This window comes from Oceanobacillus sp. CF4.6 (assembly GCF_051262635.1).
In the GTDB taxonomy this organism is placed as follows: Bacteria; Bacillota; Bacilli; order Bacillales; family Amphibacillaceae; genus Oceanobacillus.
On sequence record NZ_JBIMEX010000002.1, the window covers coordinates 576713 to 671788 of the forward strand.

Consider the following 95076-nt stretch of genomic DNA (forward strand, 5'->3'; position numbering starts at 1 on the left):
AAACGAGTGATAACTTTTCCTCTTTTGAACTCGCTACCGAATCTCCACACCCTGAAATAAGTAGAGCAATAATAGTTAACATAAAAATTAAATAATACTTCATGATTGAACCCCCTTTTACGCGAATATTGTCGAAAAACGACAACAGCAAATTAAAAAAATCATACCATAGCAAGATAATTTAGTAAACAACAATTTTTCAAACTATCAGAATTCAGCAGCATGGGGACGGTTCTTTTGCTTCCTATATAACAAAAAGGAAGCAGGAGAACCGTCCCCATGCTTCCTACTAGTTAAACTGCAGCCGTCTCCCTCCGAACACCCTGTGCTTCAACCGGACGAACAAATCTTATTGCTGCAATGAAATAAGACAAAATAGCTGCAAACATAAATAGACCGAATAATCCATTTTGATAGAACGTATTAAAATAGAGGACATTTGTAATTGTAAATAAGAGACCTGCAGTCAACGCTAAATAGCCAAATCGATCTGCTTTTCTAAAAATCCACTCTGATTTGTTATCGGTAAGTGTCACCAATGTGATCGTTAGGATGTTAATGGAACTTCCGACCCAAACCGGATGTACGTTCATATAAAATTCTTGGGGATTCCACCCACCCAAGTAATACCACAGCAAACCGCTTGTAAAGCCTGTAAACAACGATGCAACAACTGCACGTTTTGTCACGACTGGCCAGAATAAAGCTGCTACAACCGGTGCGAACGTGGCACTGTTTCGAATCGTCCAGGCAAATACATTCCACCATGCGGATTGCTCTGTTCGCATTAAACCAAATAGAATCATAAGTCCAGTTAAAAGTAGTAAGGAAATTTTTGTATATTTGATAAGTTGTTCTCCAGATGCTGTCGGCTTGATTGCACTGCCAACATCACGTCCTAAACTTGTTGCACCGGAGAACTGGCATGGGCCACCCCATCCGAGCGCACAACCCCAAACACCGAGAAAGAATATTCCTACGAGTGGAGCAGGCAGAACCTCCATCAGGTACAACGGAATCGCTATGAGACCTGTCGATGCATTCGGTACGACTACCGCTGCCGATATTCCGAATAAAACACCACCAACGATAAAAGGAATCGCCATAAAACCAGCCATAATCAAGCCTTTCTGTCCCTCTTCCGGTGTTCGGGATGAAAGTGCCATCTGAAAAGCGGCCTGGGCCAGAATGACATTTACGAGAAATGTACCGAACCAGACGACAATTACCTGCAAACCAACGCTGCCAAAATCAAACATTTCGGGACGCTCCACATTTAATGCTGCCAAACCGGAAATTCCCGGATTAATGAAAAAGGCAATGATACCGATTGTAATCATCAATCCAAACAAAACCATATTCATCGTCTGTGTAAAGGCGATGGACCACATACCGCCAGCCTGCAAATAAATGAAAAGTAAAATGGCAGTAAATGCTACAGACAAACTCAAGGAAATACCAGTGAACACATGGAAAGCGGAAGCAAATGCGATTGCAGTCGCAACCGACCACATCGGAAAGGCAAATGCAGTAATGGCACCAGATAACCCTTTTGCCGTTCTCCCAAATTTATCACCAATTAGTCCGGAAACAGTGACAAGCATTCTTTTCCGGAAAGATCGGATAATCAGTAAAGCGATAATAAAGATTTGAACCATTTCTGCCAGACCATACCAAATCGCGGAAATACCACTTAAGTAAGAAAGCTCCAGAATTGATATAAATGTCGAACCGGAAAATAATCCAGTAATGCAAAACGCAACAATCCATTTGTTAAAATTTCGGTTCCCCACAAAATAGCTGTCCTTTTTAGTCAAACGCCGCTTTGCAATTTGCCCGGCTGCTATAAGCGCAAACGTATATCCAACTGCTAAAACAATAATCCACACACCGTATTCTGTCATAATAACAACTCCTCAAATAATTATTAAACACATCGCAATACTCAACTTTAAGCTATACAGACTCATGTTTGTTGAACCAAAATAAAAACCCCCTTCTATAATAATAAGAAGAGGGTGGATATATCCGATGTCCTCTTCTTATCTTCCAGACAACTGTCTGACGGAATTGGCACAGTACTCATTACGAGCCCGCTGCCGAGGTATCAAAGGGCCAATTTCCCTCCACCTCTCTTGATAAGAAGTACGTTTATGTAATTGTATATAAGTTACCTTGTTCTGCTCAAAAAGTCAATCATTATTTAGTCGAGAAGCACGGGGACGGTTCTTTTGCTTCCTATATAATAAAAAGGAAGCAGGAGAACCGTCCCCGTGCTTCCATCGAGGGCTAGTTAGCCAATTTCATCCTTTCTCTCCACTTTACTTTTTTCATTTTTTTCAGTAGGGAAGTTTAGTATAGAAGAGTAAAATAAATAGAAAGAAGGTTACCACCTATTGAACGAAATGGTAACCTTCTTTCATAATCAGGAGGAAAATATACTACTTTACTATACTCCACTCCTTTACTTCAGATAATATTCTATCAAACTATTTAGCACCTAGCCCACCATCAATTCGATATTGTGAACCAGTGATGAATGCACTCTCATCTGAAGCAAGAAACAGAACCAGATTTGCCATATCTTCCGACTCTCCGTAGCGTCCAAGTGGGATAATTTGAGTAAATGCTTCTTTTGCTTCTGCACCCTTCCCAGGAATTGTTCCTTCTTCAATGGAACGCATCATTCTTGTATTCACTGGTGACGGATGAATAGAATTCACTCGAACATTTGCATCTGCAACTTCTAATGCCGCAGTTTTAGTCATCCCCGTCACCGCGTGCTTGGAAGCACCGTATGCAATTTGGTTAGGAGTACCCATCAATCCGGCTCCAGATGAAGTGTTAATTACACTACCATATCCCTGCTCTCTCATGACTGGCAATACATGCTTCAACCCTAAAAATACTCCTCGGACATTTACATTGATTACTTTATCAAAATCTTCCACATCTAAATCAGTTAATAGAGCTATTTTTCCTTCAATACCTGCATTATTAAAGAAAACGTCAACTTTTCCGAATTGATCAACCGTCTCTTTAACGTATTTCTTTACATCATCCTCTTTGGAGACATCTGCCTCAATCGTTAATACTTCACCGAATGATTTAAGTTCATTCTTCGCTTCCTCTAATGGCTCTTTGAATAAGTCTACTAAAACGACCTTAGCCCCTTCTTTCAAAAACTTTTCTGCTGTTACCTTCCCTATACCACCAGCACCGCCAGTAATTACTGCAACTTTATTATCTAATCTACCCATTTAAATTCCTCCTCTTATGATTACGTTTACAATTCTATTATACTAGTCATAAATTACTAGGACAAATTAAAAGCTCATGGAAAAAATGAGACAGGATTATTACCCAAAGTTATATTCGGAATAAGTACCACAGTCATCATTAGCAATTTTTTTGGATAACATTTATATCTCCAAAAGCATTTTCTCCTATATCCATCCCGCTTCATATTTTCCTTCAACAAGTCGTATGCATCCTAGTATTCTATACATATAATTACTCTGTAAATAGTAAGATTGCAGCTATATTTATCTTTTTATCGATAATGCATTCGTGTATTTAATAAACCATATTCCATGTATAAAAAAGACGCAATTCATCAAAGAGAATTGCGTATTTTCATTAAAAATATATTCCTATTGAATCGTAATTTGCTGTTCACCGCTTACGTTATTTGATGTTACTTTTAATGTGATTTCTCCTGCTTTCAGTGGTTTAAGCTTTCCATCTGCCGGATTGAAAACAGCTGCATAGCTCCCAGACTTTTCAGCTCGTTCAGCTGCTTTTCCTGAGCCAATATAGACATTATTGCTTCCTTCCCAAGTTACAGATGCTGGATAGCGTAAAGGGAAATCCAGATTTCCAGCCTGATGGCCAGTTGCTTCAATAGAAATAGTTTCACCGATTGCAACAGATTTAGGTGCGTGCAGTGTAATTGATTCTAGCAGTGGGCGAACCTCTGCCTGAATCCATTCTGCGCCCTTCACATTGCTTTGCTCTGACGCTCTGTCTGGACCGATTGCCTTATCAGGTACAGCAGTAGGATCAATTCCAAATAATGTCCATGCATAGAAACCGCCATTATCTGCTGCACCATAAGGAGCCTTCCCAGCAGGTCCTGTAACCATATATGGAACACCTTCCACACGTTCGAGATTTACGGTGTGTGCATGACCACTAATATACATAGCTCCCTTTCCATTTGATTCTTCACGGAATTCAGTGAGCCATTTCTCCAACAGCTCAGCCTCTTTACGATCAGACAGCTGACTATTTTCTGTTGGCAATGGATCACGTGTTGGGTGGTGTCCGATAACCGTAACATTTTTAATAGCAGGATCTGATGCAGCGTCTTCCAGAGATTCTTTCAATTCAATCATTTGATTAAAATCACTCGTTCTTAAGCTTCCTGTTGCTGTATCCAGTAAAATAAATCTTGTTCCATTATGATCAAAGCTATAACGGTTTTCCTCAAATACCTCTAAAAAGTTTTCCAAATTCCCTGAACCCGCAATTTCGTGGTTACCAGGAATATAGTAGATTGGAATCTCATCTCCTACTTCTTCCTCTAAAATCTGTTTTGCAAACTCAAAATCCTCTTTCCATGCTGTATCAACAAGATCCCCGTTGATGACCAGAAATTCAGGATCTTCAGCAACAATCTGGCGAAGGGATTCCCGTGCCATTTCTGCTTGATTACTGTTTGGAGAAGCTGCTGTAAATTGACTATCCGCAAGTACTGCAAATTTCCAACGATCATTACCTATCGATTCATTTTGGATAATTAATGAATCCGTTGTTGGATCCTCTTCTTTTGGTATTTCAACTGAAGGTGGAACTTCAACAGTCAAATCATCAAAGATCAGCTGTCCGGAATATTGCTTATTTCTATCTGTTTCCACCGGATAAATACGCCATAATTTCGCTGGATAGTTTATCCCCTCTGGAAGAGATGTTTCAATATATTTCCAGCCTGTCCAGTTTACCTGATTCGCTAATGTCAACGTATAGTTTGTGCCGGATGCATCCGTAATAACGGTACGAAGCCAAGCACCATTGCCATCACCATGTACCCATAAACCGATTTTCTGAACATCACCAGGGAGTTCAAGACGTGGAGATGTCTGTAAATAGGCTGCGCGAGTCGCAGTAGTTGTCGAAAAGTCATAGTTCACCTGGATGCCATTTCCCTCTCTGCCTTCTACTACTTCCATGGATGCACCGACATTGGATGGATACTTTGTTACACCCCATCCTGTTGGATCTTCAAAATCAGCTATATTAATGGAAGTAAGTCCGACCGTAACGGGAATAGTTATTTCCTTATCCAGTACAGTTGCGGAAATGGTAGTGGATGCCCCATCTTCCAAAGGTACAACAGTAAAGCTCCCATCCTGGTTTTCCTCGATTGTAATAAATGAACCATCATACTCCAACTCGACGTCGCGAGCTTCAATTGGAGCTGAATATCCATTAGAATCATAACCAGTAACAGAAAAACTGCTGCTTCTGCCCATTTCAAGTCCTAGATAGGAGCTTGAAGGCGCTATCCGGTCCAAATCTCCGAGTACGGTAATCTCCTTTGTTCCTTTTGCAGATTTAATTTGTGCTTCCGCTACAGCAGATCCAGTTTTCTTCGCATAAAAAACTCCATCTTCTTCAAAAGATCCGACATCTGCCGGCAGAGCCTGCCAGGATATCTCTCCAACTTCTACAGGAGAATAATTTTCATCGTGACCAAGTCCAGTAAAAGTTCTGCTCAATCCAGGGAAAATACGATCACTGTTTTCCATATCTGAAACTGTTTCAACAGAAAAAGCTGAGAGTTCACCACTGCCAGCCTCGGCAAAGATGCCAATCCCATTTGGCACGCTGCGTTCAACGCCGTCAGATGGTTCATTTACCACTTCAGCATTTTCATAACCCGGTTTCCGTGCGACCATTGTCGAAGAACCACCACCATCGATATTCAAGGCAGTATGTGCACCATATTCTTTCATCAATTCCCCAAGTTCTTTATAGGTCATTCCGCGACTATCTGTTTGACGACCGTCAACGAGTCCAAGAATCATCGTGTTCCCATCTTCGGAGAAACCAACAGCTGTACGTGGTGCTGTTGTACTATCATCAATTTTTGTAGGAACTTGTCCATTTTCGACCAGTTTAATATTTCCACCTACTGCAAAATTCATTATTGTATCTTCATCCATTTTTGGCGCGTATTCCACGTTTACTTTATCACCAATGGATAGCTCTTTTAATAGAGTAGCACCTTGTTCACGTCCAACCAATACAAAGGTGTTCTCAGCAATATCTCCACTGCCAGGTTCCTCAGATACAGCAACTACTTCTCCTTCTTGGACAGTTACTTCATATAAAGAAGTCCCACTTGCTGGTCTTTGTGCTTGATCCCACACAGATGTATACAGTCCAATTCCGTTTGCTGGAATGGAAGATTGATTTAAAGCTGAAAGTATAGAATCTCCATTGGGAAGCTTAATGGTACCCTCAAGGAAGATATTCGCAATTTGTCCTTTTCCTTGCTCATCGACTCCTGCTGTTAACGTATGGGAGCCTTGTGGGCCCTTCAATAAATTACTATCTTTAATCATGGTTCCTGAAGGTGCTTTCGTATTATTAATGTCAAAGAAATCGCCATTTACACCGCCAACTGCTCCAGAAGCAAGCGCCATTTCGGAAACTTTTTTTGCCTTTGTGACTACCCCTGGAAACAGCAATTCCGTTGAAACATTTCCATTAGACAAATCGACTGTCATAATTTCACCGTTCAGCCATCCACGGACATCAAATCTTTCAAAGCTTGTTAATTCAATACCCGGACCGATTGTAATCGTATCTTCTTCTGATACGAGCGTTTTCCCATCGGCTCCAACCGTTATTTCCGGTTCTGTCCGATCCGAGGACGCGGAACGAGCATCTGCTACCTTATTCGGTTCATTTTCTGCATGTACCGGAAGAATAGTTCCTACGGTAGCAAAGAAAACCAGTACCATACACATCCACCATTTACGATTCATTCCTAGTTTCCTCCCTATTTCACATTTAATAGTTTGCAAGAATATGTACACTCCCTCTCCCTTCATCCGTTCTTTAGTAACAATAGTAGCAAAGCGATATTAAATGAGTTCAAGAATTTTGTGAATTTTCATAGTAAAATAGAATGATGAATTTTAATATAAGGAAGCACGGGGACGGTTCTTTTGCTTCCTATATAACAAAGAGGAAGCAGGAGAACCGTCCCCGTGCTTCTCAGCGAAGTCCTTTACCTCCATGCAAAAAACTGCCCCCTTGTCCATTGGAACCGTCCAAACGATTCTTTCATAAGATATTATGTTTAAAATCTTTTTTAATTTTTGGAGGGATTTTCATTGGCAAAAGGACTTAAGAATCAATCTAATATATTAGAACATGATCGAAATCGACCAAATTTCCTTTTCATTATTGTAGATGAAGAACGCTTTCCTACAGCTTATGAATCTGATGAACTAAAAGAATGGCGCAGAGTCCATTTAAAAACACAGGAACTATTACGTGAAAATAGTATGTCTTTTTTAAACCATTATGTTGGTAGTACCGCTTGTTCACCTAGTAGAGCCACTCTTTTTACAGGACATTATCCATCACTTCACGGTGTAACACAAACAACTGGTGCCGCAAAGGGTGCTTTTGATTCGGATGTGTTTTGGCTTGACCATAATACTGTTCCGACTCTGGGAGACTATTTTCGTGCTGCTGGTTATCGTACGTATTGGAAAGGAAAATGGCATATATCTGATGAGGATATACTAATGCCAGGTACACATAATGCATTAGCAAGCTATGACAAGCATACCGGCGTACCAAATATTAAAAATGAGAAGATTTATTCACGTGCAAATCGACTTGATGCCTATGGTTTTTCAGGGTGGATTGGTCCGGAACCTCATGGAACTGATCCAAGGAATTCAGGTTCATCTGCAAAGATTGGTGTAGATGGACGTGATGCTATCTATGCGGAAGAAGTGGTTACTTTATTAAAGAATCTTGAGGAGGGGCATTCCAAAGAGAGTGATCCTTGGTTGATCGTATCCTCTTTCATTAACCCTCACGATATTACATTGTTTGGTCTACTCACTCAATTGTTACCCACTTTTGATTTTAAAATAGATCCCAGCGTTCCTGATATCCCACAAGCTCCTACTGCGACTGAATCTTTACAAACGAAACCAACAGCACAGGAAAGCTATCGCAAAACGTATCAAAAAGCCTTGCAGCCCACTCTGGATACTCCATTTTTTAGGAAACTTTATTATTCACTTCAAAAAGAAGTTGATAATGAAGTGTTTAAAGTGTTTCAGGCGCTTCAAAAATCAATTTTCTATAAAAATACAATTGTTGTTTATACATCTGATCATGGTGATTTATTAGGATCGCACGGAGGATTGTTTCAAAAATGGCATAATGCATATGAGGAGTCTATCCATGTTCCATTCCTTATTCATAGCCCAACGCTCTTCACTGGCCAACAACAAACAACTACGTTAACAAGCCATGTAGACATTGTTCCAACTCTATTATCACTTGCAAACATTCCTACCGAAAAGGCTCAAGCCAAACTTCGAAAGAATCATTTGGAAGTGCACCCATTCGTTGGTAGAGATCTTACACCACTCTTACACGGTAATCAGGAATTCCCCCGTGCAAATGAAGCCATTTACTTTATGACAGACGATGATTTTTCAAGAGGTTTACATCAAGTGACACAAAAGGGTGAATGGTACGAGTCCGTTACACAGCCAAATCATATGGAGACCGTGATTACCACATTAAAAACTGGAGAAAATCATAGTCAAGAAAAATGGAAGCTATCTCGTTATTTCGATAATCCTCAATTTTGGAGCAACCCTGATGTTGAGGACCAAGTTACTCAAAAAGAAGTCTCACTATCTCTTTCAGATGCTACGGAGACTACGATTAAAGTATCGACTACAAAAACAAATCCTGTGCCAGATCAATATGAATTATACAATGTTACTCAAGACCCGTTTGAGGAGAAAAACTTAGCCCACCCCCATTTTGCAACTCCAAAAACAAAAATTATCCAGCAAAAATTAATCAAAACCCTTGAAAAACAAGCGCAGAAAAAAAGACTGTCCCCTGGATCTTGATGGAGGAGGAAGCACGGGGACGGTTCTTTTGCTTCCTATATAACAAAAAAGGAAGCAGGAGAACCGTCCCCATGCTTCCCCATGCTTCCTTTTCCGTTATTCTACCGTGTAATCAACAAGTATTAATTGACCCATTTCATTTTTGTAGTATTCAATGCTCATTGGTGTTCCTGGTTCTAACGATGCCCAATCATCTTCCATGAATTCAATTATCTGTAGTGCGATGGTTTCGTCTGCTGTTTCGACTTCTATTGTATGTGGATCTCCTTGTCCGCTATAAGTTGCTTCTTCTTTGATGGTATCTGTTGCTGCGTCATCATTCTCTGATTCGTCATCTTCCTTTTCTGCCTCTTCTTCTGCAGGTTCGGAAGCTTCATCTTGATCATCATCCGGTGCAGAATCCTCAGTACCCGCTTCTTCATTGTTTTCAATATCCTCTTGTTCTGCTGACTCCTCTGTTACATCCGCTTCGCTTTCTTCTGTTTCCGTTTCTGTTCCCTCATCATTCTCATTGGTCCCCCCGCACGCAGTTAAGACCACTAAAAATAAGGCACTAACCAATAGGAAATACAATTTTTTTGTTTTCATTTTTTTCACCTCTTCTTAGAAAATTAGTCGCATTAGTTACTTAAATAGTTACATCATACTGTTTCTAATCCTATCGTACCTAATATAACAGAAAAGTACTTTACAGAAAAAGAAATAAGAAAAGCCGCTTGCTTCATCCCACTATTTTGGTAATCTTACTGCCAAGCCTACCTTCGCCTTAAAAAACCGGTTATTTCCATTAACCAAGCCCCCACACAAAAACCTACTAAATATGCTATGATAGTATTTATGGTTTTTCCTTCCGACAACTGAGAAATACACCATGTTATTTAACAATAATGGAGGATTAAATATGAAACGTCATCATGCTATCGTCATTTTCCTTTTAGGAGCTTTTTTCTTCGGGTTGAACCCGTTATTTATTAAATTAGGTTATGCTGCAGGCTGGACCCTCGGTGAAATTAACGTGGTACAGGCCATCATTGCTTTGATCGTGCTTTGGACCATCGGAATTTTCGCCCTTAGACGACATCCACAAGCAATTAAAAAACTTAACGTCAAAACCGTGCTTTCCCTCGTTATTGCGGGAAGCTTTACCGGACTTACAAGTGTTCTTTATTACGGTTCGATGCAGTATTTACCAGCATCCCTTGCTGTTGTATTACTATTCCAATTCGTATGGATTGGCGTATTATTTGAATGGATTTTTAGCCGAAAAAAACCAAACAAACAAACGATACTTTCCGTCATACTAACATTGGTAGGTGTATTATTTGCAGCAGATGCGTTTAATGGGGGGCTAACCGAGATAAAACTTCTCGGCTTTGTACTCGGAATTGGAGCAGCATTTTCCTATTCCGCATTTGTTATTTTCAGCGGGCGTGTAGCTGTTGAGGTCCCGGCAACGATTCGGACACCGATTATGATCACAGGTGCTGCTCTATTAATCTTTATTATATTTCCACCACATGTGACACTAAGCGCCAATGCCTTAAGTAGTGGAAGTTTATGGTTCTATGCTGGTTGCCTTGCCCTATGTGGACTCATCTTAACACCACTTATGTTTGCAATATCAACCCCTCATATATCTGCAGGCCTAGCAACCATTCTCGGTGCCATTGAGCTTCCAGTGTCTGTAGTCGTTGCCTATATCGGTTTGGCCGAATATATCGCACCTTCCAGATGGCTTGGTGTAGTGCTTATCCTCCTTGCAATCACAATCGGTGAAATGAAAGGCATTTGGCAAATGATTATCAAACGGAAAAAAACCGTTAGTTAGACAGACAATAGGAAACACGTGAATCTGCCCGGTGCCATTCCCCACCGCTTTATACGCTTCTCTTATCAAAGCAGTGGGATCTACCATTGGCCAAAAAATCATCCAAGTACTTTCAACCCCACAGCACCGGCTATAATACAAAGTAAAAAGAAGATTCGTTTCCAACCAGCAGCTTCTTTGAAGAACAAGATACCCATTAATACCGCCCCGGCTGCACCCAACCCTGTCCAAATCGCATAGGCAGTACCAAGCGGAATGTCTCTCATCGCAAGGGAAAGAAAAACAAATCCGCCACCAAACGTTAAGAAAATCATGAGTAACCTGCCGATCGACTTTTTACGAAGATAAAGATTGATGCTCATCACTCCAAATATTTCACCCAAACTCGCTATAACAAGGAAAATCCAAGCCATTTTAATCTCCTCCCTGTTCTGCAGGTTTATCATTTGGTGTGGTCATTTTAATTCCAATCACACCCACGATAATTAAACCGATAAAGAAAACCTTAGCCATCGAAAATTCCGCTCCAAACAAAAGAAAATCGAGCAACACAATTGCTGCGGCCCCAGAGCCTGTAAAAACGGCATAAACGGTTCCGGCTGGTAGTTTTTCACATGCTTTAATTACAAAATAAAAACTGAGAATAATGACTATAATTGTACAAATCCACTCTATTAGTGAATCCGAATATTTCAAACCGATGACCCAAAACACTTCGACAATTGCAGCAAAAATCACATAAAGCCAGGCCATTTGAACTCCTCCTTTTGATAGAATACATCTATAAATGACAGTCCCCCTACTTTAGCACATATCTATTACAAGGGACCTATCTCCCATCATCTACATTTATCTGCGGATATGGTGTTTATTCCGCGAATCGCTGTTCTAGGAGAGTATGAAGTGGACGTGCTCTCATGCTTCCACTTCATCATCAATTAATTTGTTCAACAATTATTTCATCTTAGATCCTTATTCAGCATCTGACCTACTCTATCGCTCTCAACACGTCCAAAAGAACTTCCTTAAATCCTTCCCGGTCAACTACTTCACATACGCGAACATTTGGGATTTTACCGGTACGGTTATTAATATCGACCATATTATATCCTCTAGTTAATTCACCTCTTGTTTCGATATCAACGTAATAGTGATTTAAAGCATTCATCAGGCTTTCATTTGCAGCAATTGCCACTAATAGTGTGTCTGGGTGCGTCGTGCCATTCAGACGATGAACTTCTTTATTAAATTTCAGGACGACCTTATTAATTTTTATAAAGAAGTCAGAACCTGCTGTAGCCAATTTTTCAATATCCTGATGGTCCTCCTCATCCATAATGGAATATTTCGTACACATATCCCAGCCAACCATCGTGATTGGGATTCCCGAATGCAACACGATTCTCGCTGCTTCTGGATCAACATAAAAGTTATACTCCGCTGCTGGCGTTATATTTCCTAATGAATTATTTGTGCCACCCATAATATAAATATGTGGGATATCCGCTATAATTGTAGGATCCTTTTTAATGGCCATTGCAATATTTGTAAGTGGCGCGATTGCGAGTAAAGCGATTTCACCCGGATTTGCTTTTACTTTTTCTATAATAAAGTCAATCGCATGCCCTGCCTCAGGTCTTTGTGTTGCCTTTTCAAAAAAAGCATCACCCATACCATCACTCCCATGAACATCCTCAACGGTCTGATGATGTTCATTACCAGTAATTGTCATCGGCACTTCATATCCTTTATAAACTGGCACGTATTCTTTTGGACTTGCAACCTGAATGGTATAAAGGGCATTTTCCACCTCTTGATTAAAATCTACATTTCCCCCAGTAATCGTAACGCCTTCCACTTTAAAATGATGAAGCGCAGTTAATAGCGCTATCGTATCGTCTCCTGCAGTATCTGTATCAATAATTACCTTTCGCATTATGTACACCTCATTTATTTTATCTTGCAAATTCTATTTTGCCACAGAACCATATTAAAATATAATAAAAAATAAGCATGGGGACGTTTCTCTTGCTTCCTCTCCATACGAAAAAGGAAGCAAGAGAACCGTCCCCATGCTTCTTCTCTGCCATATATCATTTTACTTTTATAATAGAATGAAGTAAGCTTTATTTAGAATAATAAAAAAATCCACTAGGGGTGCCGTTTGGCTGAGACATGATTCATTTCTTGATCCCTTTGAACCTGAACTGGTTAATACCAGCGTAGGGAAGTGGAGTTGGCGACGTATACATATGCTGAAATTGTATATACAACCACTCCATTTGGGGTGGTTTTTTTAATTTTTCAACCTATCAGAGAGGAGCTATCCGGATGAATTTTATTGCAAAAATCAGAGAAGACAAGCCATTTATTTTTAATATTACGAATGAAGTTGCGAGTAATTTTGCCGCAAATGGTCTAATCGCAATCGGCGCGTCCCCTGCTATGTCACATACTCCCAGAGAAGCACAGGACTACGGAGCGATGGCCGACGCAGTCGTGTTGAACCTTGGAACATTAACGGAGGACCGTGGGGAAGCTATGTTAAAAGCTGGAAAGGCTGCAAATGAGAATGGAGTTCCAGTTATCCTTGACCCCATTGCTGTTGGTGGGACAGATTTTCGGACAGAAATAATTAACGACATACTTGCAACAGTAAAGCTTGCGGCAATTCGCGCTAATGCCGGGGAAATTGCCGTTTTGGGAGGCGCTTTGGACAAAGCAAAGGGACCTGATTCCATGATTGAAAAAAATGACCCGAGAATAGCAAAAGCTGTGGCGAAAAAATATGATACAGTTGTGATTTCCACCGGAGAAACAGACGTGATTACCGATGGCGTGCGAACTTCTCTATGTAAAAATGGCCATGAAATGTTACAAAACATTACTGCCAGCGGATGCCTGCTTTCCTCACTTATTGGACCTTTTGTCAGTGTAGCCCATGACAAATTCCAGGCGGGTGTCTATGCAGTGGCAAGTTATGGCATTGCAGCGGAGTTAGCGATGAAAAAAGCAGTGGGGCCTGGAACATTTATTCCTGCACTGCTTGATGAGCTTTACTTCTTAACAGATGAAAAAGTAGAAAAATATAAACAGATTCAGGAACAATAGGTTATCCGTATTTAGAAGGAGCCTTTCTGAAACTATTTTAATAGAGAGAAGTGAAAAGAAAATGGAAAATCTCATATTTATTGAAACAGGAACAGGCTTGGATGTCCACGGACAGGATGTAAATATTGCGTCTGAACGCGCAGTGCTGAATGCAATCCATTCCAATTCCATGCCAGGCATGAAAAAAATTCTGCCGGATGGTGACTTAAATAACATGAAAGTTAATGTCAAACTAGGCTTGCCGCGGGATTTGGAAAAATTAGATCAGAAAAGAATAAAAAAGTTGATTCCCTATGGTACGGTTACCGTTGAAGTGATGAACGGTGGCATGGCAACGACAAGCGGAATTTTCCTTGAAGAACAGCAAGATAAAAACGATTTGATGTATATCGTTAACGCTGTAGTAGAAGTAGGCTATTAAATTTATCGTAAGTGGATGTTAAAAAATAAATATCCATTTCCTAATTCACCAGTAAGAAACTAAAATAGAGGAGGAATTTTTTATGCGTTTTTCAGAGTCGTTGAGAGAAGCAACAAAGCAAAGCTGGGAGTTAAGCCTGAATCATCCGTTTGTACAAGGAATTGTCAAGGGTGATTTACCGCTGGAAACGTTCAAAAACTATATTATGCAGGACATCTACTATTTGAAACATTACGGCAAGGTGCATGCCTTCGCTGCTGCCCATGCAGATGACTTTCATGTTTCTGCAAGACTTGCTGAAAAGGCAAAAAAAACAACTGAAGCAGAGCTAACCGTACACAAGGAGCATGCTGAAATTTTAAAGATTACGAATGAGGAAATAGAAAATTTTAAACCAGCGCCAACTGCATATGCCTATACATCCCATTTGTACCGAGCGTCATTATCCGGCAGTCTGGCCCAAATTGTAGCTGCTATACTGCCATGTTACTGGTTGTATGCCGATATCGGATTGCAATATAAGGATGCAAAACCGGAAGAAAAAATCTATCAAAATTGGCTGAACATGTATGCTAGTAGCTGGTTTCAGGAATCGACACAGGAAATGATTAACCTCATGGATGAATTAGCTGACCAGGCAAGCGAAGCAGAAAAGGAAAAGATTAAAAATCAATTCATCATTGCCAAAGAATATGAACTTGCATTCTGGGAAATGTCGTATACATTTGAAACATGGCTATCGGAAAAGGATAAGCTAGGGACGTCTGTGTAGAGCAAGAAGTCTAGATCATTTGTGGAATGAGATACCGGGCCACTGGAATTCCGCGAATTTTAGGCGTATATCCGCGATTGTCTAACTTTATCCGCGAATGTGGCAATTATTCAGCTAATCGATGTGCTAGCTCAAAAAAGAAGTGTAAAGCAGTCCATTTATGATGGCTACTTTACACTTCTTTAATTTTAGCGTTAAAAATCAATCGATATCATTCAACAAAATAAGGAAAGTCTGCACACCAAGAAGGGAAGCAGGTGAATCGTCCGTCCTCTTGCTTCCTAGTTGAAAATTGCAAGAACCTCTTTATTACAACCGATTGTTCACATAATCTCAATCTCCTCTACGGATTTATTGCACGAACTTGCAATAGATTAACATTCATATTGAACATAGAACCATGAGAACCGTCCCATGCTTCTTAATATGAAAGTATTTCAGCTAAACGGTAATTCTCTTGTCCATCCTTCATGTTCGTATTTACTTGGTTAAGCTCAACATTTATTATTTTATTTTCTCTTATTCCAACGGCCTTGCCTGACTGCCCATTCTTTAATAGTTCTACTGCTGCAATTCCCATTTTACTTGCGAGTATCCTATCAAACGCAGATGGATTTCCACCTCTTTGTAAAATACCTAATACAGATGCTCTAACACCTATATTTAATTTTTCTTCAATAGCTTTTTGTAACTTCCCTATATCATATAGTTTTTCGGTTATTATAATGAGATTATCTCTTTTACCACTGTTTATTCTTGTAGATAACTTAGAACATATCGTATTTACATCCAATTTTCTTTCGGGTGTAGAAATGATTTCCCCTCCACCCGCTAGAGCTGAAAATAAAGCTAAACTCCCGCAATTTCTACCCATCACTTCCACAATGGTTGTTTTTTCATGCGATAGACTTGTATCTTTAATTTTAGAAATACTATCCAATATCGTATTTATAGTCGTATCAAAACCAATGGAATAATCTGTAAACGTTAGATCATTCTCAATTGTTGCAGGTATACCAATCACTTTCACCCCTTTTTGCTGCAAGTTTTCAGCGGTTTTAAGGGCCTCATTGCCGCCTATGATTACTAAAGCATTTATCCCAAATTTATCTAATGAAGCAATCGCCTTGTTTTTCCCTGTCTCATCTATAAATTCTGGACTGCTTGATGTTTTTAGCATTGTTCCACCTTTATGCGTAATGTTTTCCAATTCAACAGAAGTCAGTGGATAGATATTACCATCTACCAGTCCTTGGATTCCATATTGTATTCCCATTACATCCATGTGATGATAACTCGCTGCTTTTACAACTGCACTAATCGCAGCATTCATTCCAGGCGCATCTCCGCCACTTGTCATAATTCCTAGTTTAATCATTAATAAACTCCCCAAAATAAATTTTACTTATCCTAAACATAAATATGTACTGCCGCATTTAATATGATTACTTTGATTATACACTGTTTCAGTGGAAATTTAGAATTAAATCTATACCAAATTTTATCCTTCTGCTATGGTTGGAAGCAAGGGGAACGGTTCGTGCACCTCAAAAGAACAAAAAACTTCACCCACAAATACCAGCACGGCAAAAATATCATTTTCACTTTTACATTTTAGGAGGAATATACAAATGAACAACCATTTAATCGCAGGTAAAACAATAAAGCAATGGAAAAAAGACTATCCGTTGCTCGAGAAAATCAGCTCTACCGAAGAAGTATTTTGGGAGAATCCTAACTACTTATCTTTTGGAAAAGCTATACCTAACATTACATTGACTGAAGAGGACATTCAAAAAGCAGATGAAAGATTACATCGATTTGCTCCGTATATCGCTGAGGTCTTTCCTGTAACTAGAGATTTAAATGGAATAATCGAGTCCCCTACGGTAGAGATTCCTGAAATGCACCGTTGTCTTGAAGAAATGTTCCAGCAAAAAGTGGATGGGAAGCTATTATTGAAATGTGACAGTCATCTTGCCGTTTCTGGTTCGATTAAAGCAAGAGGCGGAATTTATGAGGTCTTAAAACATGCCGAGGATCTGGCAATAGAACATGAAATGATTTCCGTTGAGGACGATTATTCTATCATTAATAGTCAGAAATTTAGAGACTTCTTTTCCATTTATTCGATTGTTGTAGGATCGACAGGTAATTTAGGGCTGAGTATCGGAATTATCGGTGCGAAGCTTGGATTTAATGTTACCGTTCATATGTCAATCGATGCAAAGCAATGGAAAAAGGATTTGCTTCGTGAAAAGGGTGTGACCGTCGTTGAACACACATCAGATTATGGGAAAGCGGTAGAAGAAGGAAGAAAGCAATCCGATTTAGATTCAAATAGCTATTTTGTCGATGATGAAAATTCAATAAATCTATTTTTAGGATATGCTGTGGCAGCATCTAGATTAAAGAAACAACTGGATGAAATGAATGTGTTAGTGGATCAAAATCATCCATTATTTGTTTATCTCCCATGTGGAGTTGGTGGTGGCCCGGGAGGCGTAGCATTTGGGTTGAAAATGATATTTAAAGATCACGTACATTGCTTTTTCGCTGAACCTACTCATTCACCGTCTATGCTTATTGGCCTAATGACAGGTAAACATGACAAAATTTCAGTTCAGGATTTCGGCATCGATAATATTACAGATGCAGATGGGCTTGCGGTTGGAAGACCTTCTGGCTTTGTTGGTAAGACGCTCGAAAATTTAATCAGCGGAAGTTACACAGTAGATGATCAAACATTATATGCTTTATTAACCAGCCTAATAGAGGCAGAGAATATTCGTCTGGAGCCATCCGCACTTGCTGGAGTACACGGGCCTGTCCAATTGTTTAAAGAAGCGGCTGGGCAAAAATATTTGAAAGATAAAAATTTAACACAAAAAACGACGAATGCAACACATATAGCTTGGGGAACTGGTGGAAGTATGGTACCTGAGGAGGTAATGGAGTCTTATTATCAATTGGGGTCAGGGATTAAAAATAACGATTGATTTTTAATGTAAGTATTTGTTTTTGGAAATTATCCCTTAATTGAAAGAGACAGTCCCTAAACTCATAACCTTTGGTACAGTCTCTTCTAATTTAGATAGACGAATGGGTTGCTCGATATGCCGACGCTTTCACTGGATTGAGGTGAATCGGACACTGTTTATATATGATTTGACAATTAAGAAGCTGGTAAGAGAAATCTCATCAAGTTTCGAAACGAAAAAAGTTAACCACCCTTATAGGAAATGGTTAACTTTATTGGATATAGTCAGGGACAGCTACTGCGTAAACCGCACCCGATAGAGTGGACTCCATAGATGGGACGCCACTGAAGTGACCCCCCACGTTCAACCTGAATTCACTATTTTTTATTTTCTCATTTCTAACGCAACATGAACCATCATGTTAACACCGTCGATTAAACTATCTTCATCGATGGCAAATTTAGGATGGTGATGTGGATAATCATAGGATTTTTCCTCATTTCTTGCTCCAATAAAAATGAATGTTCCTGGTATTATCTTGGAGAATGCACCGAAATCCTCACCACCCATTGTTAATGGATAATTGAATACACAATCACCAAGTAATTTTACTATCGGGTGCCAGTCCCCCACCGCTTTACAGCATTAAAGTGGTGGGGACAGGCACTCATTTCCTGGTATGGTTACGGTCGAAGTGATGGCTGGCGGCATGGCAACAACAAGCGGCGTTTTTCTTGAAGAACAGCAAGATAAAAACGATTTAATGTATATAGTTAACGCTGTAGTAGAAGTAGGCTATTAAACAACAGTAATAATTTTGGTATGATTATCACAGAAATGTTATATTCTTATGGCTGTAATCAGTAACCAAGAAAGACGCCCCACCATTCATCTTCACCGGCAAAAAAGGAAAGGTGACTGTGGTCCCATTCCCCGATTTTTGTCGAATTAAAAAAGAAGTCAGCCCGCGTCTTAGCTGGAGCTAACTTCTTCACTTCTTAAAGGGAATACTTAGGTTCTCTACATGAGAAGGAGTGCAAACATACCTTAAACTTTCAATACATTTTTATTTAAGATTTATTTCTGTTTACTATCGACCAACACTAACATTCAAGTTTTCATAAACGTTAACAGCTGCTTGTGCTACTAGAACACCATGTTCTACACTGCTTACACTAACACTTACACCCCCAACAACTTTTCCATCCTGGGTTAGTGGGATACCACCGCCAAACACAACAATTCCTCCATTATTTGTTGTATTCAGTCCATAAAGCTCAGCATTAGGAACCGTTGCTTCGGCTAAGTTGGAAGTTGGCATTTTCAGTGTAACAGAAGTCCATGCTTTATTTTGAGCGATTTCTACGCTTGCGAGCCAAGCATCATCCATTTGATGGACGGAGATCAGGTTTCCACCTTTATCCAAAAAAGAAATGACCATATTCACACCAATTTTTTTGCTTCTTGTTCAGCGCCTCCAATTAGTTTTTTCGCTACCTCTAATGCTGCATAATGAGGATTTCGGACTTTCATCAGTTATTAAAATTTTCCACAACTATAGCTTTGGCAATAATAATGTAGGCAGCAATCCGATTCCAGAGGATTGCTGCCCATATTGTCGAAGCAAAAACATGAGGTGATCCAATAACTATCTATCTATACGATATTTAATCTAAATAATGATTATCAATAGCAAAATAATTATTTTCAAGAGAAGCATGCCACCCAGAAATGAAATGTCCTGATACATCTCTTCAGATATATCAATCCCCACGATTTGATTTTAATTAAAAGTTGGTGGTATCAAGTATTCTATTGAACTAACACCATATGTAAAATCCGAATTTAATACACTCGCTAAAAATAATTCCACTATAGTTTATGTTACCATTTTGATAACACATAAAAAATACCCCAAAAGTTAGATTTCACTCTAACCTTTAGGGTGCACTAAATAAAGACCACGTCCTACAAAAGAAACCCAGCTACTCTTCTCATGTGAAGGTTGCTGGATTTTAAGGCTGGATGTGTATAATAATACTTAAAATATTAGCATACGATAAATACAAATGATTAATTTTAAGATTGCACGGGTACCAAGACAGTATCTTCCCAAAGTTATACTGTCACAGCACAAATAGAAAAGTCAACTTCATATATTAACAGAGGTTGATTCAGCTACCTGCTTGAATATTGAAGACACTGACCATACGTGAGGAGCAGATCTGAGCATACTCCTTTCTAATACACATGAAAAGCTTCATAAAATCAAAAAGGCTCTACATTTTCAAAAAACTAGGATTTTGTTAGATTTATAATCATAAAACAAGTTAAGCTATTAATAAGCTCAACTTGTTTTCACCACTATTTAAAAGACTTAAATATCATTCTTTTTGTGTTAAATAATTCCTAGCAATCGTCTTCGTGTCCTTTTGCAGCAGCTCCACCACCATTTACATTAAGTGGAATTTGTTGAACTTGCAACACTTTTAAAGTAAGATCTGTAACGATTTTTTCACGTAGTTTGTTAAAGCTGCCGTTATTAGAGCCTTTGCTTTCGTGCGAGTCAAAAGAATGCGGAGAAAAGTCAAGCTCAAAGAATTCCGCGCTAATAAGTTCACAGAATGGCTGTTCATTGTAAATGACGCTATTTTGGAAGAAGTATTTATCTAAACGAGGAGATTCTCCATGTTTAGGATCGAGAAATTGTGCTCTTCTTTGATCTCCAAAACCGAAAATCGGTAAATTCATAAGGTTACCACTTAAATCTGCAAAACCAGAAAATGGAACCTTCGCTGTTAAAGTACGTAGTGCGCTATTACAGCCTTTTGGTGCGTACTCGATATTTTTACGAATATATCCTTCTACGAATAACTTAGCTCCTTCAGAAGTGTAGAATCCTCCTGATTCATTTATTTCTTCAAATGGACCAACAGGAACGAGTTTACACTGTGTTAAGAAAACATCTTTTAATACTCTTTTAATTTCACATGCTGGCGGATCAAGTGGAATGTCAGCTTCTACTACGACTTGTAGAGTTGTCTCAGCTAAAACTAACGGGACTTTAATAAACGCACCAGATAGATTTGGGTTAACGACGGGAGTAGCGGGAGTATCTGGAAGTTGAACCTCTGTACGCGATTTAACCTCACAATTTACTTTACTTGGACTCGGATCTTTCTTTACCATATTTTTATTTAAATAGCTTTGACTGTAACCATAACCTACCATAATAAAAATTCCTCCTATTTTTTTGTTAAAGGTCTATTACCCTTACATTAATAAGATATTCAGTTAGTAAGATTATGCATGGACGAATCATAGGAGGCAATCGTGGATTTTTAATAGTAGGTTAAAATTTCTTTATTTAGATTCTACGGGAATTTTCAATTTGAACTAATTGCAGTAATTGGATCTTTAAATGTGCCATTATTTTTTGGTCTACTCGATAATAGACTTTTTTTAACCATTCTCGTGGTGATATCTTTTCCCAATTAATAGCAGGGAGGTATTCCATTGATTCTTGAATATATCCTTCAACAAATAATATACCATTTGAAGCTATCCGTTTCTCTTGATCTGAAGAATGTTTGAAATTGGAGGGTAAGAATTTACAATTTGTCAATACAACCTCTGTTGAAACATCCAAAATCCTGATGATCCCTTTGTCCATTGGCGTGTTTTCCTCTAATACGATTTCAATATCATATTCCCCAAGTACGACTGGAATAAGAAACTTTGCAAAAGGAAATGTATTACTAAAAATGTCGGGCCCTTTTAGTGAGTTTGAGTTTTGTTTAAAAGGTTTCGTTATTTCTTGCTGGAAGTTGTTATTTTTCTTAGATACTTTAGAAGACTCTTTGTTTAAATTCATCATTGAATGTACGTTAGAAAAAACCAATCTACCATATGGTTGCTCATGATAATAAGTAGAAGTATTAAGTTGAGATGTCTCAAAGTCAGGGCTCATACCAGTTTGATCTTTGAAGTTAAGTGAACGCTCGACTGTATGAACGAAAATTGGCTGTTGAAGGAAATTGTCAATTTTTATATAAGTTGAAAATGGAACTTTAATGTGTTTAACTTGGTTACGAATAGATGTATTATATCCTGTTACAATAGTGTGTTTGTTGGCATTCTTATGATTAGATAGCTCTACTGCCTTCGTATTCTTTGGAGCAGAGAGGGACCTGATCTTATTATTATTAAATTTCATTTCAATTTCACTCCTTCGAACGATACTGCTTACATAATATTTATTTATGCAGTTAATCATCTTTTGTACCTGTTTCCACGAATTTCACTTCGTCCAAATTGGGTTATAAGAGAGAAGAACGTGTAGAATCTGCGTGATATGCAAGATAATGTTTTTCAGCTATAGAACCGATTGATACGGAATATCGACTTTTACCTGTTAGAAATCACCTCACATTCTGAGTAGTAACAGAATATGAGGTGGAAATACATCTTATATAATAAGGAAAGATGAATCTTGCTGGAATAATAAAATGATTAAAAATGGAGAATAATAAAGTTTAATAAATACAAAGACTTATACAGAGATGCTAATATTGGAATACGAAATAGCTATTAGTTTTAATGCTTTGTGCGGAAGCGTGTGGTTTGTAAGCGAAATAAATCCCACCTGCTAATGCAGGTGGGATTACTTGTATACTTTATTTAGATTTATTTGGAACACGACATTCTTCTGGAATTGTCGATGACCATGGTAGAGTTGGTCTAACTTAGTTTTATCTGATGTATCCATATTGGGAAGCTTTTCAAATAAGTATTTAAGATAGTTAAATGGATTTAATCCGTTTTCCTTGGCTGTCCCTACAATACTAACTGTGGATCATATTCGAATATACCTAACTGATACACTACATCATATCTTAAATACGTCAAAGAAAACTATGATAGATAGAATTAGAAGGTATTTAAGACTTCTTGAAATTACTAATGACACCACTTGTTTGGAATTAGACAGCTAATTCAAAATATCTAAATGATTCAAAAACAGATGCTCTTTTTTCATCATATAATCAATCAAACCCAATTGGAATTCAAAACTACGCAATTGTTCGATGTTTAATAGATTTAGGTCGCCGCTGTTCGGAAGTTGCTAGACTTTCATTGGATGACTTTGACTGGTTAAAGGGAACTGTAACCATCAGACGATTAATGTCACATTCTGAAAAAAACTCTTCCACTTCATGCTGTTACAGACAAACCCATTGAAAAATGCTTATTACATTCACGTCCAGCTACCCAAGTTCGAAATACAGTTAGAAGTGCTGCTATTAGGGCCCGAATACAGAATTTTACATGAACCCATATGCTAAGACTTACGGCTGCAAAAGAAATGATTAATTATGGTGTTGACCTTAAGATAATCGCAGATATTCTTGACCTTGAATCTATTGAAACTACCAGTATTTATACGAAGATAAACTTTACACAGTTACAAAACTAAGATCATATGTAAATGTTAGAGATAAACTAGAAAAGACTTTTCAGACCATCATTTCCTAATTTTACAGGGAGCCGCAAACTGGTATTACATAATTTTGAATGTGCATTACAAATAATCAGATGTCAAATCTTGATAGATTAAAAGAATGGGATAGACGTCACGAGACTGTATGATATCTGTCATATGTTTTCATGCAACACACTACTGCGCTGGCTTAAAAATGGTATAAACATAGATAGGAAGATAATATACCTTTCCACCTATCTTGGCCATGTGAAAGTAGAAGATACCTATTGGAAACTTACAGGGACACCTGAGTTATTACAGTTTACTTCTGGAAGTTTTGAAAAATATTTCTATGAGGGTGATGTCAGCTACTAAGAGTAATGATTTCCAGGACCTGCTTCAAAACTTTTTCCTAAAATGGATGATGAGTCAGAAAAAAGTTTCTCCTTTTACTATCCAACCATATAAGGATACCTTTCGTATTCTTTTTAAATATATGTATGAAGAACATGGCGTTAAAGCAAGTTCCATAAACATGGAAGAATTAAAGAAATTGTATTATAGAGACGGCCAATTGTATTAAAATTCATTTTTGATGTTTTTTAAGTAAAAAGACCATAGTGCCACTAACACTTAGTCTAATCCACTGCACATATTTTGGGGGTCACATCACATGCCTGTCCCTTTGTCCCCCTTAAACTTACAGGTATCAAACCTTAGCTGTTTGATGCCTGTATATTCAAGTGGAAAGTTTCTGTACTTATAATATTTTCCTTGGGGCATTTTACTAGTTTTGCTTGCTTTTTCCGCTCACATATTGGTTTACCCATTGGTAGAAACAGAGGGGAATTTTCCTTGTCCAAGTAAAGATAATTATGGGATTGGTGGTGGGACAAGGTTCCCCGCGTCCCTATATTATATCCCAAGTGACAGGAGTTCCTTTTTCCACATCTTGAACTACCGTTTTACCCAGTAATATATCATAATACTTCGGGGGGAGTCCAAATCCAGGGCGAATCGCTCTTAAGTTTTCTTGGGTAAATATGTCACCTGCTTTCATATCTTCAGTTACATATAGGGAGCGTCGATATTTTTCCGAAGATTTTTCTGCTTTTGTTGGACCATAATGTACGTTACCAATCGATTGCCAAGCTCTTTTTGTTTCAGTAACCAATGCTTTCATTTCATTAGGTTCCAAGGAGAAGCTTGCATCTACCCCGCCATCACTTCGGGAGAGGGTAAAGTGCTTTTCAATAATAGTTGCTCCTAATGCAACACTTGCAACGGCAACCCCATGACCCATTGTATGATCAGATAAACCTATCTGACATTGGAATAAATCCTTCATATGAGGGATCGTAATAATATTGGTGTTTTCTGGAGATGCTGGATACGTGCTCGTGCATTTAAGTAATATCAAATCCTCACAACCTGCTTCCCTTGCAGCATTCACCGTTTCTTCTATTTCGGCAGCTGAGCACATCCCTGTTGAGATGATCATTGGCTTTTTTGTTTTAGCTACCTTTCGTATTAAAGGCAAATCGGTACATTCAAACGAAGCAATTTTATAGCAAGGGACGTTCAGCGATTCCAAAAAATCCACCGCTGTTTCATCAAACGGTGAGCTAAAACCTATCATACCCAATTGTTTGCAACGTTCAAAAATTGGTTGATGCCATTCCCAAGGTGTATTTGCTTCCTGATATAGTTTGTATAATGATTTGTTTTTCCAAATACTTTTCGAATCATTAATCATGAAGTCGCCCTTGGCCTCATTCAATGTCATTGTATCTGCTGTATAGGTTTGGATTTTTAATGCATGTACTCCAGCCTTAGCTGCCATTTCTACGATTTCCAAAGCGCGTTCTAACGATTGGTTATGGTTCCCAGACATTTCTGCAATAATAAATGGAGGGGTGTCCGTGCCTATTTCCTTCTTCCCCCCAAAGGTTATCTTTTTCATCATGTACCCCCCTTCAGATCAGCTAAAAGTTGTATTCTCACCTTTGCCCAATTTTCTTTAAATAGTGCCATAGGGATAACATCCAGGTATTGATTATCTTTCCACACATGTTCGACAAATCTGCCTTCAACTATAAACCCTAATTTCTTATGATAACCAAGGCTCCCACTATTCGTATGAATAACTTCCGCGCATATTTTGTTTATCCCTACTTCATTAATAATTTTATCCAGAGCTAATATTCCCATAATGGTTCCAGATCCTTTAGGTGCAGTCTCTTCGCCTATATAAAAACCCCAATAACATCGAGCATTTTCTTTATTAATATTCGTAAAATTAACTAACCCTAAAGGAAGGTTTTTATGATGTAACAAAAAAGTTTTCCTAAGTGGATCTGTTTTTAGACTTTCAAACCATTGACAATGTTCATCCCATGTAATTTGATGATCCGTATACATAAATGATTTAATCCGTTTAGAATTGCGCCATTGAAGTACAGTTTTCAAATCTTCAGAACGGATTGGCATCAATTGAAAATCTCCCTTATTAATCATCATTTTTCTCCCCCAAGTAACCGTTCGACAACAAGACAATCGTTAAAATCACGCATAATAAACGCTGCAGCATTCACCATATCTCTCAGCATATTCGGGTAATTGATTAATTTTATTAGATTGCTTGCGATATCCTCTTCATTTACCTTCTCGCTAACCCCTAAATGGCATACGACACCTATTTCTGATAAATACGACAGAATTTCAGATTGATTCTCAGCAGTTTCAATCGTAATAGCAGGTAATCCTACATAACATCTTTCCCATGTTGTACTTCCTCCTGCTCCAATCGCCAAATCAGCTTCCGTCATAAGTTTTGCTAGATAGTCAATTTGATAGTGAATCTTTATATTAGAATATTTTTTACAGGATTTCTTGATAGCTGAATAATTCCTATTTGAAAATCCGATCACAACATCTACAGAAATATCTCGTTGGTTAATTATTTTAATAGCCTTGATTGCTTTCATTGTTTCATTTGTAGGGTCACTCCCACCAAAAGATATCAGGATCCGTTTTACTGAACCTTTCTCAATTTGCACATATTTTAAATCCCTAAATTCTTGCCTTAATAAAAGGTATTTTGGTCCTAATAAAGTAGTTGTAGATTCAGAAATCAATTCCTCATATCGTTTTTCTAAGTTTCTATAAAGATTTTGATCTAACAGTACGTCACAGTCATGCGAACGATTGGCCAAATCATCGATTACCATTATTTTTTTTACGTGTGGTCTTACTATACGCTCCCATTTTTTATCAATTTCGTAATGATCGATGATTAACCAGTCAATAGTAGGTTGTTTGCTTATCGCATCAATTGTTTGAAGTGCGTCTGTTTTCCAATTTAGTTTCAGCCAATTTTCATTGCTAATCCCATCTTCGTTAGCCGGTTTACTATTCCCGGGTGATGGTAAGGAAATGACAGGAAATCCTTTGTTTTCTATATGTTCGATTAAATCACCGGGTAATTCCCGGCAAATAAAAGTTACTTTTACGTTTTTATTACGTAGATCTTCTGCCAAGACCAAACACCTCATGACGTGGCCGGTACCGATATCTGTCGATGCATCAGTCCTTATAAAAATATTCATAGACTCACACTTTCAATCTTCTTCTTGTTGGATATGCGTATTGATCAACTGCCATTCTGGAAATGTATCAAGTAATTCGATGGTATCTTCCATTGTAAACTCTGGTTTATGCGGATATAGTGTTTCAATAATTTTATTTATGAGAGTAAAGTCCTCGAGTGTATCAACTGTCCAACGATGATGACTATAGTTTTTGCTGTTGGAAACATTTGTTAAGTTGAAATCTTGGGGATTATTTATCATATATCTTGTCACATGTTCTCGATCGGCTTTTGATTCTGCTTTTTCACTAGCTTCTTTCAAAGCTTGAAATGAAAATACTTCTGTATCCATACCTCTTGGCAATGTACGCTTTAATGTATTGGAGACATATTGTAGTGGATGTTGATGAAGAAAATAGCTTTGTATGACTTTGTCTATTTGTACCGGATCGATCAGCGGGCAATCAGAAGTTAAACGGACTACTATATCTGCTTTTATATGACTAGCTGCTTTATAATATCTCTTTAACACATCTGCCTCTGGTCCCCTGTAATGCGTTATTTTCATCATCTGGCACAAGGAAACAATTGCGTTGTCCTGATGCTGGTCAGTTGTAGCAACTAGGATTTCATCAATATAATTTGACCTGCTAACACGCTCCAATTGAAACTCCAGTAAAGGTTTTCCCAAAACTTGTTTTAGAATTTTCCCTGGTAATCGAGTGGACCCCATTCGCGCCTGTATAATTGCTACTACCTTCATTTTCTCACCTCAGTCAGCAGAATAATAGGAATTACCTTTTTCACTCCAGCTATTTGGTTATCAAATCCTAGCATGGTTATAGGGTTTCCTTATTACATTTTTTCAGCATGCAGATACATTGTTGTTTTAGCTTGAACTTATAATAATTTATTAATGTTTTAATTTTCAATTGCATATTTTTTGAAGCACCTATAAAATAGGCGCTAAAGTTATTCAGCAATGGTATTTAAAAATGGTTTCATTTTTTCTTTCCATAAATGATCAATAATTTTTAATGAATTCTTTGTTCGGTCAAATCCAGAATTAATTTCGTTATCTAACATCTTATAAACATCGTCAGCAGGAGGAATTTCACTTAAATATTTCCTCCATCCATTAACTTGTTCAGGTAGAAATTCTGCCAAATTAATAACAAAATTAGGAACAGCTGAATAGCCTAGCCCATTAACTGTGGCAAGATGTCCAGTCCCTCTACCGTCTTCAGCAATAAGTAAGCTAGGTTTACGAGTTCTTAAAAACCAAATATGTGCATGAAGTCTAAATCCAACATGTAAATCAATTTTATCATAATAATTTAGTTTTTCTGCTCCTCCAGCTAGATCAATAATTTGAATCTGGCCATCTAACCAGTCTTTTGGAAATAAAGAACCTAACTTACCGAAATACCCGTGAAATACTAATTTAACATTGCAAGAGTATCTTTTTTTTAGTTTCATAGCTATTTCGTATGCCTTTGAACGGTGATGTATATTATGCGGCATCGAAACGGCAATATTTTTAATTTTTTTAGGATGTTTAAACGGTAATCCTAAAAAATTAGTATCAAACAACCCCAGGTCTCCAGTAGTACCATAACATGAAATACCGTTACCTTTTAAAACGTTTTCCGTATAAATATCTCTACACGATACTTTATTTGCACCACTCTTTTGGTTAAAAAGTTTTTTAAAGGTTCCTATTTCAATTGGATCTAATTTAAGACTTTTTGACTGAGAAACAGTGCCAGGATATTGACTCCATCCAGAACCTATGGCATAAAACGGTATATTATGACGAACGGCCATTTTTACATAATCATTGCGGAACTTCGGTGCAACAGAATTGCCTATTACAGTTGGCCTTAAAGCTGGGGCTAATATGGCACTGTAATCGAGTATTAAATTATCATTATAATTTGTATCTGCAATATATGCGGTATCTACTTGGACATCCTTACCCTTAATATCTTTTAAAAGCTTTATTAAACTTTTACCGAGTAAGTCATCTCCGGAGTTTCTCGATCCTGTTGAAGGATACGTAGACAAAATTAGATATTTCACTTCTTTGACCCCCAAAATTTTTCCAACAATTGATATCCGGAAAAAACCTTTTAAGCGTTACTAAAAAAAGTGGATATATAACACTATTTTTGATATTATATCGCAATTAACTGTTTCTTTAATATGTTCCAACTGATACACTAAAAGTTGCCTATCAAGTACTTTTTTAAGAGTTTTCCCTTGTAATCGAGTTGAAGCCTCTCGGTTTTATAATTGCTACTACCTTCATTTCCTCAACTCAGGTCAGTAGAATAATAGGAAATCACCTTTTTTACTCCAGCTATCACATCATTAAGGTCTTGTTCAGACATTCTCGGAAACAGTGGGAGGGTAATGATTTCTTGATATAATTTTTCCGCATTTGGACATGATCCTTTTTCATACCCTAATTGTTGATAAAAAGGATGTAAATGTACTGGAATGTAATGCACATTCACCCCAATGTTTTCCTTTTGCAACGCTTTAAATATTTCGGTACGATCTGCATTTAATTTCTCAAGCTTTAATCGTATGATATATAAATGCCAGCTAGAATTAGAGTCAGATTGCTGATATGGCGTTAGGATGGCATCCACATCTGCAAAGGATTCAGTATATTTTTTTGCAAATTCTCTTCTTTTATTAAGAAATGTGTTTAACTTTTTCACTTGACTTAACCCAAGTGCTGCCTGGATATCTGTCATCCGGTAATTAAATCCAAGTTCTTGCATTTCATAATACCAGGGCCCCTGATGGTCTTTAAGTTTCAGAGAATCACGAGTTATTCCATGACTTCTAAACAGCAATAACTTTTCATAATAATCTTCATTATTTGTCGTGATCATTCCACCTTCACCAGTAGTGATGTGTTTGACAGGATGAAAGCTGAACATGGTCATATCACCAATAGAACCTACGTATTTTTCTTTGTAGGCAGCACCTAATGCATGCGCAGCATCATCAATGACAATGATTCCATGATCTTTGGCTAGTGACAGAATTTCATCATATTCAGCCGGTTGGCCCGTAAAGTCAACAGTTATAATTGCTTTTGTTTTTTCATTGATATTGGATTTGATAGATTGTGGGGATATGTTGTATGTGTTAGGATCTATATCTGCGAATACAGGGGAGCCGCCGACATACAAAATGCAGTTAGAGCTTGCTGCGAAGGTCATGGAAGTGGTTATCACTTCATCATTTTCCTTTATTCCAGCTGCAAAACATGCAGCGTGTAATGCAGCAGTTCCACTAGAAAATGCTACAGCATATTTCGCTCCTACAAATTCGGCAATTTCTTTTTCAAAATTGAAAATGGTTGGTCCGGTTGTAATAAAATCACTTTTTAAAACATCGATGACAGCTTTTACATCTTCATCATCAATCCACTGCTTACCATATGGTAAGTAGGAATCTCTTATCGGATTGCCGCCATGAAGAGCTAGTTCTTCTTTTTTCATCTTTTACTCCTTCCCTTATATTAGATTCGTTGATTTAATCCATTCTTCAGTCTCTTTAATTCCATCCTTTAAACTATATTTAGGTTCCCAGTCCAATAGTGTTTTAGCTTTACTGTAATCACATAGCAACTTTGGTATTTCACTCTGTGGATGAATGTGAGTAATATGTTTAATACGAGTTTCATCATCGACCATTAACTTTGCTAACTCATTTATACTGATATCTTGACCAAGTCCCGCATTAACAATCTCTCCATTTACCTTGTCAGAATAGCCGGATTCCACGACAAAGCGGGCACAATCTTCTACATAAACTAAGTCACGTGTTTGCGTGCCATCACCATATATCTGGAGGGAATTACCTGCCAATTTGTTTTTTAAAAATATAGCAACGACTCCTCCTTCTCCCCCCGTTTTTTGATAGGGACCGTACGTATTAAATGGACGAATGACTGTTGCCGGAAGACCATAGGCATAATAGTAAGATAACACCATATTCTCAGCAGCTAATTTTGATCCAGCATATGGAGAAGCTGGTTTAATCGCATCCGTTTCATTAATCCCTTCCTCACCCGATGCACGGTCATACACCATACAGGTACTCATAAATACAACCTTCACATTTTTCCTTTTGCATTGCTCCAAAATATTGAACGTGCCAATGACATCATTATTGAAAGTCGTCCGAGGACGATCGATGCTGTCCTGTACATTGATGCTTGCAGCTAAATGATAACAAATATCAAATTTCTTAATAAATAAGTGATTTAGTACTCGAATATCCTTTATATCTCCTTGAATAAAATCCATAAAATTTTTCTGGTTTCTCAAATCATCCAGGTTTTCTATTCTTCCATTTGAAAGATCATCCAGCACCCAAACTTGGTGACCATCATTCAAAAGTCGATCGACTACCCACCTTCCAATGAATCCTGCTCCGCCGGTTACAAGAACTTTCAATACATTCACCCTTTCATAAAACCTCTCAAGAACATCATATTTACACACAACAAAATATGTTCATGTACAACTTAATATGCATAGATCGGGAAAAATGTCCTTGATACTGGTACCATTCAGCACAATTTACATACAGATAATGGTTGGCATTACTTATGTGCAACGATAAAGGAATTTATCAGTAACCCGACCATTAAATATAAAAATCTCTACTGAGTAACTATTACTGCTTACTTTACCTAATCAGCCTATTAATTAATTTTTTTAATCGTTCCCCAGACATGCTGAAATCGGGATAGGCTACACGAAGGAAATTTTCTCTTTTCTCTTTGACTTTATTTTTATAGTTTAGATCAGTGAAATATTTTATTACCAATTCTCCTAACTTTTTAGGATCTTTTTGAGCCAAATCATCCAAACCATTATAATAACCTGTATAACTTGGTAACTTCTTATTCAATACAAATAACGGTTTGTTTACAAGCATAGCTTCTAAGCATACTGTAGATGGATAAGAAACGATAACGTCAACGTTTGGAAGGATGTCATATAAATCGTAGTCTTGAGATGAACGAACAAATGGAAACTCTTTTGACAGATCGTGAGTAGTTTTAATAGGATAGTCTTTAATCACTATATTTAAATTTAGACTTTTAGAAATTGTATCTATTAAGATTCTCCATTTAGCAATATCGCGATTCCCCCTAACGACAATCAATATTGCTTTTTTGTTTTTATCAAGCCCTAGTTTTTTATAAAACGTAGACCTTTTTACTGTGGAAGGCTGAAATGCTTGATCAAATCTTGGATGGCCAGTTATGGCAATAGATTTTTTAGAGACACCCAATCGCTTATACCAATCCAGCTCATAATTGCCATATACAGCATCAATCGTAGCAATTTTCGGTATAAAACCGAACTCATTTGCAAGGATTCCATGCTGTATACAAATAGTAGGTATGCCCCTTTCCGCAGCAACTAACAATAAAATACGACTTATATAACTATGCGTACTAGCTACAAGTAAACAAGAGACAAGAACTTCATCATAAAAATGAATGGACTGTTCAATACAATTTACTATTTCAGCTATTTTTTTCAAGAACAAAGTTTGGAAATTTTTATCCTTATATAAATGGTGATCTTTATAGGATTTGAACATGGATCTTGCCTGAGTTCGCAGCTGAAGTATTGCTTTTTTCGTATCTATTTTATAGTCACTTAAATAGTTGACTGGAAGATTAAATAGCATTTTTTTTGTATTCACATTAGGGGATGGTCTTTTATTGTTTTTATTGCCTGCCATGACGATCATTGTTTTTGAACGGTCAAAATGATCGTCAAATGTCTTTTTTGGAAATCGTAGTAATGTATCATAATTTACCACGACTTTTCCTAGTTTATTTTTAGCTACTGGCTTTTTCTTATGTGACTGAATATACTTATTAAAGACTTCTTGAATTTCCTTTTGATTTTCCACCTCGTTTTTTAATCGTTCTGTGAATTTTTCATCATACAAATCCTTCCAAATTTCTGTATTTTTTCTAATTAAGCTAGGAAAATGACATATAAATGATAAGGAAAATCCTTTATAGTTCAACTTTTGAAAGTCACGGAGAAAATCAAGGTATAATGACCAATAATTTTTTACGTACGTATTCATAGTATCCTCCTATATCAATAGATTTTTCGATGACAATTTCAATTCAGATCCAACAGCTATTACGTTGTTCAATAAGTACCCCCCTTATAGGGGGATTAAGAAAAGTTACTTTCTTACTTTTTTAAATACACGAAGCTTATAGAGTTCTAAACCAGCTTCTTTGCAATTACTTTCCGTTACCTGTTTAAAACCAAAGTTTTCAAAGATTGTCTTGTAGTTTCTTGCAAAAATGTGCCAACGTGAAGTTTCTTCTGCTTCAACTGTTATTAGATAATCCCCTGTAATTCTTGCTATTTCTTTAAAAACCCACTCACTATCTGGATGGATATGTTCAAAAACTGCCATCGAAAAGACTAAGTTAAAAGAATTAGGAAGGAACTTTTTAATTACGTCCTCAACTGGAGAATTAATAATTACCGCATCGTCCGCAAGTTTTGGATACGTTTTCTGAAGGCATATAGCCGCTTCTTGACTAATTTCAATGCCAGTCATTCCTTTATAACCATGCTCATAGAGGTGATTCAGATTTCGACCAACGTTACAGCCAACCTCAAGAACCTTTCCTTTTTTCTCTACATACTTTTCTACATATTTCAATAAAAACTCGCTTCTCTCCAATTTATTCGCATATCTCATTGGAGTACTGTTTTTAACCCAATGGTCATGAATTTCGTTAAGTTTTGTTTCTGACACGTTAATACCTCCACTTTTCATACAGGATACAATATAATATGTAAAAAAGATGAAAGCGTATTGGCATATGACAGAGGGTAAAAACCTAAAAACGATCTTCTTTTCCTGATTTTATTTATATACAGTCTTTAATGATCTTGTTGGTCATGTATAAAAGCTTGCATGATAAATAATTAGAGAAAGTTTTTCTTCCCTAAATACCTAAACTGATGGATTAATTGCTTTCCCATTTCTTAATGGCGTTGTCCATAATGAGCACTTAATAGGGAATAACTAAAGAAATAGGGCCCCGTTAGTGATTATAAAAGTCACTGTACGAGGACCAATCATTCTGTTCAAAGCTGTTCAAACTGATTATTCTTCTCTTTTCACACCATAGTGGAACTTAAGATAGCGAGGTTTAATCCGGTATGGTAGATAGGCCGATGAAGCGCCTATACCTTAATTAGCCAACCTACTGATTAACCCAACTAACCTTTCTCCAGAAGATTTCGCTTCAGGATATGCTTGGGATAAAAATGCTTTTCGTTTTTCTTCAACTAGCTTTTTAAATTTATCATTCTTAAAATACTCCTCAATCATTTTAGAGACTTTTATAGGGTCTGATTGTACTAATTTACCTAAAGAATCAAAATAACCAGTATACGTAGGGAAAGAAGTAGGTAAAATAAAAACTGGCTTTTTAGCAATCATAGCTTCCAATCCTACAGTAGAAATATAAGAAACGACTAAATCGCTATGATGAATTAAATCGTATAATTGAAAGTGTTTAGATGGATACACATCCGGGGAGATTGTTGTCAGTTGATGGGGATTCAAGTACCGAAAATCTTTAACGATAATATTGTAATTATCTATATTTTCAATATTTTTAATGAGTGTTTCCCATTTCTCAATTTGTATTCGACCCCTGACAATCATTAGTATTATTTTCTTATTTGGTTTTAATCCTAATTGTTTTTCGAGCTTATTTTTAGAGATAGAAGGATCCTTTTGAATATTATCAAACCTCGGATGGCCGATTACTTCTACAGCTTGATCTGATATACCTAATTGCTTAAACCAGTTGACTTCAAAATTTGAATAAACAGCATCTATATCCGCTATCTTAGGCATGTAACCAATTTCATCTCCAATAATACCATGCTGCATACATATCGTAGGAATTCCCATCTCAGCCGCGACCATGGCAATTGTTCTACTCTGGTAATAATGCGTAGAAGAAAAAACAATGCAAGAGACTGGATTCATTCTAAAATACCTATTAGCTTCCTCAATACGATTGACTATTCCCTTTATTTGCTTATAAAAATATTCTTTGAATGTTGTATCATTAAACATCGGGTGATTGGTATAATTGGATATAATTTCATCCGCTTTACTTTTTAAAATTTGGATATTTGAACTTACATTAACGCTATATTCATTTAAATAATGAGAGGGAATCCCTACTACAGGAATACCTTTAATTACTTTTGGCTTTTCCTTAGGCTTGTAGTCTTGAAGGAAAATAGTGTCTGTAGGAGGAAAATGTTTAGTCATTATTTCTTTCGGAAGGCGCATCAAATTATAGGCATCATATAAAACTACTTTTCCATTTGCATGGCTTGCCTTCTTGAATAATTTGCTTTTTTTTCGGTTTATGTGCGATTGTTTATACGTACTGAAAATTTGTTGCACTGTTTTTTTGTCTTTGATTTCATGCGATAAAGATTTTATAAATTCTTCTGATGATAAACGGGCCCAAACATAGTTATTTTTATGATTTAGGCTACGAAAATGACATAAGTAGGGAATAGAGAACCCTTTATATTTTAAAACTTTAAAGGCTTCTAAAAACTCTACATACAATGACCAATAATTACGTGAAGTTGTATTCATTCGATTACTCCTTTGTATTTTATAGACTATTGGAATTCACCAGGTTAGACAGCTTCATGATCTCCAGGACTGTTGTTCTTTTCTTCCAAATGTATTACGAGGGAAATAAACTTAATTCAATAAGTTGATACTAATTTTTAGATTATTTCAAAAATAAATAAAGAACTTTTGGAGAGTAATTATACTGGTTTCTCTCTAGAAATTTCGAGAGTTAACACCATTATTTTAACTTATCAGCCTATTAATCAAATTTTTCAATCTCTCCCTAGACTTGGTGGAACTCGGGTACGCGTAGCTAAGAAACTTTTTTCTTTTAGTCTCTGCATAGCTTCTTAACTGAGCATCTGTAAAATACTTTATTATTTGTTCACCTAATTTTCGTGGTTCAGCCTGAACTAGATCTCCCAGACCTGTATAATATCCTGTATAACCGACGAAGTCCTCCTTTAAGATAAATACGGATTTCTTTGCTAGCATTGCTTCTAGACCTACCGTAGATGAATAAGCAACTACAGCATCAACATTAGGAAATATTTCATAAATACTATAACCTTGCGTTGAATGAACAAATGGGAATTCTTTTGTTAAAGCATGGGGTGTTTTACTAGGATAGTTCTTAATTAGTATATTAAGCTTAACTTTTTTGGAAATTATTTCGATTAATTTTCGCCAATTTTTATTATCTTTGTCTCCTCTGACGACAATCATTAATGTTTGTCTGTTTGGGTCTAATCCTAATTTACGATTGAACTTATCCCGAGTAATTTTGGGACGTGCATATACCTGATCGAATCTAGGGTGACCAATAATTTCAAGGGAGTTATCAAGAGCTCCTACTTTTTTAAACCAGTCTCTTTCAAAATAACCATACACAGCATCAATCGTGGCAATCTTAGGTATATAACCCAGTTCACTCGAAATAATTCCATGCTGCATACAAATAGTAGGTATTCCTTTTTTTGCTGCAACTAGAGCTAATATGCGGCTTTTGTAACTATGCGTTGTTGATACAACTATACAAGAGACAGAAACATCATTTAGAAAGTTTATCGACATTTCAATCTGATTGATAACTACTGCTAAGTTATTTTGCAACCATTCTTGAAATTTTTTATCCTTATAGAGGTGGTGATCTTTATAAGTTTTGAACATGGTTCTTGCCTGATTTTGCACCTGAGATATCGCCTTTTCTGTATCCGTTGCGTAATTATTAAAGTGATAAATGGGTAACTTATTAACCGTTTTGTTGGTTTTTAAAACATTCTTCCTCTTTATATTTTCTTTTTTTATAATAATGGTATTTAAAGATACAGCTTTATTTTTCTTCTTTTTTCTAGGTGTTAAGTTAGTTTCATTCCCCTTGCTTTTACTAATTGACGGCTTAGCTTTATTCCCCTTGCTTTTTCCACTTGTCATTAACTGGATGGTCTTCGAAGGGTCAAAATAATTGCTTATGGTAGCTGGTGGAAAACGGAGTAATTTGTCAACATGTATTACTACTTTTCCATCCTTATCTTTCACTAACACTTTTTTCTTGTGTGATTGAACAAACTTATTAAACGACTCTTGAAATTCTCTTTGATCTTTAACCTGATTTTTTAACTTCCTAGCAAACTTATTATCCTGTAATTCTCCCCAAATTGGTTCATTATTTATAATAAAGCTAGGTAAATGACATAAATACGGTAATGAAAATCCTTTATAATTCAGTTTTTCAAAATCATTGAGAAAATCAAGGTATAAAGACCAGTAATTCTTCAAAAAAGTATTCATGAGATTTCTTAACCTCCTTTACTTATATTTAGATTAGCTCCTCTTCCTTTAGTAATGTACGTAGCTCATTAACGTTTAATGGCGCCTGATTCATAGAACTGTATGTTCCATAATTGCACTTTTTTGCATTGTTGTATCTTACATCCTCAGTTCCCGGAATAATATACATATCCTGTAATTCCCAAGCCTCTCTGGATTCATCATACGTCATCAATTCTTCATACATCTTTTCACCTGGTCGTAACCCCATTACTTCAACATTTATTTCGTCGCTTTTCATTTTGTGTTTTTTACATGTTTCTTCTATTAAAATATCCGCTAAATCCCCTAGTTTAATAACAGGCATTTTTAATACAAAAACCTCTCCCCCCTTTGCTTCCTTCAGAACCTTTATTGTCAACTGTGTGGCCTGATTCAATGACATCATAAAACGTGTCATGCTTTTATCTGTAACTGTGATTTTTTTGTCTTTAAGAATTCGCTCTTTAAACAAAGGTATTACAGAACCTCTTGATCCCATGACATTACCAAAACGAACACTTGCGAAAACCGTTTGTCTCCCGGTTTTGCTATATTTAGTGGAAGAAATTAATCGTTCTGCAATAAGTTTTGTCGCTCCATACGTATTAGTAGGATAAATAGCTTTATCCGAACTAGTAAATACTACTTTTTTTACGTTTTGTGAAATTGCAGCTTTAATTACATTATTAGTGCCCTGAACATTCGTTTTTATAGCTTCATAAGGATTGTATTCACACAAATCAACATGCTTCATCGCAGCTAAATGCAATACATAATCAATATCTTGCATAGCAGCAAACAAACTATCATAATCACGAATATCACCAATTATAAAACGTAATTTATCGCTGCTTCCTAATTCAGTTTGCAACTGATGCTGTTTATACTCATCTCGGCTGAATATCCTGATAACTTCAGGATTTTCTTTCATGATCGTTTGCACGATATTCTTTCCTATGGTTCCGGTACCTCCGATAACTAATAGCTTCTTTTTACTAAAATACACATCAGTTCCTACCTTCTTTATTTAAATATTCGCTTACTGAAAGCAAATTGTATTCCCTTGCACAGTGTCCTATTATATATATTCAGAACAGGAACATTAGACAAAGACTCTAACCCAATAATTGTATTTTTCTTACATTTGGGTGATTAAAAGTCGTCAATTTAGAGGTAAGAAGATTCGAGAAGACGAAGAATTGAGAGTGGACTTGTACAGGATATAGACAAAAATGAGCCAATTCTAAAATACTAAGTTGGACAACTTAGTTTAATTGAATAACGCTGTAATTCTTTTTAGGATTAGCTGCATCGTTTTAATGGAAAGTTGATTTTCGGAATTATTGTCCTATAAATGTACACGACAAATAACCCTACCTGATCAGGTAAGGATTATCTGACGCTTACATATCAACCTTCTCAATCAAATCATTTTGCTTGAATACTAAACAGATTTTTCCCTAAATTCTTTATAACAACCCGATTGCTTGTTATCTCTAACTTATCTAATTTCCTAAAGAAATCTTGTATTTCTCCTTTTGATAGTGAAGAGAAGTAATGTTTTACGCTTTTATTTTCTTTTAAATAGAATTTTTTTACGGACGGAGAAAATGTTCTAGGTACCGGAGATAATGAAATGGTGTTTAATAAACGCATGATGTTTTCATAGGAAAAATTACTACCCGAGGATCCATAATAGCGGGATAAAGATTTTTTGCTTTGTTCGATTTGCTCATTATAATCACTCTTTTCAAGAGGATTACTTAACATATTTTCTAATGTGGTATTAACTTCTTCTATAGTTGTTGCCTTAATTCCCAATTTATTCGTGAGCTCCATATCATACACCTTCGAGGTAATCGGTATATAGGATATGATTGGTTTTTCAAGCAGAAAGGCTTCAATACTTGATGTGCACCCATTGTGTATGACTACTTCAGCAGCCATAAGCCACTTTATAATATTTCCTTCGTGAATCACATGTACATTATTATAGAAGGAAAATGCTTTTCGGTAAGAGGCAATGTTTTCGCTTGGATGTGGCCTAATGACAAAATTGATAGCAGGGAATTTTCCACTCGCAGCTTTGGTCATTTCCAAAAAATGATCATATAATTTCTTCATATACATGGAAACCATACTTTCTGTCTTTTTTCCGTTTAAGAAGTTATATTCTGAAAATCTCGTATTGATTAAAATAAACATACCATAATTGCTTTTTATCCGTTCAACATCCTCTTTATATAGCAAATTGAACTTTGGTTTTAGTAGATCAAACCGTGGATTACCTACAATATGGCACTTTTGATTATAATCTGGATAAGCTTCAGCAATGGCTTCTTTTTGAAAAATGCCCCAACAATATTCCTGCGTTACTAAATCAAGCATATCCGCTTTCATTCTTTCACGTACATATTGGGTTTTATCAGTTAAGATTAATCCCTCCTCATCCAATTCAACTACCATATGGCCATTAACTTTTGCATTCGTTATAATCCTTCGTCTGAAACGATGAGGATATCCTTTTGAAAAGAAAATACCTTTAGGATACACTTCTGATGCTAATTCGACCATCTTATGTTCACCTATAACTATATGGTAGCCTTCCCTCACTGCATAATATGCCAAGAGTAATTTGGCATCCAATTCCCTTACCTTTACTTCCACCGGTAAGTACAACCACCTTTTGTCAGTCGCCACTTTTATCAAAACCTCCTATAAATTTGAATATCTATTTTCCAATAGGAGAAATGCTTAGTTTTCCTTTAAAATAGTAATGACTTCTTCAAAAGCCAGCTTATTATCCTCAATCATAGCGTCAAGATAAGGTGAAATTTCTTCAAGAACAGATGATTCGGCACCAACCTTCCTAACATCTGGAGACGGATGATTATTTAAATGCGTGAGCATAAAAGTGATCATCATATGGAGTGTTTTATTTTCTAAAAAAACGAAACTATTATCCTTTTTCAGATCTTCATTCTTTACTCCTTCTATGTTTTCCTCTAGATAATCACGAACCAATTGTTTAATTAGTAGTTGCTGCTCTTGGTTGTTTTCGTTATTACTCATCCTCATCCTCATCCTCCTCGACTAATGTACCACTAACATTGATTTGGTTGAGAGCGCTAATTCCTTCACTAACCTCATCCCCATAAGTAAACCCCATAATGCTACCTGCATAGGAAGATTCCGAAATCCATTTCACTTGAAAATTTGAAAAAGAGATTGTTTCATCAGGGTTAAGCACCTGTTTTCCCGTCGGCTTTAGCCAATATTCCTGTTTATCCAAAGGATCATTCATTCGCTCCCATGCATTTGTTAATCTCATTTTTTGCTTGGAGTCCTTATAAAAATATTTTCCAGAAAAATCGAAAGGGGATTCTGGGGATACTTTTATACAAATGTAGGGATTTTTAAATGGTTTTGTGCCTAAATTCTGAACGTGAAAAGAACCAAGGCTCAAATTTTCGTGCCCCCGTTCATGTAAGATATTTAGGGAATATGTAAAATAGCAGATAACTTGAAAATTCCTCCATGCTTTCATTTCCGTTACCAATGATTTTATTTCCTTCAGATATGAGGTGTTCATTTCTTGCCATTCAGCAATTTTATCACGTACATCATCCGCTCTATTCATTAAATAAGTCACCTCCAAATAAAATAAAAGAGAGGAGTATCCCTCTCTTTAATACATATGATGAAAACTTAAGCGGTAGTACCGTTATTATCATTTGGGAAAATTACTGGGCATTGAGGTGGAATCGTTGGTGCAGGGCATGGAGGGATTGGAAGTACATCCCTTGGTTGACAGAAATCAGCGACAATCTCAAGTGTTACATCAAAAGTTGATTGAATACTTTGGCATAGACGAACAGAAACTGTCACATCAAGTTCATCAGGAGTCCCTGTTGTTGTAGTATCACAAGTAGCTGTACAAACAAAGCAATCTAAATCTGTGTATGCTACAGTAACATCTGTATCTTCTGGTGCACAAAGAATCACTTGTTCACAACGCGTGAATTCTGCAGTACCGACTTCTACAGTCGCCCCTCCAAGTGCTGGTATTAAGTCTACAAAAATGGTTACTTCAAAGATTTTGCGAATGTTCACCAGTTGTAGTGTTACCTGTGTGCCATCGATAACAAATGTCTGATCCACTCGATCTAAAATTTCAAAATCAACAGGAGCAACTGTACAAGTAACCGTATCAATATCAATATCGTCACACTCTAATGGCGCGCCAGTAATGGGGCTATCTGGCAATTCCAAGTCAGCCAAACTCAAATCAAATGTTGCCTCGTTAAGCACCCAATCATATACTTTCTCTGTGTTAATACATAGGAGTTCCTGACCCCCGGTTAAATTTTCTGCTTGCATGATTGCAAACACCTCCGAATAAGATTTTTACTTTCATTTGTAGCTTATGAACAGATGTACCAGTCCGTGTAATGAATTAGCGGAATTTCATGATATTTACCACGTTGTGCGAATATCATAATTACAACGGTAACTTCCAAAATTGGAACATCAAATATGACTTTCTTTTAGCTTAAAGAGAGTAAAAGCTGCATACAATTAGAACAATAGAAGTTCATCTGGTTCAGCGTTTAAAATCTGCACATTTGTCACGTATTGTTGTTACATCAATAGTATATTAATGTGCTGTAAAAGGGTGAATGGGGATGCATCGATATAAACTTTATAACTCGGATGACGTCGAAAAACTGCAACGGGAGCTTGATATCTACAAATATACGTTAGAAACAGTAAAATCACGCGATGGGGTGAATGGCTACCTGAAGACGAAAAGTGATTTTAATGATTTACAATTAAAATATTCTAAACTTAAAGGGGAAATGAAGATTATGGAAGAGAACCATCAACGAAGCGTAACAGAGTATGAATTGGAGAAACAATTCCTTTCAACTCGAATGAATACGGTTAGTGAATCAATAAGTCAAATGGAACAAGATATGAATTGGATTATGGATAGAATGGAACAGATGCGTTTTACTGAGCTGCTCGAAAAAATGAACCAGGTGATGAGCAAACAGGATGATCACTTAATAGAAACCAAAATTAAAATCGAAAGACTAAATGAAGAAATTTTACAATTTAAAAAATATATGGGATCGAATGTTCCAACACCTGAACCTGCCAAAGAACCATTAGCTCCAAAGAAATCCGAATATAGACAATTACAAAACATGCTTCAATCTCCCAATTATGTAGAGCAAGCAGGAACTAAAAAAAAAAATAACATGACAAATACTCAAATTTCTAGGCGTCCAATGTTAAACAACCAAACACCATATCCAACAAACACTTCTGGTAGCGTGCAAAACACTACCTCAATGAATCAAGGGAAAAAGACTTTTCGAAATTCTCAATATGAGTTAAATAAAAATACAGTCACACGCATAACCACAAAAAAAAGTAATCAAGGAAAAAAAAAAGCTAAAAGTAATGTTGATGAAAATCCTCTCATGACTGCCAATGATAATACTCCACCCCTTACCAATGATAATACCTCCATGGAGAAAAACGTGGAGGAAACAAAAGTACCTGACGTGAATATAGAAAAGCATTCAGAAACCAATATAGAGCTACCAAACAAACAAGAAGAAGAATTCAAAACTTTCACGAGATACTTATCAAAGGAAGCGACAGACAATCAAATAGTTGCTGCTGAAAAAGAAGAACAAAGTGATGGGCAGGATATTGATAATGATCAGGAAAGCCAACTCGGTAAGAAAATGGAATTCTCTTCACTCTTTTCCATCTTCAGGAAGAGTTAGTATGATAATAAGAAGATAATTATTCCCAGATCTGTATATAGCCAAATGTTGGAACATGGGAAGTCCATGTTGCCCTATGAGACATGTGGTTTATAAACAGGAAATAATGACAATGTACGTCAATTTGTCAATCTAACAAACGTTTTTTTGTAAGTAAAAAGATAGTCGAGGAAACCATTCGAAAAATAAAAAATCGAGATGAACAGGTGATTGCTGTCTATCACCCTCACCCTACTACAGCACCTGTTCCTTCTTTTTATGATGTTTCCAATCACCCAGATGACCACCTTGATATGGTGATTATTTCTTATAAAACGAGACCACCAATAACAAAATGGTATCACATAAAAGGAGCAAATTTTGAAGCATGCCCTTTTTGGATAGAACCTTCGCCACAGCCCGAACTTTTTTGTGAATAAAACTATAATATGTACTATAACATCTAAGGAGTTGAGAATTTTGAAATCAAAAAAAATAAATAATACAGTAAGTAAGCATAAACAAGTAAATGCCTCCAATAAACCGATTGTTATAAACTCATCATCCATTAAAGTTAGACCAGTAACAGCAAAAAGAAGCGGCGGTTGTTGTGGAAAGGTAAACTGGAAAGCTTAATTATCCCCTCCGAATAGGGTCCAAGCACGGTTTTAATAATGATAGGTATTTATATAGGTTGTTGAAAAGCCAAATGATAAGTGGCGAATATCTCGTAGAGTTTTTGGTGGTCTTGTGATATTATAAATTTAGTGTCTTCTGGTAGATGCCATTATGGTGATGACTTTCCATGTTCGTTTTGAATACGTACTGATACGGGTGCAGCATATTTAAAAAACGTAAATAAATTATCCTTTATATAGCTTCTCATTTCAATGTCATTTGAAGTGAGGGGAGAGGTTGCAAAGACCATTCGTCACAATTGGATATTTCCTCAGAAAGAAGTAATTACCCAACTCTTTGGTCAGAGCGGTGGGTGATTACTTTTTTTCTAGCGGTGACAAGCTGAAACATGGAGACTGTAAACCACCGGCCCACTGCGAATTTTACACGTTTATCCGCGAATATGGCGTTTATTCCGCGAATCGATATTATCGTACATATTGCAGCATATGTACTGTTTATCATTTATTCTCTACCTGTACTGGACGGCCGTAAAGTTGGTGCAGGACCACAGGGACAGGAGAGGCCACTGAAAAAGTCCCTAACTTAGAAAGTCAAAAAATCCAATTCCCAAAATCACACGTTATAACTCGGACTTAGTGGGAGTTGAGTGTTCAAATTAACGTTCAATATCATTAAAAGTGGGGCTTAATTTGTACTAATTTTTAAATGTCCTACTTTTTCAGTGGCCTCGGACAGGAACCTTGTCCCGTCAAAGGTTACCAGTTGGCAAAAATCATCAGGAGAATTCAGCATGTTCTCCACATATACGCACCAATTTCATTGGTGCTTTGACCTGCTTTTTGAAAGACATTCGGTTCATGCCAATCATCCGATATCTTCTCCATAAACTCATACCGGTCCTCACCGGCTTCATGCGTATATTGCCTCGCATAGTGGCCATCAAGCAGACTTGCTATATCCCCTGTCATTCGCCTTCCTAACACGGTTCCAGGTCTGACCCCTGATCCCTACATTTTCATACCTCCCGATTAATTTACAAAGTTTTTACGTTGTATCAATGTTTGTTTAATATTTGATTGTTAGTATAAAAGCATAATCAAACATAAACAAAAGAAAAATCAAATCTATGTTTGATTGTTAGGAATAGAATTAATTTTTTATATAAAGGAGGATTTAGGGGCGGTTACTTTATTTTGTTGAAGTGGATTTGGTTTCAGGAGTACATTTTTATCGAGACTATTTAGAATTAAAACAAACATTTAAGGAGCATCTAATGATGAAAACAAACCATAGCAAAAAAATAACATTTCTAATCACAGGATTTATTTCCTTGGTACTTCTGTTAGCCGCATGTGGCTCACCTGCTAACGAAGATTCTACAGCAAGCGAAGATGATTCACTGGAAACAATCAAAGAAAAAGCAAAAGAAGAAGGCGAGATTACAAGTGTTGGGATGCCGGATACTTGGGCGAACTGGATTGAAACTTGGGACGAGATTGAAACAGAATACGGAATTACACAAACGGACACAGACATGTCAAGCGCTGAGGAATTAGCGAAGTTCGAATCGGAAGGTGAAAATGGAACAGCAGATATTGGTGATGTGGGAATTAACTTTGGACCCTTGGCTGTAAATAAGGGCTTAACTGCACCGTATAAAACTTCCTATTGGGATGAAATACCGGGTTGGGCGAAGGATGACGAAGGTCACTGGTTACTTAGCTACACAGGAACGATTGCTTTCATCACAGACAAGCAAAATGTGGATGAAACCCCAACTTCTTGGGAAGATGTTGCAAATGGAAACTACAATATATCTGTAGGTGATGTGACGAAAGCAACGCAGGCACAATTCGCAGTACTTGCTGCAGCTATGGCTAACGGTGGAAGTGAAACAGATATCCAGCCAGGCATCGACTACTTTAAGCAACTTGCAGAAGAGGGACGTTTAACTTCAGCAGATGCTAACTTGGCGAATTTAGAAAAAGGCGAAATTGATGTTGCGATTGTTTGGGACTTCAATGGATTAAATTATCGTGATCAAATTGATACGGACCGTTTTGACGTAACGATTCCAACAGATGGTTCTGTGATGAGTGGATATACAACTGTCATCAACAAAAATGCTCCACATCCAAACGCGGCAAAATTAGCTAGAGAGTATATTTTATCGGATGAAGGCCAAATCAACTTAGCAAAAGGCTATGCACGTCCAATCCGCGATGTCGAGCTACCTGAAGATGTACAAACAAAATTACTTCCGAACGAAGCCTATGAAAATGTGAAACAAGTAGAAGACCATGAAGCATGGGATCAAACAGCAATTGAATTACCACAGTTATGGCAACAAGAGGTGTTAGTAAATGCCCAATAAAAAATTAATTATGATTACGTTGGATGGCTGCCGATATGACAAAGCCATCCAACATCTTGGCTTCTTAAATCATTTTGTTGAAAAGAAATTGGCTAGTCTTTATAAAGTCCTTTCTGAAACACCAAGTAATTCACGACCTTTATATGAAGTACTGCTAACAGGTGTACCTACGCATGAAAATGGGATTTACACAAATTATAATGTACAACTGTCAAAAGAACATAGTATTTTTTCACTGATGAAAGATGCCGGGAGGACGACTGCAGCTGCTGCTTATCACTGGGTAAGTGAATTATATAATCGCGCCCCTTTTTCCATGTTTGAAGATCGTATTCAGCATGATGAAGCAAAAGCAATTCAACATGGGATTTTCTATGCGGATGATACGTACCCAGATTCGCATCTTTTTGCGGATGCACATGCGTTAATCACATCATCGCATCCTGATTTCATGTATGTCCATTCCATGAATATTGATGATGTCGGACATAAGCACACTGGAAATTCAATCGAATATCGCAGTGTTGTTAACCGAGTGGATACGATTTTAGGAATTTACGTACCGCGATGGTTAGAGATGGGATATCAAGTGATGGTGACTTCAGATCACGGCATGGATGACTATGGAAATCACGGTGGTACATTGCCTGAGCATCGAGAGGTTCCATTATTTATTATTTCTGATCAACTTGAGCCCCGAATCGGTACCAAAGCGCTAGAGCAATTGCAGCTCGCTCCTCTCGTGTGTCATTTGCTCGGCATTGAAAAAGGTCAAAAAATGCAAGAAATAGATTGGCAGACTTTAAAAGAAGGGATGAATATCCTTGAAAACGAAACGATTGAATAAGATTTGGATATGGCTGACCCCATTTTTTTTACTCGCTGCATTGTTCTTAGTCATCCCAATGGCCTTAATGATCACATCGAGTTTCACAAGTGAAACAACTGGGTCATTTACGTTTGATAATTATCAAGAAGTATTCACGAACCCATTTTATTACCAGGCCTTTTTGAATAGTGGGATGATATCGCTTTTCTCAAGTATTGCCGGGCTGGCGCTAGCAATCATCGTCTCTTACGCCTTAACGAATTTACCTGAGACAATTCAGGATAAAATTACCGTTTATATTAATGTCGCAGCAAATTTCGCAGGTGTTCCATTAGCCTTTGCATTTATTATTTTAATCGGAAATTCAGGGGTATTACGCCTCTTCTTTGATGGATTAAATTTTTCACTATTTGAAGGCTTTAACCTCTATTCCTGGCAAGGTCTCGCATTAACGTACTTGTATTTCCAAATTCCGCTCGGGATACTTTTCATCTATCCATCGTTAAAAAAGATAAAAAAGGAGTGGAAAGAAGCGGCGTTCCTTTTAGGGGCTTCGAATTGGACCTATTGGAGGAAGATTGGTTTACCGAATATCTTCCCCGCGATTGCAGGAACGTTCGTAATTATGTTCGCGAATGGAATGGGTACGTATGAAACTGCCTACGCGCTAACAGGAAGTAATGTTAATTTAATAACCATCCGTATCGCAGCCCTTGTTTCTGGAGACATTTATGCGCGTCCGATTCTTGGCAGCACGTTAGCCGTTATATTTGCCTTAATTATGATTGCGATTTTATATCTGTCACAAACGATGTTACGTAAAGTTAGGAGAGATTTAGCATGAAAAGTAAAAAACGTAAATTTAGCACCTATCTCATTCTGACTATATTTGGTCTATATATGATTTCCCCATTTATTTCAACTGCATTATATGCAACATCAACAAATTGGTCTAATACCCTATTGCCAAAGGATTTTACATTTAAGTGGTTTGTCGAACTATTCCAGGATCCTAACTTCGTATCTGCAGTTATGCGATCCATTACCTTAACTTTAATCGCGTTAGCAGTCGTTCTTGTCGTCATGGTTCCAACTGTTTTCTTAGTGTATATGTATTTTCCTCGAGTCGATAACTTTATGAAGGGACTCGTATTAATGCCCTATGCCATTCCAGCGGTGATTCTTGCGACTGGCTTACTCCGAATGTACGCAGGTTCAGCAATTCCGATGTTTGCCGTTTTAGTCGGTGGTCTCTTCGTCGGTTCTTTACCGTTTATGTATCAAGGCGTTCGAAATAGCCTGGAAAGTATCCATTCAAAAAACTTAATGCATGCTGCAGAAATGCTCGGGGCCAATAAGCTACAGGCTTTTCTAAAAATTATCGTGCCAAACATTAAATTAGGCTTGTTAATTACAACCTTATTAATCTTTTCGGGATTTTTCGGTGAGTTTGTGTTAACAAATCTTTTAATCGGTGGACGTTTTGAAACGATTCGGATTTATATGATGCGAAGAATGAATGAAAATGGTCACTTAGCTAGTGCTGTAATGGTGGCGTACTTCCTTCTGCTAATTGTAATCAGTTTAATTATCACGCGCTTAACAGCTTCCAAAAAAGGCAAAAAAACTACGTTAAAAAGCAGTAAGCAACATAAGGAAAAACGGACAATTCCACCATTAACCTTTGCTCAAGCGGACCCTGTAACAAGTACACAAATAAAAGTCAACAATGAAAAGAGGCAGAAGTGATGAGTTTTATTACGGTTAAAGATCTATCCCTTCGTTTTGGTAATCATGAAGTTTTAAAAGATATTTCATTGCAGATGGAAGAAGGGGAATTAATCACGCTACTCGGACCAAGTGGTTGTGGGAAGTCAACGCTTTTACGTGTAATTGCAGGCTTAGAAGTATTCCAAGAGGGGGATCTTTTTCTAGATAATGATGATATCAGCAATATTCTACCTCGGGATCGTAACGTTGGAATGGTCTTTCAAAACTATGCACTATTTCCAAATATGACGATTTTTGAAAACATCGCATTTGGCCTCGCATTAAAAAAAATGCCTAAGGATGAAATACATCGTGAAGTAATGAAAATTGTACGCTTGGTCAACTTAGAGGATCAAATAGACTATTACCCACATCAGCTTTCAGGTGGACAACAGCAGCGGACTTCCCTAGCACGTTCACTCGTGACAAAACCGAAAGTCCTATTATTAGACGAACCGTTAAGCGCACTAGATGCCAAGATTAGAAAGCAATTGCAAGTGGATATAAGGGAATTGCAAAAGACATTAGGGATTACGATGATTTTCGTAACACATGATCAGGAAGAGGCGATGATTTTATCGGATCGAATCTTTGTAATGAGTGAAGGGAAAATTGTGCAAAGCGCCACCCCCGCAGAGCTCTATGCATATCCAAAAAATCAGTTCGTAGCGAGTTTTATCGGAAATTATAATATTCTACCTACGAATGATCTCAAAAAAATTGATCCTTCATTTTTAGTTGAAAACGCAGAAAGCACGTATGCGATACGCGCAGAATCCATTCAATTAGCACCATCTTCTGGGGAAGCAGGCATCTATTTCAGCGGGAAACTCGAGAATTATACCGTGTTAGGTAGCACAATCCGTTGCATGTATGACGTGAATGATGTAAAGCTTTCCGTCGATCTCATTAATAACAAAGGAAATCTAGAAAGCATTCAGTCGCAAGGACAGCTTTTTATTGACCGAACGAATATTATCACAATTGAAAAATAGTCTAGTAGATAACGAATCGAGGGGAAACAGCAATGAAGGATGAACGGCATACGTTTATTTTAGAACAATTAGACAAGCATGGAAAAGTGTTGGTTACAACTTTAGCCAAACAACAGCAAGTTACTCCAGAAACAATACGGAGAGATTTAGCCGAGCTTGAAATGAACGAGTTTCTAACACGCGTTCATGGGGGCGCTATGCCTTATATTCCGTCCCAAAAGGAAATGGTCTACGAAAAGAAAATGTCATTACATTTGGACGAAAAGAAGAAATTGGCAAAGAAAGCCGCAGCAATGATTCAGAACGGCGATACAATAGCCGTAGACGTTGGTACAACCACCGTTCATATAGCGGATATGATTGAAAATCTACAATCCGTTACAGTTGTTACAAATTCACTGAGTGCAGCAAGTCGATTTAATTTAGCAATCGAAGAACAGCGAATGACAGGACTAGTGATTATGCTACCAGGAACGACCAATCCTTATCAGGCATCGGTTAGAGGAATCTATACGATTGAGTTTTTACAACGATTTAATTTCAATCGCTCCTTCTTATCCTGTGGTGGCGTAACAAAGGATGCAGTGTATGACTTCGATATGGACGAATCCCTTGTTTCAGAGGCCATGATGAAGTGTAGCCAAGAAGCAACTTTACTAACAGATTCATCAAAATTAAATAAAAAATCATTGTTTGAAATATGTCCGACTTCCAACCTATCAACAATCATTTGCGATAAAGCAAAGCCGCATGATTGGGAGAACAAAGGATATGATTGGATCAATGTTCACGCAACGTGATGAGGTAAATTTTGTTGGAGGAAGGCTGAAAGCTATGCTTGGGCGGAACACGAGCGGTTTTTTCATAGAGGTAGCAAGGAGATCTTGTTGCTAGTCAGTTCGATAAGGACAGAACGTTTAACCATTTTATATAAAGAAAGGTCGTACAACATTATGAAAGTAGATTATCATATCCATCTGGAGGAAGGCCCATATTCCCTCTCTTTTGTTGAGAAAAGCTTAAAGGCAATGGAGCTCGAAAAGGCGAGAAGTGCCCCACGAAATACGAAAGAATGGCTCATACAAGCGGTGGATCAAATGAGCAAACGTTTAGCAGAAAGTGAGTACTCCAAGTGGTGGCTTGATTTTTATTTAGAAGAAGCATTGGCCAAAGGAATCAAAGAGGTAGGAATTGTTGACCATCTTTATCGATTCAAAGAAACACGCGCTTATTTCGAAAAATATATGGACGTTACTTCGGACGAAATCGGCGTTCAGCAGGCGCAATGGCTCGACAAAGTAATGGTTAGAAGCTTGGATGAATTTGTTTCCTTTATTCAATCTCAAAAAGAAGTATGGGAAGAGCGAGGCGTACAGTTGAGACTTGGTATTGAGGCCGATTACTTCACTGGCGGAGAAGCAGAGCTCGTATCACTACTAAGCGGCTATGACTTTGATTATATCATTGGATCCGTGCATTTTTATGATGGATGGGGCTTTGATAATCCTGAGCTTCAACATAAATTTAAAGATTACGATTTAAAGGAACTGTACAGAAACCATTTCAAAACGGTGAAAAACGCTGCAAAAAGTAAGCTATTTAACTTCATCGCACATTTAGATAATATGAAAGTGTTTAATTATCGATCAGACGAAACAACCCTGATTGAAATGTATCGTGACGTAGCCAAGACCTTGGCAGCGAACAATGTTACAACCGAAATAAATCCTGGACTCTACTATCGATATCCCGTAGAAGAAATGTGCCCAAGCATCACATTCATTGATATATTAATCGCGGAAGGAGTTACATTCACCATGTCATCCGACTCCCACTTCCCAAATGACCTAGGCATCTACTCCAGTGAAATCAGAAATAAGTTACTAGAAAAAGGCATCAAAGAAATCGCAACCTTCCAGCACAAACAGCGAATAATGAAAGCATTGTAGGTGGGACGCGGGGACAGCAAACCACTGGCCCCACTGGAATTCCGCGAATTTCAGACGTATATCCGTAATGTGGTGTTTATTCCGCGATTTCCTTAACTTAATCCGCGAATATGGCAATTATTCCTCGAATCGATATTATCGTAAATATTGCAGCATATGTAATGTTCATTATAAAAAAATAGAGACAGGCCTAAATAAATAAAGCCTGTCTCTATTTTTATCTAAATATACGCATAAGAAAACCATGACGTTAAAAGAAAAATTGATAGCGGTAGGGAACTGACCCCTGAATTCACTATTTTATTTCCCCATTTCTAACGCAACATGAACCATCATGCTGACACCGTCGATTAAACTATCTTCATCGATGGCAAATTTAGGATGGTGATGGGCATAATCATAGGACTTTTCCTCATTTCTTGCTCCAATAAAAATGAATGTTCCTGGAATTACCTTGGAGAATGCACCGAAATCCTCACCACCCATTGTCAATGGATAATTGAATACACGATCACCAAATAATTTGGTTGCAATATCGATCACAGAATCTGTTTTCTCTTCATTATTGATAACCGCATCATAGCCATACTGGAAGTTAAATTCGTAATCAGCACCATAGAAATCGCAAATAGATGCAGCTGCCTTTTCCATTTTTTCTTTTACCAATTCACGCGTTTCTTGTTGGACCGTTCGTATACTCCCCTGTAATGTAGCAGTATCAGGGATAATATTCGTTGCACTACCAGCATGAAACTGTGTGGTTGAGATTACGACAGAATCGAGTGGAGAAGTCATTCTCGATACAATCGTTTGAAATTGATTGATAATCTGCGTACCTATAATAATCGGGTCAACCGAATCTTCAGGCTGAGATGCATGTCCACCACTCCCTTTAATGAGGAGATCAAACGTATCCGAATTTGATGTGATAGGCCCCTTTGTAATTCCAATTTTACCAGTAGGAATCGGTGTGAATAAATGCTGACCATAGACGAAATTAAGGTCGTTGAACAGCCCAGTCGCAACCATTTCCTGTGCACCGCCCGGAGGTACTTCCTCCGCATGTTGGAAAATCAAATAAATTTCTCCACTTATTGCGTCTACGTTTTGCGATAATACACGTGCCGCCCCAAGCAGCATCGCGGCATGTCCATCATGCCCACAAGCATGCATGACACCGTCTTTTGTTGAGGTAAAATCAAGGTCGTCCCGTTCTTCTTGAATGGGTAATGCATCAATATCCGCTCGCAGCCCGATTCTCTTTCCAGGTTTTTTTCCTTTAATAATTCCAAGTACACTTGTTTTCGTTGGACGAGATAATTCGATATTGTCCATTTGTCGAAGCTCGTCTTCAATATATTGACTTGTCCAGTGCTCCTCAAAAGAAACCTCTGGATGTTGGTGCATGGTTCTTCTCCACTGAATAACATCTGGTAATACTTCTTCGATTTGTTTATTCATATCCATTCGTACCTCCTCATTTAATATTTATTCATTATTATTGGCTAGTGAGCCGTTATTCGGATTGCGTTACTGTCCTAAAAAGATAGGACCTCCTGGACCGACTGGTAAGCCTATTAAATACCAAAGGACCAAAAATAAGGACCATACAATGAAATAAGCAATGGAGTACGGTAGTAAATTAGAAAGCAACGTACCCAAGCCAACATTCTTGTCATACTTTTTCGCAAATGCCAATAATAGTGGCAAATATGGAAGCATTGGTGTAATTGGGTTCGTAATTGAATCCCCTATCCGGAAAATCATTTGTGTAAAAGCCGGATCATAGCCTAAAAGCATAAATAGCGGAACGAACACAGGTGCAAGAATTGCCCATTTTGCAGAGGCACTTCCAATTAGTAAGTTGATAAAACCAGCAATAATGACAAAGCTTAGAATTAACGGTATTCCAGTGAAATCCATATCCTGAAGAAATTCTGCTCCTTTTATCGCTAAAATCGGCCCCAAATTACTCCATGAAAAGTATGCAAGCATCTGAGCTGCAAAGAACACGAGAACAATGTAGCTTCCCATTGTTGCCATCGATTCACTTAACACATTCCCAAAGTCCCTCGAGCTCTTAATTGTTTTCGCCCTCAACCCATATACCAAACCTGGGACAAAGAACAAAATCGTAATAAGGAAAACAACCGAATTCATGAACGGTGAATCATTCATAATCGAGCCTGTTTCCTGATTTCGTAGTATCCCATTTTCAGGAATTACAAGTGCCATAAAAATTCCAGCAGTTATTAATAACGAAACATTGGCCCAACGTAACGCACTTTTCTCAGCCACACTTACGCCTTCTTCAGAAAATTTCTCACCATGATACGTACCTAATCGTGGAATCGTCAGTTTTGTCGTAATAAAATAGGTTACGATCAGTAACAACACTGCCGAAGCAGCAATAAAATAATAGTTCATCGCAATATTTCCCGTATAACTCTCATCAATAAGTTGTGCAGCTGGTTCCGTAAAAGCCAGTGCTAAAGCATCTGTCATCCCGATGATGAAGTTAGCTGAAAAAGCCCCAAGTGATGCAGCATATGCCATCACAAGTCCAGCAAAAGGATGGTAGCCAAGCCGCATCATAACCATAGCTGCAAGTGGCGGGAGGATTACGGGTGCTGCGTCACCAGCAACATTTCCAATAATAGCAACTAAAATCATCGTTGGAATAATCAGTTTGCGTGGTGCTACTTCAATAACTCGTTTCATTACAGTCTCAAAATAACCTGTTTTCTCTGCAATTCCAATACCTAGCATCACGACAAGTACCATTCCTAACGGTGGGAATGCACTAAAATTATTAATGCTTTCCGTTAAAATAAGAATTAAGCCCTCTCCGGAAAGTAGGTTTACAGCCTCGACCACTTCACCTGTCCCAGGATTGGTCGCTTTCAAATTAAATAAGGATGCAATAAAGGAGGCTACAAGAATAATACCCATTAAATTGATAAAAATCACGATCGGATCCGGTAATTTATTCCCTATAACTTCAACTTTATTTAAAAATCGATCTAAAAAACTCGTCTTCTTTTTCTTTTCCAAAATCAATCCTCCACCCATCTAGTTGTTCTATTTCAAAAATTTCATATATCCACTCAGTTTTAATTGTTTGCTTTAATTGGTTAAATCACTAAATTATTATCCAATTTTAAGAGTATATCCTTTTAAAGTCAATCCTGTTTTTTCATTATTATGCTATACTTCAAGATTAAAATACAGACACCGATTGCATGTTTGCGATTACATTATTTTTTAAAAAAGTTGTATTTTAAGCTCGTCTCCTGTCTACCATCACTTTTAGTGGGACGCGGGGACTGTCTGAGACCACTGAAAAAGTCCATCTTAAAATTCAGAATTATATAATATTTTATGGAAATAAAAGAAATACCCCCGAATTTTGGTATAATAGAGTTAGCGAAAAACTATTACCAAATTGGGGGTATTTCTATGCTTAAAGACAAAGATATGCAATTAAGCATCTATTCCGTATTATACAGTAAAATTCCAGAAAATCATACGCTTAAAGTACTTCGAGATGAAGTAGATTTTAGTTTCATCAATGAGAAGCTTGAAAAAACCTATTGTAAGAGATACGGAAGACCGGCCAAAGAACCGGAACTCATGTTGAAACTTTTAGTATTACAATATCTTTATAATCTATCCGATGTACGAGTGGATAGAAGAAGCTTCTTTGAATCTTGCCTATATGTACTTTTTAGGTATCAATCCAGAAGATGAACTACCAGATCCTAGTTTATTAACGAAATTCCGTAAAGATAAATTAGAAGGAAACTTAACGATCGATGAGGTTATGGCGGAAACGATTCATCAATGTGTGGAGAAAGATATCCTAGAAGGGTCTGGAATAAGTATAGATACAACTCATACAGAAGCAAACACATTTAAATGCATCGCAGAAAGAGTCATGAAACGCCTAGCAAGTAAGATATTTAAGACGGTGGAGAAAGAAAACGGCGAAGTACCAGAGGAAATCAATCAAGAAATTCCTAATTATAAAGAAATAGAAGACCATAAAGAAGCGAAAGCGACGATGAAGTCTTACCTTGAAGATACGATCACCAAAGTGGAAAAGAATATAGATATAGAAAACAGCCCTAAAACAAAGGAAGTACTGGATAATGCAAAGGAAATTCTGGAGGACCCTAAATTTTTGGAACAAAAAGGGGTACGTTCCATTGTCGACCAGGACGCTAGAGTAGGGCATAAAAGTAAAACCTCCCATTTCTTCGGATACAAAACGGAATTTATGATAACAACGGAAGATCGAATCATTACCGCAGTTAATGTAAGTAATGGAGCATATGTCGATGGCAAGAAGTTTGATGAATTACTAGAATTAACAAAGAAAAGTGGCGTAACCATCGGAGAAGTATATGGGGATAAGGCATATTTTAGGAAACCAATCTTAGATAAAATAACGGAAGTTGGAGCTACACCATACATACCAGTTAGTGAGATGGCCTACAAGATTGATGAGGATTTATATAGTTACAATAAAGATTCGGATGAGTGGTTCTGCGCTCAGGGGAATAAAACAGAAAGGAAAGTCTATCGAAAAAGAAAAGATGGAAGGGAACAATATAAATATTATTTTGAAAGAGAAAACTGCAGAAACTGCCCTTTAAGGGAAAGATGTATTCCGTCCGGCCATACAGTTGGCAGAATTCTGGAGATAGGAATAAATACTCCGGAATTTTACGGTTATAGCCAGCAACAAAAGACGGATGAGTTTAAGGAAAAATATAAGAAAAGGTCTTGCCAAGAATGGAAAAATGGCGAGATGAAGCAATTTCATGGGCTAGACCGTGCCACGGGGTATGGTCTAAAAAGCATGGCCTTACAAGCAAAATTAACGGCATACGCAGTTAATTTAAAGAGGATAGCAGCGATACTATCCTCTAAAAAAGGGTCTGATTCTAATTTTATTATAGTTTTTTTGAATTTTGAAGGTGAAAATAGTAAATTTCAGAAAATTTGCGCCTAAATCCGGAAACAAGTGCAGAAAAAAAGTGCTTTTTTCAGTGGTCTCGGACTGTCTCCACGTCCCACTTAGTTCAATCTTTAGATCATTTGTTGAATGAGATACTAACAACTGGAAATCCGCGAATCGGTTTGCTAGCTCAAAAAAGAAGTGTAAAAGCAGTCCATTAATGACTTATTTTAGCGTTAAAAATTAATCGATATCATTCAACAAAAAAGGTAAGTGAATTATTGCTGACCTTGAAAAATTACACGGAAATATAAACGTTCATATAAATGAGCATACAGATAACACTGGAGAAGAATTCAATACGAATTTAACGATTGCCCGAGCAGATGCAGCATTTGAATATCTAAAAGAAATGGTGATATGGTGATATCGACCACTTGAACATCAAAACATAAGGATATGGGGAAACTGCCCCAATCGCATCCAATGAAAAGGAAGATGGACGCAATGAAAATCGCCGAGTGGAAATTGTGATTAACCCTAAGTAGAGTGAATAAAAGCATGGGTTTGACGCGTAGGACAAGGTTCCTGTCCCATTGTTCTATCGGAATTTGGTTGGTGTTGTGTGCGCGTTCGTAGTATGATAGTGCGCATAATGCTAGGCTAATGCGCGTTCATAGCGTGAAAGTAGGTGCTCTATTATAAGAAGTTGCTCTTTCCCATCGAGTGGATGGATCCTATACAGACACAGCCTATCAGCTTTTAAACTATAGAAAATCAAAATGAATATAAAAGGCCTATAGAAGAGACTATTAATATACTAGTTGAAACATGGGTCAAGGAACCCCACGTGCCACTGAAAAAGTTTCTATTAAAATGCAATAATAATCTCAGGGTATAATAGTAGGCATTTTCAGACTCTTACTTTTAACAATATTCAATACCTACACATAAAAAAGCACACTTATGAAGTGTGCTTTTTCGTTATCTCCTAATTGTTAATTCAGTTACTAATGGTAAATGATCAGATGCCTCTGTATAGATTACCTCTTGGTTTGTGAATTCGATAAGTGGTGATGTGAGAATGTAATCAATTCTTTTGGTTGGGTCAACTACCGGGAATGTATTAGAATTTTCCACCTCGGCAAATGTATCAACAAAATTACCCTTATTTAATAATAATTGAAATTCTTCACTGTCTGGCTCTGCATTTAAATCACCAACCAATATACTTGGATCCTCAATTGAAGATGTCACTTCGATTATTTCTTCAACCTGGGTGTCTCTTTCAGGGACATTCAAGCCTAAATGTGTATTAAAGAAATTAACATGAACCCCTTTGAGGTTTATTTTCGTACGCAAGAGTCCTCGTTGTTCATTTCCAAAACTGCTTAAGAAAATATTCTCTGAATCGATAATCGGATATTTACTGAGTATACCTGTTCCATACTGTCTATTTTCTTCTTGCCCTTCAGCTGGGTCAAGATTCAGGTTAGCACCGTAAACATAGTGATAATCCAATAATTTTGCAAGTTCCTTTGTTTGATCCTGAAAATCACTTCTATCCCCATAAAAGCGATCAACCTCTTGAAGTCCAATAATGTCCGCATCTGCATTCTGAATTAACTCAGCAATTCTTTCTAAATCTAGTTCTCCATCCAGGCCAACACCATGGTAAATATTATAAGACATTACTTTTACATCTACCTCTTTCCCATAATCACTTGCAAAAACATTACTAGTTAATGAAAATACTACGAGGATACTCAAGGCTAGTCCTACAACAATTTTCTTCACAGTCATTACCTCCCCATATTTTTGGTAATTATAAAGTACTCATGTTGTCGTATATTTAATTCCCATTTAAAGGATAAGAAAGCACCATTTCCGCTTTCACTCGATTGAGGCGATTATCTGCATGTTCGATTACTAGACTACTAGCCTTTTCTCAACTCTTAGTTTTTCACCGGATGCTTATAAACATACTCAGGGAAGTCAGTAATAATCCCATCAACACCAAGTTGGAATAAGTTATCTGCTTGTTCCTGCGCTCGTACCGTATAAGGGTAGATCATCATCCCAGTAGTATGTACACGGTCAACAAGCTCATCCGTAACGATATTCATATTCGGATTGAAGAAATCAGCATATGCTGCAAATTGTGCCAGCTGTTCATCTGTAACATCTGCCCAAGTTAACCCAGCGAGGACTCCATGGGAGATATTCGGCAGAAGTTCCTTTGATCGTTGTACAGATTCATGATTGAACGACTGGATAATAATTTTATCATTATTAGGTTTATGCATATTACGCTGCATTAAGACTTCAGCAACTTTTTCTTCAATACCCGGATACAATGCTGGTGATTTTAATTCTATTAATATCCCTATCTTCCCTTGATATCTATCGATTATTTCTTCAAAAGTAGGAATCTGTTCACCCGCAAATTCCTCACCGAACCAGCTTCCAGCATCCAGTTGCTGAATTTCATCAAGTGTGTAATCTCCAACCGATCCTGTCCCATTTGTTGTACGATCAACGGTTGTATCATGGATAGCTACCAATTTCCCGTCCTGTGTCATTTGTACATCAATCTCAATATAATCAGCTTTCATTTCAACCGCTTTATCAAAGGCGACTATTGTGTTTTCCGGAGCATGACCTGAAGCACCCCGATGTGCAACATTAACCATTTGCTGCTGTTGTTGAATTGTCGGCGTATCACCACTGGCTGCGAATACAGGGGCTGTAAACATGGACATGAAGATCATTGCTGTCAGTGAGAAGATAGTAACTTTGCGTATCATAATCTTAATCTCTCCCTTTACTAGTATTTGTCTTTAATTATAGAGGAAGTCTATTAAATGACTGTAAAGGGAATATAAAGAAATGTAAGTAAAAACACGAGATTAGTAGTGATTCAAAAGACCCCGCAAAAAGAAGCAGCGGGACGGTTCTTTTGCTTCCTCCTCATCAAAAATGGAAGCAGGAGAACCGTCAGTGATTTACCAATTAATTAGAAAACTTGGCAAATGCCTAAGACTTTGGGTGAATACCTTAGTTGAACGTATGTAAGTAAGAAAGTTTTATACTTTCTTACTTGTAAAAAAAGCACCACTAAAAGGTTAATGTAATGGTACTTCTCATCAATTTAATATCTTGATTACTGCAGCTTCCCTCTACCTAAGATTGGAATTTCTTCCACAACCTCATCCCCGGAAACAAGGTACGCATAATCATATAGGTTGCAGACTGGACATATGTGGTTTGGGATAACTTCCAGCTTCTCACCAATTGCAACTTGATTCCTGAATCCTTCATTATATATAATTGCGTGTTCATCAAAGAGTTGGTCAATATGAACCTGATCGGAATTTTTGATATAGCCTGTCCCTTTCGTTGCACAAATTCCTTCAATTCTCGTCTGCATGGTTAGGCCTTTGGCACCGACATCGGTGATGACACGTTCATTTGTTGGTTTGCTAATGACGGTCGTCAGGACACTGGCAGCACAGCTGGAATAGGATCCGATTGCATTTCCTTGAGCTACATCCATGAGGATATAGGTTCCGACGCGAAGTTCGGTAATACCCTCCATAACTCCAAAATCGTGCAATAGCGGTGGTGTGGACCCGATGCTAACTGTTTCAAGTTTGCAACCCTGCTCCTTCGCAAGCTGCGCAAAATGAAGCGTACGTTTTTGTGCTTCATTGTAAAGGCGGCGGCAATCCTCAAGATCCTTTGCTTTGTATGTATGTCCATCGTGTGAGAAAATCCCTTTTAGATTCACATGTGAGGAACTTTTTATATAATCTACCAAACGAATATAATCACTTTCTTCTATAACACCAGAGCGGTTTTCGCCCACCTCAATTTCGATAAGAACTTGAGCCGGCTTTTGACTGTCACTAAATACGTTTTCGATCATTTTGCATTGCTCGATACTGTCAACACCAAAGGAAATATCAATTGTTTCCGCAAGCTTCTTTATACGATTTAGTTTGACTTCGCCTACTATTTGGTTTGCAACAAAAATATCGCTTAATCCGTTTTCAGCCATTACCTCTGCTTCACCAACTTTTGCTACAGTAATTCCGTTTGCACCTGCATCTACCTGTAGTTTGGCTAGTGCAGGCATCTTATGCGTTTTCGTATGTGGACGAAGATGAACATTATATTTATCAGCATACGATTGCATCCTGCGAATATTATCCATCATTATTTCTCGATCAATGACTAAGCTCGGTGTATCTAATTCTTTCATTTTCATTATGAACACTCCCCCATAATTAAAATTATAAAGCATTTGTATCCTATATTAATTACTCTTTATACCAGCTCCACATAAAGGAAATACTACTTGTTGTTCTTTTAATTCTGGGTATTTCTCTACGTAACGTAAATATCCTGCGTAATTAGCAGCCGATGTGATTTCAACATAAATCCCTTTTAATGCAAGCTCATTTCTCGCAATGATAATGCTTTCCTCCGATACGCCGATGATATCACCGTCTGTTGCCCGAATTGCTTGTAAGATTTCTGTCCCTCTTGCTGGTGCTGCAATGGCAATGCCTTCTGCCACGGTTCCAGAACTTTCAATAGGCTCCACCGTATTCTTTCCCTCCATAAAAGCTTGAAGAATAGGTGCACAAGCTTCTGCCTGCACAGCAAGAATTTTGGGCATTTTCGCGATCTGCCCACTTGCCATTAACTCCCCGAAGGCAATATAGGCTCCCATTAACAATGTTCCATTTCCGACTGGAATAATGAATGCATCAGGCAACTCGCCATTCATTTGTTCAAAAACCTCATAAACATATGTTTTCGTACCTTCCCAAAAGATCGGATTATAAATATGGCTTGCATAGAATGCATTCGCGTCTTCTACCATGGCGATTGCCGCTTTTGCTGTATCTTCTCTCGTACCGGGAACCTTATGAATGACCGCGCCATGTGCTTCTATCTGTTTAACCTTTTTACTTGAGGTAGAATCAGGAACGAAAATATCACATTGGATTCCTGCCCTTGCCCCGTATGCCGCAATTGCTGTACCAGCATTTCCGCTACTGTCTGCTACAACTCGAGTCACCTTGAGTTTTTTTGCCATAGCAACAAGGAGTACAGCACCTCGATCTTTAAATGATAAAGTCGGCATGTAATAATCGGCTTTTGCATAGACATTCTCAGATATTTTGATGAGTGGGGTATCACCTTCCCCTAATGTAATATCCTGCCAGACATCTTCCCTTTCAAATGGCAATACATCGATATATTTCCAGAGAGAATGATTTCGTGACAAGGAGGTTTTTGAAAAGTCAACTTCCTCTTTTTCATATTTAAGGCCGAGCAACCCTCCACAATCACATTTCCATTTCTTACTTTCTAGTAGGTATCTTGATTTACAGTCAGAACAGATATAGTTCATCATTAATCTTCCTTTTCTTTGTCAATATAAGCAATTGCCTCAAGTTCAACCGAAAAACCATAGTGCAGCTGATTCGTTGGAACAACAGCCCGTGCTGGTTTATGATCACCAAAATACTCTTTGTATAAAGTGTTCACGGTATCCCATAATGAAATATCTGAAATATAAATCGTGACCTTCATGATATCCTCTCTGTTTGCTCCTGCTGCTTCTAAAACGTTGTCTAGATTCGAAAGTACTTGTTTTGTTTCGGCGTTAATCCCGCCACGACTTCTCTCACCTGTAAAGGGATTAACAGGGAGCTGTCCCGAAATGAAAAGGAAGTTACCTTGTTGTGTTGCAGCAGAATAATGACCAGGATTTGATTTTGCACCTTTAATTGAAATGAATTTCATTATAATGTCTCCTTCATAGAATATATTTTATGAATTATATAAAATTTTATATAAGTATTTTAAAAAATGGAGTAAATTCTCATTGCGATCACCTTTTATTTTTTTCTTTAGTTTCTTCAATGTAACTGTATACAGTCACATTGGAAATTCTCAATTTTTGAGCTACTTTATCAATAGTGCCACGTATTAGGAAAATCCCCTTTTCTTCCATAAATCGAATCATCTCAACCTTTTCATCCCGCCTTAATTTCTCTACAGCTTTATCACCAATTATTTTTTCAATTAAATCATTGGCAACCTCCTGTATATGCTCCGTTTCATTTAGATTTTCATTTTTATAAATAGGCTCTGGATGATGATTTGGGTTATCTGGAATCATACTGTTTAACCAGTTGATATTTTCAGTAATTCTGGTTGTATCAATATTGATACAAAGTGCCCCCATTACCTTTTTCTCCTGGTCTCTAATTAATAATGTAGAAGATTTTATTAATCTACCATCATCTGAATGAAAATAATAATTTGCTGCAAAATCATTTGTAAAGTTTTGGGAAAGTAATACATCTGTAATTAAATGATTAAAGCTTTGTCCTACTTTCCTGCCTGTTACATGGTTGTTAACCGTGTAAACAACTGAGTTTTGCGGAACAGTTAAATCATGTACGACCACTTCACAATCGTGGCCAAAGGTTTTGGCAATCACCTCTGCTACTGGAATGTACTGTTCAAGTATTGTATTCATTTAAAAAAATCCTTTCCAAACTTCTTCTAACAACTATATTATATAACTTATTATATAAAATCAATAAAATTTTATATATTTTTAGTTTTTTCGTAATATTTACTAAATAACTATTGACATTTTCCTTTAACTTTTCTATAAAAGGGATTATTACCTTTTAAATTTTAAGGAGTATTGTAAACGCTTCCTTAACTAGCGAGGAGGGATATTTGTAAAATCGTAGTAGGGATCTAAAAGTAGATTAGCTCTTTTTTCGCTTATCATTAACTGATTACTGTTTTCACCTTTTTCCATTTTCATCAAATTATTCCGAACAAAAGGAGGTTCCTATGAAAAAAATTAGCTTACTTACACAAATTTTGATTGCATTCATACTTGCTATCGTTGTTGGTGCTATCGTTGGACCAAGTATCGAGGTCGTTAAACCACTTGGTGATTTATTTTTGCGCATGATTCAGTTTATTATAGTTCCCTTAGTCCTTGCTTCCCTCGTAGTTGGTGTAGCAGGTACAGGGGACATTAAGAAAATTGGACGTATGGGTGGAGTGACGTTTTTTTACTATCTTATAACCACGGCCTTTGCAGTAACAATCGGATTATCCCTTGCAAATATCTTCAAACCTGGTGTTGGTCTCAATATAACTCAATCCACAAATAAGGTAGAGACAACAGAGGCTCCTGGAATAGTTGATACATTATTAAATATCGTACCTACTAATCCTATTGTTTCAATGGTAGAGGCGAATATGCTGCAAATCATCTTTTTTGCCATCTTCCTTGGTCTAGCGATTACGATGTTAGGTGACAAGGCGAAAACAGTTTATAACTTCTTCGATGAACTTGCTGAAATTATGTATAAAATTACAGCCATTGTAATAAAATTGGCTCCTATCGGAGTTTTCGGTCTAATCGCACCAATTGTTGGAGAGTATGGTGCTTCTATACTTCTTCCACTTTTGAAAGTTATATTAATCGTTTATGCAGGATGCATCCTTCACGCTGTATTGACCTATTCACTTTTTGTTAAATATTTTGCAAACATGAATCCTTGGAAATTTTTAAAAGGAATTGCTCCTGCAAGCCTTGTCGCATTCAGTACGACAAGTAGCTCTGGAACTTTGCCAATTACCATTAAAAGTACTGAAGAAAACCTAGGTGTATCCCGGAAAGTAAGCAGCTTCGTTCTTCCGTTGGGAGCCACCATCAATATGGATGGGACCGCATTATATCAAGGTATATGTGTAATATTTATAGCACAATTTTTCGGATATGATCTTACTATTGCGCAACAGTTAATGATTGTATTAACTGCAACTCTGGCTTCCATCGGTACTGCGGGAGTTCCTGGAGCTGGCTTAATTATGCTTACAATGGTAGTAACCTCTGTAGGGCTTCCAGTAGAGGGGATTGCCCTTATTGCAGGTATTGACAGAATCCTGGATATGGTCCGGACATCTGTCAATGTTACAGGTGATGCTTCTGCTGCGGTTGTCGTAAATGCCTTGGAAAAAAAACGAGAAGGGAAGCTATCGAATAAAGCAAGCGCATAAAGTTCAACTAACTAGCAGTGGGGTATCTTCGTTCCCCACTGCTAGTTAGTTGAACCAATAAAAATAACCAAGCCCAACCAGGCTTGGTCATCATTATTAAATACCTTAATATTTATAAGACTGTCCACCATCAATAGGAACAACAGCTGCATTGATAAAGTTAGCTTGATCCGATAATAGGAATGCTACTAAGTAACCTACTTCTTCCGGTTCTCCAAAACGTTTCATTGGGTTTGGTTGAACAAATTCTTTACCTACTTCTTCCCAGCCTTCTTCTCCACCGATTTGTTTAAGGGAATTTTCTACCATTGGAGTCAAGATTGCACCTGGTGCGATTGCATTAATGCTTACGCCATATTGACCGTATTCGATTGCAGAGTTCCGGGTCAACCCAACAACTCCATGTTTACTTGCGGCATATCCAGATTGATTACCAACCCCACGGATACCACCAACAGATGCAGTATTGACGACAGAACCATTGCCTTGTTCTTTCATTATTTTAAGTACATATTGCATACCATAGAATACACCATTTAAATTAACGGCAATTACTTTATTGAATTCGTCGGCACCAAAGTCTTCTGTAAGATTTTGTTTTCCTTCGATTCCTGCATTATTGAAAAAACTATCGATTTTACCAAACGTTTCAACTGTTTGATTCACATAATTTTTCACTTGTTCTTCGTCAGCTACATTTGCTGTAACTAAAAGAACTTCAGATTCTGGAGCTATTTCTAATACTTGTTTTTTTGTATCTTCTAAAGATGCTTCATTTAAATCCACTAACGAAAGTTTTGCCCCTTCTTTTGCTACTTGCAATGCAGATGCACGTCCTAAACCTGAACCAGCACCTGTGATTAATACCACTTTATCTGTAAATCTACCCATTAAATCATCCCTCTCCATATGTTTTGGTAATTAAAATATATTATCTTAATTACAAGACAATTGTAATCGCTCTACAAATCAAGTGCAAATGTTTGCTCAACGAATAATTTTGGAGCCTTGTTAACAGGGGCGAGCTCTTATTTTCTTTTTGGAGCGTTCAGAGGTTCAGGGCGATATTTAAATTTTATTTTGCAGAAAAGGTGTTAATCATTCCAATCACCACTTTTTGTTCTAAAATACTCCTATTTGCCCCACTGGATAACGCAATATATCTGGAATACTATTGTGCTGAGAATACGCTGCCCCTGTCCCGATTTTGACATATAGATTCGATGGAAAGCGGATCCAAACTAGTTACATGCCAAATAACCCTTCTTGTCGTATAATGGTCCTATCAGGCAGGAGAATGGAGAATGAAAATTGTATAAATTAATTGCGATAGATATGGATGGGACGCTTCTAAATGACCGTCATGAAGTACCAGAAGATGTACAACATGCATTAGATGAAGCTAAAAGGCAGGGCATTAAAATTGTCCTATGTTCCGGACGCCCAATTGGTGGCATGCGGAAATACATTAAAGCACTAAACTTAGATCAAGAGGGCGACTTTGTGATTGCATATAATGGTGCATTTGTACAAGATACGCACACAAACGAGGTTATCGCTGAATTAGCACTTGGACATGATGATTTAGTGAAGCTGTACGAGCTTAGTATCGAATTGAAAACGCCAATGCATTTCTTTGATGTGGAAGGCCTTTATACGCCGAACACTGATATTAGCGAATTTACGGTGTTAGAATCGTATTTAAATAAAATTCCATTAAGTTATCGTCAGGTGAGCGACATACCTACAACTCTATCGATACCGAAAATCATGTTTATTGATGATCAGGAAAGCTTAAATCGTACCATTCAAGCACTTCCGGAAAACCTAAATGAACAGTATACAATTGTTCGAAGTTCACCCTATTTCCTCGAATTTGTGCATCCACTTGCAAGCAAAGGAAACGCAGTGAAAAAATTGGCAGAGCAACTTGGTATTAAACAAGAGGAAGTAATGAGTATCGGTGATAATGGAAATGATTTATCGATGATCACATACGCTGGGTGTGGCGTCGCAATGGATAACGCCATTCCAGAAATTAAAGCAGCCGCCGATTTCCAAACCCGGAGTAATAATGAAAGCGGAGTGGCGTATGCAATTGAAAAACTTGCTTTAGAGCCATTACGAGTAAGCCTCAAATAGGACACATGTTTTTCGGCGTAGTTCAGCAATAAGATAATCTTCCTAGGAAATCATTTTGGGAAGAGCCTATGTTCAATCATCAGATGTAATAGTTAATCCAAATACACCTGTTACGAACTTGAAGTCAAACTTCTAATTACAACAGCGAGGGCCTCATCCCAAAATTCTAATGTATCAAATACACGCCAGGCAAAATCAATTTTCTAAAAATAGAAGCTGCAAGAATCAATGGGATTAACTCTCACTAATTCTTGCAGCTTTTTATAGTAGTGGGACTGTCCCCAAATCCCGCTAAAAAGGATGAATCAAAAAAACATCTATTGATGAGCTTTTGGAGTTATCTTCTCAGGGAAATACAACTCGATTCTCTCTCGACTTCTAGGTTTAACCCAACTGTTTTTACGGTTAAATTTTTAGATTGATGTAGTTGGGGAAAATTCTCGCCCGTCCCATAGGATTTTGTTTAGAAGGCCACTTCTGACAATACCGGATAATGATCACTCGGATATTGCCCATTTTTTCGGTAATTAACAATCTCACTAGTATGAGTGGTTACATTTCCTTTTGATAAAATCCAATCAATTCGGTTGTCAGCACCGCCACCAGTGGGATTATCAAACCCATTAAATGTACCAAGTTCTTTATTTATGGTTTGCTCTGCTGTTGTAAAAGTATCAACAAATCCACCTTCATTAAGTAATGTATCATGAGGTATACTGTCAGGACCGGCATTAAAATCCCCGGTCATTAGAATCGGTAAGTTTTGATCAAATTCTTTTACCCTTTCTGAAATTAGCTCAGCACTTTTCTCTCTCGCGTTTTCAGACATGTGATCAAAATGCGTATTCACAAAATAGAATTCCTTATTCGATTCGGTATCCAGAAATTTAGCCCATGTCACCATTCTAGGAATCGTATTTCCCCACGATGCGGAACCAACAACATCCGGTGTATCTGACAACCAAAAATGGTCATATTCTAATGGAGTAAAACGATTCTCATTATAGAAAATGGACATGAATTCACCTTCATTGCCACCCTCACGTCCTTGTCCAATCCATTCATAGTTTGGTAAGTCAGTGGCAACATCTTTTACCTGCTGGTAGACTGCTTCTTGCGTTCCAATGATATCAGCCTGTTCCTTTCGAATAACCTGACGAACTGTAGAACGTCTTTCTTCCCAGGTATGTGGCGATGCATCAGAATCATTTAGGTACCTTAAGTTGAAGGTCATCACATTAATCTTTGCATTCTCCTTAGCAGCTAAAGCTTGGACTGGACTGAAAAATAAGCTTCCCAAAATCACGAACAAACTCGATAAGACAAAAAAAATTTTAAACAAGCTTCTCATTTGAGAGTCCTCCTTTAAATTGATTTACTTAGTAGAATAAGATCCATTGTCATACTTAAATACCGATTACCGTTTGAATACATCCTCCCTCTTTGATTGTCTAAATCTAGTTTAAATGAAGTCTATGAAGTTGGTATAAACTGAGTTTATCAAATAAGTAAAGAAATATAGTAAATTGTACTTGAATCCTTTGTAACAATAAGCCAATGTGAAATCCCTTACAATTGCCCATTGTTTCAGGCGGAGAGACATCTATTCCATTCCTCTAGACTACTTGAAACTATCTTGATCTTGTGGCATTCACTCCTTCCATTTACACAATCTATATATCTAGTTTATATACAATTAACACTATACTGATAAAATATAATATAAGTAATCTAATGAATATTTTGAGAGGAGAAGAAGACAAAATGAAGAAGTTAGGAAAAGCACTTTTAACAGGTATGGCTGCACTTAGTTTAGCTGGATATACAATGGATGCGGCCAAGGCTCAACCTAATGCCGGTATGGCGGATTCTAGTTCATCGGTAAACAGCGTTAACCAGGATCATTCCCGAACGATTGAAAAAGTAAGATTCATAGGATCGGAAATACTACCAAATGAATTAGCTTATAAGGGGACAATTGCGGGAGGTATTTCTGGTGTTACCTACAACCCTAAAAACAATAAATGGCTGTTACTCAGTGATGACAGGTCAGACCTAAATCCAGCTCGCTTTTATACCGCAAAACTGAATTACAATTCTCGAGATTTTCAAAACGTTCAATTAGTTGATGTTACCTATCTCAAACAACCGGACGGAACGGTTTATCCAAGTAGAGACCAATATCTTTCCGGAATGACCGGATTGGTACCAGATCCGGAATCGATACGTTTTGATCCGGAAAACGGCCATATTTGGTACACGAGTGAAGGAGATCGTTCCCTAGGAATGAATCCATACATTCATCAAGCTGCATTGGATGGAAGTTATCTATCAGATATTCCGGTTACAGATACCATCCAAATGAATGAACAATCCGAGAAAGGTTTTAGGAACAATCTTGCACTAGAAGGCTCCACTTTCTCCGCTGACGGCCAAACATACTGGACGGCAATGGAAGGTCCGCTCATTCAAGATGATACACTGCCAACTCCCGATTCCGGTGCACTCTCGCGAATTACACAGTACGACCGGGACGGAAATCTATTGGCTGAATACGCCTATCCAATTGATGCCATCCCTGAATCCCCTGGGGAGGGCAAACATGCGGATAACGGGGTGACAGAGATCCTTTCCATCAATGAGCATGAACTTTTAGTCCTTGAGCGTTCAAGTGTCCAATCCGATAATGGAGACTACAGTAATTATGTTCGTATTTACAAGACAGATATCCGTGGAGCTACAGACATCCAAGAGATGGAATCTATAAAAGAGGATCATGTCATCCCTATACAAAAAGAACTTATTGTTGATGTGAATACGCTTGGTTTGAATAAAGTTGATAATATAGAAGGCATGACCTGGGGAAAAAGACTCCCTAATGGCAATGACACCCTCGTACTGGTGTCAGATAACAATTTCAATGCTACCCAGATTACACAATTTATTGCGCTAGAAGTGATTCCTGAAAACGAATAAAATAGCGACGAAGAGGAACAACTGCATATCGATTCGCGGAATAATTGCCATTTTCGCGGATTAAGTTAAAAAATACGGAATAAAGCCACATACGCGGATAAATTTAGTGCTTCGCGGAAATACGTCTAAAATTTGCGGAATTCTAGGGGGCGCAGGAGCAGTGGGCACGATAACCCCAGGTTCCTTGTCCCAAAAACAAAAAGAGACTTGCTTATGCCATTACAGGCCATAAACAGGTCTCTTTCTCTCATTTAAATTAACAATTGGAACAAATCCGGATCTTTATTAATCTCAATAAAAGTAAATCCTTTATTATTCATGCGATTGATTAAAGGCTCATAATCGGTTGGATGTTTTAGCTCGATTCCAACAAGGACAGGTCCTTTATCGCGATTATTCTTTTTCGTGTATTCAAAGCGAGTAATATCATCCGTTTCTCCAAGGACATCTGCCATGAATTCTCTAAGGGCCCCTGCGCGCTGTGGAAAATGAACGATGAAATAATGTTTATACCCTTCAAAAATAAGGGAACGCTCTTGAATATCCTGCATGCGATCAATATCATTATTCCCACCACTAATCACACAAACAATGTTTTTCCCTTTAATTTCGTCCTTATAATAATCTAATGCAGCAACCGGTAGTGCACCAGCAGGTTCTGCGACAATCGCATTATCATATAGTTCCAACAGTGTTGTGCATACTTTCCCCTCAGGTACGACAGCAATATCATCCACAACCTGTTTACACGTTTCATACGTTAGATGGCCTACCTGACCTACACTTGCGCCATCTACAAATTTATCGATATGATTCAACTTGACTACCTTTTTTTGTTCAAATGACGCTTTCATAGACGCAGCACCAGCAGGTTCGACACCAATTACTTTTGTATTCGGACTAATGCTTTTAATATAGGAGCCAACTCCAGATACAAGTCCACCACCACCAATTGACATAAAAATATGGGATAGCGGCTTTTCCATATCGTCTAATATTTCAAGGCCGACTGTTCCTTGCCCGGCTATTGTTCTGTAATCGTCAAATGGATGAATAAAAGTCATTTCATGAGCATCACAGTATTCCTTTGCTTTTTCGTAGGAATCATCAAAGGTATCACCCGTTAATTCAATTGATACAAAGGATCCTCCAAAAGATTCAACAAACTTCACTTTCTGCCTTGGCGTCGTGCTTGGCATAAATATTTTCCCATGAATCCCGAGCGCCATACATGAATAGGCAACACCTTGGGCATGGTTTCCCGCACTTGCGCAAACAACCCCATTTTTTACTTCTTCTTGTGATAAACTTTGCATTAAATGATACGCTCCCCTTAGTTTAAAGGAGCGAACAACTTGCAGGTCTTCCCTCTTTAAATAAACATTGCAATCATACCGTTCAGACAAAATCGGATCTTTCTGCAACGGCGTTTTTATGACAACATCTTTTAATACTTGATTAGCAACAATAATATCTTTTATTTGAATCGGACTTACTTTTGTACTCATGAAATAGAATCCTTTCTTAGAAAACGAAGGCTTATCACCAAGCTTTCATCAGGAAAGCCTTCGTTGTACGTATACTGATTTCCTAATAGCAATTATTTCTTTTCAGTGTACCATAATCAGATAAATTGGAAAACTGTAGACTCACAAAATATATTCTTTTATAACTTATCTCTAAATAAATTCGACAAATTTCGGAGAGTGACAGGCAATTGTGGCACCATTGTGGTACTACTGTTTTCATTTCCAGAGATATCGGGTATAATAAATGTAGATTAGTTGCATAAAATGGATAGAGACCGCTAGTGCGGATACACTAACGGCCACATACAATAGCCCTTCAAAGGGGCGGCTTACAATAGAGAACGAGAAATAACCACCCTAATTGCTTGCCAGGCTCACAGGGTGGTTATTTTTTATGGCTTGACAGCAATGCAACGATTAACGTTCCAAATGAAATCATTAGAACAAGCGATTCATATACCGTCATTAGGCATCACCCCCTTTCATCAAAAAAGGGAGTAAGCCACCACCCATGAAAGCCTTCTTGTACAAGTATCATTGTAACAATAATACTTTATTATAGACAGACCATATTTTCCTATTTTTAATCATACAATTATCAAAAATGTCAGCTCCCCATATAATGAGAGCTGACATTTTACTAGACTCTTGATCTCCTACGAATTAGTTGTCCAACCACCGTCTACAACTAGTTCTAATCCTGTTACATATTTTGATTCATCCGATGCTAAATATAAATACGCATTTGCAATATCTTGCGCTTCACCTGCATACGGTTCTAAAGCCGCTTTCCCTTCGTAATGAGCACCCATCTCTTCCCGAGAAGGAATCCCTGCTTTTTCAACCATCCCAGTAAAGATAGCGCCTGGATGAACAGAATTTACACGTATATTGTCTTTTCCAAACCATTGTGCTGCGTGTTTCGTTAATGCACGAACAGCACCTTTTGATGCACTATATGCTGCACCCCCAGCATCAGCAACTCCTCCAACGATAGCAGCAATGGAAGAAGTATTAACAATAGAACCTCCACCATTTTGTTGCATATGTGGGATAACTGTTTTCATTCCTAACCATACACCAGTAGAATTGATGGCCATTACTTTATCCCAATCATCTAATTCAGCTTCTAAAATACCTTTTGCCATGTGAATACCTGCATTATTAACGAGAATATCAATTTTTCCATATTTTTCAACTGTTTTTTCAACTACTTCATTCCACGAATCCGGTTGGGATACATCGAGATGATATGCAATCGCCTCTCCACCATTCGCAACAATTTCCTTCACTCTTTCATCTAATACATCACCAACAACGTCTGTTGCAACTACTTTTGCTCCTTCATTTGCAAACAACTTTGCACCAGCTAATCCCATACCACTTGCTGCACCTGTAATAATGGCTACTTTTCCTTCTAGTCTACTCATTTAAAACTCTCCCATTCTATACTATGTTTCTTCATATCATCCTATTATTGCGCGCCTAACCCACCATCAATCACAAATTCAGATCCTGTGGAATAACTTGACTCATCTGAAGCTAGATATAATACCAGATTGGTAACTTCTTCCGGTTCTCCTGCTTTTTTGAGTGGGAACATATTAATCAAATCATCGTTAATAAGCGCTTCCGTCATAGGTGTCCGGATAAATCCGGGATGTACGGAATTGACACGGATTCCAAATTCACCTAGTTCAAGGGCCGCCGCCTTTGTCATTCCTCTTACAGCAAATTTAGAGGCAGTATAAGCAATTTTTTTATTCGCACCAACAATTCCAGCAAGTGAGGAGATATTTACAATCGATCCTCCCCCTGCTTTTTTCATCGACGGCACAACATATTTCATACCTAGAAATACCGATACTTGGTTTACATCAATGACTTTTCGGTATGTTTCTTCTGGATAATCTTCAAGGTTTATTTCAGGTATATCAATACCTGCATTGTTAACCAAAACATTAATCGGACCAAAAGTTGCTTCTGTTTTCTGGATTACATTTTCCCAGTCAGATGCATTTGATACATCATGCTTGATAAATAATATGTTTTTACCAATCTCACTTTCTAGTTTCTTTCCGTCCTCTTCTAATATGTCTGTAACAACAACCTTTGCACCTTCCGTAATCAGCCTTTTTACATGACTAGCTCCCATTCCCCTCGCTCCGCCTGTAACTACAACTACCTTATCTTCTACTCTATTCATATTTCTCCTCCTTTTTATCACCCATTCGTTGGATGACTAGGTGAAACAATGGTAAAATATAACTACGAATTAATGACCGCGCTTACAATTAAATAAATTGTTTCTTGAACTCACCATTAGTATACAATCAAAGAAGATATTATCAATCATTAAAAAAAACGACATTGTATCGTTAAGCAACAAATTAAAACAGACTGTTGCGTATTCATCCTAATTCTTGGAGGGAAATTTATGCGATCAAATAATGTTGCAGAAGACCGGCGGATCCGCAGAACGAAAAGTAATCTGAAACGAGCATTCATCTTGCTAATGAATGAAAAAACGTACCGAAGTATTACAGTTACAGATATCGTAGATCGAGCTGATTATAATCGGACCACATTTTATCGTCATTATCAAGATAAAGAAGAGCTGGAACAAGAACTAGTTGATGACATGATAGCTGAATTAACCAAAGCATTTCGTTTTCCCTATAAATATAATCGTATTGTTAAAGTCGACGCTCTATCTCCTTCCAATGTCATTATTTTTGAGCATATTTTAAACAATGCTGACTTTTACAAGCTATGGAAAGATTCGGATGGGATACCAGGGTTTCAAGATAAAATCATCGACACGTTTATAGAACTTCAGAAAAACGATATTATCTACTTTCCAAACCAACAGACAAATATGAATGATGATTATTTTATTACTTATCGGGCCTATGGAGTCTGGGGTTTAATCGTCAAATGGATAAAAGAGGATTTTAAAACGCCTCCACATGAGATGGCAAATGAATTAATTAAGATTATAAGCTACCACCCACTAAGGACATATGAAACGAAAAATATGGGGTAGATGCCTTAAAAATAATAAATGCTTCACGATGTTTAGCCATAAAAAAACACCCTGGAAGGCAGATTTCACTCTAACTTTTAGGGTGAATCAAGAGAATAGTGACACAGAATCATAAAGGAGGAAGTGCAACATGTTTGTTGGTGAAACGTTAACCAACATGCGATTGCTCCACGGACTATCAAGAAGCCAGCTAGCCAGCGAGTTAGATGTGACGGAACAGTCTATTTGGCAATATGAAAACGGGTATATTTCCCCCAGTGTTTAGAAGCGATTAACAAGTTGAGAACTTACTTCCACGTTCAACCAAAATACTTTTATTCCAAAAGCGATCTGCCAAGTCAGATTAATGAACAACATATAGCGTACCGATCCAAAGTTCGCAACAGTAGACAAAAAACAAAATCGGAAACCGTTTATCTAGAATTCTTAAATCATATAACAAATTTCCTTTCGTCAACGATCAACTTTCCAAACAATATAATAAAAGAAATCAAAGACGATGCCATTAGCTATAAAAATAAACATGCCGAGCAGATAGAAATGGATAAGATAATTGAACATATTTCAATGCATGCTAGAAAATCAATCGGTTTAACTAGTGATCATAATGAAGACTTGCTCTTTCATATTGAAAAAAATGGGGCTTTCATCTTTGAAAAGTCTTTAGGTGATACGGTTGACGCATGTAGCACATGGTCTGATACCGATATCCCTTTCATTATTCTAGGCAATATAAGAAAATCTGCGGTTCGACGTAACTTTGATTTAGCACATGAATTAGGTCACCTGCTTTTACATTACAAGATAGATATAACAGACTTAAACAAAAAAGATTACGAGCAAATAGAAAGAGAAGCAAACACATTTGCCACAAACTTTCTATTACCGGAAAAAGAATTTTTAAGTGACTTAGAAGCAATCGGTAAGATTTCAAATCCAAATGCTTATATTGAATTAAAGAAGAAATGGAAAGTATCTATCCCTGCCATTGCTTACCGAGCGTATACGCTTAAACGAATGACTTACCAGCAATACAGGTATTTTAATGCCTCTCTGAATCGAAATAACTATAAGGAAATTGAGCCATTAGACGATCAAATCATTATCATGAAGCCAGGAAAAATTAAAAGTTCTTTTCAAGTTCTTTTTGAAAAAGAAATACGCTTTGTTGAAGATGTATTAAATTATACGAAGTTCGAGCTTAAGTTATTGGCTGAGCTGGTTGATATTGAGGAATCATTTTTTGAGAGGTATAGGATGAAAAAGCAGCATTTTCGGGTTTATGATTTTGTTGTGGGTGAGAGTGGGCGTTATTAACGATTTGAATGACACATCCAAATACCGCATGAAAAGCGATAACTAAATATAGAAGTATAAAAAGTAACTGCCTCAACTAGTGGACGTAAAGGGTAGTTGCTTTTTTCTATTGGTGAATACCAAGGAAATGAGTATTACAATCGTTGTAAACGTAAAGCATTATTTTTATTTAAAATAACATTTTCCCATTTGTATACAAATATTATCCCCATTAGTAAACCCAAAATGGGGTCAGCTCACAGTCCCTAGCTACATTAAAGTGACAGCGTAGTAGAGGACTGACCCTAGGTACCTAGATTGCGGCCCCCTTTCAATAAAAAGGAATCATCATACTCTTTACCATACTCTCTCTAATACCTCTTCAATTCTTCAATCGTTCTTGGTAAATCTATTATTCCATCTCCTTTAGTTTGAATATAGTCCATTCGCTGGGGTAATTGTCATTGTTTTTCCCACTCCCAAGTCTCGCTGGTTTCTGAAGTTTTAGGTTTTGTTCCTTCGATACTTGCAATACCTCTTTTGAACTGCACCAGAAACCCCAGAATCCTTTTTATGGATTGGATAAATAACCTCATCCTCCATCGATTTGCTTTTGAATTTCCTGATAGCACCCGTGCCATGCAAATGCATTCCATTAGTGACAGGCTTACGTCTAAAAATCCGCAATGCGATCGTCAGTTTTTGCAAATAATAATCAAGGGAAATGGATTTGTCACACCATTCGCTTTTCCTTGATTATTATCGTTATAGAAAACTAAAAAGATAAAATCCAGTACTATTCTAATAAATCATTAATAAGTAAAAAACACTTTATAGTTTTACTCTTCTTGTCGATAGTATAAGTAATAGTTCAATATAACTATTTATATAGTCTATCCAATAATAGCGAACTTGTTGTAAGATAAGGACGCAAAACCAAGGACCTAAAGCTTATTTAGCTAAGGTAGCCTAGTTCCGAAGAAAGCGAATCTTAAAGGTGAGCCAGTTTCTTTGGTTCACCTTTTTGAATTTCTTTAGTTTAAAATAGTTAAGACAAGATCACACGTTTAATTAAAAAGGGAACATTAATATAAACTAGTTCCTAAAGTAATTTAGTATCATTTCATGAGATATCAATAGTAACCACGAGTGACAGAAATATTGCCCCTAGAATCCTCCGACTGAACTCTCTTTGAATTCTGTATAACATCATCTGTTATTATTTCTTCGTAATTATTTAGTTTTAGTAATAATAATCTACACTTAGGGAGGAATATATTAAATGGCAATGAGAAAATCAAAATTCCGAAATCTGTTTAAAAGAAATATATTTTCTAATAATCATGCAATTGATAAGCAATACACGAAGGGAAACGCATTAAGTACTCCCCTTCCTTCTTTGGCATGTAACCATCCAGATTTAATTATTGCTTTTTCTCTAGAAGGGGATATTGTTTCGCAAACTAGTAAAAGGCTTATAGAATTATTAGGATCTCGACCACAAACAAAAAATGATTTTCTTCATTTATTTCCAGAATCGACCTCCGAAAGATTAGATACTTTATTTAGTAACACATTAGGCGGTAAAACAGAGAATATAGAAATAGAAGTTAACAAATATAACGGTGAACAGGTTCAGCTTCTACTTACTTTTATTCCCATTCATATAAAAAACAATAGTGTAGAGCGTATTTATTTAATCATTAATGATTTAACGAAACACGCACAGCTCGAACAGTCGTTAGAACTGATGAAAAAACATTTAGATCACTCCCAGCAGATTGCTGCGGTTGGCAGTTGGGAGTATATCATTAATGATGATAAATTCGATTGTTCGAATAACTTTTTTAATACAATTGGTATGGATGAATCTGAAAATATCTCAATAGAAAAGCTTTTTACATTGGTCCATCCAGAAGATTATTCGTTGACTCGTCAAATTTTTGATGAGTCAACGAATAAAGGAAATAGCTTTTCCGCTGAATTTCGAATCCTTCATGGCAAAACAAATGAACTACGGTACATAACCGCTCAGGCTGAATGTATCAAGAAGGGTGATATTCCTTATAAATTTGTAGGGGTGATTAGAGACGATACTCCTTATAAGCGTTTAGAAAATGAATTAAAAAATAGGCTTACCAATTTACAGCATATCTATGATAACTTAAAGGCTGGAATATGGATGCGAGAAAACATAGAAGGAAAAATGGTCTTTGCTTCAAAAGGGCTAGCGGACATTCTGCAATATCCTTTAGAACAGATATATAAAGAACCTGATTATTGGGAAAAAATGGTTATACCAGAATATCATACGATGTTAATCGAAAGTATTCATTTATTGAAAAAAGGACAAATAACGCAAAATACATTCCCGATAGAATGCCCAGACGGAAAAACAAAATGGCTTCAGGAGCAGACATTTCCTTGGTTGGATGATAACGGGGAAATAGCTTATCTATTTGGAATGGTACTAGATGTCAGCGATGAATTAGAAATGCATGATAAACTTAACTTCCTTGCTTATCATGATGCACTTACCAGAATGCCGAATCAACATGGTCTTTATGATAAACTCGATACACTTTGTCAAAAAGAACATCCATTTGCTCTTATGTATTTAGATTTAGATCGATTTAGTCTTATCAACGATTCATTAGGTTATCATATTGGGGACGAGTTATTAAAGGAAGTAGCAAGTGGACTTATAGCGATTGTTCACCAAGAAGGTTATATCTCACGTATCAGTGGCACTGACTTTGTAATCGTGATTGAAAATTATCCAGATAAAGCTTCCATTTTCCATTTAGCTGAGCAATTAATGAAACATATTCAAAAACCAGTAACGATAGAAGAATTTGATATACAAATTACAACAAGTATTGGAATTAGCTTTTTCCCAGAACATGGAGAAAGCAAACTAACATTAATTGAAAATGCCCATTCTGCCTTACACCGTGCAAAAAGACAAGGGAAAAACAATTATAAGGTATATTCTGATATGAAAGATATATCATCTTATAAGAAATATATTTTGGATAAAGACATGAGAAAGGCTCTCATCAATGAAGAATTTGAAATCTATTACCAGCCAAAAGTGAATACGGAAGGAATCATTGTAGGAGCAGAGGCACTACTACGATGGAATCATCATGAATGGGGACTGGTTTCACCTGTAGAATTTATTCCCATAGCAGAGGAAAATCATTTTATTAATGATTTAGGTGATTGGGTGATAAAGGAAGTTTGCGCACGACTTAGAGAATGGAAAGAAAAAGACTTTACTTTACGCCCTATATCTATTAATATATCCCCCATTCGTTTAATGAAAAAAGGATTGGTAGAATACGTTAAACAACAGTTGGAGCTTTATCAAATTCCGGGCAACTATTTGGAGTTTGAAATCACAGAAGAATCGCTTTTAAGGTACGATAATACTGTTTTTAACACGTTAGAGGACTTAAAAAGTGTTGGTGCGACCATTGCCATTGATGATTTCGGTACAGGCTACTCTTCGTTGCAATCTTTGCGAGAAATCCAAGCGGACACCTTAAAGATTGATAAAGTTTTCATACAACATATTACTAACGAGAACAAAGTAGATGCAGCAATCGTCTCTTCTACTATGCATCTTGCTAAAGGATTAGGTTTGAAAGTGGTAGCAGAGGGTGTTGAAGAGTATGAACAATTAGAGTTTCTGAAACAAAATGAATGTGATATTATTCAGGGATATTTATTTTCCAAACCAGTTGCCTTAGAAATATTTGAACAAATGCTACAAGCTGGTTATTTATTACCGAGTAAAAAGAAACTTTCAAAGATACCTGAAATAGAACGTAGAGAGTTTTATCGATTTGAATTCCCATACAGTTTGCTTGGAAATATGACCATCACAGAAGTAAATCATCGTAAAGTAAGTCTTGGTGCAACACAAATTTTAATAGAAAATATTAGTTTGGGTGGAATAAAAATAGTATCTTTATTAAAACTTCCTATTAATTCCGATATGAAATTTATGTTTGCTTTTACCCTTATGAATGAATTGTTTGAATTAGAAGGTACATTGATATGGAAAGACGAAGCAAAAGAAGATATGTTTTTCTATGGTGTTAAATTCAACTTAACTGTCCAAGATGAAGATCGATTAGCGCCATTAATTAATCAGATGAGTGCTTTGCAACGCGCAAATAAACAAATACCTGATACAGACTTTGTTTATGAAGATTCCTTTTCTTATTTAAATAAACATCTTATATAGAATTTAAATCAACAATCCGGTTACTTTGACAGCACGGGGACGGTTCTTTTGCTTCCTCTCTCCCCTTGGACTATTAACCGTAATTAATGTTATGTTGTTATTAATCATGGAAAAGTCAAATTGATTTATTACATGATTAAAGGGGATTGCGACAAAATGACAGATCATTATAAAAGTATTCTAGTAGCTGTAGATGGTTCCAAAGAGGCGGAATATGCATTTCGTAAATCACTTGATATTGCATACGAACATCAGGGCTCACAATTAAACATCGTTAACATTATTGATACGCGCTATTTGGGACCTCTTGATAAAAAATTAGCAGAAGATGTCAAAGAAAAAACGCGGCAAAAATTAGATTGCTATAAAGCACGTGCTACAGCTTTGATTGTTAAAAATGTGAATATCATTATTGAATATGGTTCACCACGAATGATGATTGCAAATGAGATTGCTAAGTCAGTGGACGCAGACTTAATTATTTGTGGTGCTACAGGGCATACGACAGTAGAGCGCTATCTTATTGGTTCGGTATCTCAAGCCATCGTTCGCTCTGCCAAATGCGATGTTTTAGTCATCCGTACGCCTGCATCATAAAAAAAGCGCTCAGACTTTATAAGCCTTGAGCGCTTTTTTAGATAAATTGTGTATTCGTTTGAACTGCAGCTTTTCTATCTTGGGCTGCGTGCATTTTAACCATTACGAAACGTGCAAATGGTTGGATAACTACACTCTCCAAAAATAGGGCAATTACAAAGTTACGAGGCCAGATTTGTACAAAATTAGCAAAAATCTCAGTTGTAAAACCATTTCCAATGATATCTCCAACAATTGTCATTGTAAATGACATCCCTAATACGGTGAAAATCGTACGGAACATAATACGAGCAGCAAAACCGTCTGTTTGCGAAATAAATTTAGATGATAAAAATTCTGCAAAGCGACCGATTGCTACTGGTTCAATAATCATTACGATAACCCAAATAATAGGTAGTACGATTAACATGTTCATTGCAACCTCTTTGTTAAATTCCCCAGCTGCAAGGATGATATTGATGGATCCCATCATTAATACGGATAATGTTACAATAATTGCGCCGAATATTGCGCCCTCTTTACCATTTTTTGGTAGTCTTTTTTCTTGATGCATCGTTTTCTTTTTCTCCTTCAAAATCAATTTTTCAACCAACGCTATTTGTTCACTTTTAATATAATCGGTAATAATGTGGCGATTGTTTTCAATGGGGTTGCGGATTTTTGCGTTAAACAAAGCATAATGGCACCCTCGATCGAAGCTGTCAACAACATTGCGATAGCAGAAGCTGATTCGTTTGAATAGCCTTCTGTTATCAGTTTCTCATAGTAAAGCTCTTGAATGTTTTCATATAGAGCACTACAAGCAATGCGGACCGGTTCACTCATCGTGGCCATTTCACTGACAATGCTGCTAAATGTATAGCCGATAATGGTGCCGTTTTTTTCAAAGTTACCAATTAACTTATCGATCATGGCGAGGATGGCCTCCTGTGTTGTAGGGTGCCTACTGAAAATAGCTTCGATATCTGTGGTAATGGCTTCATTTAAATCGTGTAAACAAGTAATCAATAATTCTTCTTTTCCATTTGGGAAATGATGATAAAGCGCTCCTTTTGTAACATTACAGACTTTTAAAATCTCGTTAAGTCCAACATTTTTATAACCCTTTGCCTGAAAAAGAGCTGTAGATTTTTCAATTAATAGCGATTTTGTATCCATATTCGTGTATTTCTCCTAACATACCAACGGGTCTGTTTGTAGTATAACAGATTTTTAGCAGGAATTATAGTTAATAGTTTTTTCAAACTTGTGGGACAGAAGGACAGGTACATTGCCCCGAAGTATATCTAAAAATAATAGGAATTGGTGGGTCTTCCCTCTATATCCTGCTCAGGAAATAGAATATTATTTCTTTTTCTCCCACATGCAGTCGACAGCCCTCTAATCCCTTTCATCAATACCAGAAACAACCATTGTCATTGTCTCAATCCCTATGATTTCAGTTACTAAAATGGGGATAAATCAATAGAAAACCATATTCAGTCCTTAATGAAAATATCGGGAAACGGTGCCTGCCCCCAATGTTCCCCCTCTTCCCCCCAATGCATTGTCTTCCTCTTTTGGTAAATTGTCTTTAGTTTTATGGTGTATTTACATTGCATTAATTTGGTGAATAGACTAAATAATCTTTTAACTACAACAACCCAGCTACTTACATGACTATTCTGTTATAATAAAACTTTACCACATATAATGTCTAAATTTGCAAATCAAAATGGTCCCCAATTTTATCCAGCAATAAGAAGCGTATTATGGTTTAAGATAATTGGAAGAGAAACAATAAAACAACAGGAGGATACAATGAAGAGAATTTTTCAAATTAGCAGTGCATTTGTAGGCATTATCGTAGGTGCCGGATTCGCCTCTGGTCAGGAAGTTTTGCAATACTTCACTAGTTTCGGGACGATTGGGATTATCGGTGCAATCATTGCTACCGCATTATTTGCTTATATGGGAATGGTGATGACTAGGATTGGTAGTCGCATGCAAGCAACCTCTCATCAAGACGCGATTCATAAAATGAGCGGAAAAGTTCTAGGTACCATCATTGACTATATCATTATCTTCACCTTATTTGGTGTTGGTGTTGTTATGGTTGCTGGGGGCGGGTCTATTTTAAATCAACAATTCGGCCTTCCCATAGTTGTCGGTAATTTGCTCTTGATTACGCTTGTCGTACTCATTGCAATGCTCAATTTAACTAGAGTTGTTCAGGTAATCGGAAGTATTACGCCGTTTTTAATTTTTGCGCTTATTATACTGTTCATCTTCAGCGTAGCAACAATGGACAATACGTTTGCAACACTTGATCCAATCGCAAAGCAGTACGACTCTGCATTGCCAAACTGGATTTTCTCAGCGATAAATTATGTCTCCTTTAACATTGCAGTAGGTTTTTCTATGGCGATTGTAATGGGTGGGGATGAAAAGAATGAGAAAACAGCAGCAATTGGTGGCTTTTTAGGTGGGCTCGCGATTGGTGTTCTAATTATCATCAGTCATATTATGATCTTCTCGAAAGTTGATATTGTCGGCGCTTTTGACATGCCGATGTTAAAACTTGCAGATGATATTTCTCCAATTTTAGGGGTTGTTTATACCTTTATCTTATTTGGAATGATATTCAATACTGCCATAAGTATGTTCTTCTCATTTAGTGCCAGATTTACAGAAATGGGAACAAAGAAATTTAAAATCTTTACAATAATCACCGGTATGGTTGCATTTGCATTAAGCTTTGTCGGCTTTACAACACTTGTTGCATGGTTCTATCCATTAATCGGAAACCTCGGACTCTTGCTTATAATTGTCCTTATCGTGGCTTCCTTTAGGATGGGGAAAATTGTGGAAAAGCAGGAAAAAATATAATTCATATCTAAATACTACATTCACACAAAAGGAGCTTGGATATCTTACCAAGCTCCTTTTCATTCTTATTATGCTTTTGTGAAAGCTGAGTGGGACAGAGGGTACATGAGGTGACCTCTCGTCCCACTATGTCCTCGTGTCCCTTAAAGCTAACCTATCTATACCTCCTCATACAGACATACCTAAGATAATTCGGCTATTGACAATCATTTTAAGAATGTTATAATTTATTCAAATTGTTAATTAAATATTTACCGATTCACTAGAGGTGCCTTTTAAAAGGGCTGAGATCAAAGCGATTGACTTTGGGACTCTTTGAACCTGATACGGTTGATGCCGGCGGAGGGAAGTGAAAGAACGGATATCGTAATCTATTTGTTTATTTATGCGATAAAACCACTTTCCTTTTCATGCGGGAAGTGGTTTTTTTATTTTTTCAAATGATCTTAAAGGAGAAACTTAGGATGAATGATTTCAACAAAAAAGATGATACATACGGAGAACTTCATATTATCTCAACTGGGGAACAATCACCTGAAACGTTTGTATCCATTGCTGAAAAAATAAACGGTTATGTAGGTTTTTTTCATATTCGAGAGAAATCATGGTCCGATATTCAATATATGCAAACAATCGAACTACTTCATTCCAAAGGCATTCCACTTGAAAAAATCATGGTCAATCACCGGATTCATGTAGCCAACGCAATGCAGGTACGAGGTGTTCAATTAACCTATCAAAGCATCGATGTATCCGTAGCAAGAAAGACTTATGAATCCTTGTACATTGGCTGTTCCGTTCATTCCGTGGAAGAAGCTGTTTCCGCACTTCAACACGGTACAGATTACTTGCTATATGGTCATGTCTTTGACAGCCGCTCAAAACCCGGCGTAAAGCCAAAAGGTTTGGATGGCTTGAAACAAGTCGCACAGCATGTATCCATTCCAGTGATTGCAATTGGTGGCATCACCCCTCAAAATACGCCACAGATCATCAATCATGGTGCAAGCGGTATCGCGGTTTTATCAGGAGTGTTATTGTCCAGTGATCCAGTCGCAAAGGCAATATCCTACAAACATGCATTAAGAAAGGGGGGGAAAAATGAAGAAACAGTATGATGTCATTATTGTTGGCGGAGGTGTCATCGGCAGTTCCATTGCATTCCATTTGAGCAAGCGTAATTACCATGTACTCGTTGTAGAAAAAGGGGCACTCGCTCAAAAAGCATCACGTGCTGCTGCAGGCATGTTAGGTGCGCAAAATGAAATAGGAGAAGATAGTCCGCTCCTGTCCTTTGCACGTAAAAGTAGAGCAATGTTTCCTGCCTTAGCGGAAGAGCTTCAATTTTTATCTACTATCAATATCAAACTTATCCAAAGTGGAATTATAAAAGTTGCTCAATCAGAAGAAGAAGCAGCACACTTACGCGAAATCGCAGCCATTCAAGAAAAGTTAGGTGAAAAGGTAGAATGGTTGCCTACTGCGCAAGTGAAAGAAAAGGAACCGGAACTTTCCGAAGCTGTACAAGGTGGATTATATATGCCAAATGATGGGCAAGTGTCGGCCCCACTTTTATCCAAAGCATTGGCCCAATCTGCAGCCGCTTTAGGAGCAGACTTCCTGGAATATACCGAAGTACAGGAATTGGTTCAAGATAATAATCGGATCTCCGGTGTAAGAACAGGAACAGATTTCTTTTCCGCAAATCATGTCATTGTTGCGGGCGGAGCATGGAGCAAACACATCCTTAAGAGAACCGGCATATCACTAGAAACGTATCCCGTAAAAGGCGAATGCTTTTCCGTACATACTCCTGAACGAATGATCACATCCAGTATTTTTTCATCTGGGGGCTATATCGTTCCGAAGTCTGGCGGCAAAGTCATTATTGGCGCTACAGAAAAGCCTCATACGTTTGATGAATCCGTTCAACTGGATGGACTTTATCAGTTAATGACTCAAGCGGTAACCATCCTTCCAGCATTAAAAAATGCCAAATGGGAGAAAGCATGGGCTGGCATTCGCCCGCAAACAGGAGATGGACTGCCCTATCTTGGAGAACATCCACATGTAAAAGGGCTATTCGTCGCAACTGGCCATTACCGAAATGGTATTTTATTATCTCCTGTTACCGGGTTATTAATGGCAGATATGATCGATGGAAAAGCGGTCCATCACCCATTTTCCATTAACAGAACACCATATATCAAGGAGGTAAACCGATGAAATTGCTAGTGAATGGCAATCATTTACAAGTTCCAAGCAATGTATTTACGATTTCTGATGTCATTACCCATTTTTTTGATCATGATCCCATTGTCATTGTGGAACATAATGGAGAAATTTTGGAGAAAAATCACCATCCAAAACGAATCGTTGCAGATGGCGACAAAATTGAATTAGTAGAATTTGTAGGAGGCGGATGACATGTTAACGATTGGCGAAAAACAATTTAATTCCCGTTTATTTTTAGGAACTGGAAAATACCCGAGCTTTGCTATCCAGAAAGAAGCGGTGGAAGTATCAGAAACGAATATTCTAACCTTTTCGGTGCGCCGGATGGATATTTTTGAATCTTCCCAGCCAAATCTCCTGGAAAAGATAGATTTGAAAAATTATGATCTTTTGCCCAATACAGCTGGTGCAAAAACAGCTGAGGAAGCGGTTCGAACTGCGAAGCTCGCTAAAGCATCCGGGCTTTGTGACATGGTGAAAGTTGAAATCATCGGCTGTGATAAAACATTGCTGCCAGACCCTGTAGAAACACTGCGGGCAACGGAAGAATTATTGAAAGAAGGTTTCATCGTACTTCCCTATACTTCCGATGATGTTGTTTTAGCACGGAAACTGGAAGAGTTAGGTGCCCATGCGATTATGCCTGGTGCGTCACCGATTGGATCCGGGCAAGGGATAATTAATCCGCTTAACTTAAGCTTTATTATTGAACAAGCAAATGTGCCTGTCATTGTTGATGCCGGAATTGGTTCTCCAAAAGACGCGGCCTTTGCAATGGAGCTCGGGGCTGACGGCGTCCTTTTAAATACAGCGGTTTCCGCATCCGTTGACCCTGTCAAAATGGCTGAAGCGATGAAACTTGCTGTAGAGGCAGGTCGACTCGGCTATGAAGCAGGACGCATTCCGAAAAAACGCTACGCAACTGCAAGCAGCCCAATAGAAGGGATTAGCATCTAATGAATGATCGTTATTCCAGACAAATATTATTTTCGCCCATCGGTCATGAAGGACAGGAAAAATTAGCTGAGAAGCATGTCCTATTGATTGGTGCAGGTGCACTTGGTACAGGGAATGCGGAGATTCTTGTTCGTTCTGGTGTTGGAAAAATAACGATCGTTGACCGAGATTACGTCGAATGGAGCAACTTGCAGCGTCAACAGCTATACACAGAGAGTGATGCGACTAATCGCATGCCAAAAGTCATTGCAGCAAAAAGAAGATTAGAGGAAATTAACCAGGATGTGCAAATTGAAGCAAAGATAATCGATGTCACCCCATTGGAGATGCGTCAGCTCATAGATGGCGTCGATTTGATTATTGATGCAACAGATAATTTCGATATTCGACTTATCATCAATGATATATCGCAAAAACATAGCATTCCTTGGATATACGGTGCTGTTGTTGCAAGCTATGGTATCAGTTATACGATTCTTCCAAAAGAAACGCCCTGTTTGCATTGTTTATTGCAACAAGTGCCAATGGGCGGGATGACTTGTGATACGGCAGGTGTTATCAGTCCCGTTGTTCAAATGGTTGTTGCCCATCAATCGGCAGAGGCTTTAAAAATTCTAACCGATAACCGGGACGCATTGAGAAAGCGATTAATTTCGTTTGATCTTTGGAGTAATCAGCAAGCTTCCATTGATGTCAGCACGTTCAAAAATACAAGCTGCCTGTCCTGTGGCGAAGCACCGACATATCCGCATTTAAGCTATGAAAGTCAAACAAAGACTGCCGTACTATGCGGGAGAGATACAGTACAGATTAGACCAACGTCAGCAGGAAAGCGAGACTTGCAAACGATCGCGGCACGCCTCTCCAATACAGGAAAAGTCGAACAAAATTCATTTCTATTATCCTTTACGAGCGAACCGCATCGTTTGGTCATGTTTCACGATGGACGGATACTTGTGCATGGAACGAGTGATGTGACCGAAGCAAAATCATTATATTACCGGTATTTCGGATGAGTTGAGCTGTGGGGCGCCCTCTAAATAGAGTATTTAAATAGAATAGAAACTAGTCTGGAGGGCTATATGTTGGAAGTTTTACAATGGTTTGTCGATTTGGGAGCGAGTGTGATGCTCCCAATGATTATTTTTATTTTCGCAATACTGCTTGGTACGGGTCCAGGAAAAGCATTGTTTTCCGGATTGATTGTCGGTGTTGGTTTTGTAGGATTGAATCTCATCTTAAACTTATTGACGACGAGTTTAGGGCCAGCAGCACATTCGATGGTCGATCATTTCGGTTTAAACTTACAAACCATTGATGTTGGCTGGCCAGCTGCAGCAGCTATTTCCTATGGCACTGCACTCGGAAGTCTTGCTATACCGATAGGAATTGGAATTAACCTTTTACTATTAGCATTCGGATTAACGAAAACAGTAAATGTTGATATTTGGAATTATTGGCATATCGCTTTTACAGGATCGCTCATTTATGCGTTGACGAATGATTTCGCATTAGGTCTGTTTACAACGGCGGTACACGCTATAGTGGTGCTCCTCATGGGTGATATGTTAGCGAAAGATATGCAAAACTTTTTCGGATTAAAACAAATAACCTTTCCACATGCGGCATCCGCACCGTCCTATTTTTTAGCGAAGCCATTAAATGTCGTTTTTGACAAGATTCCAGGATTTAATAAGCTAAAAGCAGACCCAGCTTCTATCCAAAAACGTTTCGGAATCTTCGGACATACGATTGTCTTAGGTGCATTGCTTGGTTTGCTAATCGGTTTAGTTGCAGGCTACAACATCCAAGATATATTGCAATTATCGATACAGACTGCTGCCGTCTTATTTTTAATGCCGAAAATGGTTGCCTTATTAATGGAAGGACTGACACCTATTTCAGAAGCTGCTAGTAAAAAAATGAAGGAAAAGTATCCAGACAGAGAGCTCTATATTGGGATGGACAGTGCGCTAGCAGTAGGACATCCCGCTGTATTATCCGCTTCCTTAGTCATGATACCAGTTACGTTATTCCTAGCAGTCATTTTACCCGGAAATAGTGTCTTGCCATTCGGTGACTTAGCAACAATCCCATTCTTGATCTGCTTAATGGTACCTGTATTTAAAGGAAACATCGTCCGCACGATCATCGCAGCAAGCATTTACATCAGTGTTGGATTGTATATAGCTACATGGCTATCCCCGATATTTACCGAAATGGCCCTTGCTTCGGACTTTGATATCGGAAATAATTCCAGTGTTTCTTCTCTTGTTGACGGTGCTGTTTGGACAACTGCCTTATTCGCAGGACTAGGTAAATTATTAAGCTGGTATGGGATGGCTGCGATCGGCCTAGGTGCATTAGCCGGTTTAGTTTATGTAAATAAAATAAAAAAGGATGGAAAACAAACATGAAAAAAGTGTTAGTCATTTGCGCGACAGGCATTGCTACTTCTACGATCATCATGGCGCGATTAACAGAATGGTTGAGAGACGAAAACCTTCTTGAACAAGTGGAGTTGCATCAAGGGAAAGTCAGTGAAGCATTCCATGTACAAGATGATTATGACTTTATCATCTCCGCTACGATCGTTCCAGACGACTTAAAAGAGAAAGTAATTGATGGGGTTCCTTTGTTAATAGGTAATGGATCTGAAGAAGTTTTTGAAAATATTAAAAATAGAATAGATATACATTGAATTTAAGTATCCCTGCGAAAATTCACAAAATCCACAGCACGTATGCTGTGGATTTGTTTTTCCTCTTAATCCCTGTTCCTTAAGTTTTGCTCTGATTCCTGCAAGCTGTGCATGCCCTACTACTTAAACCAGCATGCCGCCATCTTTACTAAATTTGATAATTCCTTCTGAAGCTCGGTAAGCAAGCGCTCCTAGAGTATGCGTCGCATTGTAACCACTTTGGTGAGGATATGCCGATCCACCAACTACGAAAACATTTTCCGCTTCCCACATTTGCAGGTAATTATTGACAGCAGACGTTTCAGGATCCGCTCCCATGATAACACCGCCTGTATTGTGTGTCGCTTGATATTTTGTAATGTCATAATGCTCAACGGATTCATTCTCAGAAACATGCGTCGCTCCCATTTCTTTCATGATTTTCTTTGTTTGGTCGTTTAGGAATTTACCACGTTTACGGTCGGTTTCCGAAAAATCAAACGTCATGCGAAGAAGTGGATTACCGTGTACATCTTTATATGTCGGATCTAAATCCAAATAGTTATCCACATGAGGTAAAGTTGCGCCATACGTATGAACGTTCAACGTGCGGTTATAGTACTTTAATGATTGCTCCTTAAATTCTTTCCCCCAACTTGGTGTACCTGGAGGAACTTGGTTGTTGTCAATCGGTCTTTTTCCTGATTGATTCATTATAATTGCTCCACCATGTATAAAGTCATAATCGGTATGATCAAAGTTATCGGCATTAAAGTTATCTAATGTTGCGCCGAGTCCACCAGAACCAATTGCCGTATTGAACTTCTGATCATCGAAAAATCCATCTGTTCCTACAATTACTTGGTAACAGTAGTTCTTGCCAATCGTACCTTTCCCAGTTTCAGGGTTATAGGCAGTACCAAGTTTTGAATTGAGTAACAAGCGATTATTGTTAAACGTATAACTTGTGATTGCAACAATATCTGCGGGTTGTTCAAATTTTTCACCTGTACGCGTATCGACATAAATAACCCCTGTTGCCTTCCCACCTTCATGCAACACTTCGATAACCTCAGAATTCGGACGAAGGTCAAAGTTCCCAGTTTTTAGTGCTGCTGGAATAACCGTAACGTTTGGACTTGCTTTAGCACCGTATTCACAACCGAAACGTTCACAGAATCCGTTCATTTGACATCTTGCTAAATGCTGACCGTCCGGGTTTGTATATTGTTGTGAGTTATTAGCTGCTGGCATGGTAAAAGGATCCAATCCCATCTTTTTCGTTGCTTCTTTAAATAAATCAAGCTCTGGACCATGCTTCAATGCCGGATTTGGGAAGGGTTCTGAACGTTCTCCGCGAAGAGGCGTCTCGTCAGCAGAAATACCTGCCATCTTTTCAAACTTTGTATAATATGGCTCCATTTCATCGTAGGTAATTCCCCAATCCTGGATGAGTAGCCCATCCGCAATTTTAGCCTCACCATATCTTTCAACCGTTTTCGATTTGATTTCAAAGTCATATGGGTTATAACGGTCTGTCATTCCGTTCCAATGTGTACCTGCTCCTCCTACACCGTTTCCTAACATGAAGGATCCATATTGACGCATTGGTAATGCACGTTGATCACCATTATTTCTAAATGTTAATGTTTCCCTCGATAAATCTTGCATCAATTCACCACGTAATGCATAACGAAGCTCATCATGCTTCATAGCAAAGTTTGCCGTGCCACGATTTCCGCCACGCTCTAATCCTACAACGTTTAATCCTGCTTTACTGGCCTCAGCAGCTATAATTCCGCCTGTCCAACCTACACCAACTGTTACCACATCTGTTTTAGGTAGTTTCGTAACCATATTCAATTACCCCTTTTCCTGCTGTACATTTTTTCTTTAGAAAACTTGGCATTTCTCAAGCCTTTAGTAAGCTTTAGTTGCACTTATGCAGATAGGAAAGTTTTATATTTTCTATTTGCCAAGTTAAAATCTATTTCTTACAGCTTTTTATTTTTTTTATACATGTTTAGTTATGTGTGTTATGAAGGCTCGCTGGTTTAATTTCAATGAATTCTTTAGATGCCACTTGTTCATCTGAATAACTCATTTGAACACCAGGATACTCTTTCATTTTCCAACCTTGCATATCTTTATTCCCACCGTAAAGTGGATCCGAATAGGCACCCTCTATAGTTGACTGACGTAATATATTAAAGAAGATGCTAGATTTAATACCAGGTATGTCTGCTTTATCATTTTCAAAGGCTACTAGGACCTCATCTTGCTTTTCACCATCTAATGCGGTAAACCCTTCACTAAAGGTCGCTTGACTATATTTTTCGATTGCTTCAATGCCTAAGTCATAAATCTGATGGTACTTTAATTGAGATTGATAGCCTTGGTTCAGCTCCCCCTCAAAGAAAGGCCCCTGCCTATATTCCTTCGCATTGATTCCCCATTTCCCTGCTAACTGGTGATCAATATAGTAAGGAACTCCTAAACCAATCGCACCTGGACCATTTTCATCTTCTGGAAAAATTCGCTCCGTTGCCTGCCCCAGCAAATCGAAATCCGCTCGATTTGTAAAATATTCTAAAGCCTGATCATGCTGCTGTGCAGGTGGTGTTTCTTTTGACGCTGTAGCGGTGCTTTCTTGTTCACCTTTATCACTAAATCCAAGTAAACCGCCTAATGTTCCACCAACAACAACTCCCCCAGCAGCAATTCCACTGTTTCTCAGGAATTTACGTCTTGAGGAACCATTTGCATTAAGGTGTTTTTCATCATTCGTTGACATAAAAAAAGCCTCCAATTCATTTAAAATTAGAAGTAAAGAGAGAGGTGACAATTATCGCATATGGATTTTTAATCCCACAGCCGATTATGTAGTTATCCCCGAATTTGTAAATTCATCTCATTATGATCGATTACTTTATTTCTTTGCTCTGTTATGTAATTGCAGTAATAATAATGGTTGCGTTAATCAAACAGCGTAATCAAGCTATCAAAAATAGATTCTCTTTAATTCTGCATAAATAATATAAATTACTAGATTAAAACGATTAAGTTGGTAATCTAGAAAGAGTGATTATTAATCTACAATTATTTAAATATTTATATTATAATCGCTTACTATATCATAGGTCTATTAAACTAATTTGTCAATATTTCGAACTTATTTATAGATATATTTTTCTATAAAAGTGAGTTGACTTCAGGATCATATAGGTGAATAGAAGGGCAGGAAACTACTATAGGAAAATATTCGCTTTATATAGTAGACTAATCAATATTATATAGTCCCGACAAATGAAGTCTCTAAGTGGTAAGTTATGTTGTGAAAGTCCAATTGGTTATTTGAAGGTAAGAAGTTCAGCAGGAGATAGTGGAAGGAATAACTTTTTTTATGTATGAGAGGGTTTTGAAAAAAATAAAAGTACTTACTTATTTGCAATAAATGAAGCAAATTTAAAACGCATGGATATCATTATCCATGCGTTTTTATGTGCTATTTATATTATTGTTTAGTCTGTTACTTCTAATTTATAGATAGTCAACTCGTATTTTAGTATGTCATTGGCTGGGCTACCAGGATTCGAACCTGGGATACACGGGATCAAAACCCGATGCCTTACCGCTTGGCTATAGCCCAATAATGGCGGAGAAGGAGAGATTTGAACTCTCGCGCCGCTTACACGACCTACACCCTTAGCAGGGGCGCCTCTTCAGCCACTTGAGTACTTCTCCAATGGCTCCACAGGTAGGATTCGAACCTACGACCGATCGGTTAACAGCCGATTGCTCTACCACTGAGCTACTGTGGAATAATGAATAGTTAAGTGCGCCCTAGAGGATTCGAACCTCTGACCCACAGCTTAGAAGGCTGTTGCTCTATCCTACTGAGCTAAGGGCACAATGAAGAATGATATATTAACATACACTTGTATGAAGTATGATCAACATAGAAGAAATTTTATAGAAATGGGCCTGAGTGGACTCGAACCACCGACCTCACGCTTATCAGGCGTGCGCTCTAACCAGCTGAGCTACAGGCCCATAGAAAGAATATATGGAGCGGGTGAAGGGAATCGAACCCTCATCATCAGCTTGGAAGGCTGAGGTTTTACCACTAAACTACACCCGCATAAAACGAAAGTTATATATATAAAATGGTGGAGGGAGTAGGACTCGAACCTACGAACCCGATGGGAGCGGATTTACAGTCCGCCGCGTTTGGCCAACTTCGCTATCCCTCCACGATTAATTTTAAAGTGGTGGCTCGAGACGGAATCGAACCGCCGACACAAGGATTTTCAGTCCTCTGCTCTACCGACTGAGCTACCAAGCCAATGAATGAATTAACAATATATATGGAGGAGGTAGAGGGATTCGAACCCCCGCGCGGTTTGACCCGCCTGTTGGTTTTCAAGACCAATCCCTTCAGCCAGACTTGGGTATACCTCCACATTATAATCGTTACTTCAAATGGACCCTGCAGGATTCGAACCTGCGACCGATCGGTTATGAGCCGATAGCTCTAACCAACTGAGCTAAGGGTCCAATTTATAATCATTTAATATTAAGGGGCGACCGATGGGAATTGAACCCACGAATGCCGGAGTCACAATCCGGTGCGTTAACCCCTTCGCCACGACCGCCATCTTATAACTATATATTTTGGTAGCGGCAGAGGGGATCGAACCCACGACCTCACGGGTATGAACCGTACGCTCTCGCCAGCTGAGCTACGCCGCCAATATAATAAAAACAAATGGAGCCTAGCGGGATCGAACCGCTGACCTCCTGCGTGCAAGGCAGGCGCTCTCCCAGCTGAGCTAAGGCCCCGTAATATAATGAATGGTCGGGAAGACAGGATTCGAACCTGCGACCCCTTGGTCCCAAACCAAGTGCTCTACCAAGCTGAGCTACTTCCCGATAATAAATGGTGCGCCCGAGAGGAGTCGAACCTCTAACCGCTTGATTCGTAGTCAAGTACTCTATCCAATTGAGCTACGGGCGCAAATGGTGCCGAGGACCGGAATCGAACCGGTACGGTAGTCACCTACCGCAGGATTTTAAGTCCTGTGCGTCTGCCAGTTCCGCCACCCCGGCAAGGGCTTGAAGCAAGAAACGGGATTCAAATTCGCAATCCCCACCTTGGGAAGGTGATGTTCTAGAAATGAACTACTTCCTCAAAAAGTAA

Annotated in this window: 83 protein-coding genes, 16 tRNA genes, 3 pseudogenes and 4 riboswitches (1 of these 106 running past the window's edge); of the genes and pseudogenes, 37 read left to right on the plus strand and 65 right to left on the minus strand. The window is 37.7% G+C overall.

What is annotated here, in order from left to right; translation table 11 throughout:
- From ACHABU_RS06450 to ACHABU_RS06465, 4 genes are all read right to left on the minus strand, one after another.
- A protein-coding gene (locus ACHABU_RS06450; protein WP_435763505.1) for a TRAP transporter substrate-binding protein crosses the window boundary here: on the minus strand, positions 1 to 103 show its start. 899 nt of this gene lie to the left of the window's left edge; the window shows 103 of its 1002 coding nt (coding positions 1–103); the start codon lies at positions 101 to 103; the stop codon falls past the left edge of the window.
- A 190-nt stretch (positions 104 to 293) separates the two neighbouring features.
- Positions 294 to 1904: a sodium:solute symporter family protein gene (locus ACHABU_RS06455; protein WP_435763507.1), complete on the minus strand. Its 1611-nt coding sequence runs from the start codon at positions 1902 to 1904 to the stop codon at positions 294 to 296.
- Between the two features lie 135 nt (positions 1905 to 2039).
- Positions 2040 to 2145: riboswitch (SAM riboswitch) on the minus strand.
- A gap of 344 nt (positions 2146 to 2489) precedes the next feature.
- Positions 2490 to 3260 (minus strand): SDR family NAD(P)-dependent oxidoreductase, encoded by a 771-nt coding sequence (locus ACHABU_RS06460; RefSeq protein WP_435763509.1) that lies wholly within the window; start codon positions 3258 to 3260, stop codon positions 2490 to 2492.
- Between the two features lie 393 nt (positions 3261 to 3653).
- Positions 3654 to 7055, minus strand: a complete 3402-nt coding sequence (locus tag ACHABU_RS06465) for a phosphodiester glycosidase family protein (RefSeq protein WP_435763511.1) — start codon at positions 7053 to 7055, stop codon at positions 3654 to 3656.
- 351 nt (positions 7056 to 7406) lie between these two features.
- Here ACHABU_RS06465 and ACHABU_RS06470 point away from each other — a divergent pair, with 351 nt between their 5' ends.
- Positions 7407 to 9185 (plus strand): sulfatase-like hydrolase/transferase, encoded by a 1779-nt coding sequence (locus tag ACHABU_RS06470; protein ID WP_435763513.1) that lies wholly within the window; start codon positions 7407 to 7409, stop codon positions 9183 to 9185.
- Positions 9186 to 9281: 96 nt separating this feature from the next.
- On the opposite strand, the gene ACHABU_RS06475 is transcribed toward ACHABU_RS06470, so the two are convergent.
- Complete coding sequence (locus ACHABU_RS06475; RefSeq protein WP_435763515.1) at positions 9282 to 9773, minus strand: hypothetical protein; 492 nt, start codon at positions 9771 to 9773, stop codon at positions 9282 to 9284.
- 313 nt (positions 9774 to 10086) lie between these two features.
- Here ACHABU_RS06475 and ACHABU_RS06480 point away from each other — a divergent pair, with 313 nt between their 5' ends.
- Entirely contained in the window at positions 10087 to 11013 is a 927-nt protein-coding gene (locus ACHABU_RS06480; protein ID WP_435763517.1) for an EamA family transporter, read from the plus strand.
- Between the two features lie 98 nt (positions 11014 to 11111).
- Here ACHABU_RS06480 and ACHABU_RS06485 read toward each other — a convergent pair whose 3' ends face one another.
- The 3 genes from ACHABU_RS06485 to ACHABU_RS06495 all read right to left on the minus strand — a co-directional run bounded on the left by ACHABU_RS06485 (position 11112) and on the right by ACHABU_RS06495 (position 12949).
- Positions 11112 to 11426, minus strand: coding sequence for a DMT family transporter (locus tag ACHABU_RS06485; RefSeq protein WP_435763519.1), 315 nt, complete (start codon positions 11424 to 11426; stop codon positions 11112 to 11114).
- 1 nt (position 11427) lies between these two features.
- Positions 11428 to 11766: a DMT family transporter gene (locus ACHABU_RS06490; protein ID WP_435763521.1), complete on the minus strand. Its 339-nt coding sequence runs from the start codon at positions 11764 to 11766 to the stop codon at positions 11428 to 11430.
- Positions 11767 to 12001: 235 nt separating this feature from the next.
- Positions 12002 to 12949: a nucleoside hydrolase gene (locus ACHABU_RS06495; protein ID WP_435763523.1), complete on the minus strand. Its 948-nt coding sequence runs from the start codon at positions 12947 to 12949 to the stop codon at positions 12002 to 12004.
- A 207-nt stretch (positions 12950 to 13156) separates the two neighbouring features.
- A riboswitch (TPP riboswitch) is annotated at positions 13157 to 13259 on the plus strand.
- Positions 13260 to 13344: 85 nt separating this feature from the next.
- Between ACHABU_RS06495 and thiM the strand changes: the two genes are divergently transcribed.
- From thiM to tenA, 3 genes are all read left to right on the plus strand, one after another.
- Positions 13345 to 14124, plus strand: coding sequence for a hydroxyethylthiazole kinase (gene thiM, locus ACHABU_RS06500; RefSeq protein WP_435763525.1), 780 nt, complete (start codon positions 13345 to 13347; stop codon positions 14122 to 14124).
- 61 nt (positions 14125 to 14185) lie between these two features.
- Positions 14186 to 14545 (plus strand): Lin0512 family protein, encoded by a 360-nt coding sequence (locus ACHABU_RS06505; protein WP_435763527.1) that lies wholly within the window; start codon positions 14186 to 14188, stop codon positions 14543 to 14545.
- Positions 14546 to 14627: 82 nt separating this feature from the next.
- Complete coding sequence (tenA, locus tag ACHABU_RS06510) at positions 14628 to 15317, plus strand: thiaminase II (RefSeq protein ID WP_435763529.1); 690 nt, start codon at positions 14628 to 14630, stop codon at positions 15315 to 15317.
- A gap of 421 nt (positions 15318 to 15738) precedes the next feature.
- Here tenA and ACHABU_RS06515 read toward each other — a convergent pair whose 3' ends face one another.
- Positions 15739 to 16695 (minus strand): ATP-dependent 6-phosphofructokinase, encoded by a 957-nt coding sequence (locus tag ACHABU_RS06515; protein ID WP_435763531.1) that lies wholly within the window; start codon positions 16693 to 16695, stop codon positions 15739 to 15741.
- A 253-nt stretch (positions 16696 to 16948) separates the two neighbouring features.
- Between ACHABU_RS06515 and ACHABU_RS06520 the strand changes: the two genes are divergently transcribed.
- The gene (locus ACHABU_RS06520; protein ID WP_435763533.1) at positions 16949 to 18316 is read left to right on the plus strand and encodes a D-serine ammonia-lyase; all 1368 of its coding nucleotides are present in this window, start codon (positions 16949 to 16951) and stop codon (positions 18314 to 18316) included.
- A 366-nt stretch (positions 18317 to 18682) separates the two neighbouring features.
- Here the strand turns inward: ACHABU_RS06520 and ACHABU_RS06525 are convergent, their stop codons facing one another.
- On the minus strand, positions 18683 to 18931 hold the full coding sequence (locus tag ACHABU_RS06525) for a M20/M25/M40 family metallo-hydrolase (RefSeq protein ID WP_435763535.1): 249 nt from the start codon (positions 18929 to 18931) through the stop codon (positions 18683 to 18685).
- A gap of 43 nt (positions 18932 to 18974) precedes the next feature.
- On the opposite strand from ACHABU_RS06525, the pseudogene ACHABU_RS06530 reads away from it, so the two are divergent.
- Positions 18975 to 19100, plus strand: a pseudogene (locus ACHABU_RS06530) (Lin0512 family protein); the annotation flags it as partial.
- A 288-nt stretch (positions 19101 to 19388) separates the two neighbouring features.
- Here the strand turns inward: ACHABU_RS06530 and ACHABU_RS06535 are convergent.
- The 4 genes and pseudogenes from ACHABU_RS06535 to ACHABU_RS06550 form a co-directional block, all read right to left on the minus strand.
- Positions 19389 to 19739, minus strand: a complete 351-nt coding sequence (locus ACHABU_RS06535; RefSeq protein WP_435763537.1) for a GlcG/HbpS family heme-binding protein — start codon at positions 19737 to 19739, stop codon at positions 19389 to 19391.
- Between the two features lie 968 nt (positions 19740 to 20707).
- Entirely contained in the window at positions 20708 to 21487 is a 780-nt protein-coding gene (locus tag ACHABU_RS06540; protein ID WP_435763702.1) for a CsxC family protein, read from the minus strand.
- A 178-nt stretch (positions 21488 to 21665) separates the two neighbouring features.
- Positions 21666 to 22514, minus strand: a complete 849-nt coding sequence (locus ACHABU_RS06545; RefSeq protein WP_435763539.1) for a BC_2427 family protein — start codon at positions 22512 to 22514, stop codon at positions 21666 to 21668.
- 460 nt (positions 22515 to 22974) lie between these two features.
- Positions 22975 to 23144, minus strand: a pseudogene (locus ACHABU_RS06550) (transposase domain-containing protein); the annotation flags it as partial.
- Positions 23145 to 23636: 492 nt separating this feature from the next.
- Here ACHABU_RS06550 and ACHABU_RS06555 point away from each other — a divergent pair.
- Positions 23637 to 23774 carry a tyrosine-type recombinase/integrase gene (locus ACHABU_RS06555; RefSeq protein ID WP_435763541.1) on the plus strand — a complete coding sequence of 46 codons (138 nt, stop codon included), beginning with the start codon at positions 23637 to 23639 and terminating at the stop codon, positions 23772 to 23774.
- A gap of 367 nt (positions 23775 to 24141) precedes the next feature.
- The gene (locus tag ACHABU_RS06560) at positions 24142 to 24363 is read left to right on the plus strand and encodes a hypothetical protein (protein WP_435763542.1); all 222 of its coding nucleotides are present in this window, start codon (positions 24142 to 24144) and stop codon (positions 24361 to 24363) included.
- A gap of 327 nt (positions 24364 to 24690) precedes the next feature.
- Here ACHABU_RS06560 and pseI read toward each other — a convergent pair whose 3' ends face one another.
- The 16 genes from pseI to ACHABU_RS06640 all read right to left on the minus strand — a co-directional run bounded on the left by pseI (position 24691) and on the right by ACHABU_RS06640 (position 42261).
- Complete coding sequence (pseI, locus tag ACHABU_RS06565; protein ID WP_435763544.1) at positions 24691 to 25743, minus strand: pseudaminic acid synthase; 1053 nt, start codon at positions 25741 to 25743, stop codon at positions 24691 to 24693.
- The gene (pseH, locus tag ACHABU_RS06570) at positions 25743 to 26300 is read right to left on the minus strand and encodes a UDP-4-amino-4,6-dideoxy-N-acetyl-beta-L-altrosamine N-acetyltransferase (RefSeq protein WP_435763546.1); all 558 of its coding nucleotides are present in this window, start codon (positions 26298 to 26300) and stop codon (positions 25743 to 25745) included. Before pseH ends, pseI begins: the two co-directional genes overlap by 1 nt.
- Positions 26297 to 27388, minus strand: a complete 1092-nt coding sequence (gene pseG, locus ACHABU_RS06575; RefSeq protein WP_435763548.1) for a UDP-2,4-diacetamido-2,4,6-trideoxy-beta-L-altropyranose hydrolase — start codon at positions 27386 to 27388, stop codon at positions 26297 to 26299. Before pseG ends, pseH begins: the two co-directional genes overlap by 4 nt.
- A gap of 12 nt (positions 27389 to 27400) precedes the next feature.
- Entirely contained in the window at positions 27401 to 28132 is a 732-nt protein-coding gene (locus tag ACHABU_RS06580; protein WP_435763550.1) for a cytidylyltransferase domain-containing protein, read from the minus strand.
- A 209-nt stretch (positions 28133 to 28341) separates the two neighbouring features.
- Positions 28342 to 29451, minus strand: a complete 1110-nt coding sequence (locus ACHABU_RS06585) for a polysaccharide pyruvyl transferase family protein (protein ID WP_435763552.1) — start codon at positions 29449 to 29451, stop codon at positions 28342 to 28344.
- Between the two features lie 233 nt (positions 29452 to 29684).
- Entirely contained in the window at positions 29685 to 30890 is a 1206-nt protein-coding gene (gene pseC, locus ACHABU_RS06590; protein ID WP_435763554.1) for a UDP-4-amino-4,6-dideoxy-N-acetyl-beta-L-altrosamine transaminase, read from the minus strand.
- Between the two features lie 15 nt (positions 30891 to 30905).
- A complete protein-coding gene (locus tag ACHABU_RS06595) occupies positions 30906 to 31850 on the minus strand; it encodes an NAD-dependent epimerase/dehydratase family protein (protein WP_435763556.1) in 945 nt (314 codons plus the stop codon).
- A gap of 235 nt (positions 31851 to 32085) precedes the next feature.
- Entirely contained in the window at positions 32086 to 33513 is a 1428-nt protein-coding gene (locus ACHABU_RS06600; protein WP_435763558.1) for a CDP-glycerol glycerophosphotransferase family protein, read from the minus strand.
- 105 nt (positions 33514 to 33618) lie between these two features.
- On the minus strand, positions 33619 to 34206 hold the full coding sequence (locus tag ACHABU_RS06605; RefSeq protein ID WP_435763560.1) for a class I SAM-dependent methyltransferase: 588 nt from the start codon (positions 34204 to 34206) through the stop codon (positions 33619 to 33621).
- A gap of 441 nt (positions 34207 to 34647) precedes the next feature.
- On the minus strand, positions 34648 to 36087 hold the full coding sequence (locus ACHABU_RS06610) for a hypothetical protein (protein WP_435763562.1): 1440 nt from the start codon (positions 36085 to 36087) through the stop codon (positions 34648 to 34650).
- A gap of 225 nt (positions 36088 to 36312) precedes the next feature.
- Positions 36313 to 37860, minus strand: coding sequence for a hypothetical protein (locus tag ACHABU_RS06615; protein WP_435763564.1), 1548 nt, complete (start codon positions 37858 to 37860; stop codon positions 36313 to 36315).
- A 28-nt stretch (positions 37861 to 37888) separates the two neighbouring features.
- Positions 37889 to 38887: an SDR family NAD(P)-dependent oxidoreductase gene (locus ACHABU_RS06620; RefSeq protein ID WP_435763566.1), complete on the minus strand. Its 999-nt coding sequence runs from the start codon at positions 38885 to 38887 to the stop codon at positions 37889 to 37891.
- A gap of 422 nt (positions 38888 to 39309) precedes the next feature.
- Positions 39310 to 40581, minus strand: coding sequence for a surface carbohydrate biosynthesis protein (locus ACHABU_RS06625; RefSeq protein WP_435763568.1), 1272 nt, complete (start codon positions 40579 to 40581; stop codon positions 39310 to 39312).
- A 54-nt stretch (positions 40582 to 40635) separates the two neighbouring features.
- Entirely contained in the window at positions 40636 to 40953 is a 318-nt protein-coding gene (locus ACHABU_RS06630; RefSeq protein ID WP_435763570.1) for a hypothetical protein, read from the minus strand.
- Complete coding sequence (locus tag ACHABU_RS06635; protein ID WP_435763572.1) at positions 40946 to 41521, minus strand: hypothetical protein; 576 nt, start codon at positions 41519 to 41521, stop codon at positions 40946 to 40948. Before ACHABU_RS06635 ends, ACHABU_RS06630 begins: the two co-directional genes overlap by 8 nt.
- A 68-nt stretch (positions 41522 to 41589) precedes the next feature.
- Complete coding sequence (locus ACHABU_RS06640; RefSeq protein ID WP_435763574.1) at positions 41590 to 42261, minus strand: hypothetical protein; 672 nt, start codon at positions 42259 to 42261, stop codon at positions 41590 to 41592.
- A gap of 305 nt (positions 42262 to 42566) precedes the next feature.
- Here ACHABU_RS06640 and ACHABU_RS06645 point away from each other — a divergent pair, with 305 nt between their 5' ends.
- From ACHABU_RS06645 to ACHABU_RS06660, 4 genes are all read left to right on the plus strand, one after another.
- Positions 42567 to 43682, plus strand: coding sequence for a hypothetical protein (locus tag ACHABU_RS06645; protein WP_435763576.1), 1116 nt, complete (start codon positions 42567 to 42569; stop codon positions 43680 to 43682).
- 122 nt (positions 43683 to 43804) lie between these two features.
- Complete coding sequence (locus ACHABU_RS06650; RefSeq protein ID WP_435763704.1) at positions 43805 to 44101, plus strand: Mov34/MPN/PAD-1 family protein; 297 nt, start codon at positions 43805 to 43807, stop codon at positions 44099 to 44101.
- A 40-nt stretch (positions 44102 to 44141) separates the two neighbouring features.
- Positions 44142 to 44297 (plus strand): hypothetical protein, encoded by a 156-nt coding sequence (locus ACHABU_RS06655; protein WP_435763578.1) that lies wholly within the window; start codon positions 44142 to 44144, stop codon positions 44295 to 44297.
- Between the two features lie 391 nt (positions 44298 to 44688).
- Entirely contained in the window at positions 44689 to 44889 is a 201-nt protein-coding gene (locus tag ACHABU_RS06660) for a hypothetical protein (protein WP_435763580.1), read from the plus strand.
- A gap of 199 nt (positions 44890 to 45088) precedes the next feature.
- Here ACHABU_RS06660 and ACHABU_RS06665 read toward each other — a convergent pair whose 3' ends face one another.
- Entirely contained in the window at positions 45089 to 45271 is a 183-nt protein-coding gene (locus ACHABU_RS06665; RefSeq protein WP_435763582.1) for a hypothetical protein, read from the minus strand.
- Between the two features lie 308 nt (positions 45272 to 45579).
- Here ACHABU_RS06665 and ACHABU_RS06670 point away from each other — a divergent pair, with 308 nt between their 5' ends.
- From ACHABU_RS06670 to ACHABU_RS06700, 7 genes are all read left to right on the plus strand, one after another.
- Positions 45580 to 46677, plus strand: coding sequence for an extracellular solute-binding protein (locus tag ACHABU_RS06670; RefSeq protein WP_435763584.1), 1098 nt, complete (start codon positions 45580 to 45582; stop codon positions 46675 to 46677).
- On the plus strand, positions 46667 to 47524 hold the full coding sequence (locus ACHABU_RS06675) for an alkaline phosphatase family protein (protein WP_435763586.1): 858 nt from the start codon (positions 46667 to 46669) through the stop codon (positions 47522 to 47524). The genes ACHABU_RS06670 and ACHABU_RS06675 overlap by 11 nt, the downstream gene beginning before the upstream one ends.
- Complete coding sequence (locus tag ACHABU_RS06680; protein ID WP_435763588.1) at positions 47502 to 48350, plus strand: ABC transporter permease; 849 nt, start codon at positions 47502 to 47504, stop codon at positions 48348 to 48350. The genes ACHABU_RS06675 and ACHABU_RS06680 overlap by 23 nt, the downstream gene beginning before the upstream one ends.
- On the plus strand, positions 48347 to 49255 hold the full coding sequence (locus ACHABU_RS06685) for an ABC transporter permease (RefSeq protein ID WP_435763590.1): 909 nt from the start codon (positions 48347 to 48349) through the stop codon (positions 49253 to 49255). The genes ACHABU_RS06680 and ACHABU_RS06685 overlap by 4 nt, the downstream gene beginning before the upstream one ends.
- A complete protein-coding gene (locus ACHABU_RS06690) occupies positions 49255 to 50271 on the plus strand; it encodes an ABC transporter ATP-binding protein (protein ID WP_435763592.1) in 1017 nt (338 codons plus the stop codon). Before ACHABU_RS06685 ends, ACHABU_RS06690 begins: the two co-directional genes overlap by 1 nt.
- Positions 50272 to 50303: 32 nt before the next feature.
- Positions 50304 to 51071: a DeoR/GlpR family DNA-binding transcription regulator gene (locus ACHABU_RS06695; protein WP_435763594.1), complete on the plus strand. Its 768-nt coding sequence runs from the start codon at positions 50304 to 50306 to the stop codon at positions 51069 to 51071.
- A gap of 153 nt (positions 51072 to 51224) precedes the next feature.
- Complete coding sequence (locus ACHABU_RS06700; RefSeq protein ID WP_435763596.1) at positions 51225 to 52220, plus strand: histidinol phosphate phosphatase domain-containing protein; 996 nt, start codon at positions 51225 to 51227, stop codon at positions 52218 to 52220.
- 300 nt (positions 52221 to 52520) lie between these two features.
- Here ACHABU_RS06700 and ACHABU_RS06705 read toward each other — a convergent pair whose 3' ends face one another.
- Together ACHABU_RS06705 and ACHABU_RS06710 are read right to left on the minus strand one after the other, a co-directional pair.
- Positions 52521 to 53687 carry a M20 metallopeptidase family protein gene (locus tag ACHABU_RS06705; RefSeq protein ID WP_435763598.1) on the minus strand — a complete coding sequence of 389 codons (1167 nt, stop codon included), beginning with the start codon at positions 53685 to 53687 and terminating at the stop codon, positions 52521 to 52523.
- Positions 53688 to 53750: 63 nt separating this feature from the next.
- Positions 53751 to 55274, minus strand: a complete 1524-nt coding sequence (locus tag ACHABU_RS06710) for an AbgT family transporter (RefSeq protein WP_435763600.1) — start codon at positions 55272 to 55274, stop codon at positions 53751 to 53753.
- A gap of 405 nt (positions 55275 to 55679) precedes the next feature.
- On the opposite strand from ACHABU_RS06710, the pseudogene ACHABU_RS06715 reads away from it, so the two are divergent.
- Positions 55680 to 57237: pseudogene (locus ACHABU_RS06715) on the plus strand (IS1182 family transposase).
- Between the two features lie 930 nt (positions 57238 to 58167).
- Here ACHABU_RS06715 and ACHABU_RS06720 read toward each other — a convergent pair.
- From ACHABU_RS06720 to ACHABU_RS06745, 6 genes are all read right to left on the minus strand, one after another.
- Entirely contained in the window at positions 58168 to 58986 is an 819-nt protein-coding gene (locus ACHABU_RS06720) for an endonuclease/exonuclease/phosphatase family protein (protein WP_435763602.1), read from the minus strand.
- A 152-nt stretch (positions 58987 to 59138) separates the two neighbouring features.
- Positions 59139 to 59990 (minus strand): glycerophosphodiester phosphodiesterase, encoded by an 852-nt coding sequence (locus ACHABU_RS06725; protein ID WP_435763604.1) that lies wholly within the window; start codon positions 59988 to 59990, stop codon positions 59139 to 59141.
- A gap of 356 nt (positions 59991 to 60346) precedes the next feature.
- Positions 60347 to 61453 carry a D-TA family PLP-dependent enzyme gene (locus tag ACHABU_RS06730; RefSeq protein ID WP_435763606.1) on the minus strand — a complete coding sequence of 369 codons (1107 nt, stop codon included), beginning with the start codon at positions 61451 to 61453 and terminating at the stop codon, positions 60347 to 60349.
- A gap of 48 nt (positions 61454 to 61501) precedes the next feature.
- Positions 61502 to 62611, minus strand: coding sequence for a threonine synthase (locus ACHABU_RS06735; RefSeq protein ID WP_435763608.1), 1110 nt, complete (start codon positions 62609 to 62611; stop codon positions 61502 to 61504).
- Entirely contained in the window at positions 62611 to 63003 is a 393-nt protein-coding gene (locus ACHABU_RS06740) for a RidA family protein (protein WP_435763610.1), read from the minus strand. Before ACHABU_RS06740 ends, ACHABU_RS06735 begins: the two co-directional genes overlap by 1 nt.
- A gap of 88 nt (positions 63004 to 63091) precedes the next feature.
- Positions 63092 to 63745, minus strand: a complete 654-nt coding sequence (locus tag ACHABU_RS06745; RefSeq protein ID WP_435763612.1) for a helix-turn-helix transcriptional regulator — start codon at positions 63743 to 63745, stop codon at positions 63092 to 63094.
- A 329-nt stretch (positions 63746 to 64074) separates the two neighbouring features.
- On the opposite strand from ACHABU_RS06745, the gene ACHABU_RS06750 reads away from it, so the two are divergent.
- Complete coding sequence (locus ACHABU_RS06750) at positions 64075 to 65295, plus strand: dicarboxylate/amino acid:cation symporter (RefSeq protein ID WP_435763614.1); 1221 nt, start codon at positions 64075 to 64077, stop codon at positions 65293 to 65295.
- A gap of 105 nt (positions 65296 to 65400) precedes the next feature.
- On the opposite strand, the gene ACHABU_RS06755 is transcribed toward ACHABU_RS06750, so the two are convergent.
- Complete coding sequence (locus ACHABU_RS06755; RefSeq protein ID WP_435763616.1) at positions 65401 to 66186, minus strand: glucose 1-dehydrogenase; 786 nt, start codon at positions 66184 to 66186, stop codon at positions 65401 to 65403.
- A gap of 420 nt (positions 66187 to 66606) precedes the next feature.
- On the opposite strand from ACHABU_RS06755, the gene yidA reads away from it, so the two are divergent.
- The gene (gene yidA / locus ACHABU_RS06760) at positions 66607 to 67437 is read left to right on the plus strand and encodes a sugar-phosphatase (protein ID WP_435763618.1); all 831 of its coding nucleotides are present in this window, start codon (positions 66607 to 66609) and stop codon (positions 67435 to 67437) included.
- Between the two features lie 463 nt (positions 67438 to 67900).
- Here yidA and ACHABU_RS06765 read toward each other — a convergent pair whose 3' ends face one another.
- A complete protein-coding gene (locus ACHABU_RS06765) occupies positions 67901 to 68788 on the minus strand; it encodes an endonuclease/exonuclease/phosphatase family protein (protein WP_435763620.1) in 888 nt (295 codons plus the stop codon).
- Between the two features lie 413 nt (positions 68789 to 69201).
- On the opposite strand from ACHABU_RS06765, the gene ACHABU_RS06770 reads away from it, so the two are divergent.
- Positions 69202 to 70413: an esterase-like activity of phytase family protein gene (locus ACHABU_RS06770; protein WP_435763622.1), complete on the plus strand. Its 1212-nt coding sequence runs from the start codon at positions 69202 to 69204 to the stop codon at positions 70411 to 70413.
- A 251-nt stretch (positions 70414 to 70664) separates the two neighbouring features.
- Here the strand turns inward: ACHABU_RS06770 and ilvA are convergent, their stop codons facing one another.
- The 4 genes from ilvA to ACHABU_RS06790 form a co-directional block, all read right to left on the minus strand.
- Positions 70665 to 71921: a threonine ammonia-lyase IlvA gene (gene ilvA / locus ACHABU_RS06775; RefSeq protein ID WP_435763624.1), complete on the minus strand. Its 1257-nt coding sequence runs from the start codon at positions 71919 to 71921 to the stop codon at positions 70665 to 70667.
- Between the two features lie 406 nt (positions 71922 to 72327).
- Positions 72328 to 72408, minus strand: a complete 81-nt coding sequence (locus ACHABU_RS06780) for a putative holin-like toxin (protein WP_368858654.1) — start codon at positions 72406 to 72408, stop codon at positions 72328 to 72330.
- A 190-nt stretch (positions 72409 to 72598) separates the two neighbouring features.
- On the minus strand, positions 72599 to 73372 hold the full coding sequence (locus ACHABU_RS06785) for an SDR family NAD(P)-dependent oxidoreductase (protein WP_435763626.1): 774 nt from the start codon (positions 73370 to 73372) through the stop codon (positions 72599 to 72601).
- A 44-nt stretch (positions 73373 to 73416) separates the two neighbouring features.
- A complete protein-coding gene (locus ACHABU_RS06790) occupies positions 73417 to 74148 on the minus strand; it encodes a glucose 1-dehydrogenase (protein ID WP_435763628.1) in 732 nt (243 codons plus the stop codon).
- 231 nt (positions 74149 to 74379) lie between these two features.
- On the opposite strand from ACHABU_RS06790, the gene ACHABU_RS06795 reads away from it, so the two are divergent.
- The 5 genes from ACHABU_RS06795 (at position 74380) to ACHABU_RS06815 (ending at position 81136) form a co-directional block, all read left to right on the plus strand.
- Positions 74380 to 74988 (plus strand): TetR/AcrR family transcriptional regulator, encoded by a 609-nt coding sequence (locus ACHABU_RS06795; protein ID WP_435763630.1) that lies wholly within the window; start codon positions 74380 to 74382, stop codon positions 74986 to 74988.
- 157 nt (positions 74989 to 75145) lie between these two features.
- Positions 75146 to 75253, plus strand: coding sequence for a helix-turn-helix transcriptional regulator (locus ACHABU_RS06800; RefSeq protein ID WP_435763707.1), 108 nt, complete (start codon positions 75146 to 75148; stop codon positions 75251 to 75253).
- A gap of 275 nt (positions 75254 to 75528) precedes the next feature.
- Entirely contained in the window at positions 75529 to 76305 is a 777-nt protein-coding gene (locus ACHABU_RS06805; protein ID WP_435763632.1) for an ImmA/IrrE family metallo-endopeptidase, read from the plus strand.
- 874 nt (positions 76306 to 77179) lie between these two features.
- Positions 77180 to 77264: riboswitch (cyclic di-GMP riboswitch) on the plus strand.
- Between the two features lie 302 nt (positions 77265 to 77566).
- Complete coding sequence (locus ACHABU_RS06810) at positions 77567 to 80539, plus strand: EAL domain-containing protein (protein WP_435763634.1); 2973 nt, start codon at positions 77567 to 77569, stop codon at positions 80537 to 80539.
- 156 nt (positions 80540 to 80695) lie between these two features.
- On the plus strand, positions 80696 to 81136 hold the full coding sequence (locus tag ACHABU_RS06815) for a universal stress protein (protein ID WP_435763636.1): 441 nt from the start codon (positions 80696 to 80698) through the stop codon (positions 81134 to 81136).
- Positions 81137 to 81173: 37 nt separating this feature from the next.
- Here ACHABU_RS06815 and ACHABU_RS06820 read toward each other — a convergent pair whose 3' ends face one another.
- Both ACHABU_RS06820 and ACHABU_RS06825 read right to left on the minus strand, forming a co-directional pair.
- The gene (locus tag ACHABU_RS06820; protein WP_435763638.1) at positions 81174 to 81689 is read right to left on the minus strand and encodes a hypothetical protein; all 516 of its coding nucleotides are present in this window, start codon (positions 81687 to 81689) and stop codon (positions 81174 to 81176) included.
- Between the two features lie 41 nt (positions 81690 to 81730).
- Positions 81731 to 82294: a TetR/AcrR family transcriptional regulator gene (locus tag ACHABU_RS06825; RefSeq protein ID WP_435763640.1), complete on the minus strand. Its 564-nt coding sequence runs from the start codon at positions 82292 to 82294 to the stop codon at positions 81731 to 81733.
- Positions 82295 to 82936: 642 nt separating this feature from the next.
- On the opposite strand from ACHABU_RS06825, the gene ACHABU_RS06830 reads away from it, so the two are divergent.
- The 8 genes from ACHABU_RS06830 (at position 82937) to ACHABU_RS06865 (ending at position 89897) form a co-directional block, all read left to right on the plus strand.
- The gene (locus tag ACHABU_RS06830; RefSeq protein ID WP_435763642.1) at positions 82937 to 84004 is read left to right on the plus strand and encodes a YkvI family membrane protein; all 1068 of its coding nucleotides are present in this window, start codon (positions 82937 to 82939) and stop codon (positions 84002 to 84004) included.
- Between the two features lie 254 nt (positions 84005 to 84258).
- A riboswitch (TPP riboswitch) is annotated at positions 84259 to 84369 on the plus strand.
- A gap of 99 nt (positions 84370 to 84468) precedes the next feature.
- Entirely contained in the window at positions 84469 to 85122 is a 654-nt protein-coding gene (locus tag ACHABU_RS06835; protein WP_435763644.1) for a thiamine phosphate synthase, read from the plus strand.
- Positions 85106 to 86230, plus strand: coding sequence for a glycine oxidase ThiO (gene thiO, locus ACHABU_RS06840; RefSeq protein WP_435763646.1), 1125 nt, complete (start codon positions 85106 to 85108; stop codon positions 86228 to 86230). The genes ACHABU_RS06835 and thiO overlap by 17 nt, the downstream gene beginning before the upstream one ends.
- On the plus strand, positions 86227 to 86430 hold the full coding sequence (gene thiS, locus ACHABU_RS06845; RefSeq protein WP_435763648.1) for a sulfur carrier protein ThiS: 204 nt from the start codon (positions 86227 to 86229) through the stop codon (positions 86428 to 86430). The genes thiO and thiS overlap by 4 nt, the downstream gene beginning before the upstream one ends.
- A 1-nt stretch (position 86431) precedes the next feature.
- Positions 86432 to 87196: a thiazole synthase gene (locus ACHABU_RS06850; protein ID WP_435763650.1), complete on the plus strand. Its 765-nt coding sequence runs from the start codon at positions 86432 to 86434 to the stop codon at positions 87194 to 87196.
- Entirely contained in the window at positions 87196 to 88212 is a 1017-nt protein-coding gene (locus ACHABU_RS06855) for a thiazole biosynthesis adenylyltransferase ThiF (RefSeq protein ID WP_435763652.1), read from the plus strand. Before ACHABU_RS06850 ends, ACHABU_RS06855 begins: the two co-directional genes overlap by 1 nt.
- A gap of 66 nt (positions 88213 to 88278) precedes the next feature.
- Positions 88279 to 89613: a PTS galactitol transporter subunit IIC gene (locus tag ACHABU_RS06860; protein ID WP_435763654.1), complete on the plus strand. Its 1335-nt coding sequence runs from the start codon at positions 88279 to 88281 to the stop codon at positions 89611 to 89613.
- Entirely contained in the window at positions 89610 to 89897 is a 288-nt protein-coding gene (locus ACHABU_RS06865) for a PTS sugar transporter subunit IIB (protein WP_435763656.1), read from the plus strand. Before ACHABU_RS06860 ends, ACHABU_RS06865 begins: the two co-directional genes overlap by 4 nt.
- Before the next feature lie 123 nt (positions 89898 to 90020).
- On the opposite strand, the gene ACHABU_RS06870 is transcribed toward ACHABU_RS06865, so the two are convergent.
- The 18 genes from ACHABU_RS06870 to ACHABU_RS06955 form a co-directional block, all read right to left on the minus strand.
- Positions 90021 to 91733 (minus strand): GMC family oxidoreductase, encoded by a 1713-nt coding sequence (locus ACHABU_RS06870; protein WP_435763658.1) that lies wholly within the window; start codon positions 91731 to 91733, stop codon positions 90021 to 90023.
- Positions 91734 to 91899: 166 nt separating this feature from the next.
- A complete protein-coding gene (locus tag ACHABU_RS06875) occupies positions 91900 to 92670 on the minus strand; it encodes a gluconate 2-dehydrogenase subunit 3 family protein (protein WP_435763660.1) in 771 nt (256 codons plus the stop codon).
- Positions 92671 to 93450: 780 nt separating this feature from the next.
- Positions 93451 to 93525: transfer RNA gene (locus ACHABU_RS06880), tRNA-Gln, on the minus strand.
- A gap of 4 nt (positions 93526 to 93529) precedes the next feature.
- A tRNA-Ser gene (locus tag ACHABU_RS06885) sits at positions 93530 to 93620 on the minus strand.
- Positions 93621 to 93622: 2 nt separating this feature from the next.
- Positions 93623 to 93697: transfer RNA gene (locus ACHABU_RS06890), tRNA-Asn, on the minus strand.
- A gap of 16 nt (positions 93698 to 93713) precedes the next feature.
- A tRNA-Arg gene (locus tag ACHABU_RS06895) sits at positions 93714 to 93787 on the minus strand.
- A gap of 68 nt (positions 93788 to 93855) precedes the next feature.
- Positions 93856 to 93929, minus strand: a tRNA-Ile gene (locus ACHABU_RS06900).
- A gap of 14 nt (positions 93930 to 93943) precedes the next feature.
- A tRNA-Gly gene (locus tag ACHABU_RS06905) sits at positions 93944 to 94017 on the minus strand.
- 26 nt (positions 94018 to 94043) lie between these two features.
- Positions 94044 to 94129, minus strand: a tRNA-Tyr gene (locus ACHABU_RS06910).
- Positions 94130 to 94145: 16 nt separating this feature from the next.
- A tRNA-Phe gene (locus tag ACHABU_RS06915) sits at positions 94146 to 94221 on the minus strand.
- Between the two features lie 23 nt (positions 94222 to 94244).
- Positions 94245 to 94337 (minus strand) — tRNA-Ser (locus ACHABU_RS06920).
- A 22-nt stretch (positions 94338 to 94359) separates the two neighbouring features.
- A tRNA-Ile gene (locus ACHABU_RS06925) sits at positions 94360 to 94433 on the minus strand.
- 25 nt (positions 94434 to 94458) lie between these two features.
- A tRNA-His gene (locus ACHABU_RS06930) sits at positions 94459 to 94531 on the minus strand.
- 20 nt (positions 94532 to 94551) lie between these two features.
- Positions 94552 to 94628 (minus strand) — tRNA-Met (locus ACHABU_RS06935).
- Positions 94629 to 94645: 17 nt separating this feature from the next.
- Positions 94646 to 94718, minus strand: a tRNA-Ala gene (locus ACHABU_RS06940).
- A 13-nt stretch (positions 94719 to 94731) separates the two neighbouring features.
- Positions 94732 to 94808: transfer RNA gene (locus ACHABU_RS06945), tRNA-Pro, on the minus strand.
- An 8-nt stretch (positions 94809 to 94816) separates the two neighbouring features.
- Positions 94817 to 94893: transfer RNA gene (locus ACHABU_RS06950), tRNA-Arg, on the minus strand.
- Between the two features lie 3 nt (positions 94894 to 94896).
- Positions 94897 to 94985, minus strand: a tRNA-Leu gene (locus ACHABU_RS06955).
- Positions 94986 to 95076: the final 91 nt, after the last annotated feature.

Excerpts from the sequence above, each read along its gene's own strand:
- ACHABU_RS06455 (WP_435763507.1), bottom strand. The coding sequence starts at position 1,904 with ATGACAGAATACGGTGTGTGGATTATTGTTTTAGCAGTTGGATATACG.
- ACHABU_RS06460 (WP_435763509.1), bottom strand. The coding sequence starts at position 3,260 with ATGGGTAGATTAGATAATAAAGTTGCAGTAATTACTGGCGGTGCTGGT.
- ACHABU_RS06465 (WP_435763511.1), bottom strand. The coding sequence starts at position 7,055 with ATGAATCGTAAATGGTGGATGTGTATGGTACTGGTTTTCTTTGCTACC.
- ACHABU_RS06475 (WP_435763515.1), bottom strand. The coding sequence starts at position 9,773 with ATGAAAACAAAAAAATTGTATTTCCTATTGGTTAGTGCCTTATTTTTA.
- ACHABU_RS06480 (WP_435763517.1), top strand. The coding sequence starts at position 10,087 with ATGAAACGTCATCATGCTATCGTCATTTTCCTTTTAGGAGCTTTTTTC.
- ACHABU_RS06485 (WP_435763519.1), bottom strand. The coding sequence starts at position 11,426 with ATGGCTTGGATTTTCCTTGTTATAGCGAGTTTGGGTGAAATATTTGGA.
- ACHABU_RS06490 (WP_435763521.1), bottom strand. The coding sequence starts at position 11,766 with ATGGCCTGGCTTTATGTGATTTTTGCTGCAATTGTCGAAGTGTTTTGG.
- ACHABU_RS06495 (WP_435763523.1), bottom strand. The coding sequence starts at position 12,949 with ATGCGAAAGGTAATTATTGATACAGATACTGCAGGAGACGATACGATA.
- thiM (WP_435763525.1), top strand. The coding sequence starts at position 13,345 with ATGAATTTTATTGCAAAAATCAGAGAAGACAAGCCATTTATTTTTAAT.
- ACHABU_RS06505 (WP_435763527.1), top strand. The coding sequence starts at position 14,186 with ATGGAAAATCTCATATTTATTGAAACAGGAACAGGCTTGGATGTCCAC.
- tenA (WP_435763529.1), top strand. The coding sequence starts at position 14,628 with ATGCGTTTTTCAGAGTCGTTGAGAGAAGCAACAAAGCAAAGCTGGGAG.
- ACHABU_RS06515 (WP_435763531.1), bottom strand. The coding sequence starts at position 16,695 with ATGATTAAACTAGGAATTATGACAAGTGGCGGAGATGCGCCTGGAATG.
- ACHABU_RS06520 (WP_435763533.1), top strand. The coding sequence starts at position 16,949 with ATGAACAACCATTTAATCGCAGGTAAAACAATAAAGCAATGGAAAAAA.
- ACHABU_RS06535 (WP_435763537.1), bottom strand. The coding sequence starts at position 19,739 with ATGGTCATTTCTTTTTTGGATAAAGGTGGAAACCTGATCTCCGTCCAT.
- ACHABU_RS06540 (WP_435763702.1), bottom strand. The coding sequence starts at position 21,487 with ATGGTAAAGAAAGATCCGAGTCCAAGTAAAGTAAATTGTGAGGTTAAA.
- ACHABU_RS06545 (WP_435763539.1), bottom strand. The coding sequence starts at position 22,514 with ATGAAATTTAATAATAATAAGATCAGGTCCCTCTCTGCTCCAAAGAAT.
- ACHABU_RS06555 (WP_435763541.1), top strand. The coding sequence starts at position 23,637 with ATGCTAAGACTTACGGCTGCAAAAGAAATGATTAATTATGGTGTTGAC.
- ACHABU_RS06560 (WP_435763542.1), top strand. The coding sequence starts at position 24,142 with ATGTCAGCTACTAAGAGTAATGATTTCCAGGACCTGCTTCAAAACTTT.
- pseI (WP_435763544.1), bottom strand. The coding sequence starts at position 25,743 with ATGAAAAAGATAACCTTTGGGGGGAAGAAGGAAATAGGCACGGACACC.
- pseH (WP_435763546.1), bottom strand. The coding sequence starts at position 26,300 with ATGATGATTAATAAGGGAGATTTTCAATTGATGCCAATCCGTTCTGAA.
- pseG (WP_435763548.1), bottom strand. The coding sequence starts at position 27,388 with ATGAATATTTTTATAAGGACTGATGCATCGACAGATATCGGTACCGGC.
- ACHABU_RS06580 (WP_435763550.1), bottom strand. The coding sequence starts at position 28,132 with ATGAAGGTAGTAGCAATTATACAGGCGCGAATGGGGTCCACTCGATTA.
- pseC (WP_435763554.1), bottom strand. The coding sequence starts at position 30,890 with ATGAAAAAAGAAGAACTAGCTCTTCATGGCGGCAATCCGATAAGAGAT.
- ACHABU_RS06600 (WP_435763558.1), bottom strand. The coding sequence starts at position 33,513 with ATGAATACGTACGTAAAAAATTATTGGTCATTATACCTTGATTTTCTC.
- ACHABU_RS06610 (WP_435763562.1), bottom strand. The coding sequence starts at position 36,087 with ATGAATACAACTTCACGTAATTATTGGTCATTGTATGTAGAGTTTTTA.
- ACHABU_RS06615 (WP_435763564.1), bottom strand. The coding sequence starts at position 37,860 with ATGAATACTTTTTTGAAGAATTACTGGTCTTTATACCTTGATTTTCTC.
- ACHABU_RS06630 (WP_435763570.1), bottom strand. The coding sequence starts at position 40,953 with ATGAGTAATAACGAAAACAACCAAGAGCAGCAACTACTAATTAAACAA.
- ACHABU_RS06635 (WP_435763572.1), bottom strand. The coding sequence starts at position 41,521 with ATGAATAGAGCGGATGATGTACGTGATAAAATTGCTGAATGGCAAGAA.
- ACHABU_RS06640 (WP_435763574.1), bottom strand. The coding sequence starts at position 42,261 with ATGCAAGCAGAAAATTTAACCGGGGGTCAGGAACTCCTATGTATTAAC.
- ACHABU_RS06645 (WP_435763576.1), top strand. The coding sequence starts at position 42,567 with ATGCATCGATATAAACTTTATAACTCGGATGACGTCGAAAAACTGCAA.
- ACHABU_RS06660 (WP_435763580.1), top strand. The coding sequence starts at position 44,689 with ATGGAGACTGTAAACCACCGGCCCACTGCGAATTTTACACGTTTATCC.
- ACHABU_RS06665 (WP_435763582.1), bottom strand. The coding sequence starts at position 45,271 with ATGACAGGGGATATAGCAAGTCTGCTTGATGGCCACTATGCGAGGCAA.
- ACHABU_RS06670 (WP_435763584.1), top strand. The coding sequence starts at position 45,580 with ATGAAAACAAACCATAGCAAAAAAATAACATTTCTAATCACAGGATTT.
- ACHABU_RS06675 (WP_435763586.1), top strand. The coding sequence starts at position 46,667 with ATGCCCAATAAAAAATTAATTATGATTACGTTGGATGGCTGCCGATAT.
- ACHABU_RS06685 (WP_435763590.1), top strand. The coding sequence starts at position 48,347 with ATGAAAAGTAAAAAACGTAAATTTAGCACCTATCTCATTCTGACTATA.
- ACHABU_RS06690 (WP_435763592.1), top strand. The coding sequence starts at position 49,255 with ATGAGTTTTATTACGGTTAAAGATCTATCCCTTCGTTTTGGTAATCAT.
- ACHABU_RS06695 (WP_435763594.1), top strand. The coding sequence starts at position 50,304 with ATGAAGGATGAACGGCATACGTTTATTTTAGAACAATTAGACAAGCAT.
- ACHABU_RS06700 (WP_435763596.1), top strand. The coding sequence starts at position 51,225 with ATGAAAGTAGATTATCATATCCATCTGGAGGAAGGCCCATATTCCCTC.
- ACHABU_RS06705 (WP_435763598.1), bottom strand. The coding sequence starts at position 53,687 with ATGGATATGAATAAACAAATCGAAGAAGTATTACCAGATGTTATTCAG.
- ACHABU_RS06720 (WP_435763602.1), bottom strand. The coding sequence starts at position 58,986 with ATGACTGTGAAGAAAATTGTTGTAGGACTAGCCTTGAGTATCCTCGTA.
- ACHABU_RS06725 (WP_435763604.1), bottom strand. The coding sequence starts at position 59,990 with ATGATACGCAAAGTTACTATCTTCTCACTGACAGCAATGATCTTCATG.
- ACHABU_RS06730 (WP_435763606.1), bottom strand. The coding sequence starts at position 61,453 with ATGAAAATGAAAGAATTAGATACACCGAGCTTAGTCATTGATCGAGAA.
- ACHABU_RS06735 (WP_435763608.1), bottom strand. The coding sequence starts at position 62,611 with ATGATGAACTATATCTGTTCTGACTGTAAATCAAGATACCTACTAGAA.
- ACHABU_RS06740 (WP_435763610.1), bottom strand. The coding sequence starts at position 63,003 with ATGAAATTCATTTCAATTAAAGGTGCAAAATCAAATCCTGGTCATTAT.
- ACHABU_RS06745 (WP_435763612.1), bottom strand. The coding sequence starts at position 63,745 with ATGAATACAATACTTGAACAGTACATTCCAGTAGCAGAGGTGATTGCC.
- ACHABU_RS06750 (WP_435763614.1), top strand. The coding sequence starts at position 64,075 with ATGAAAAAAATTAGCTTACTTACACAAATTTTGATTGCATTCATACTT.
- ACHABU_RS06755 (WP_435763616.1), bottom strand. The coding sequence starts at position 66,186 with ATGGGTAGATTTACAGATAAAGTGGTATTAATCACAGGTGCTGGTTCA.
- ACHABU_RS06765 (WP_435763620.1), bottom strand. The coding sequence starts at position 68,788 with ATGAGAAGCTTGTTTAAAATTTTTTTTGTCTTATCGAGTTTGTTCGTG.
- ACHABU_RS06770 (WP_435763622.1), top strand. The coding sequence starts at position 69,202 with ATGAAGAAGTTAGGAAAAGCACTTTTAACAGGTATGGCTGCACTTAGT.
- ilvA (WP_435763624.1), bottom strand. The coding sequence starts at position 71,921 with ATGAGTACAAAAGTAAGTCCGATTCAAATAAAAGATATTATTGTTGCT.
- ACHABU_RS06780 (WP_368858654.1), bottom strand. The coding sequence starts at position 72,408 with ATGACGGTATATGAATCGCTTGTTCTAATGATTTCATTTGGAACGTTA.
- ACHABU_RS06785 (WP_435763626.1), bottom strand. The coding sequence starts at position 73,372 with ATGAGTAGACTAGAAGGAAAAGTAGCCATTATTACAGGTGCAGCAAGT.
- ACHABU_RS06790 (WP_435763628.1), bottom strand. The coding sequence starts at position 74,148 with ATGAATAGAGTAGAAGATAAGGTAGTTGTAGTTACAGGCGGAGCGAGG.
- ACHABU_RS06795 (WP_435763630.1), top strand. The coding sequence starts at position 74,380 with ATGCGATCAAATAATGTTGCAGAAGACCGGCGGATCCGCAGAACGAAA.
- ACHABU_RS06800 (WP_435763707.1), top strand. The coding sequence starts at position 75,146 with ATGCGATTGCTCCACGGACTATCAAGAAGCCAGCTAGCCAGCGAGTTA.
- ACHABU_RS06805 (WP_435763632.1), top strand. The coding sequence starts at position 75,529 with ATGGATAAGATAATTGAACATATTTCAATGCATGCTAGAAAATCAATC.
- ACHABU_RS06810 (WP_435763634.1), top strand. The coding sequence starts at position 77,567 with ATGGCAATGAGAAAATCAAAATTCCGAAATCTGTTTAAAAGAAATATA.
- ACHABU_RS06815 (WP_435763636.1), top strand. The coding sequence starts at position 80,696 with ATGACAGATCATTATAAAAGTATTCTAGTAGCTGTAGATGGTTCCAAA.
- ACHABU_RS06820 (WP_435763638.1), bottom strand. The coding sequence starts at position 81,689 with ATGCATCAAGAAAAAAGACTACCAAAAAATGGTAAAGAGGGCGCAATA.
- ACHABU_RS06825 (WP_435763640.1), bottom strand. The coding sequence starts at position 82,294 with ATGGATACAAAATCGCTATTAATTGAAAAATCTACAGCTCTTTTTCAG.
- ACHABU_RS06830 (WP_435763642.1), top strand. The coding sequence starts at position 82,937 with ATGAAGAGAATTTTTCAAATTAGCAGTGCATTTGTAGGCATTATCGTA.
- ACHABU_RS06835 (WP_435763644.1), top strand. The coding sequence starts at position 84,469 with ATGAATGATTTCAACAAAAAAGATGATACATACGGAGAACTTCATATT.
- thiO (WP_435763646.1), top strand. The coding sequence starts at position 85,106 with ATGAAGAAACAGTATGATGTCATTATTGTTGGCGGAGGTGTCATCGGC.
- thiS (WP_435763648.1), top strand. The coding sequence starts at position 86,227 with ATGAAATTGCTAGTGAATGGCAATCATTTACAAGTTCCAAGCAATGTA.
- ACHABU_RS06850 (WP_435763650.1), top strand. The coding sequence starts at position 86,432 with ATGTTAACGATTGGCGAAAAACAATTTAATTCCCGTTTATTTTTAGGA.
- ACHABU_RS06855 (WP_435763652.1), top strand. The coding sequence starts at position 87,196 with ATGAATGATCGTTATTCCAGACAAATATTATTTTCGCCCATCGGTCAT.
- ACHABU_RS06860 (WP_435763654.1), top strand. The coding sequence starts at position 88,279 with ATGTTGGAAGTTTTACAATGGTTTGTCGATTTGGGAGCGAGTGTGATG.
- ACHABU_RS06865 (WP_435763656.1), top strand. The coding sequence starts at position 89,610 with ATGAAAAAAGTGTTAGTCATTTGCGCGACAGGCATTGCTACTTCTACG.
- ACHABU_RS06870 (WP_435763658.1), bottom strand. The coding sequence starts at position 91,733 with ATGGTTACGAAACTACCTAAAACAGATGTGGTAACAGTTGGTGTAGGT.
- ACHABU_RS06875 (WP_435763660.1), bottom strand. The coding sequence starts at position 92,670 with ATGTCAACGAATGATGAAAAACACCTTAATGCAAATGGTTCCTCAAGA.